The sequence below is a fragment of the Micromonospora sp. NBC_00362 genome, assembly GCF_026342155.1.
In the GTDB taxonomy this organism is placed as follows: Bacteria; Actinomycetota; Actinomycetes; order Mycobacteriales; family Micromonosporaceae; genus Micromonospora; species Micromonospora hortensis.
This window is the reverse complement of sequence record NZ_JAPENH010000002.1, coordinates 1-115,343: the sequence shown is the minus strand read 5'-3', so window position 1 is coordinate 115,343 and position 115,343 is coordinate 1. Positions and strand designations below refer to the sequence as shown.

The following is a 115,343-nucleotide window of genomic DNA, read 5'->3' as shown; positions in this document are numbered from 1 at the left end:
CGCACTTTTCCGACCAGAATCCCGACCACTTCGGATTTTCTGGCACCCTGGCCGAGGAAATGCGGATGTTCCGCAACGGGCAGCCGCTGATTTCCCAGGACTCCGAGTTTGGAATCTTCACGGTGCCACCGGGGACCGCCACCTATCGCCTGGAGACCCGGTCCACCCGGGACACCTCGCCGTTCTCGACCGAGGTGCGGGGCGCCTGGACGTTCCGGTCCGGGCACGTCGCGGGCGGCCCGGCCAACGAGGCGGCGCTACCGATGGCGGCCCTGCGTTTCGCGCCCGCGCTCGATCAGCAGAACCGGGCGGCAGCCGGTCAGCGGTTCAAGATTCCGCTGTACCTGCAGGGGCAGCAGGGCGCTGTCCTCGGTGAGTGGGGCAACGTGACACTCGACGCGTCGTACGACGACGGCGCGACCTGGCAGTCGGCGTCCGTGGTGAAGACCACCGCCGGCTTCACCGCGACGGTCACCCATCCGGCGACGACCGGATTCGTGTCGCTGCGGGCCAGCGCCACCGACAGCCTGGGCAACAAGACGGAACTCACGATTATCCACGCGTACCTCCTGAAGTAAAGGGCCGAGAAACCGCACCTTCGGAGTGCAGCCCGCACTCTCGAAGATGGCGCGTCTCCCATCGGCTGTGACGATGAAGTGCGGTCCCGGGAATCTCCTCATCCGGTCGATTCCCGGGACCACCCGATTCGGTCGGACCCGAAAGGGGTGAGTGGTGGGTATGAGTTCCGTCGACATCGACCGCGATGAACCTATTGCGATCGTCGGGATGGGTCTGCGATTTCCCGGCGGCATCAACTCTCCGCAGACGTACTGGGATTTCCTCGTCGCCGAGCGCAATGCGCTGCGCGAGGCGCCGCAGGAGCGGTGGGACGGTTACGCGGCGATCAGCCCGGCGCACGCCGCGGCGACCCGGCGGGCCCTGAAGTACGGCAGCTACCTCGACGACGTGGCGGGCTTCGACGCCGAGTTCTTCGGGGTTTCCCCGCGCGAGTCCGAGCTGATCGACCCGCAGCAGCGCATCACCCTGGAGGTGGCCTGGGAGGCGCTGGAGCACGCCGGCATCCTGCCGCACTCGCTCGCCGGCAGCGACACCGCCGTGTTCATGGGTGTCTGCACCGATGACTACGGCCGCCGCATGCTGGAGGACCTACCCCGGCTGGAGGCGTGGATGGGCATCGGCTCGTCCATGTGCGGTGTGGCGAACCGGCTGTCGTACGTGCTGGACCTGCGCGGTCCGAGCGTCGCTGTCGACACGGCCTGCTCCGCCTCGCTGGTCGCCATTCACCAGGCCTGCCAGGCGCTCCGGCTCGGCGAGACGGACCTGGCGTTGGCCGGCGGCGTGATGTTGGTGGCCAGCCCGGCGTACCTGCTGGTGCTCGAGGCTGCCGGCGCGCTCGCGCCGGACGGCCGGTCGAAGGCGTTCGACGCGTCCGCCGACGGCTACGGCCGGGGCGAGGGCTGCGGTGTCCTCGCCCTGAAACGGCTGTCGCAGGCGCGGCGCGACGGGGACCGGATCCACGCCCTGATCCGGGGCAGCGCGGTCTGCCAGGACGGGCGCACGAACGGCATCATGGCGCCGAGTCAGGAAGCGCAGGAGGAGTTGGTGCGCCGGGCCTGCCGGGCTGCCGGTGTGTCGCCCGCCTCGCTCGACTACGTGGAGGCGCACGGCACGGGCACCGGGCTGGGTGATCTCGTGGAGATCGGCGCCCTGTCCACGGTTGCCGGGGCCGACCGTGCGCCGGAGGCTCCGCTGCTGGTCGGCTCGGTCAAGACCAACATCGGGCACCTGGAGGCCGCCTCCGGTGTCGCCGGCCTGATCAAGATGGTGCTGTCGATGCAGCACGGCGCGATCCCGGCCACCCTGTCCGCCACAGTGCCGAACACCGAGATCCCCTGGGAGACCTCCGGCCTGTCAGTGGTCGACACGCTCACGCCATGGCCGGACAACGCCGGCCCCCGGCGGTCCGGCACCGGCAACTACGGCTACGGCGGCACGATCGCCCACGTCATCATCGAGGAGGCCCCGCAGGAGGCGAGCGCCGTTGCGCAGCCGAGCGTCCCGACGAGTGTCGACGCGAGCGAGCGGGTCTATCCGATCTCCAACGCGACCCTCGCCGGCGTCGCCGCGAACGCGGGTGCGCTGGCCGACTGGGTGGAGCGTTCCGACGCGGACCTCGCCGACATCGGTCACACGCTGGCCCACCGCCGGCAGCCGCTCAACGCCCGCGCCGCGGTCGTCGCCGCGGACCGCGCCGAACTCGTCAACCGACTCCGCAAGCTCGCCACGGGCACGGCTGCCGCGGGCGTGGCCACCGGCACGGTCGCGCGTGGCGCCGCCGCCGACGCGGTCTGGGTGTTCTCCGGGCACGGCGCGCAGTGGGTCGGGATGGGCCGGGAGCTGCTCGACAGTGAGCCGGCGATGGCCGAGACGATGGCTGAGCTGGGGCCGGTGTTCCGCGCCGAGCTGGGCTTCGATCCGCGCGAAGCCCTGCTGGAGGACGACCTCACCGAGGTCGGCCGGGTGCAGGCGATGACCTTCGCGATCCAGGTGGGGCTCACGCGGATCTGGCAGAGTTACGGCCTGCGTCCGGCGGCGATCGTCGGGCACTCGATCGGCGAGATCGCGGCGGCGGTCGCGGCCGGCATGCTCGACCTTCCGCAGGCGGCGCTCCTGGTCTGTCGCCGGTCCCGGTTGCTGCGCCGGGTCGCCGGCCAGGGCGGCATGGCGATGGTCAACCTGCCGTTCGACAAGGTCACGGCCCGGCTGGCGGACGTCCCCGGGGTCGCGGCGGCGGTCGCCGCGTCCCCCACGTCGACGGTGATCAGTGGTCCGTCCGCGCTTGTCGACGAGATTGCCGACCGCTGGCGGACCGAGAACCTTGTCGTCCGCCGGGTCAACTCCGATGTCGCCTTCCACAGCCCACAGATGGACGGGTTGGTCGACGACCTGCGCGCCGACCTCGCCGACCTGATCAGCCGGCCGGCCACCGTGCCGGTCTACAGCACCGCCCTGACCGATGCGCGCTCCACTGTCGAGCGGTCGGCCGATTACTGGGTGACCAACCTGCGTAATCCGGTGCGCTTCGAGCAGGCGATCCGCGCGGCGGTCGACGACGGGCACCGCGTCTTCCTGGAGATCTCCGCACACCCGATCGTGCAGCACTCCGTCATCGACATCCTCGCCGTGGTCGGCGTCGAGGACGGGGTCATCGCGCACAGCCTGCGCCGGGAACGCCCGCAGCGACCGACCCTGCTGGAGAACCTCGGCACCCTGCACTGTGCGGGTGTCCCGGTTGACTGGGCGAGCCTGCAACCCGGCGGTGATCTCGTCGACGCCCCGACCAACGCGTGGCAGCACCGTCGATACTGGATCGACAACGTCCGGCCCGCGGCGGCCAACCTCGAACACGACGTCGAGACCCACACCCTGCTCGGGGCCCGTACCGCCGTGCAGGGCACCACACCGGTGCTGATGTGGCGGACGTTCCTCGACGACACGAACCGGCCGTACCCCGGCGGGCACGCGGTGCTGGGCACCGAGGTGATCCCGGCGGCGGCGACCCTCAACACACTGTTCGAGGCGGCCGAAAACGCGCCGCTGCGCGACGTCGCGCTGCGGGTGCCGATCGGCGTGGCGGTGCCCCACGAGATCCAGGTCGTCCGGCAGGACGGGACCGTGCGGCTCAGCTCCCGGCTCACCACTCAGCAGGACGACAAGTCCTGGCTCACCCACGCCAGCGCCGAGATCGCCGACGCGGCGCCGACGGCCGAGCGGGTCGACCCGGAGACGCTGCGCGCCGCGCACCCGCAGACGCTGGACCCCTCCTGTGTCTGGGACCGGCTCGCCGCGATCGGGGTGGTCGGTATCGGCTGGCCGTGGGAGGTGGAAGCCGTACGCCGACACCCGTCCGGGATGCTGGCGACGGTCGTCGCGGACCCCGCCGGCGGTCAGTCAGAGCGGACCTGGGCCTCGCTCACCGATGCCGCGCTCTCGGTGGCGCCGGTCATCTTCCCCGGCGACCCGCTGTTGCGGATGCCGGGCTGGCTGACCGAGGCCACGCTGGTGTTGCCGCCGCCACCGAAGGCGTTGATCGCGGTACGGCTGATCGCCGGGTCCGACGACGAGGTGGAGGTCGACGTCGAGGTGCGGACCCTCGACGGGGACCTGGCCGCCCGGTTCACCGGCGTCCGGTTCGGGGCGGTGCGCAAGGAGGTGCTCATCGATCTCGGTCCCGAGGAGGAACAGACCGCCGAGGAGCAGGTCTGGCAGACGCTGTCCGGTCCGGAGTTGCGCGACTTCGTGCTCGCCGCGGTCCGCGAGGTTGCCGCCGGTGAGGTACGCCTCCCGTTGGAGGACCTCGACGTGCACCGGCCGCTGGCGGAGCTGGGCGCGGACTCGCTGATGACGGTGGCTATCCAGCTGCGGTTGGAGCGGCGGTTCCGCACGCCGGTCCCGTCGACGCTGCTGTGGAACCGACCGACAGTGGCGGCGGTCGCCGAGTACCTGACCGACGAACTGACCGCCGACGTCAAGTAGCAGCCACAGAGGGGAACGACCACCGTGCCCGAGCCTGATCCGCACACCAGGATGATGGCGATCCTGCATGCGCCGCTGATCACGCAGATGGTGGTCGCCGTCGCCGAGCTGGGCATCGCCGACCAGCTCGCCGACGGGCCCCAGCCGGTCGAGGCATTGGCCGCGAAGGCCAACGCCCGTCCGGAGGCCCTGCACCGGATTCTGCGGGCGCTGGCCGGCGTCGGTGTGGTCGCGCAACCGGCGCCGGGCGTCTACGGTCCGACGCCGTTGCTCGACACCCTCCGCACTGACGCACCGGGCTCGCTCGACGCGTGGGCCCGGTTGTGGGGGCTGCCCGAGCGTCAGGCAGCCCTCACGGCCCTCACGCTCGGCCTGCGCGACGAACGCCCACCGTTCGAACAGATCTACGACCTGTCCTGGTGGGCCCACCTCGAACGGCGACCCGAGCAGGCGGCGGTCTTCCGCGACGCGATGGGTGATCTTTCCCGCCAACTCCACGCCCAGGCGGTCGCCGCGTACGACTTCTCCGGTGTGCGCCGCATCTGTGACGTCGGCGGTGGCACCGGCAGTCTGGTGGCCACTCTGCTGAGGTCGTACCCGACGCTGACCGCGGTGCTCCTGGACCGGCCGGCGGTCGTCGCGCACGCCGACGCGGTGCTCGACGCGGCCGGTGTCGCCGACCGGGTGACCGTCGAGAGCGGGGACTTCTTCACCGCGGTGCCCGCCGGCGCCGACGCGTACCTCCTGTCGATGATCCTGCACGACTGGACCGACGAGCAGGTCGTCACCGTGTTGACCAACGTGCGCCGAGTGATCGACCCGAACGGCCGCCTGTTCGTCGTCGACGCCGTCATCCCGGAGGACGACCAGCCGCACGACGGCAAGCTGCGCGACATCATCATGCTCGCGCTGCATCCGGGGCGCGAGCGCACCGAGCGCGAGTTCGAGGCGGTGTTCGACCGCTCCGGATTCCGGCTCGCCGAAACACGCGAGGTCTCGGCCTCGACTGGTTTGCTCGTCGCCGTCCCCGTGTAGCGCTCAGGAGAGCCGATGACCACAGAACAGGACAACAGACTGCCGCCGCCCGACGTGCGTCAGCAGTGGGACACCGTGCCGTACCCGGCTGCCGCCGCGGACAGGTATCGCGCCGAGGGTCTGTGGCAGCCACGCACGATCCCGGGGGCGCTGCGGGAGACCGTACGCGCCCACCCGGACCGCGTCGCCGTCGTCACGCCGGGCGTTCGGTGGACGTACGCCGACCTGGACCGGCACTCCGACGTGATCGCCGCGGGTCTGCTGGATGCCGGGTTGCATCCGGGCGAGTCGGTGATCCTGCAGATCACCAACAGCGCTCTCGCGGTGGCCACCTGGTACGGCCTGCTCAAGGCCGGCCTGATCCCGGTGTGCACGCTGGCGATCCACCGGCGCCACGAGATCGAGGAGATCGCGCGGCAGACCCGCGCCTCGGCCCACCTGGTGCAGGCCGATCTGCGCGGCTTCGACCTGGTGGCGTTCGCCGACGAGATCCGCCGGTTGGTGCCGAGCATCCGTCTGCTGGCCACCATCGGGGGCCGGCCCGGCGCGTCCGGTCAGGAACGGATCGAGGATCTCGTCGACCGCCCACTCTCCGATGCGCAGGCGGCCCGGCTTGCGCGGATCGACGCGAACACCGACCTCGACGCGCCCGCCGTCTTCCAGCTCTCCGGTGGCACCACCGGCGTACCCAAGGTGATCCCCCGGCTGCACCCGGAATACTGGTACAACGCTGTCGCCACCGCCCGCTGGTGGGGTTTCACCCCGCAGGACCGGCTCGGTTTCGGCCTGCCCCTGGTGCACAACGCCGGCGCCACCAACGCGTTGCACGCCGCGCACTCGGTGGGCGCCGCGCTGCTGCTCGCGACACCCGTCGCCGATGATCTGTTGGCCCTGATGGACGACGAGCGGGCCACCTGGTTCATGAGCCCGCCGGGCTTGATGAACGAGTACCTGCGGCATCCACGGTTCGACGGCGCCTTCGCCAGTGTCAACAGTTGCGTGCTGACCGCGGCGAAGGTGCCCCGGGAGCTGTTCGACGCGATCGAGGCGCGCGGGGTGCACGTCACCCAGGCGTTCGGGATGACCGAGGGGTTGTTCCTGTTCACGCCACGCGACGCGTCGCCGCACCTGCGCGCCTCAACTGTGGGCGTGCCGATCAGTCCGCTGGACGAGGTGGTGATGCTGGAGCCCGGCACGCTGCGGCCGACGCCACCGGGGGAGATCGGTGAGCTGTGCGCGCGCGGTCCGTACACAGTGCCCGGCTATCTCGGCGTGCCGGTCGGCACCGACTCGGCGTTCACGCCCGACGGGTTCTACCGCAGCGGCGATCTGGTCCGCGCGCACCACCTGGACGATCTGGTCGCCTACTCGATCGAGGGCCGGGTCAAGGACCTGATCAACCGGGGCGGCGAGAAGGTCAACGCCGAGGAGGTGGAGCGGATCCTGCTCGGTCACGAGTTGGTGGTCGACGCGGCGTTGGTGGCGATGCCGGACGAGCGGCTGGGGGAGCGCGCCTGCGCCTACCTGGTGTGTCGCCCGGACGGACCGCTGCCGACGCTCGACGACGTCCGGGACTATCTGGAGAAGTTCGGCCTGGCCCGGTTCAAGTGGCCGGAGCGGATCGAGTTCGTGGACGCATTGCCGCGTACCCCGATCGGCAAGATCTCCAAGCAGTGGCTCCGCGAGGACATCGTGCGTCGCCTGGGTGGCCCGCGCACCTGAGACCCGCAGCACGACGAAGGCCGGCCGTACGTCAGTACGGCCGGCCTTCGTCGTCGTTCCCGGAGAGTCGGATCTGAGTGGAAAGTGGCTTTGATGGCAAAATGCCGGTAGTGGCTCCGACCTACAGGTGAGGGGCACGCTTCGAGTGCCATGACGACCGGGTAGGAGACAGACGATGAGCGATCTTCAGAAGCAGGTGCAGGTGCTGGTCGACGGGCTGGTGGACGACGGCGTCGAGGACGGCGTGCAGGTCGCCGTCTATCGCAACGGTGACCTGGTGGTCAACGTGGTGGCAGGGGTCGCGGACACGGCTGCCGGCCAACCTGTTCGGCCGGACACCCTCTTCTACTCGGCGTCGACGGGTAAGGCGGCGGCCTCCACCGTGGCTCACGCGCTGGTGGACGACGGTGTGTTCGACTACGACACCCGGGTCGCCGACCTGTGGCCGGAGTTCGCCGCGCACGGCAAGGGCGAGGTGCGGATCCGGCACGTACTGACACACTCGGCCGGTGTGCCGGCGGTCCCCGCGGACACCACGATCGAGCAGCTCACCGACTGGAACGGCATGTGTCAGCTCATCGCCGGCATGGAGCCCTGGTGGGCGCCCGGCGAGCGGGTCGGCTACCACGCCGCCACCTTCGGCTACCTGATCGGCGAGGTCGTCCGTCGGGCCACCGGCAAACCGATCTCGACAGTTCTCGCCGAACGCGTCGCCGGGCCCATCGGGATGGCCGACGAGTTGTTCTTCGGGGTGCCGCAGGAGCAACTCGGCCGGGTGGCCCGACTGACCGACGACCCGGGCGGCAAAGCCGCGTTCGCCTCGATGCCACCGGATTTTCCGCTGTTCAAGGCCGTTCCGCCGGCGATCGTGCCGAACGCGGACTTTGGCAACAGGGCGGACGTGCTGACCTCGGACATGCCGTTCGCCGGCACGATGAGCGCCCGGGCGATCGCGAAGATGTACGCGGCGCTCACCGGTGAGGTGGACGGCGTACGGCTGATCTCCCCGGAACGCCTGCGCGAGGCCACCACGCTGGCCACCGCCGGCCTCGACGACGAGATGACCGGCGGCACCTCGACCTGGGCGCTCGGCTACTGCCTGGGCTGGCCGGGCACCTCCGACCCGTCGGACCGACCGACGGTCTTCGGCATGGTGGGCATCGGCGGCAGCGCCGCGTTCGCCGACCGGGCGACCGGGGTCACCGTCGCGGTGACCAAGAACCGGTTCAACCCGATCGAGATGAACATCGTGCAGCGGGTCACCGAACTCGCCGACGAGGCGTTCGTCTGAGCCCTCCGGACACCGGCCGCTCGCGGGAAAAGTGTGAAAGGCCGTGGATCGATGACACATTTGGCGGTGTGGCTCCGACTGCACTATGAAGGGTGCCGATCCGGCACAGCCTCTGCGAAGGAGTTCTTCCGTGAAGTACATGCTGTTGATCCACGCGAACCCCGCAACTGTCACGGGACGGTCCGAAGCCGAGACCATGAAGGTCTACGCCGAGATCGACGCCATCACCAAGGAGCTGTCCGAGTCCGGTGAGCTGATCGGCGGTGAGGTCCTGGCCGACGTGTCGCAGTCGAAGGTCGTCCGCGTCGCCGCCGGCGTCCCGGTGACCACCGACGGCCCGTTCGTCGAGGCCAAGGAGCACCTGGCCGGCTACCTGATCGTCGAGACCGACAGCGAGCAGCGCGCGATCGACATCGCGGCCCGGTGGCCGGACGCCAGTGAGGGCGGCGCCATGGAGGTCCGGCCCATCATGGACATCGGCGGAACCGAGATGTGAGGTGGGGCTGCGGGCCGGGCCACCGCGCTGTGGCCCGGCCCGCGCCCTCGCCGACGCCGCTAGTCAGTTCGGCAGCCCACGGACGAACGTCCGCAGGTCGGTGACCAGGAGAGTCGGCTGCTCAAGGGCGGGGAAGTGACCGCCCCGGTCGTACTCCGACCAGTGCGCGAGCGTCGGCAGGATGCCCTCCGCGAAGCGCCGCACCGGTCGTACCGCGTCCTCCGGGAACGCCGCCACGCCGACCGGCATGGCCAGCGGCCAGGGGCCACCCCAGGTCCGCGCGAAGTCGGCGTCGCGGTGCGTGGACTCGAAGTAGAGCTGCGCGCTCGACCCCGCGGTCGCCGTCAACCAGAAGATCGTGACCGTGGTGAGGATGTGCTCGCGGCTGATCGCGTCCTCCGGTGCCTTGTCGGCGGCGGACCACTCCTTGAACTTCTCCACGATCCAGGCGAGCTGCCCGACCGGGGAGTCGGTGAGCCCGTAGGACAGCGTCTGCGGTCGCGTCGACTGGATCTTCTGCCAGCCCATGCCGTCCTGCTGGAAATCCAGCGCGAAGCCCAGTTTCGCCTGGTCGGCGGGGCTGAGTTCGGCGAACTCGGTGAAGTCCGGCGGTGGGAACGTCACGCACATGTTGAGGTGCACCCCGCGTACGTGCTCCGGGTCGGCCAGACCCACGCGCAGCGAGATCGGTGAGCCCCAGTCACCGCCCTGGGCCACGTACCTGTCGTAGCCGAGGTCCGCCATCAGCCTGGTCCACGCCCGGGCCACGCGCTCGGTGTCCCAGCCGGCCTGCCGGGTCGGCCCGGAGAAGCCGTACCCCGGGATGGTGGGGACGACGACGTGGAACGCGTCGGCCGCGTCGCCACCGTGAGCGGCCGGGTCGACCAGCGCGTCGATGATGTCGACGAACTCGAAGCCGGTGCTCGGCCAGCCGTGCGTGAGCAGCAGCGGCGTGGCGCCCGGCACCTGGGAGCGGACATGCAGGAAGTGCACCTGGGCGCCGTCGATCTCCGTGACGAACTGCGGTATCTCGTTGAGCCGACGCTGGGTGGCCGCCCAGTCGTAACCGGAGTGCCAGTACTCGGCCAGCTCCCGCAGGTAGCCGACCGGTACGCCACGGCTCCACCCCACGTCGGGGATCTCGTCCGGCCACCGGGTCGCGGCGATCCGTCGGCGCAGATCGTCGATGTCGGACGGTGGAACGTCGATCTGGTACGGGCGCATCGTCCTACCTCTCGGGTTGTGGCCGGCTGACCGGGGCAGCCGCCAGGGTCGGCGCCGGCGGCGGTACGGGCCGACCGGCCTTGCGCAGCACACGGATGATCCGGTCGGGGCGGAGCAGGCTGGTTGGCGGGTCGATCAGCCCGGCCACCCGGATGAAGCCGTTGGTCAGTTCCGCGTCGTGTACGGCGGCCCGCTGATACCGGGCGACATACGCGTTGATCGTGCGGACCTTCGCGGTGCGACGGCCCTGAACGCCCGCGTAACCGAGGTCGGCGCTGGCCGAGAAGTCCCACGGTGAGTCGATCTCGGCGGCGATTTGACGGAAGAACTCCCGCCAGGGCGGGATCGCGCCCTGGCGCAGAAGGCCGCCGAGCACCACCGACTCCACGGCGGCCACTGTCATGCCCTGGGCGTAGATCGGGTTGAAGCTGCACACCGCGTCGCCGAGCACAAGGAACCGCTCCGGGAATCGGGTCAGGTGCTCGTAGCGGCGTCGGACGCTCGCCGGGTAGCGGAACTGCACGGGGTCGTCGAGCGGCTCACAGTCGGCGAGCACCTTGGCGATCTCGGGCACCGGCACCGAGCGGACGAACTCTCCGAAGCCCTCCGGGTCGGTGGGCGGGTGGTCGCCGAGAATGCCGGTCAGCGACAGCTCCAGTCGGTTGTCGTCGCCGGGCAGGCGGTAGAAGAAGGCGCCGCGTGGCTGCGCCGGTGTGGCCGCCGGGATGATCGCCAGGTCGCTGCCGAACGGGTCGTACGGCGCCTGGTAGTGCCGCGTCGTGTAGGCGAGGTCGATCTTCACCTTGTCCTCGGTGGGCCGCGCGTACCCCAGCTCCGCCAACCAGGCCGGCGTGCGCGAGCCCCGGCCGGTGGCGTCGATGACCAGGTCGGCGTCGAGCACCTCGGGAGCGCTGCCGGGTGTCTGCGCCTGGATCCGCGCGCCGGTCACTGTCGCGCCGTCCGCGGTGACCGCCAGCCCGAGGACGTCGCGCTTCTCCAGGAACCGGACGTTGGGAATCGCCTGCACCCGTTTGCGCAGGTGGTATTCGAGCACGGGTCGGGTGGCGGGCACCGAGAGCAGCCCGGAGGTCGACGGCTTGAGCCGCTGCCCACCGAAGATCCACTGGATGTCGCCGTTGAAGTCACCGGGCTTGACGCCGGCGTTGACCAGGTCGGCCATCAGGCCGGGGAACTGCCGTTCGAAGATCTGCTGGCCCTTCGCGACAAGCCCGTGCGCGTGCCGACCGTGCGGAACCCCCCGCCGGTACGTCGGGTTGTCCACGACCTCGTCGCGGTCGACGAGCACCACGTCGTCGAACGACTCGGCGAGTTCCTTCGCCGCGAGGAGCGCCCCGAGGCTGGCGCCGAGCACGACCACACGGTCGCCCACCTTCCGGCCCGTTGTCACCGCCCTCCCCCAATCGTGGTCAGTGCCGCGTCCGGCCGGGTCAGCAGCTCACGCAGCAGGTGCAGGTAACGGTCGACGAGGTCGTCGATCGTCTTCTGATCGAACAGGTGGGCGCTGAACCCGATCGCGCCGACGATGTCGTCGGACGGGCCGAGATGCAGCGACCAGAGGATGCCGTCGGGCATGTCGGAACCGACCGGCTGGGAGATGACCCGCCGCCACACCGCCGAGTACTCCAGGTCGCCCACCCGCTCGCGCTCCATCACGAACGGCGGCTGGATGACCTGGAAGAGGCAGGGCACGACGCCGGGCCCGACCGACGCCATCAGCTCGGGCGCCTCCTGCAGGACGTGCAGCAGCGGCACCTCGTGGGAGTACGCGCCGAGGCAGGTGGCGCGGGTCCGGGTGACCACGTCGCGGAAGGTGGTGGCGTCGGACAGGTCGGTCCGCAGCGGAACGAAGTTGAAGAACGAGCCGACCGTCTCCTGGAAGCGACCGTGCCCGCGTCCGGGAGTGAACGTCGGCACGGTCAGGTCGGTGCTGCCGGTCCAGCGGCTCGCCAGCACGTAGAAGGCGGCCAACAGCACCATGAACGGTGAGGTGTGCGTGTCGGCCGCGAGGGCCGTGGTCGTCGACCGGAGCTCGGCGTCGGTGACGAAGCGGTGCCAGGTGGTCGTCGGCACGGTGTCGGCCGCCAACTCCCGGTCCGCCGCGGTCACCATGATCCGCCCACCGGCCAGCTTGTCCCGCCAGTAGTCACGGGCCGCCGCCAGCGGTGGAGCGTCCGCCTCGTCCTGCTGGGCGGCGATGTACTCGCGGTACTGCGGGGCCGTGCCCGCGATGGGCGTCTCCCCGGCGGCCCGCTGGGCGTACGAGCGAGCCAGGTCACGCAGGATGATCTGCATCGACCAGGCGTCGGCCGCCGAGTGGTGCGTGGTGAGGACCAGCACCGAGTCCGTCTCGTCGAAGCGCCCCAGCGTGGCCCGCAGCAGGGGCAGGTCGTGCACGTCGAGGGTGCCGGCCTCGATCTCGTTGATCAGCTCCTCGGCGCGGCGCTCGCGGTCGGCGGGGTCGATTCCCGGCAGGTCGCGGACGTCCACCTTCGGCGAGGTCACCGGCAACACCCGCTGCCCGTGCTCACCGTCGCGCAGCACCGACGTCCGGAGGGCCTCGTGCTGCCCGATCACGTCCGCCAGCGCCAGATCGAGAATGTCCACATCTATCCGGCCGTGCACTCGCCAACCGTCGGCGATCAGGTAATGCGGCCCGAACGGGCCGGTGGTCTCGCCCGTGTCGAACAGCAGCAGGAACTCCTGCTGCAGGGAGAGCGGGAGATCAGCGGTCGCCGGGGGTGGTTGCTGCGAGATGGTCATGAGCGCGCTCCTCACGAGATGATGGGCGGAGTCAGTCCACGACGAACTGACGCGGCCCGGGCGGACCCGCCCGCAGGCCGAGGCAGTCGGCGTTGTAGTCGTCGAGCAGATGCTGGGCCTGCTCGGACGCGCGGGCGAAGCGGCCCGACGGGTCCGCGTCGTGCAGCAGGATGTCTTCCATCGCGTGCGTCATCAGGCCCTGGATGCGGGGAAACTCGCCGAGTACGGCCCCACGCGCGGCAGGTGAGCCGTCGGTCGCCAGCAGCTGCTCGATGGCGACCCTCTGATGTGGCCGTTCGTCGAACCAGCCGTCGCCGGCCAACATGTCGATGGCGGTCGTGGTGACCGGGATGAACCAGGTCGCCTTGTGCCGCTCGGCGACGGCCCGCGGGTTGAGCAGGTGTTGCAGGAACGCGAGCGCGCCGTCCCGGACCGCCGGCTGCACGCTGTCGGTGAGCCAGATGGCGTCACCGCCGACGATGTTGCCCGCGTAGCGGACCTCGCCGTTGTGCGGCATCCGGCCGACCTCGACGGTGAAGCCGTGGTCGCGGCCGGCCTGGATCAGCCACTCCGCCTCGACCGAGGAGCTGAGGACGAACGCCACCCGCTGCTCGGCGAAGGCGGCGAAGTTCTCCTGCCAGGCCCGGCCGGTGTTCTCGCCGTACGCCTGCCCGCCGGTGTAATGGTAGTGACCGTCGCGGTACAGACCGCGCCACCACTGCGCGAAGGCCACCATCTCCGGCACGGCGAGGTCGACCTTCTCGGCGCGACCGTCGCGGCCGTTGGCGTGATCGGCGAGCAGGCCACCCTGCTGGGCGACAGCCTGCTGGAAGATCCACCCGTGGTTGGGCCAGGTGATCGCCGGCCCGCCGGTGTGCGCGCTGACCGCCTTGCAGGCGGCCGTCACCTCGGCCCAGGTGGTCGGCAGCGCTGTCACTCCCGCCGCCGCGAGCAACGTGGTGTTGGCGTACAGCAGGGTGGTAGAGACCAGCGGGGGAGCCGCGAGCAGCAGGCCGTCCGCCGAGTAGTACCCCCGTGCCGGGGCCACGATGTCGTCGGTGACCACCGGCTCGCCGAGCACTGTGGTGCGGTCGGCGAGCGTCGTCGCGACCGGCCGGAACAGCGGTGCGCCGTTGACATCGCGCATGTCCCGGGCCAGTTGCGTGGAGGTGTGGAAGTACTGCACGAGGGCCGGGGCGGCGCCGCGTTTGGCCGCGGCGTCCACATCGGCGGGCAACGTCTTGTAGCTCGACTCACGAACCCGGATCCGGTAGTCGGGGTGGGCGTCGTGGAAGCTCGCGGCCAGGGCCCGGATTCCGCCCACGTAGTCGGGCACGGCCGGGTAGCTGGGCAGCCAGATGTCGATGCTGATGGGCTCGGCGTCCGTCCTCACGCAACAGTCCTCCGGCATCTCGTTGGGGTCGCCCAAAGGTTGCCCGCCGATGCGGGGAGCGGTCATCTCCGCGAGTGCTACGCCGCGCTGCCGGCAGCGACTGCGCACGACGGAAGTCGTCCCGAGCATCTGTTCGCGGCAGAACGTCGGTACGCCGGAAAGACATGTCGAAAACCGCGCGTCGGCTTCGACATGGCGGTAGAGGGGCCTCGGGGCGTCGAAGACCGCCGTCGCAGGCTCATGAGGCCGAGAAGGGATCGACACGATGGATAACTCCACGTCGGCGCCAGCGAACGACCTGGCGGGACGTAAGGAATGGATCGGGCTGGCGGTGCTGGCACTGCCGGCGATGCTGGTGGCGATGGATATCGGAGCGCTGTTCCTGGCGCTGCCGCATCTCAGCGCGGACCTCGGCGTCACCAGCGTGGAGCAGCTGTGGATCATCGACATCTACGGCTTCCTGCTGGCCGGCTTCCTGCTCACCATGGGCACCCTCGGTGACCGGGTCGGGCGCCGTCGACTGCTCATGATCGGCGCGGTCGCCTTCACGGTGGCCTCGGTGCTCGCCGCGTACGCCAACAGCGGCACCACCCTGATCATCGCGCGGGCCCTGCTGGGCATCGCCGGCGCGACCCTGTCGCCGTCGACGCTGGCGCTGATCACCAACATGTTCCGCAACGAGAAGCAGCGGGGCGTGGCGATCTCGATCTGGGCGTCCGCGCTCTTCGGCGGCACCGCGATCGGGCCGATCGTCGGCGGCGTGATGGTCGAGCACTTCTGGTGGGGCTCGGTGTTCCTGCTCGGCGTGCCGTTCATGATCGTGCTGCTGGCCACCGGGTTCGTGCTGCTGCCCGAGTACCGCGACCCCAACGCGGGCAAGTTCGACCTGTTCAGCGTGGTGCTGTCGCTCGGTGCGATCCTGCCGGTGGTCTATGGCGTCAAGGAGTTCGCCGCGAGTGACTCGGACAACCCGGCCGTCGCGGGCGGCGCGATCCTGTTCGGCCTGGTGGTCGGCTGGATCTTCATCCGCCGCCAATCCCGGCTGGAGCACCCGTTGATCGACCTCACGATGTTCCGGAACGCGGCCTTCAGCGGCACCCTCGTCACGATGATGTTCGCCTCGGCCGCGCTCGCCGGCGTCAGCCTGATGAGCACGCAGTACATCCAGAGCGTCGAGGGCCTTTCGCCCGGCGCGTCCGGCCTCTGGCAGGCGCCCACCGGTCTGGGCATCGCGATCGGCAGCATGGCCACGCCGATGCTGATGAAGACGCTCAAGCCGGCCACCGCGATCATGATCGGGCTCGGCATCTCCCTGGTGGCGATGCTGGTGCTGACCCAGGCCGGCAGTTCCGGTTGGCTGATCGCGATCGTCGTCGCGGTCGCGCTCGTCGCGCTCGGCACCGGTCCGCTGTTCACCCAGGGCACCGGCATGGTGGTCAGCTCCGTAGCCCCGGAGAAGGCCGGCTCCGCCGCGTCGCTCTCCGAGACCAGCAACGTGTTCGGGTCGACGCTGGGCCTCGCGCTGTTGGGCAGCATCGGTGCCGCCGTCTACCGCGACCGGATGGCCGACGCGCCGTTGACCGACGTACCCCCGGAGGTTGCCGACGTGTCCCGGGAGAACGTCGCCGCGGCGACCGCCGCATCCGACTCGCTGCCGGGCAACCTGGCCACCGCCCTCAGTGACGTCGCTGGTGAGGCGTTCACCACCGCGATGAACGTGGTGGCTGGCGTCGAGGCGCTGCTGGTCATCGCCCTGATCGTGCTGGTGGCGGTGACGTTGCGGAACAAGCCCGCCGCGCAGGCGTCCGGGTCCGACCCGACGGCCCCGTCAGCGCCTGCCTCGTCGCCTGCGTCCGCCTCGTCGTCGGAGACCGTGCCGACCACCGGTGCCGTCTAGGCCGGACACCCCGATACGCCAACGGCGGCCGCCCATCCCCCCGGGCGACCGCCGTTGGTCCGTCGGCCCCAGGGCCTGTTTCATGAGAACTGGCCGGCCTGCGGCGGGCCCGAACGACGACCGGCGGCGTTGCGGTTTCGTCCGGATACCACACCGGTATCCGGACGAAACTGCGCCTTGCCGGATCGCCGCCCGGACTCCGCCTCGGCTCGACCGCCCTTATGAAGCAGGCCCTAGCGCAGCATCGTCGTACCGGGGCTGGCGTCGAGGCGGAACAGGCCGGTGGGATCGACGCGGGTGCGGACGCGGTCCGCCCGGTCGATCTGCTCCGGGTCGAGGTGCCGCTGCGGCTGCTGCCAGCTCTCCACGAAGGTCGGCGCGGTGCGGCCGGTGTCCCAGGGCGCCAGCGCCGCCCGGACGACAGCGCAGTGTTTCTCGATCGCCGCGGTGGCCTCGGGGCCGTCCGGGATCGCGTTGCCCAGATACGAGAAGCGGGCGTCGTAGTGGTCGAGCGCCCCACCCCGAGGGTCCGGCACTGCCAACGCCCCACCGAGCTGCCGCAGCTCCGCCGTGATCAGCGGCGATCCCGAGCCGGTCGCCGCCAGGAACGCGGCCGACGCCCGCTCGTCGAGGTCCGCGAGCAGCAGATGGTCGCCGACGATCGGCACCGGCTCGTCCGGCCCGAGCTGAGCGCGGACCACCTCGGCCGGCGTACACGGCAGCCACGACTCGACCACCGGGGCGGCCACGGCGCGCAGTTCGTCCAACAGCTCGGTCAGCCCGCTCGGCGCGTCGTCGGCTCGCACCTCGGTCGCCGCCACCCCGATCATCGTTCCGCTTCTCAGCTCGACCGGCACCATGGGTACGTCGGGCAGGTTGAGCACCTGGAACGCGCTGGTGACCTCCCACGGCGCGGTAGCGGCCCACCCGGTCCACCGCCTCAGCAGCTCCGCCGCGTGCACCACCGGCCAGTACGCCGAGCCGGTGACCACCGGCCGGGCCGGGAACAGCCGCATCTCGACCGCGACCACCACCCCGAACCCACCGCCGCCGCCCCGCAGGGCCCAGAACAGCTCCGGATCGTGGTCGGCGTCGACGCGGTGCAGCTCACCGTCCGCGGTGACCAGGTCGACCGCCGTCACACTGTTGGCCGCGAGCCCGACCAGCCGCCCGTAGACACTGACGCCGCCGCGCAGCAGGTAGCCGACCGCGCCGACGTCGGCCGACGAGCCGTGCGGCGCGGCCAGGTCGTACGGTGCCGCCGCGTCGACGACGGCGCCCCAGCGGGTGCCGGCGGGAATCAGCGCGGTACGGCGCACCGGGTCGATCTGCACCGCACCGTCCATCTCGGTACGCACCAGCACCGACCCGCTCATCTCCCGCGCCGCCGCGGCGCCGTGGCCGGTGCTGTGCACCCGCACCGGCATGCATGTCGTCCGGGCGTACGCGAGCACGTCCCGCAGCTCAGCGAGGGTGCGCACGGTGCGCGCGGCGGCCGGGCGGGGTGCTCCGTGCAGGTTGAACACCGTCGTGGCGTGCTCGTAGGCCGGATCGTGGGGGAAGTACACCTCGCCTGCCATCGTGGCTCCCTGGGTGGTGTGGACCGCTCAATCGGGCAGCCGCACCGACAGACCGTGCCGGAAGACGTCCCGGGGGTCGTAGCGGCGCTTGACCCGCTGGAGGCGGGGATAGTTGTCCTTGAAGTAGAGGGTGTGCCAGGGCGCGCCGGAGGTGTTCCACTCCGGATCGGCCAGGTCGACGTCGGGGTAGCTGATGTAGGAGCCGTCACTGACGTCGCCGGACACCGGGACGCCGCCGCTCTCGGCGTAGACGTCCCGGTAGAACGCGCGGACCCAGGCGGTGTTGACGGCGTCGTCGTCGGGTGACTGCCAGGCGCCCGCGCTGTACGACGCCTTCACCACGCTGTCCCGCTGTGCCGCGGCGGTGGCGTCCGACGGCACCGCGTTCACCTGTCCGCCGAACGCGGTGAGCACGATGCCGGCCGCCGGGTTGGCGTACTCCGGGTCGGCCAGGTAGCGGAAGATCGTGGCCAGTTGCTTGTCGGTGTAGCCCCGGCGCAGATAGCCGGCCTTGTTCTTGTAGCGCCCCTTCGGGTCGCTGGGCCAGCTGTACGAGGGCATCCAGCTCGCCATCCAGTCGACCACGTCCCGGTCGACGGAGCGGGGGGTCAGCCCGGTGCCGTCCCCGATCGCCGCGAGCTGGTCGTCGAGCATCCGGGCGGCGCCCTCGACCGCGTCGTCGACCACAGCGGTGAGCGCCACGATGCCGGCCGAGCGGTGCATGACGATGAGGTTGCTCCACAGCTGGGTCTCCGGTGCGTCGACGGCGCTGTGCCGCTCCAGCCAGCCGCAGTAGTTCGCGATCAGGCGGGTCAGCGCGTCCTCGGTCATCCCGTCCCACGACCACAGCACGTCACAACGGCGGATCCGGCGGGGCGCCGTGGGCAGCAGACGCGACGGGTCGTCGGAGTCGACTCCCGGGCTGCGCAGCCAGAACCGGGTGACCACACCGAAGCTGCCGCCACCGCCGCCCGCGGTCGCCCACCACAGGTCGTGGTGCGGGTCGTCGGGCTCCCGGGTGGCGACCACCACGTCGACGGTGCCCGACTCGTCGACGACGACCACCTCCACCGCGTACAGGTGGTCGACGACCAGTCCGTCGCGGCGGGACAGGTGACCGTAGCCGCCGCCGGTGATGTGGCCGCCGACGCCGACCTCGAAGCAGGTGCCGCCGGGGATCGTGACGCCCCAGGTGTCGTACAGGATCGGGTAGAGCGCCCCGAGGGTGATGCCGGCCTCGACCATGATTGCCCGCCGCTGCGCGTCGTAGGACGCCGCGCTCATCGGCGCGAGGTCGATCAGCACCTGGATCTCGGGATTGGCGAAGAAGTCCTCGAAGCAGTGGCCGCCGCTGCGCACCGCCACCCGCCGCCCCGAGCCGACGGCCTCCCGCACGGCGGCGGCGACCTCGGCGGTGGTGCGGACCTGACGGACGTGGTCGGGGCGGCCGGTGAAGCGGTGGTTGTAACCCTCGACGAGTGCGGCGTAGCGCGGGTCGTCGGGCAGGATGTCGGTCATGTGGGTGGGTCCCTCCGCTGGGGCGACGACCATCAGACCCTCACATCCGTCTGCCGGTGGACGCATCTCTGATCGTGCGAATAGGACGGCCGCCCCACCGACAGCGGGCGGGGCGGCCGCTTCGTCCACCACGTCGGACACGTTCAGGCCCGTGCGGGGCTTTCGAGCACCGCCGGGTCGGCGTCCGGGTCGGTGAGCAGGATGTGGGGGTCCTCCATCTCGTACCAGCCCACGCCCGGCGGGCAACGGTCGTAGCCGAGCAGGCGCTGGACCTCCTCGGGGAGCGTGAGGACGACGTCGCGCGGCACCGCCAGGAACTGGTTCTCCTCCTGCCGCAGGTTGCCGAGGTCGTAGGAGACGGTGAGGCTGGTCCGCGGCCCGGTGGAGACGTTGCCGCCGCCGCCGTGGTAGACGCCGCCCAGCCAGAGCAGCGCCGACCCGGCGGGCATCGCTGCCGGGATCGCCTCGCTGTAGCGTGGGGCACGCTCGTCGTCCCAGTGATGGCTGCCTGGGATCACGAGGGTGGCGCCGTTCTCCTGGGTGAACTCGCTCAGCGCGAGCATCAACTGCACCCGCGTCGTCGGGCCCGGGTGTCGCCGCAGGTGCAGCGAGTCGTCGCGGTGCAGCGGCTGACGCCCCTGCCCCGGGTCGATCTGGATGGCCTGGGTCGCGCTGATCTGGATGTTGGGCGTCATCTCGATGCGGGCCTGACCGACCCACATGTGCACCGGCTTCTCCATGATCTGCCGCGCCGCGCCCAGATACAGCGGGTGCAGGAAGATCGGGGTCAGGTGGCTGGTACGCCGGAACAGCGACGAGACCCGTCGGGTCAGGTGACCGTCGTACCCGCTCTTGCTGTAGCGCGTGCCGTCGAGCAGCGGGCCCAGGTCTTCCCAGAGGCCGTCGAGCGTGCTCTGGTCGACGAAGTTCTCGATGATGATGCAGCCGTCGCGCTCCAGCACGGTGACCACGTCGTCGAGGGGGGTATCGGACGTCACCCGGACGAACTCCACCATGGTCGGACTACCTTCCTCGGGCTTCGGCCTTCGCGACGATGTCGCGCGTGAAAGTGGCCAGGTCGGGGTCTTCGAAGAGGTCACCGAGGTCCATCTGGACGCCGATCTCCTCCTGTACGCGGGCGACGATCCGCACGGCGGAGATGGACTGCCCGTTCAGCTCGAAGAACGTTCCGTCGGTCTGGCCGGCGGGTACGTTGAGAACGTCCCGCCAGATGGATTCGACCTGCTTTTCGATATCGGTGACGGTCAGCGTGCCGGGTGGGTCGATCGGCATGGGAATCCTCCCGAGATAAGAGCTGATGGTTGCCGCACGGGTCGGCCGGCGAATTCGGCGACCCCCACCGCATATGATGTCGGTGATATCGCCGAATGTGTTCTTCGCTATTGCGCTCTCGTCGGGCGCATTCGAATAGCCCGGACAAACGGACGGCCGGGCCCGGAGCGATTGACGCATCCGGGCCCGGCCGGGCTGGTGGGCCCCTGTTACAGGTACTGCGTGTTCGGCCCCATTCCGCACAGAATCCGGCCGTACAGTTCGAGGTTGGTGTTGGGGTGCATGATCGCGTGCAGGTTCAGCGTCTGCACGTCGCGCTGGATCCGCTGGATCGGCACATGCTGGTAGACCGAGGATCCTCCGCTCGCCGTGCGGAGCACGTCGACGGCGTCCTTGGCCGCCTGGCAGGTGGCGCCGAGGTCGAGGCGCGCCTTGGCGCGTTCCTCAAGCGTCCACTGTTCGCCCGACGTGCCCTTGCGGTCCACCCGGTCAGCGGCCCGGTACTCGTGGAACTCTGCCTGGTCGATCTTGATTTCGGCCTCGGCCACCTGGAGGTGGGTCAACGGCGCCTGGCTCTGGTCGGGGTAGTCGGTATAGGTGATCTTTCGGCCGGGGAGCCGCTCGAAGAACGCCTCCTTGGCGGCGCGGGCCAGGCCCAGCGCCGTCGCGCCGACGGTCGCGCAGGCCACCGGCATGAACGGGCCACCCCACATCGTGGTGTTCGGGTCCTGCTGCATCGGGTGCTGACCCATGATGATCGGGACCATCGACATGACGCGCTCCTCGGGCAGGAACACGCCGTCGGCGACCGTCGAGACGCTGCCGGAGCCGCGCAGGCCCGACGTGTGCCAGTCGTCGACGATCTGCAGGTCGGCCATCGGGATCAGGGTCATGATCGGTTCGTAACCCCCGTCGGGGGTGGGCCGCACGGCGGCGTTGGCGTTCCACTGGCTCTGCGTCGCGCCGGTGTTGAACGACCACTTGCCGTTGAGCAGGTAGCCGCCCTCGGTCGGGACGGCCATCGCGGTCGGGCTGAGGATGCCACTGATGCGGACCGACGGGTCGGCGAAGACCTCCTCCCGCACCGAGTCCGGGAAGAGGCCGGCGACGAAGCTGCTGATGTGCCAGACCGCCACGGTCCAGGCGGCTGAGCCGTCACCGCGGGCCAGTTCGGCGATGACCTCGGTGACGGCGCGAGTGTCGGACTCGTAGCCGCCGAACCTCTCGGGCACCCGCATCCGCAGGATGCCCGCGTCACTCAACGCCTCCACTACCTCGTCGTGCAGTCGGCGATTGTCCTCGCTCCACTGGGCGTGCCGGGCCAGCAACGGCACCAGCTCCGCGGCCGCGCGGACGAGGTCGGCGCGGGGCGGAGCGTCGGTGATCGACATCGATCCTCCTCGAAGGGTTGGGGAGTCCGTGAAATGCGCGTCGGAACTGACGGCGGACGCCCATATGACCCTTGCACCACCGCTGCCGTCACGCATCTTCCGGAGTGCGCTGCTCCCGGCCGGGGCAAGAGTCGAACCGGAGCAATATGGAAGGTGCGCCGTTCCGGTTCGGGCAGGTGATATTGACTTCCGTCGTAGCGGACATTGCTGCGCCCGTCGTCGAAGGGATTTCCGATATGGAACGGTTCCGCGTGGACATTCTTCAGGAGGACGTGGACGATCTCCGCCGCCGACTGCGGGAAACCCGCTGGCCCGTGCTCTTCGACGCCGGCTGGGACCGCGGCGTGCCCGCCGACTACCTACGCGAACTCGCGGACTACTGGTGCGACGGGTTCGACTGGCGCGCGATGGAGCGGCGCATCAACGAGGTGCCACAGTTCGTCACCACCATCAACGGCTCGCCCGTGCACTTTCTGCACGTACGCTCACCGGAGCCGAACGCCACTCCGATGATCATCACGCACGGCTGGCCCGGCTCGGTGACCGAGTTCCTCGACGTGATCGGCCCGCTGACCGACCCCGTCGCGCACGGCGGGGACGCGGCCGACGCCTTCCATCTGGTGATCCCGTCGATGCCGGGATTCGGGTTCTCCGGGCCGATGCCGGCGCCCGGCTGGAACAACCTCACTGTCGCCAAGGCCTGGGCGGAGCTGATGAGCCGGCTCGGCTACGACCGCTATCTCGCGCAGGGCGGCGACTTCGGCGCCGGCATCTCGTACGCGTTGGCCCAGATCGACGCGGAGCACGTCGTGGGTCTTCACCTGAACACGCTGGTGACCACGCCAGCGGGCGACGGCTCGGACGTGCTCGACGACGAGGATCGGCGGCGCCTGGCCCGCTCGCAGCGTTTCCTCGACGTGCTGGCCGGTTCGATGAAGCTGCAGGCGACGCGGCCGCACACCATCGCGTACGCCCTGAGTGACTCGCCGGTCGGGCAGCTCGCCTGGATCGTGGAGAAGTTCAAGGACTGGGCCGACTCCGGCAAGGTGCCCGAGGACGCTGTCGAACGGGACCGGATCCTGGCCATCGTCTCGATCTTCTGGTTCACCGGCACGGCCGGCTCGTCGGCGCAGTTCTACTACGAGACCGTCGACTACCTGCCGATCTCGAACCCCACTGTGCGCTACGCCCCGATCCGGCAGCCGCTCGGCGTCGCGGTGTTCCCGCAGGGTGTGTTCCTACCGATCCGCCGGTTCGTCGAGCGCGACTTCCCGACCCTGGCGCACTGGTCGGAGTTCGACCGTGGTGGCCACTTCGCGGCCCTGGAGGAGCCCGACCTGTTCGTCGGCGACGTGCGGGCGTTCGCCCGCGTCGTACGGGCCGGCTCGTGACCCACACCGAACCCCGGGTCGACGACTTCCGGGCGGTGGGGGAGCGGCTGCGGAACTGGGGTCGCTGGGGCCCGGACGACGAGCGCGGCACCATCAACCTCATCACACCGGAGCGGCTGGTCGCGGCCGGCCGACTGATCCGCGCGGGACGGACCTTCGACCTGGGGATCAACCTGGACGACAAGGGGCCGCAGAACGGCCGCTTCCGCAGCAACCCCGTACACCTGATGTCGGAGACCGGCGCGGAGCAGGTGTTTCCCGGTGGTTTCCGGTACGCCGACGATTTCCTGTTCATGCCGATCCAGGCCTCGTCGCAGTGGGACGCGCTGGCCCACGTCTTCTACGACGGCCAGTTCTACAACGGCTTTCCCGCCGACGAGCTGACCGTCAAGGGCGCCGGCCGCTGCGGAATCGACCGGCAGGGCAAGGGGATCGCCGGTCGGGGTGTGCTGCTCGATATCCCCGCGGTGCGTGGCGTTCCGTGGTTGGAGGCCGGAGACGTCATCACCCCGGCCGATCTGGACGCGGCCATCACCCGGCAGGGCGGCGTGGACGTCGGTCCGGGAGACATCCTGCTGGTCCGTACCGGTTGGCGGCGCAAGTTCGTCGAGCAGGGGCAGGACGCCGGATTCATGGCCGGGGAGCCCGGCCTGGGGCTGGCCAGCTGCCAGTGGTTGCGGGACCGCGACGTCGCGGCGGTCTGCGCCGACAACTGGGCCGTCGAGGCGTTGCCGGGCGAGGACCCGGGCGCCTTCCTGGCGGTGCACATGGTGCTGATCCGGGACATGGGCCTGACGCTCGGCGAGATCCTCGACTTCGAGGAGCTGACCGAGGACTGCCGAGCCGACGGGGTGTGGGAGTTCTTCTTCGCGGCGCCGCCGCTCAAGATCACCCGCGCTGTCGGTTCGCCGATCAACCCGCTCGCCATCAAGTGATCCGACCATCCCGAAACGGGGAAGCCATGGGACGCCACCTCTTCACGTCCGAATCGGTGACCGAGGGTCACCCCGACAAGATCGCCGACCAGATCAGCGACGGCATTCTCGACGCGCTGCTGGCCACGGACCCGCACAGCCGGGTCGCCGTCGAAACGCTCATCACCACAGGTCAGGTGCACGTCGCGGGCGAGGTGACCACCAGCGCCTACACCGACATCCCGACGATCGTGCGGGAGACGATCCTGGGCATCGGGTACGACTCGTCGTACAAGGGCTTCGACGGAGCGTCCTGCGGTGTCAGCGTGTCGATCGGCGCGCAGTCGCGAGACATCGCCCTCGGGGTCGACCAGGCGGGCGAGGCGCAAGGCGCGGGCGACCAGGGAATGATGTTCGGCTTCGCGTGCGATCAGACGCCGGAGCTGATGCCGCTGCCGATCGCGCTGGCCCACCGGTTGTCCCGTCGGCTTACCGCCGTGCGCAAGGACGGCCTGCTGCCGTACCTGTGGCCGGACGGCAAGACCCAGGTCACCATCGAGTACGACGCCGGGCGTCCGGTGCGGGTCGACACAGTGGTGGTGTCCGCTCAACACGCTTCCGGCATCTCGCTGGAGACGATGCTGAGCCCGGACGTCCGGGACAGCGTCGTGCTGCCGGAACTGGAACCGCTCGACCTCGACGTGGACAACCTCCGTCTGCTGGTCAACCCCACTGGGCGATTCGAGATCGGTGGCCCGATGGGTGACGCGGGACTGACCGGCCGGAAGATCATCGTCGACACCTACGGCGGGTACGCCCGCCATGGTGGCGGCGCGTTCTCCGGCAAGGATCCGTCCAAGGTGGACCGCTCGGCGGCGTACGCGATGCGGTGGGTGGCGAAGACCATCGTCGCGGCCGGTCTGGCCCGGAAGTGCGAGACCCAGGTGGCGTACGCGATCGGCGTGGCCGAGCCGGTGAGCCTGTCGATCGAGACGTTCGGCACCGAGACCGTCGCGCCGGAGCGGATCGAGAAGGCAGTGGCGGAGGTGTTCGACCTGCGCCCGGCGGCCATCATCCGGGACCTCGACCTGCTCCGCCCGATCTATGGAGCGACGTCGGCGTATGGGCACTTTGGTCGGCAGTTGCCCACGTTCACCTGGGAGGACACCAGCCGGGCCGAGAGCCTGGCGTCGCTCGCCGTGTAGCGCCTGCGCGCCGAGAACGTAACCCCTTCAACACCGCAATTCGGGAGTTGAGGGCCGGAACCCCGCATTGACATACTTTTCCGAGCAGAAGGGGGCGGTCGCAGATGTCCATTCACGACACGACGAGCGTGCTTCCCACCTCCGCGGCACAGGACGGCCTCTGGTTCCTCGATCGTCTGACGCCCCGGTCCCCGGCGCTGCACCGCTACCGGGCGTACCGGATCGCCGGTCCGCTCGAGGTCGCCGCGCTGCGGACGGCCTGGACGACGCTTGTCGACCGGCACGAGGTCCTGCGCGTCCGCTTCACCGAATCCGGCCGCGCCGTGTTCGACGAGAGCCTGCCCGCCGTGCTGTCCGTGGTGGACTGCTCGACCGGCGGACGCCACGGCCAACCGACGGTCGAGGCGTTCCTCGCCGCCGAGGTGGCGGCCCCGTTCCTCCTCGACCGGGGCCCACTGGCCCGGCTCGGCGTGGCCCGACTGGCCCCACTGCGGCACTGCCTGGTGCTCGTCGCGCACCAGATCGTCGCGGACGAGACCTCGATGTCGACCCTGATCGACGAGCTGGGTCGGCACTATGCCGCGGCCCTGGGTGACAGACCGGCGCGCCCGGTCGGCGCGGATGCCGCACCGCGGTTCTCCGAGCACGTGCGCACCGCACGCGCGGTCGAGGCCGCCGTCCGACGGGCCGAGAAATGGTGGCGGGAGTCCACTCCGCTCGCGCCGGTCGAGCTGCCCACCGACCGGCACCGGGGCACCGACGTCGACTGGCGCGCCGGCGTGTACCACTTCGACTGGGGTGTCGAACTGGCCGCCGACGTACACCGGCTCGCGCTCGACGCCGGCACGGCTCCGCTGGCGGTCGTGCTCGCCGCCCTGGAGGTGGTCCTGGCGCGCTACAGCGGCGAGCGCCGGATCGCGGTCGGCACCCGGGTCGGCACCCGGCTCGCGACCACGCCGACCGGGCTGGTCGGGCCGTTCGAGAACCTCGCCCTGATCGACGTCGACCTGACCGGCGCGCCGACCTTCCGGGAGCTTGTCGACCAGGTCGCCGGCCGTCTCGACGCGCTGTCCGACCAGCGGCACCTGCCGTTCGGCCGTCTCGTCGAACTGCTCGGCGCACCCCGGGACCCGCGCACGATCCCGCTGGTCAACGTGCTTGTCGACGAGACAGCCGAGGAGCACTCCACCCTGCGCCTGGCGCACACCACGGCGACCCGGCAGGACATCGACCCTCCGGCGACGATCGCCGACCTGGAACTGCGGGTGGCGACCCGGCCGGCGACGATCGGCACCTTCGCCTACCGCGCGGAGCTGTTCGACGACGAATCCGTCGAACGGATCGCCAACCAGGTGCTGACCGTCCTCGCCGCCGGGGTCGCCACGCCGGACACGCCGGCGACCGCCCTGCCGATGGACCAGCCGATCCCCGCCGCCCACGAGCTGGGCGGTGACGACAGGATCGCCGACGGACCACCTGTCGACGCGCCGGTGCACGAACTGGTGCGACGGATCGTCGACACCCACCCGGAGCGCCTGGCGGTGCTCACCGACAGCGGCGGTCTCACGTACGCCGGGCTGTGGTCGCGGGCCCGGGAAATCGCCGCCGCGCTGCTCGCGCGGGGTGCGGGCGGACGGCCGGTGGTGGTGCGACTCCCCTCCGGACCGGAGCAGATCGCCGCGTTGCTCGGGGTGCTCGTCGCCGGCGGACACCTGTGCTGGTTCGGCACCGGGGACGTGGGTGATCGCGGTCGCGCCGTGCTCGCCGACCTGCGTCCCGCCTGTCTGCTGGTCGCCGGTGACCCGGACGGCGACGAGCTGGCCCGCTGGGCTCGCATCGAACTCGACATCGCCGTGCACGACGTGGCGACCCTGACCGGGGCCGGGGCGCTGCCGACGATCGACGCTGACGCGGTCGCCTACGTCGCCTACACCTCCGGATCGACCGGACGGCCCAAGGGCATCGCCCAGCCGCACTCGGCGTTCGGCCAGTTCGTCACCTGGCTCGGCGCGGAGTTCGAGATGGGCGGCGGCGCCCGGGTGGCGCAGTGGGTGGCACCCGACCACGACCCTGCCCTGTGCGAGGTGTTCGCCACGCTGACCAGCGGCGGCACGCTGTGCCTGCCCGCGCCGGACATCCGGATCCACGGCGAGAGGCTCGTCGACTGGATGGCCAACCGGGAGATCACCCACCTGCAGACCGTGCCGAGCTTCGCCCGCGAACTGCTACGGGTGGTCACCAGCCGCGCGGACCGGCCCATGCGCGCCCTGCGGCACCTGCTGCTGATGGGTGAGGTGCTGCCGGGCGAGCTGGTCAACCGGTTGCACGGCAGCCTGCCCGACGTGCACCTGGCGAATCTCTACGGGCCGACCGAGACGATCGCGGCCACCTGGCAGCCGATCGACCGACCGGTGGATGGTTCGACGCCGATCGGACGGGCGATTCCCGGCCGGCAGGTGCTCGTCCTCGACGACGACGAGCGGCCCTGTCCGCAGGGCGTCACCGGCGCCATCGTCATCCGCAGTCCCTTCGTGGCCGCCGGCTACCTCGGCGCTGTCGAACCGTCCACGGCGTTCGCTCCGGTCGGTGGACAGTCCGACATCCGCACCTACCGCACGGGTGATCTGGGCCGTTGGCGCTTCGACGGCGCCCTGGAATACCGGGGCCGCGAGGATTTCCAGATCAAGGTGTACGGCGTGCGTCTCGAACTGGGCGACGTCGAGGCCGCGCTGCAGACGCACTCCTCGGTACGCGAGTGCGGCGTGGTCGCGGTCCGTGGACCGGACGGGATGGTCAACCGCCTCGACGCGTACGTCGTGCCGATCCGAGCCGGGGAGGGCTCGCCCGAGGTGTGGCGGGCCCACCTGCGCCAGCGGCTCGGCAAGGTGATCCCCGTCGTGTTCCGTACCGTGCACGGCCGGCTTCCCCGCAACATCGGGGGCAAGGTCGACCGGCGGCGACTGCCGGAGCTGTCGCGCCCGGCGCGGGCCGCGGCGACGGCGTCACTGACCGACACCGAGCAGATCCTCGCGGCCCTGTGGGCCGAGGTGGTCGACGCGGGCGTACCGGGCCTCGACGACAGCTTCTTCACGGCCGGCGGACGCTCCGCGCTGATCCCGGCTCTGCTCCACCGCGTCTCCGAACGGTTCGGCGTGCATGTGCCGATCCGTGACTTCTACGCCAACCCGTCGCTCCGCACCCTCGCCAACGCTGTCAGCGTCGCCGGCGACGAGGACGGACCACGACGGCAGGCACCGGGCGTCGCCCATCCCGGCGAGCCCACCAGACCCGACCCGGCACCACGGCTGTGATGAGGTGAGGACAGTGACAACGAACGAGAACATTGTCGTGCTGGACGGCGACACTCTCGACATTCCGGGCATTCGGCGGATCGCCGAGGACGACACCACCTGCGAGGTGTCGCCGTCGGCGCTCGCTCGAGCGGGCAAGAGCCGCGCGATGTTCGAGGACATCGTGCGTCAGGACATCCCGGTGTACGGGGTGACCACCGGATACGGCGAGATGATCTACATGCTGGTCGACCCCTCCAAGGAGGTCGAACTCCAGACCAACCTGGTGCGGAGCCACAGCGCCGGCGTCGGCCCGCTGTTCGCCCGCGACGAGTCGCGGGCGATCGTGACCGCTCGGCTGAACGCGCTGGCCAAGGGCCACTCCGCGGTACGCCCCGAGTTGCTGGAGCGGCTCGCGCTCTACCTCAACCTGGGCATCACTCCGGCCATTCCGGAGATCGGTTCGCTCGGCGCGAGCGGCGACCTCGCGCCGCTGTCGCACATCGCGTCCACGGTGATCGGCGAGGGCTACGTGCTCGACGGCACCGGCAAGGTGCCCACCGGTCAGGTGTTGCGCAAGCACGGCATCGAGCCGTTGGAACTGCGTTTCAAGGAGGGGCTCGCGCTGATCAACGGCACGTCGGCGATGACCGGTGTCGGCGCGCTCGTGGCTGACCGGGCCATGACGCAGGTACGCCAGGCGGAGATCGTCACCGCCCTGGTGATCGAGGCGCTGCGGGGCTCGATGAGCCCGTTCCAGCCCGAGGGGCACGACATCGCGCGACCGCATCAGGGGCAGATCGACACGGCGGCCAACCTGCGGACGCTGATGCGTGGCAGTTTGTCCACTGTGGAGCACAGCCAGCTGCGCAAGGAGGTGGCCGCCGGCAAGGAGTCCGGCAAGGACGTCACGCGGACGAAGGTCTACCTGCAGAAGGCGTACTCACTGCGGGCCATCCCGCAGATCCTGGGCTCCGTGCGGGACACGCTCTACCACGCGATCAACAAGATCGGCATCGAGTTGAACTCGGCGAACGACAACCCGCTCTTCTTCGAGGGCGAGGAGATCTTCCACGGCGCCAACTTCCACGGACAGCCGGTCGCGTTCGTCATGGACTTCCTCACGATCGCGCTGACCCAGCTCGGCGTGCTCTCCGAGCGGCAGTCCAACCGCCTGCTCAACCGGCACCTGAGCTACGGTCTGCCGGAGTTCCTGGTCACCGGTGATCCGGGCCTGAACAGCGGTTTCGCCGGCGCCCAGTACCCGGCGACCGCCCTGATCGCGGAGAACCGCACCATCGGGCCGGCGAGCACGCAGAGCGTCCCGTCCAACGGCGACAACCAGGACGTGGTCAGCATGGGGCTGATCTCCACCCGCAACGCCCGCCGGGTGCTGCGCAACAACGACACCATCCTGGCCCTGGAGTACCTGGCCGCGGCGCAGGCCGTCGACATCTCCAAGCGGTACGGCGACCTGAGCCCGGTCGCCAAGGCCACCTACGACCACGTCCGCTCGATGGTGCCGACCCTGGACCGCGACCGCTACATGGCCGACGACCTGGAAACCGTCACCGCCGCCCTGTCCCGCGGCGAGTTCGCCGCCGCTGCCGCGAGCGCTCAGCAGAGCGAACTACGGTGACCAGGCCCTACACCGGCGCCGAGTACATCGAGAGCCTGCGTGACGATCGCGAGATCTACCTCTACGGCGACCGGGTCAAGGACGTCACGACGCACCCGGCGTTCGCCAACGCGGTACGCATGACCGCGCGGCTCTACGACTCGCTCCACGACCCGGCCACCGCACCGGTGCTCACCGCACCGGTGGACAGCGGCGGCACGGGCTTCACCCACCGGTTCTTCACCACGCCGCACAGCGCCGAGGACCTGGTCGCCGACCAGAAGGCCATCGCGGCGTGGGCCCGGATGAGCTACGGCTGGATGGGGCGCAGCCCGGACTACAAGGCCTCCTTCCTCGGCACCCTCGGCGCGAACGCCGACTTCTACGGCGAGTACGCGGACAACGCTCGGGCCTGGTACCGCCGCTCCCAGGAGCAGGTGCAGTTCTGGAACCACGCGGTCGTGCACCCCCCGGTAGACCGCAACCGGCCGCCCGACGAGGTACGCGACGTGTTCGTCCACGTCGAGCGGGAAACCGACTCCGGCCTGATCGTCAGCGGCGCGAAGGTCGTCGCGACCGGGTCCGCCCTGACCCACTTCAACTTCATCTCGCACCACGGGATGCCTGTCAAACGACGGGAGTTCGCGCTGATCGCCACCGTGCCGATGGGCGCCCGCGGGATGAAGCTGATCTGCCGGCCGTCATACGCCGCGACGGCAGCGGTGATGGGCAGCCCGTTCGACTACCCACTGTCGTCACGGCTGGACGAGAACGACACGGTGCTCATCCTGGACAAGGTCGAGATCCCGTGGGAGAACGTGTTCGTCTACGGCGACCTTGGCAAGGTGCAGATGTTCGGCGGGCGCTCGGGGTTCACCGAGCGGTTCACGTTCCACGGCATGACCCGGCTGGCGGTGAAACTCGAATTCATCGCCGGCCTGCTGGCCAAGGCGCTGGACCTGACCGGCACGAAGGACTTCCGGGGGGTGCAGAGCCGCCTGGGTGAGGTGCTGGCCTGGCGCAATCTCTTCTGGGCGCTGTCCGACGCCGCCGCGCGTAACCCCGTGCCGTGGAAGAACGGGGCGGTGCTGCCGAACCCGGAGTACGGGCAGGCGTACCGGTGGTTCATGCAGGTGGGTTATCCCCGGGTCCGCGAGATCATCATGCAGGACGTGGCCAGCGGGCTCATCTACCTCAACTCCAGCGCCGACGACTTCAAGAACCCGGCGATCCGCGGATACCTGGACCAGTACATGCGGGGCTCCGACGGCAGCACCGCGATGGAGCGGGTGAAGCTGATGAAGCTGCTGTGGGACGCGGTCGGCACCGAGTTCGGCGGCCGGCACGAGCTCTACGAGCGCAACTACTCCGGCAACCACGAGAACACCCGGGTCGAGATGTACTTCGCGCAACTCGCCTCGGGGCAGATAGACGGCTACAAGCGGTTCGTCGACGAGTGCATGAGCGAGTACGACATCGACGGCTGGACAGTGCCGGACCTCGCGTCCTTCGATCACCTGCGGTGGGCGCGCAACGATCTCTCGACGTGAGGAGCGCTGATGTTGCAGGACAAAGTCGCAGTGGTCGCCGGTGTGGGGCCGGGGCTCGGGCGGGCGATCGCGCTCGCCTGTGCCCGGGCCGGCGCCGACGTCGTACTGGCCGCACGTAACGAGTCGGTCCTCGCCGAGGTGGCCAAGGAGGTCGAACAGCTCGGCCGGCGGGCGCTCGCGGCGCCGACCGACCTGACCGACGACGCCGCGGTCGCCGCCCTGGCCGACTCGGCGCTGCGGGCGTTCGGGCGGGTGGACGTGTTGGTGTACAACGCGTTCGCGGTGCCGACCTTCACCGACCTCACAGCGATCGACGTCGACGCCGTGCGGGCGAGCCTGGAGACCGACGTGTTCGGGGCGCTGCGGGTCACCCAACGGCTGGCCCCGACGCTGACCGAACACAACGGCGCCATCGTCATGATCAACGCGATGGTGGTACGGCAGTCGAAGCCGTCGTTCGGCGCGTACCGGATGTCGAAGGCCGGTCTGCTCGCGTTGGCGCAGAGCCTCTCGACCGAGCTGGGCCCATCAGGCGTACGGGTGAACACCGTGATGCCCAACTACGTCTGGTCCGACGGGCTCCGCGGCTACTTCGCCTACCTGGCCCAGGAGCGCGGCATCACCGAGAAGCAGGTCTACGACGAGACGGCGGCGAGCCTCGACCTGCGTCGCCTGCCCGAGGCGGACGAGGTGGCAAACGCCGTCGTCTTCCTCGCGTCAGACCTGGCCAGCGCCATCACCGGGCAGTGTCTCGACGTGAACGCCGGCGAGCTGCATCGCTGACAGATCGGGGCGCAGCACCTCGGCGCCTCCGAGATAGACGTGCCGCACGGCCGCTCGCGGCCGTGCGGTCAGCACGTGGGCCAGCATCCGCACGACCCGGGGCAGCGCGCCGGGCACGTCGATCTCGGCGGCGCACAACAGGGGTACGTCGTGCAGACCGAGCTGGCGTGCGGCGACCGCCGGGAAACAGCTCACCAGGTCGGGTGTGGCGGTGAACAGGATGCTGACGAGGTCGTCCGGCGCCAGTTCGTTGCGCCGGACGACCTCGTCGAGCAGGAGCCGCGTACCGGCCCCGACCACGTCCGGACTGTCCCGGTCGACCTGGATCGCGCCCCGGATCGCCCGCAGGGTCGGTGCCGTCATCGTCGTCCCCCAGTCGTCAGCGCGTCGCGGCGGCGAACTGGCCGGGCTGGCGGCCCGATCCTGCCGGACCCCGGTACGCCTGCGCGATGTCCAGCCAGTGCTCGGCGTCCGGGCCGACCGCGCTCAGGCGCAGGTCGTCGCGGTGCCGTCGGCGGGTCACCAGCAGACAGAAGTCGACAGCTGGGCCGCTGATCCGCTGGTCCGCGTCCGGCGGGCCGAACGTCCACGTGGCGCCGGACGGGGCGGTGAGAGTGTAGCCGAACTCCACATCCGGAACGTCCTCCTCACGGGCCAGGTAACCGAAGTCCCAGGTGCGTGCGGCGAACCCGCACAGGTGCCGGATCCGGTCGGTGTGGCGGCGCTCGACGCCGAGCGCGTCGGCGACGTCCTGCCCGTGGCCGAACAACTCCATCATGCCGGCGCCCGCCAGGATGGCGGCCGGCATCGGACGGACCAGCCACGGCACGATGTCGGTCGGCGCGTGCGCCGCCAACGCCTTCTCCGCGGCCGACCGCTCCTCCTGCCACTTGGCGAACAGCGCCGGCGGTGGGGCGGCGAGGTACGGGGCCATCGCGGCGGCGACGTTGGACTCGAAGCTGCCGCTCATGGAGGAGAGGAACCGGCTGAACGTGTCCGGGTCGGACGCCGAGAGCCCCGCCAGGCGAAACACCGCACAGAGGTGGGCCACCTGGTGGGCCACCGTCCAGCCGACGGCGGGCGTCTCGGCGCGCCAACCGGCGTCGTCCAGGTCGGCGATCAGCGTGTCGAACGCGTCGCCCTCGCTGACCAGATCGGCGAACACATCGGGCTGTGCTGTCATGTGGTTCTTCCTTCCGCTACAGGGCTCATGTCGTGCCGCGCAAGGGGACACCGGTGTTCCCGCGGCCGGACGGTTGGTGCGCGGTGCGCGCCTGTGGAGCAGGTCGGATCAATCATTGGACGGTCACCCCCGCGCCGTCGTCTCGCTACGTGCGCGACCTGCGCGGATCCGCCACTGAACGCACTCTCGGAGATGTCCGTCAGGTGGCTGATCGGCCAACCTAATCCCTATGAGCGACCCCACCACGATGAGCCCGCGCGAGCTCGCGGTGTTCGTCAAGCAGACCCCCAACGGCGAGCTGCGCCGGCTGATGCACGGCCCGCGGCGGACGGACGTCATCGACGAGATCTTCACCAACATGCCCCAGGTGTTCCGCGCCGATCGTGCCGGCGCGCTCACCGCTGTGATCCACTGGCGGATCGGCGACCGGCCCGACGGCGGCGTCGACGTCTACGAGATGGTCATCGCCGACGGTGCCTGCGTCAGCACACCGGGCAACGGTCGACACCCCGATCTCACGCTCTCGCTGGGTGGGGTCGACTTCCTCAACCTCGTCACGGGCAACGCGCACGCGGTGGCGCTGGTGATGCGCGGTCGCCTCAAGACCAAGGGCGACCTGGCCCTGACCGCGAAGTTCCCCACCCTGTTCGATCCGCCCAGAGGCTGACCGGGGCCGAGAACGACGCCGATGACTCTTGGCAGTCATCGGCGTCGTTCGGTTCGGGGTGCCGGTCGGGTCAGGCGACGCGGTCGCGGGGGCAGTTCTGGTAGACGGCGAGCAGCCACTCACCGTCGTGGTTGACGAGAATCCAGGACGCGCGGATGGCCGCCCGGTCGGGCAGCGTCGTCTCGCCGGCCGGGATGACACCACCCTCCGTGATCAGCGCGACCGCACCCGGGGCCAGCGCCTTGATCTCCACCGGCGTGCCGGTGACCCGGGTGCCCTTGAACGGGCCACCGAACGCGGTCGACATGAAATCGCGAATGTTGTCCTTGCCCTGGCGGTAGACACCCGGTAGCAACATCGACCCGTCGTCGACGAAGATGTCCGCGAACGCCTGCGCGTCCTGAGCCGCCCACGCTTTGACCAGGCGGCCGGGTACCGCCGCTATGGCCACTTGGTCGGCGCCGGAGATGCCAGTCACCAACGGTGCGGAGGAACTGGTGGTCATCGCTGGTCCTCGATTCTTGGATGGTGGCGAGGAGGTCGGTCGGTGTTGCATCCCGACGTTGCCGAGGCTAGTGCTGGCAGAGGCCGTTCCGTTCTCCTGGAGTGCGCGTTGGTCGCGTCCAACTCGGCATTCTCAAAGAAGACTGCGCACCGCTGTTAGCGGCATGCTCGGATGGCCACGACAACCACAGTTGATTCCGATCGGGGACTTCGACAGGAGGACAGCCCGTGTCCGGGCACCGTCGCGTGATCTCTGGCCTTGTCGTGGGCGACGACAACCACACCGCTCCACCCGGTCAGCCCTTGCCCGGGCTGCTCACCGCACGCCGCAGCCGCTCACGCCCGGTCTGCGGTGGCCCACGCCCTGATCGCGGCGGCTCACGCCCGGTCCGCGGCGGCCTCCGCGCGAGCGGGGTGCTCGGATGAGCCCTTGCCGAGCCACTGGTGGACGTAGTGCTCGCGCGCCATCCGGTGCACAGCGGTCAGGGCGACCTCCAGCAGCACCGCTCGAACCACCGCTGCCGCCCGATCGACGTCGGCGTGGTCGGCGGGCAGCAGGGCCATCTCCTGTGCCACGAGCTGCTCGGTCATCGCCGCGTACGGCGCGAAGAACTGGATGCTGCAGTCGCAGCCGAGCCGGCGCAGGGCGGCGACGACCTGCGCGAGCTGGGCGCGGCCGGCCGCGTCGGGGTGCACCGCCCAGCCCAGCTCGTCGATGAACTGGTCGACGTCGGCGGTGGCGTCGGACAGATTGGCGGCTCCGCCGCTGAGTGAGTGCGTCACCTCGTAGAGCCCGGCCAGGGGAAGCTGGCGGTCCTCGATGCTCGCGAGTAGTTGCCGGACGGTCGACAGGTCGAGCTTCCCGACGTGGGTGAGCGCACGGATGAGTTGCAGGCGGCGCAGGTGACGGTCGTCGTAGTCGGCCTGGTTGCGACCGGTGGGTCTACCAGGGGGAAGGAGCCGTTCCCGGAGGTAGTACTTGATTGTGGCGACGGGTAGGCCCGTCTCTTTGCTCAGATAGGAAATGCGCATCGGTTCCCCCAGGTAGACCCGTCATGTCGACCACTCTTCGATGAGCCGGTGTCGTTGAATCACGACCGCGTGCCCGTGCACACCGGAAGCGGGGGGCACGGGCACGGGTGGGTGATTCCGGTCAGGCGGCCGGACGGTCGACCGACCGGGCCGGAAAGCGTGCGGAGAGGACGGTGGCGGCCCGAGCCTTCTCCTGGGCGGCTACGACGCTGAGCGCCACCTTGCGGGCGTCGAGGAGAGCGAGCAGGACCGGAGGGTCCAGGGCCGTCACGGGCTGAAGGTTGACATCCACCGTGAGCACGGTGTCGTGGGCGATGGCAAGTGGCCCGTGGGTGGCGACGAAGATGGGACGGCTGTGCGGGTCGGTGGCGATCTCCGTGGGATCGCCGGTGACCGACTGGGACAGGAGGTACCAGGTGCCCGGCGGCACGCCGGTGAAGTGGAACAACCCGGGACCGGACAGGATGGTGCATCGGATCGGCCGGCCCTCGGGTATGCGGTCCGGGAAGAGACCGACGAACACGAGACCCGGGCTGGCCTGGCTGGACGCGTGGACCTGACCGTGGATGCTGGCTGTCGATGGTGTGCCCGCGGCCGGCGTGGGCGCCACCGGAATGTGCGGGGCGTATCCGGCCAGCTTGCGGTACGCCGTCGGTGACATTCCAACGCTCTTGCTGAAACGCGAGCTGAACGTTCCGACACTGTTGTAGCCGACTCGCACACTGATGTGCGCGACGTTGAGCGACGTCGAGACCAGTAGATCCTTCGCGCGTTGCAACCGGAGTGCCGACAGGAAACGGCCTGGCGACACTCCGGTTGCGCGTTGGAATATCCTGGTGAAGTGGAATTTGCTGAACATCGCCGCTCGGGCCATGTCGCTTACGGTGATTTGCTCGCTGAGGTTCTCGCGCATTGTCTCAATTGCGCGCTTCGCTGCTTCCTCAACCGCGTCCCCCACGATTCCTCCCCAGCAATTCGTGAGAACAGCTTGCCGGTCTCACCAAAGGCGTAAATCAATTTCTGAGATACGCCTCTCGGTCACCGCCGGTGTCCGGTTGGTGATCCACCGAGATCCATGTCGACGTTAGTCGATCCCGCCCTCGGCCGCAACACTGCAGATTTGCTTGGATACGGAGCGCAATCGTGGAGTAGGGGCGGCTCCGTGGTAGATAGTGATAGTCTCCAATACACGCCCAGGAGTCGAGACAGCTCAAAGGGTGCGTAAAGTTCAATCTTCCGCATTGTCAATGTTCGCCCTGAGCATCAACCCGCGGGAGCGGCGACGGCGGGCGCCGTGGCTGGGGCGGGCAACGTGCCGTTGTAGCTGACCGGAACCCCTCGCGCCCGAGCCGCGGCGACGATTCCCGGCATCGCCCGCTCGGCCAGCGCCGCGATCGTCAGGGCCGGGTTGACGGTGAGGGCGCCGGGCACCGCCGAGCCGTCGGTGACGAAGATGCCCGGGTGGTCACGCAATTCGTGTCGGTCGTCGAGGGCCGAGGTCGCAGGGTCGTCGCCGATTCGGCAGGAGGCGAGCGGATGCACGGTGTACGCGCCGACCAGGTCGTTGGTCCAGGGAGCGACCCGGGCCAGCCCGTCCCGCTCGAGAATGTCCTTTACCTCGGCGTCGGACAGCGACCATCCGCGCCACGTGTTCTTCGTCGGCTCGTAGCGCAGCGAGCCCACCCCGAGCATCTGCTGCGACAGCCGATGCGCGTTGCCGGTCTCCGGCGGCGGCCCGAAGACCCCCTCGTTGTCGTCCTCCGACATCGTGAAGATCGTCAACCACGACTGCCACTGGCGCAGCATCTCCTTCTTCTCCAGGCCGAACCAGCTCGGCCCGGTCGCGCCCGGAACCTGCGCCAGAATCGTGCCGAGCCCGGGCGGGAAGTAGAGCTGCTCCAGGGAGAAACGTTCGTATTCGGGTAGTGAGCCGTCGAGCTTGTCCCAGGAAGCGACAGTGGGGCCGCGTCCGATCTGATAAGCGGAGTACGCGCGTCCGTCGGATCGGCTCAGGCCGAGCACGTCGCGTACCTTTTCTTCGTCGAAAATTGCGGTATTCAGCCTTTCGCCGTTACCCGAGAAATACCGACCGACTGCGTGTGGCATTTTCCCGAGGTGTGGCTCCGAACGTTGAAGAATCACTGGAGTGGCGCCGGATCCGGCGGCGACGACGACAATCTTCGCGTCGATCTCGCCGGATTCGTGGAGAATCCTGTAGTCCTCTCCGTCAACAATCCGGTAATGCACGCGGTAGCCGCCGTCGGAATTCCGGGACAGATGCTGCACCTCGTGCAGCGGGCGGATTTCGGCACCGTGGTCGAGAGCCGCCGGCAAGTAATTGAGCAACAGTGAGCGTTTGGCGTCGAACCGGCAGCCGGCCATCATCCAGTTGCAGTTCGTGCAGAGGTCCACGTCGATCGCCGCCGGCGCCGGGTTGGCGGTCCGTCCGGCGTGCCGGCACGCCGCCCCCCAGAGCCCGCCGGCATAGGGGATGCGGTCCCAGGTCTGCTGGGTGATCGGCAACGCCTCCGCCACCCGGTCGTACCACGGGTCGAGCGTGTCGCGGTTGATCGCCACCGGCCACATCCGGCGGCCGATGCTGCCCTGCCGGTCGAAGACGAACCGAGGCGCGCGTGGCATCGTCGCGAAGTAGACGACACTGCCGCCACCCACGCAGTTGCCGCCCAGGATGCTCATCCCGTCGCCCACGACGAAGTCGAAGATCCGGGTGTACGACTTACCGAGTTCGAAGTCGTGGTCGAACTCGTCCGCGCGCAGCCAGGGCCCGCGCTCCAACACCACCACCCGGGCGCCACCGGCGGCGAGGTGATAGGCGGCGATCGCGCCGCCGAACCCGCTGCCGATGACGAGGATGTCGGTCGATTCCGTAGCGGTCATGCGGGGCTCCCCGTCGCAGTCGTTTGTGGATGGTGGTCGGCGAGCTGCCGTCCGTAGCTGAACTCTGGAAACCGGTAGACCCCGTCGGCGTTCGGTTGGGAATAGCCGATGGTGAGAAGCCCCGGATGGCCGCTCGCGAAGGCCGTCGGCGTGCTCATGTGGGCCGCGCTGTCAAAGGCCATGTTGCAGAAGAGGGCAAGGCTCACCCACATCTGCTTCTCGGGATGGCCGGGGTCGGTAAGGATGCGCACCAGAGCGGTGCGGTGGTCGAAGGGCAGCGCCACGAACGACGGCACCGACGCATCGAGGCTGAGCCCGGTTTCGTGCGCGTAATCGTCGGCGTGCTCGTTCAGGGTCACCGCGAGGGAATCGAGCGCTTCGGCCAGACCTCCGGCGGGCAGCTCCAGTAGTGCGAGCGCGCCGGCCGCGACCGCGCCGGCGCCGGTTGCGGCGCCCGCGATCGCGCGATCGTCCGGCCAGCGTTTCTCTCCTGGAATGATCGTGTCGGCAAAAGCCTCGATCGTGATGGTCTTGTCTGGAACTTCCACGAAATGCCTCCAGGCCGCAGATTCATCGCTGCGGACATTGTGTTCCCGTCGCGATCCGTGCCGTTCTTCCGTCGTGCCGTCGGTCGACCGCGCACGCCTGAAGACGAACCGCCGGGGCACCCGCGCGCACGATGGAACAAAACTTGGGAGGTACGAGCGACATGCCGATGCTGGGTGCGATCCGCCGGATGGCGCTGACACCGTCGCTGACCGACGTCACGTTCGAAGGCCGGGGCTTCCCGGTCAGGCCGAGCCCGACAACCGAGCGTCTGGAAGCGATCCCACAGGCGGTGATCTGTGGCTTCGAGTGGGGTATCGAGGCGCGTGACCAGTGGGAACTGGAACGACGCCTGGAACTGGTCGACCAGGAGCAGCGCGGCTTCGCCTACGAGGGCGCCACCATGGCACTGACGGTCCGCGACGCCATGCCGGGCGGGCGCCGCCACCAGGCCCGGGACCTGCTGAGCGGCCCCGGCCTGCCGCACACCTTCCTGACCTACATCGGGATCGGCTTCGCGATGGCCCGGCTGCCCCGTCCACTGTGGAAAAACGTGCTACCGGACCTGACCGGCACCCCCTACTACCCGACCATGAGCTGGTTGGCTGTCGACGGCTACGGCTTCGACCGCGCCTACTTCGAGACCGACCGGTGGGTGGGGCAGCAGCGCAGGCTGGCGCCGTACCCGTGGCTCGGCCGCGCCGACTACTTCCCGCGCGCCGTCGACCAGGGAATCGGTCGTGCTCTGTGGTTCATCCACGGCGGCGAACCCGCCGACGTCACGGCGGCCGTCGAACGGTTCGCCCCGGAGCGGCAGGCCGACCTGTGGAGCGGGGTCGGTCTGGCCGCGACGTTCGCCGGCGGCACCACACCCGAAGGGCTGCGGCACCTCCGCACCGCCGCCGGTGCGCACCGCGACCACCTCGGGCAGGGCTCGGTCTTCGCCGCGAAGGCGCGTACCTTCGCCGGCTACCTACCCGAACACAGCGAGGCGGGTGTCACCATCCTCGCCGGCCTGCCCGCCGAGAAGGCCGCGGCGCTGGCCGACGACGTCGCGGCCGTGGGTTTCGCCGACACCGAGGAACCCGACTACGAGGTGTGGCGCCACCGGATCCGGGCCCGCCTCGCCAACATTCACGATGAGGACAGGAGGGTTCGATGAGCGTTTGGCGCAGCCTGCGACGCAGGGTGCTGACCCCCGACGTCGCGGCCACCAGGATGGACGTCCGCGGCTTCCACGTGAAGTCCGCCGCCGGGCGGGAGCGGTTGGAGACCGTCGGCAGCACATTCCTCGCCGGGTACGCGGCCGCGGCCGAGGCGAAGCGGCCCACGGATGCCGAACCGTCGCTGGAACAAGTGCCGACCGGCTATCGCGGCTTCGCCTACGAGGGCGCCGCCATGGCCCTGGCGATGCGCGACGGGTTGCCCGGCGGAGGGACCCGGCACGTTGCCGACTTCCTCGACGGGCGGGCCCGACACCACGTCTACATGGTCTACGTCGGGGTGGGCTGGGCCATGGCCAGGCTTCCCCGTTTCCGCTGGTCCACCCTGTACGCCCCGGACCCGCTGCTGCGCTGGCTGGTCCTCGACGGCTACGGATTCCACCAGGCCTACTTCGTCACCAAACGCTACGTGCACCAGCAGTTCCGCGACGAACGCTTCCCGTGGCCGGGCCACGCGTACGCCAACAACGCCATCGACCAGGGCATCGGCCGGGCGTCGTGGTTCGTCGGCGGCACCGACCCCGAGACGGTGGCCGGCCTGCTCAACCGCTTCCCCGTGGCGCGGCGACCCGACCTGTGGGCGGGCACCGGCCTCGCCGCGGGGTACGCGGGCGGCGCGTCGGACACCGAACTGCGCCGTTTGCGGGACCTGGCCGGCCCGTACCGCCCTCAGCTCATGCAGGGCGTCGCCTTCGCGGCGGCGTCCCGGGTCAAGGCCGACCTCGTCCAGCCTCACACCGAGCTGGCGACCGAGCTGCTCTGCGGCATGTCGCCGGCCAGCGCCTCGAAGGTCACCGACGAGGCGCTTGTCGACCTGCCCGCCGACGGGGAGACCCCGGCGTTCGCGGTCTGGCGCGAGCGCATCGCGGCGGCCATGGCTGCCAACTTCGGCAGCTGACCTGCAACAAGGGGCCCCGCCGTCCGGCGGGGCCCCTTGTTGCTTGTGATGTCAGCCGCCGATCACCCATCGCGGGGCGGCGATCAGCCGGTGGCCTCGTGGGCTGGTCGTCGGCGCCGCCGGAAGGATCACGGACGCGGGTCGGGCGCGTCGGACGCGGCCTGGTACGGCCGGCGGAGGTACAGCAGTGCCAGCACGACCACCACGGCCAGGCCGTCGACGAAGAGCAGGAAGGCGCTCATCGGGTCGATCGAGTGTTGGTGCGCGGCGAGCGCGTCGGCGGTGGCCTGCCGGACGACCTCGGACGGCGCCGGAGGTGCCACCCCGGTGCCCACGCTGAACCGCAGGCTTCCGGTGGCCTCGCCCCCGTTGGCGAGTGCCATGTGGAAGGCGACCGTCAGGTTGCCGGGACGAACGACGGTGATCGGCACGGTCACCGTGCGCTCCGGGCCCTGTCGCGCGTCGCCCGACTGGATCGGGTTGCCCGCGTCGTCGAGCACGGCGACGTGGGAGAGCGTCAGGTCCGGCGCGTCGGAGAACGTGAGCGCGACGGCCGCGGGCGCCGCCGAGACGGCGGCACCCGCGGCAGGGTCGCTGGTGATCAGACCGCCGTCGGCGGAGGCCGACGACGCGACGCTCGACAGCAGGAGGACGATGAGCAGCAGCGCCCCACCTCGGCGGACCACGTCAGGCCAGCGACGCTACGGGACGCGGCGCGCAGCTGCACCGCATCGCCTCGACTTCGACCCGGCTCGGCCGCAGGTGGTAGTAGACCGCGACCAGCATCGGGATGAAGACGACCGAGTTGTAGAACAGGTGCAACTCGACGCGGGGCATGACGAGCTGCAGGACGCTGGTCGGCACCGCGGCGCCGAAGAGGTTGAAGCCGGCCTGCACCTGGATGAGGAGCAGCAGGTGCTCGATGTGGTGCCAGAACTGGATGGCGAGAGCGATCGTCCACCAGGTGCGAGCCCGACCGACGAAGCCCGGCCGGAGCAGGAAGAGGCCGACGAGCATCACGATGGCGTAGCCGTAGTGCAGGTACTCCGAGGTGACCAGCCACGGCCAGAACTGTCCGAGCACGCCACGCGACGCGGGTCGGGGCATGTCGAGCACGAAGATCTGGTACGCCTGCACGAGGTGTTCGGCCCAGTGCGCGATCACGATCACCATGAAGGTGTTCAGGGCGGCTCGGTGGTGCCGGCCGTTGAGGGACGCGAGGAAGCCCGACCTCGGTGGGGCCGCAACAGCGGACATGGACACTCCATTCGTTGGTGAGCGTGGCCCGGCGCTTACGGTAGTCAATGGGTGACGGAAGGATTTCTTTCGACGTGCTCTTGTGCCGCGACCCGGCCCAGGGCGAGCCGGCCGATTTTCTGCGGCCACCACCTGGTGCGCGGGCGGATCCACCCGATACCGCAAGTTCGGAGACGGCCCCGGCCGGTCGGCATCGACATCCTTGGGCTTGCGGTCGAAGGGAGAGCGTCGTGGGCATGATCATGATTCGAGGCACCCGCCGGGCCGCGGGGACGGTACGGCACGTCACGCCGGTGCCGATCGCCGTGGCCAAAGGGCTGGTGGCCACTGTGTACGAGCAGGTCGAACGCGACTTCGGAATGCTCGCCCCGCCGGTTGCCCTGCACTCACCGGCCCCCGAGCCACTCGCCGCGTGCTGGATGATCCTGCGGGAGACGCTCGTCGCGAGGGGTGCCGTCGACCGAGGAACGAAGGAAGCGGTGGCGACCGCCGTGTCCATCGGCAACGCCTGTCCCTACTGCGTCGACGTGCACAGCTCGACCATGCACGGCCTGGCTCGCGGGCGGGAGTCGGCGCAGATCGCCTCGGGCAACCTGCACCAACTCGTCGATCCGGGCCTGCGGGCGGTCGCGGGCTGGGCACGCGACAGCGGGCACGTCGCCGCGGCGGTCCCGGTGCGGGCCCCGGCGGTCCCCGAGGTGCTGGGCGTGGCGGTGGTGTTCCACTACATCAACCGCATGGTCAACCTGTTCCTCCCCGAGTCGCCGTTCCCGCCGCGGCTGCCCGGCGCCGCACGGACGACGGTCCGGAAGGTGTTCGGGAGGTTGATGGATCTGCGCGGCAGCGGGCCCGAGCCGGGGGCGGCGCTGGCGCTGCTACCCGCCGCGCCGGCGACAGCGGTGCCGGAGTGGGCCGTCGGCAGCCCGAGCATCGGCGACGCGTTCGCGCGGGCCGGCGCCGCCGCCGACCGCGCGGGCCTGCGTTCGGTGCCCGGCCCGGTGCGGTCGCTGGTCACCGATCGGCTGGACGCGTGGGACGGGCGGCCTCCCGGGGCCAACCGTGGCTGGTTGAGCGAGGGGATCTCTGCGCTCGCGCCGGCCGACCAAGCCGCCGGCCGGTTGGCCCTGCTGGCGGCGTTCGGCTCCTACCAGTCGATCGACGCCGACTTCGACGCGCTGCGGGCGACGGGAGCTGGCGACCGGGAGCTGATCGAGGTCACCTCCTGGGCGGCGATGAAGGCGGCGCTGCGGGTCGGCACGCTCGGAGTGGGGCCGGCGGCGTAACCGGCGTGATGCTAGTGCGACGTCCACACCCTCAACGGAGGTAACCATGGTCGCCGCCCGCGTCGTCTCGTCGGTCGTTCAGCGCCAGGTCAAGTACGTGACGCCTGTCGCACCCACCGCGGCCGACGGTCTGGTGGCCGAGGTCTACCGGCAGGCCACCGACGAGATGCGCCTGGTCGTACCGCCACTGCTGCTGCACTCGCCGGCCCCGCGGACACTCGCCGCCTACTGGATGCTGATGCGCGAGCCGTTGATGACCGGTGGGGCCGTCGACCGGCTGGCCAAGGAGGCGGTGGCGTCGGCGGTGTCGGTGGCCAACATCTGCCCCTACTGCGTCGACATGCACAGCACCGGGATGTACGACCTGTCGACCGAGCACGACGCCGAGGCGATCGTCGCCGACCGGGTCGAGGACATAGTGGATCCGCGGGTGCGTACGCTCGCCGGCTGGGCGCGGGTCGCCCACCAACCGGCGGCTTTCCCGGCGTTCGACCTGACGCTCACTCCGGCGGAGCGCGCCGAGTTGGTGGGCGTCGTGGTGGCGTTCCACTACCTGGGCCGCATGGTCAACGTCTTCCTGTCGAGTTTCCTGCTGCCGCCGCAGCTCGGCTCCCGGGCCAAACGGAGGATGAAGCGCGGCGTCAGCCGGTTGCTGCACCCCATTCTGCGCGAGGAGCACCCGGCCGGTCGCTCACTGCCCCTGCTACCCGCGGCCGACCTGCCGCCGGAGGCGGGCTGGGCGGTGGGTAGCGAGGCGGTGGCGGGTGCGGTAGCTCGCGCCAACGCGGCCTTCACCGCTGCCGGGGAGCGGTCGGTCCCGCCGCGGGTGCGCGCGCTCGTCGCCGCGCACCTCGACACCTGGCAGGGCGTCGACACCGGACTGAGTCGCGAGTGGTGCGAGCGGGCGATCGTCGACCTGCCGGAGCCCGACCGGTCCGCGGGTCGGCTCGCCCTGCTGGCGGCCTTCGCGTCGTACCAGGTCGACGAGGAGACCATCGCGGAGTTCCGGGCCTGGCACGAGGGCGACGCCGTGTTGGTCGAGACGGTCGCCTGGGCCAGCTTCGCCACCGCGCTGGCGGTCGGCCGACGACACCTTCGGTAGTCGGCCAAGAGATCACAATTATCGCCCGGGCCGGTGCCCAAGAAATACTGGCGTATGCCCGGGTATTGGGCGCACCGCACGAAGGAAGAAGCGCCCAGCACAGACGAAGAAGACATCGTTAATGGCCCCTGCGACGCTCTATCCAGCGCGTTCACCGAAATCGGTGAGTCGGGATGTGTGGTGATAGGCCGTCGCCAAACTCCCTGTTCGAGGGGTCGGAACTGGAAACTCGCGCTCGCGGCTATCGGTGCTGATGCCCGTTCCGTGGAGCCGTCCAGGCATCGGTGAAATGCCATTACCAAACCGATGGTAATGGGATTCCCGGCCCCGCACCCGTCCGTCACAATCGGAGGTCAAGTAGATGTCGCAGAAGGGTTCATGGCTGCATCGGCGGCTACCCGCAATCGTGGCGCTGGCCCTGGTCGCCCTGCTCTTCCAACTGGGGCGGTTGCCCTCCGCCTCGGCATCCGAGCTGGCGCGGACCGCGAGCGGGTTCGCGTTCCAGCCGGCCTCGATCGCGATGCCGGGGGGCTACCCGCAGCAGACCGTCCGCAAGGTCAACCAGAAGTACCAGGACATCAATGCGTGGATCTCGTCGGTCGGCTCGGGCGTCGCGATGAACGATCTCGACGGGGACGGGCTGCCCAACGACCTGTGCATCACCGATCCCCGCATCGACCAGGTGGTGGTCACCCCCGTGCCCCGCCCCGGCACCCCCCGCTACGCGCCGTTCGCGCTCGATCCGGCACCGCTGCCGATGAGCGACACGATGGCGCCGATGGGGTGCGTCCCCGGCGACTTCAACGAGGACGGCCGCACCGACGTGCTGGTCTACCTCTGGGGACGTACGCCGATCCTCTACCTCGCCAAGGCCGGCGCGGTCGGCCTGACGATGAACACCTTCCGACCGGTCGAGGTGTTGCCCCAGTCGCCCGGTGACCGCTACGACGGCCCGCAGTGGAACACCAACACCGTCGCGGTCGACGACTTCGACGGCGACGGCCACGTCGACATCTTTGTCGGCAACTACTTCCCGCACGGCCCGGTCCTCGACGACACCAAGAAGGACGGTGTCGCGATGAACCACTCGATGTCGCAGGCGTTCAACGGCGGCGAGGACTACTTCTTCCGGTGCACCGGCGCCACCGCCGGCGCCGAGCCGACGGCGACCTTCGAACTGGTCAGCGACGTTCTCCCGCGGGCCGCGTCGAAGGGCTGGGCCCTCGCTGCGGCCGCCAACGACGTCGACGGGGACCTTCGGCCGGAGCTCTACGTGGCCCACGACTTCGGCCCCGACCGGATGCTCTACAACAGGTCGACCCCCGGCAACATCGATTTCGCTCCGGTCAAGGCCGTCCGTGACCCGCTCGTCCCCAAGTCGAAGCGGGTGGGCGCCGACTCGTTCAAGGGCATGGGCGTCGACTTCGGCGACCTGGACGGCGACGGCCTCTACGACATGTACGTCAGCAACATCGCCACCACCTTCGGCCTGGAGGAGAGCCATTTCGCCTTCGTCAATTCCGCAAAGGACCAGAAGGACCTTCGCACCCACCTCGACGACGGCACCGCCCCGTTCAAGGACGAGAGCGCGCCGCTCGGGCTCGCCTGGTCCGGGTGGGGCTGGGACGTGAAGATGGCGGACTTCAACAACAGCGGCGACCTGGTCGTGGCGCAGACGACCGGCTTCGTCAAGGGCGAGGTCAACAGGTGGCCACAGCTGCAGGAACTCGCGATGTCCAATGACAACCTGCTCACCAACACGACCTGGTGGCCGCACGTGCGCCCCGGCGACGACATCGGCGGCAGCCAGCGGTTGCACTTCTTCGTCAAGTCCGACAGTGGCCGTTACGTGGACATCGCGCCGCGGTTGGGTCTCGACGCGCCGGTGCCGACCCGCGGCATCGCGACCGGCGACGCCGACGGCGACGGACGGCTCGACTTCGCGGTCGCCAGGCAGTGGGACGAGCCGGTCTTCTACCACAACCAGAGCCCGAACCCCGGTGCCTTCCTCGGCCTCCGCCTGACCCATCCCGCCCCGGCCGGCGCGACGGCCGCGACCGGGACCGCTGGTTCGCCAGTCGTCGGCGCCCAGGTCAAGGTCACGACCGCGGACGGTCGGGTGCTGCTCGGCCGTGTCGACGGCGGCAGCGGCCACTCCGGCAAGCGCAGCAGCGAAGTCCACATCGGACTTGGCAAGGACGTGACCGGTCCGGTGCGGGTCGAGCTGAACTGGCGTGATCGCACCGGCCAGTCGCATCAACAGGAGCTTTCGATGACCCCGGGCTGGCACTCGCTCGAGCTCGGCGCCCAGGCCCAGGAGAGGTGAGCGACATGGCAATCAGTACCGTAACCCCGCCACGTCACGACCCGAAAGTCAACATCGCACTTCGCAACTTCGCTATCTCGATCACCGTCTTCAACATCCTCGGCTTCACGGTCCTCGGCTTCGAACAGCCCTGGACCTGGCCCCTCATCGCGATCTTCGCCGGCTACACGATCGAGATCGCCCTGGAGGCCATCGGTGCCCGCGTCGAGGGCCGAGCCCCGCGATTCAGCGGCCGAGGGCTACGCGGGCTGATCGAGTTCCTCTACCCGGCGCACATTACGAGCCTCGCGCTCAACATGCTGATCTACGTCAACGACCAGCTCTGGACGATGCTCTTCGGTGTCGCGGTCGCCATCGGCGCCAAGTGGGTCCTGCAGGCCCCCATCCGGGGCCGGATGCGCCATTACATGAACCCGTCGAACTTCGGCATCGCGGTGATCCTGATGGTCTTCCCCTGGGCCAGCGTCGCACCGCCCTACCACTTCACCGAGTACATCTCGGGCTTCTGGGACTGGCTGATCCCGGCGATCATCATCGTCGGCGGCACGATGATCAACGGCAAGCTGACCGGTCGGATGTGGCTGATCATGGGCTGGCTGTCCGCGTTCGCTCTGCAGGCGATCGTGCGTGGGGTGCTGCTCGACACGTCGATCCCGGCGGCCCTGGGCATGATGACCGGCGTCGCGTTCGTGCTGTTCACCAACTACATGGTCACCGACCCGGGCACCTCACCGTCGGCGCCGGCCGCGCAGGTGGCGTTCGGTGCCAGCGTGGCCGTGGTCTACGGCCTGCTCACCGGCTTCGGTATCGCGTACGGCATCTTCTTCGCCACCGCCGCCGTCTGCCTCATCCGCGGCGGCTTCCACTGGACCCTGCACCTCATCGAGAAGTCCAAGGCGGACCGGGCGCCCAGCATCGGCACGGCCGCGATGCCGGTGCCAGCGAGCACCGGCAACGGCAACGGCAAGGAACACACCGGCAAGGAGGTCGTCCCCGCATGACTCGTGTAGCGATAGTCGGCATGGCGTGCCGCTATCCGGACGCCACGTCACCCCGGGAACTGTGGGAGAACGCCCTCGCCGGGCGGCGCGCGTTCCGCCGTCTCCCCGACGAGCGGATGCGGCTCGAGGACTACTGGGACCCGGACCCGAACACGCCCGACAAGTTCTACGCCCGCAACGCCGCCGTCATCGAGGGGTACGAGTTCGACCGGATCGCCTACAAGGTCGCCGGGAGCACCTACCGCTCGACGGACCTGACCCACTGGCTCGCCCTCGACATGGCCGCGATGGCCCTGGCCGACGCCGGCTTCCCGATGGCCGAGGGACTGCCCCGGGACCGTACCGGCGTGGTGGTCGGCAACACCCTGACCGGCGAGTTCACCCGCGCGAATCAGCTGCGGCTGCGCTGGCCCTTCGTCCGGCGCATGGTCGCCGCGGCGCTCAAGGACCAGGACTGGGACGACGACCACCTGATGACCTTCCTCGACTCGTTCGAGGCGACCTTCAAGAGTCCCTTCCCCGAGGTCGACGAGGACACTCTGGCCGGCGGGCTCTCCAACACCATCGCGGGCCGGATCTGCAACCACTTCGACCTCAAGGGTGGCGGCTACACCGTCGACGGCGCCTGTTCGTCGTCGCTGCTGTCGGTCGCTACCGCCAGCAAGACCCTCATCGACGGTGACGTCGACGTGGCCGTCGCCGGTGGTGTCGACCTGTCGATCGACCCCTTCGAGATCATCGGGTTCGCGAAGACCGGCGCGCTGGCGACCGGTGAGATGCGCGTCTACGACCGTGGGTCGAACGGCTTCTGGCCGGGCGAGGGCTGCGGAATGGTCGTCCTGATGCGCGAGGACGACGCCCGCGCCGCCGGCCACCGCATCTACGCCACCATCGCCGGGTGGGGGATCTCCTCCGACGGCAAGGGCGGGATGACCCGACCCGAGGTCAGCGGCTACCGACTCGCGCTCGACCGAGCGTACGAGCGCGCCGGCTTCGGGATCGAGACGGTAGGCCTCTTCGAAGGACACGGCACGGGTACGCGGGTCGGTGACGCCACTGAGTTGACAGCGCTGTCCCTCGCCCGTCGTTCCGCCGACCCGACCGCCGCTCCGGCCGCAATCGGTTCGATCAAGGGCATGATCGGGCACACCAAGGCCGCCGCCGGTGTCGCCGGCCTGATCAAGGCGGCGCTGGCCGTGCACCACCAGGTGCTGCCCCCGGCCATCGGCTGCGTCATGCCGCACGAGATCCTGGCCGACGACAACGACCCGGCGCTGCGCGCGCTGCGCAAGGCGGAGCCGTGGCCCGACCTGCCGAACGTCCGGGCCGGGGTCACGGCGATGGGCTTCGGCGGGATCAACACGCACATCGTGCTCGAGGGCGGCCCCTCCCGACGTCGGCGCGGGTTCGACAGCCGGACCAGCCGGCTGGCCTCCTCCGGCCAGGACGTCGAGCTGCTGCTGATCGACGCCGCCTCCCGGGAGAAGCTGCGGGAGCGGCTGGACAGGCTCGTCGAGTTCGTCGACGGCGTCGCGTACGCCCAGCTGGGCGACCTGGCCGCGACGCTGCACGGGGAGTTGCGCGACCTGCCCTACCGGGCGGCCGTCGTGGTCTCGTCACCGGCCGACGCTGTCGCGCGGCTGCAACGACTCTGCGCCGTACTGGACGCCGGCGAGACGAGCCTGGTCAGCGCCGACGAGCGCTGCTTCCTCGGCCACGTCGGCGGTCCGGGCCGGATCGGCTATCTCTTCCCCGGGCAGGGCTCGGGGCGGGGGACGAGTGGCGGTGCCCTGCGCCGCCGGTTCACCGACGTCGACGAGGTCTACACCAAGGCGGCCCTGCCCACCTCGGGCGACATGGTCGCCACGACGGTGGCCCAGCCCCGGATCGTCACCGGCTCGCTGGCGGGCCTGCGCGTGCTGTCGGCGCTCGGCATCGAGGCGACCACCGCTGTGGGGCACAGCCTCGGCGAGATCACCGCCCTGCACTGGGCGGGCGCGTTCGACGAGGACGCCCTGCTTCGTACCGCGATGGTCCGCGGCCAGACGATGGCCGAGCACAGCTCGTCGGGGACGATGGCGAGCATCGCGGCGGCACCCGAGGCGGTCCGGCCCCTGCTGGCCGACCTCCCGGTCGTCATCGGTGGCTTCAACGGCCCACAACAGACGGTGATCGCCGGCACTGCCGAAGGGATCGAGGAGGCCTGCCGCCGCGCCGGCGAAGCGAGCTTCGCCACCACCCGGCTGCGCGTCTCGCACGCCTTCCACTCACCGCTGGTGGCACCGGCCGCCGACGCGTTCGGCGACCGGTTGACCGATGAGCAGTTCGACCCGCTGTCGCGCCGGGTGGTGTCGACGGTGACCGGCGACGTCCTCCCGGCCGACACCGACGTGCCGGCCCTGCTGCGCCGCCAGATCACCGACCCGGTGCTGTTCACTCAGGCGGTGGCCTTCGCGGCGAAGGACCTCGACCTGTTCATCGAGGTCGGCCCCGGTCGGGTGTTGGGAGTGTTGGCGACCGCGGCGACGGACGTGCCGTCGGTGTCCCTCGACACCGATGACGAGTCGGTCGCCGGTCTGCTCAACGCCGTCGGTGCCGCGTACGTCGTCGGCGCGTTCCGGGTCGACGACGGGCTGTTCCAGGGTCGCCTGACCCGGCCGCTGCAACTCGGGGCGAAGTTCAGCTTCTTCGCGAGCCCCTGCGAGGCCGCGCCGCCGCTGACGGTGCAGCCCGTGCGGCGGGCCGTCGAGGCGAAGAAGATCGAGGCCGACACGGACGCCTCCGAGCCGCCGCTGCACCTGCTGCGCCGGTTGGTGGCCGACCGCGCCGAGCTTCCGATCGAGATGGTACGCGGTGAGAGCCACCTCCTCGACGATCTGCACCTCAGCTCGATCACTGTGGGACAGGTGGTCAACCAGGCCGCCCAACTGCTGTCGGTGCCGAGCGCCCAGACGCCGACGAACTTCGCGGTCGCCACTGTCGAGGAGCTGGCCCAGGCGTTGGAGGACCTGGCCGGCTCCGCCGGGGACGGTGGCGCATTGACGGCGGCCACTGTGGCCGGTGCGGCCGCCTGGTCCCGGGCGTTCTCGGTCGACCTCGACGCCCTGCCGCTGCCGCCGCGCGTGGAGGTGGAGGCAAACGGCCCCTGGCGGCGCTGGTCGCGAGACGGCGACTCGCTCGCCGAGTCTCTGCGGCAGGCGTTGGAGCACGGCGGCGTCGGTGGCGGGGTTCTGGTCTGTCTGCCGGCCGACTGCACCGAGGCCGACCTGGCGCTCGCACTGGACGGGGCCAAGGCGGCCATCGCCGACAAGCAGCGCGACCGGTTCGTGGTCGTGCAGCGTGGTCGGGGCGCCGCCGGGCTGGCCAAGTCGCTGCGGTTGGAGATGCCCCGGATCCGGACCACCATCGTTCGCGTACCCGCCAACTTCGACGACCCGGCGTTGCTGGTCGCGGAGGTGGCCGCCACCGGGCGGTTCCACGAGGTGCGCTACGACGCCGACGGCGTGCGGCGGGTGCCCACCCTGCGGGCGATGCCGGTGCGACCGGTCCGGGAGATCATGCCACTCGACGCGTCGGACGTGCTGCTCGTGACCGGCGGTGGCAAGGGCATCACCGCCGAGTGCGCACTCGCCGTCGCGCAGGACACCGGCGCGGCGTTGGCCGTGCTCGGTCGCAGCGACCCGGCGACCGACGCGGAGTTGGCCGCCAACCTCGACCGGATGACGGCCGCCGGGGTGCGCCTGCACTACGCCCGCGCCGACGTCACCGACCCGGCGCAGGTCAGGACCGCGGTCGACGGCGTACGCCAGAAGCTGGGCCCGGTGACGGCGGTTCTGCACGGTGCCGGCCGCAACGAGCCGGCGACGCTGGCCAACCTGGACGCGGCGGCCTTCCGGGCGACGTTCGCCCCGAAGATCGACGGGCTGCGCGCCGTCCTCGACGCCATCGAGCCCGGCGCGCTGCGGATGCTCGTCACCTTCGGCAGCATCATCGGCCGGGCGGGCCTGCGCGGTGAGGCGCACTACGCGACCGCCAACGACTGGCTGGCCGAGATCACCGCGGACTTCGCGGCGGCGTACCCCGAATGCCGGACGCTCTGCCTGGAGTGGTCGGTCTGGTCCGGCGTGGGTATGGGCGAGCGGCTCTCGGTCGTGGAGGGTCTGCAGCGGGACGGGATCGTCCCGATCTCACCCGACGAGGGCGTACGCCTGATGCGTCGCCTGATCGCCGACCCCGACGCCCCGCCGGTGGTGGTGATCAGTGGCCGCACCGAGGGCATCGACACTGTGCGTCGGGAGACGCCGACGCTGCCGCTGCTGCGGTTCGTCGGCACGCCGCTGGTGCACTACCACGGTGTCGAACTGGTGACCGAGGTCGAACTCAACGCCGGTACCGACCTGTATCTGGCCGACCACCTGCTCGACGGCAACCTGCTGTTCCCGGCGGTGTTCGGCATGGAGGCCATGGCGCAGACCGCCACCGCGCTCACCGGGCGCGCGGACGTGCCGGCGATGGAGGACGTCGAGTTCCTCCGGCCGATCGTGGTACCTGTCGACGGCAGCGCCACGATCCGGATCGCGGCCGTGGTGACCGGCGACGGAGACGTCGACGTCGCCATCCGGGCCGGCGACACCGGCTTCGCTGTCGACCACTTCCGCGCGCGGCTGCGCTTCGGCGACCGCGAAGAGCTCGACGGCCCACCGGACGAGACCGGAGCCGGCCTGCCGCTGGTGCCCCTCGACCCGGCCACGGACCTGTACGGGGGCATCCTCTTCCAGGGACAACGGTTCCAGCGGCTGCGCGGCTACCACCGCGCGGCGGCACGGCACGTCGACGTGGACGTGTCGGCGGTCGCGACCGACGACTGGTTCGCCAGCTTCCTCGGCGGCGACCTGCTGCTCGGTGACCCCGGAATGCGGGACGCGCTCATGCACGGTCTGCAGGTCTGCGTACCGCACGCGACGCTCCTGCCGGCCGGCATCGAACGCGTACACGCCGCTGGCCCGGTCCTCGCCGACAAGGGCGAGGCCCGGTTCACGGCGACCGAGCGCAGCCGCGACGGCGACACCTACCTCTACGACATCGCGGTCCGCACGCCGGGCGGCGAGGTGGTGGAACGGTGGGAGGGCCTGCGCCTGCAGGCGGTGCGCAAGGGCGACGGGCGCGGCCCGTGGGCGGCGCCGCTGCTCGGCCCGTACCTCGAACGGTCGCTCGACGACCTGCTCGGCGCCCGGGTCGCGGTGGCGGTCGAGCCTCACGGCTCGGACGACTCGCCCCGACGCGCCATGACCGGCCTCGCGGCCGGACGGGTGTTCGGCCGCCCGGTCGAGGTGCGCTACCGGCCCGACGGCCGGCCGGAGGTCGACGACGACCGGGTCGTCTCGGCGGCACACGGCGCCGGTGTGACCGTCTGCGTCGGTGGTCGGGGGGTGCTGAGCTGCGACATCGAGGCGGTCTCCGAGCGCGACGCGGAGACCTGGTCGGCGTTGCTCGGCCCGCACGACGGCCTGGTCGGCCAGCTCACGAAGGACACCGACGAGGACATCGACACCGCGAGCACCCGGGTCTGGACGGCGATCGAGTGCCTCCGCAAGGTCGGACTGCCGGTGCAGACGCCGCTCACGCTGAGCGCTGTCGGTCCCCACGGCTGGCTCACCCTGGCCTCCGGCACGCTGCGGATCGCCGTGCTCGTGACCCGGCTGCGCGACCACGCCGACCCGGTCGTCGTCGCGGTGCTCACCGACGGGTGGTCGCTTCGATGAGCAAGTACTTCGAGTACCCGCACACGGTCGGCTTCGAGGAGACCAACCTCGTCGGCAACGTCTACTACGTCAACTACCTGCGCTGGCAGGGGCGGTGCCGGGAGATGTTCCTCAAGCAACGGGCACCGGACGTGCTGGCCGACCTGCAGGACGACCTCAAGCTCTTCACTCTCAAGGTCGACTGCGAGTTCTTCGCCGAGATCACGGCGTTCGACGACCTCTCGGTCCGGATGCGGCTCGTGGAACTGGCGCAGACCCAGATCGAGTTCGGCTTCGACTACGTGCGGCTCGACCCGGACGGCGGCGAGACGCTCGTCGCCCGAGGTCGGCAACGGGTCGCGTGCATGCGCGGCCCCAACAACCGGACACTGCCGGCGCGGGTGCCGGAGGCGTTGGCTCGTGCACTCGAACCGTACGCACACGGGGAGGCGAGATGAGCGGCGAACTGCTCACTCCGAGCGAGGTGGCCGGATCAAAGCTGTTGCGGCGGGCATTCGGGACGTTCGCGACAGGCGTCACCGTCGTAACGGTCGGCGGCGCCACACCACACGGCATGACGGCAAACTCGTTCGCGTCGGTCTCGCTGGACCCGCCGCTCGTGCTGGTCTGTGTCAGCCGCGACGCGATCATGCATCAGATCCTCACCGAGGCCGGCACCCTTGGCATCTCGGTTCTCGGGCACCGGCAGGAGAAGGTGGCACGCCACTTCGCCGATCGGTGGCGGCCACTGGGGTTGGCGCAGTTCGGCTCGGTCGAGTGGACGCCGGGCACCGTCACCGGCGCCCCGCTGATCGACGACGCGGTGGCTCACTTCGAGTGCCGGGTCTGGCGGACGTACGACGGTGGTGATCACACGATCTTCCTGAGCAGCGTGGTGTCGCTGCGCTGGGAGAGCAGCGGTGACGTGTTGGTCTTCGTCAACGGGCAGTTCCGTGGCATGACCGAGCCGGCGTCGGTGCCGGAGCCGAGCGAGGCGGCGACATGACACTCACCGCGTCGCGGCGGCGGCCGCCCGGACCACCGTTCTGGGCGGCGCCGAAGCTGTTGTGGAAGCTCGGACGGGACCGGCTCGGGCTGATGTCGTCGGCAGCCGACGCCTTCGGTGACGCGGCCCGCATCGCGATCGGCCCGAAGGTTCTCTTCTTCTTCAACCACCCCAACCACGCCAAGCACGTGCTCGCCGACAACCCGGACAACTACCACAAGGGCGTCGGGCTGGCCCAGGCCAAGCGGGCCCTCGGCGACGGGCTGCTCACCAGCGAGGGCGATCTGTGGCGCAAGCAGCGACGGGTCATCCAGCCGGTGTTCCAGCCCAAACGGATCGCCCGGCAGGCCGACGTGGTGGCCGAGGAGGCCGGTCGGTTCGTGGACCGGTTGCGTGGCCACGTCGGGCGGGGTCCGGTCGACATCGCGGGCGCCGCCACCGGGCTCACCCTCGGTGTGCTCGGCCGTACCCTGCTCGACGCGGATCTCGGCGGGCTCGGCGACGTCGGCGGGTCCTTCGAGGCGATGCAGGACCAGGCGATGTTCGAGATGGTCACGATGAGCGCGGTGCCGATGTGGGTGCCGCTGCCGCACCAGGTGCGGTTCCGCCGGGCCCGTCGTCACCTGCAGACGGTTGTCAACGAGTTGGTCGATGCGCGCGGCGGCCGGCTCGACGGCGACGACGCCCTGAGCCGGCTGATCCAGTCGACTAACGCCGAGCCCGACGCCGCGGTCGGGCAGCGGCGGTTGCGCGATGAACTGGTCACGCTCTGCCTGGCCGGCCACGAGACGACGGCCAGCACCCTGAGCTGGACGTTCCATCTCCTCGACGAGAACCCGGCCGTCTGGGAGCGGCTGCGGGCGGAGGCGCTGTCGGTGCTCGGAGACCGACAGCCGACGTTCGACGACCTGCACCGCCTGCGTTACACGGCGACGGTGATCGAGGAGGCGATGCGTCTGTACCCGCCGGTGTGGATGCTCTCCCGCATACCGCAGAAGGCGGACACCATCGGCGGGTACGACGTGCCAGCCGGGGTCGATGTGCTGATCTGCCCGTACACACTGCACCGTAACCCGGAGTTCTGGCCGGAGCCGGAACGGTTCCGCCCGGAGCGGTTCGACAAGGACGGCACGGCCTCGCGACCCCGGTACGCCTACATCCCGTTCGGCGCCGGCCCGCGGTTCTGCGTCGGCAACAACCTGGGGATGATGGAGGCGGCGTTCGTGGTCGCGATGGTCGCGCGGGAACTGCGGCTGGCCAAGGTGCCGGGATACCGGGTGGTGCCCGAGCCGATGCTGTCGCTGCGGGTTCGCGGCGGGTTGCCGATGACCGTGCACGAGGCATAGCGGGCTCGGATCGGAGCAAACCGCGGCTCCGCGAGGGCGTCCCCTTCACCGTGGTGGCCCTCGCGGAGCCGCAGCCCGATTGGCGTGAGCCCCGTCCGACCCGCGGCCGGGATCAACCTGCACGCCCGCGGCAATACAGCGCCGGCCCACCTGACCGGGGAACGTCAGGGCCCAGCCGGCAAGCTCAAGCGCGCGTGAGGTCAAGCCCGGGCGGGTGTCCGGCGGCGTCATGAGTGGCCATCGTGTCCTGCCGGCCGGGTTCCTCGCTCAGGATCGCGCAGTGCAGCCAGGCGTCCGGGATGGCGAAACCGTCCACGAGCGTTCGCAGGTGCGGGCGTAGCTCCTTGAGCAGTGCGTTGACCACGCCCGTGATGGCCTTGGCCCGCGCCGGCGTCAGCCGGCCGTGCTCCAGGAACCAGCCCTTGTTCGCCTCGATGACGCTGAGCGCGTACAGGTCACAGACCCGGGAGAGCAGCGCCCGGACCGCCGGATCGGCGGTGTCTTCGATGCCGGCGACGAACCCCTCCAGGGTGATCCGGTCGATGTGCGCGGCGGCGACGGTCAGGACGTGGTCCTGGACGTCGTTGAAGATGTCGAAGGGGCGGTCCTTCTTGGTGGCCGCGCCGTTGCGCAGGCGGCGGACCGCGCCGTCGAGGAGGTGCCTCTCGCGGTCCTCGAAAACCTTGAGCTGCCAGCCTCGATCGGTGACGGCGACTTCGTCGTCGCGACCGGGTACGGCGCTGATCAGCCGCTCGATGAGCGACCGCGCGGCGGTGCGTTCGAGCACCATCTCCCGGACCTGCTCGGCGACGAAGGAGGCACGCCCCCAGCCGTCCAGCGAGCCGAACTCGTCCCGGTAGCCAGTGAGCAGTCCCTTGGCCACCAACTGCAACAGCACCGTGTTGTCGCCCTCGAAGGTGGTGAAGACGTCGGTGTCGGCCTTGAGGCCGGGTAGCCGGTTCTCGGCCAGGTAGCCGGCGCCGCCGCACGCCTCGCGGCACATCTGGATGGTGCGGGTCGCATGCCAGGTCTGCGCGGCCTTGAGACCGGCGGCCCGGGACTCCAACTCCCGCTGCTGGTGTTCGTCGACCGGCCCGTCGCCGCCCTGCACCTCACTGAGCGCGGCTACCAACTCGGTCTGGGCGAAGTGCAGCGCGTACGTGGTGGCGAGGGCGGGCAGCAGCTTGCGCTGGTGGGCCAGGTAGTCGTTGAGCAGCACCTCCCGGTCGGCGTCGGGTGTGCCGAACTGGCGGCGGATGTCGCCGTAGCGCACCGCGATCGTCAGCGCCGACTTGGTGGCCGCCGACGCGGCGCCGCCGACGCTCACCCGGCCGCGGACCAGGGTGCCGAGCATCGTGAAGAAGCGTCGGGAGTCGTTCTCGATCGGGCTGGAGTACGTCCCGTCCGGTGCGACCTGACCGTAGCGGTCCAGCAGCATGTCCCTCGGCACCTGTACGTGGTCGAAGGTGAGCCGCCCGTTGTCCACGCCGAGCAGGCCGGCCTTGGGCCCGGCGTCGCCGATGCGCACGCCAGGCAGCGCGTTGCCCTGCGCGTCGCGGATCGGCACCAACCACGCGTGTACGCCGTGCCGCTGGCCGTTCGTGATCAGCTGCGCGAAGACCACCGCCATCCGTCCGTCCCGGGCGGCGTTGCCGATGTAGTCCTTGCGGGCAGCGTCGTGCGGGGTGTGCAGGTCGAAAGTTTGCGTCTGCGGGTCGTACGTGCAGGTGGTGCGCAGTTGCTGGACGTCGGAGCCGTGCCCGGTCTCGGTCATGGCGAAGCAGCCGAAGATCGTGCCCGAGACGATGTCCCGGAGATAGGCGTCATGGTGGCGGCGGGTGCCGAGGGCCGCGACCGCGCCGCCGAACAGGCCCCACTGCACTCCGGCCTTGACCATCAGTGACAGGTCGACCTGCGCCAGCATCTCGCTGGCGATGATCGAGCCGCCGACGTCGGAGCTGCCGCCGTACTCGGTGGGGAAGGCCGAGGCCATACCCAGCTCGGCGGGGAGTTCGCTGAGTAGCCGGGTGATCCGCTCCCGTGCCTGGTCACCGGTCTCGCCGTAGACCGGGAGGAAGCGTGCGTCGAGGTGCTCCCGGTGCGCGTTGCGGACTGCGGCCCACGGTCCGTCGAGCACGTCCCGCAGGCGAGCGAGGTCGATCTGATAGCGCACGGTTCCCCCTCAGCTAGCGGACATATGCGTACAGGTCGTACTCGATCAAGGATAGCGGCGCCAGTGAGCGATGACGGCGACCGCGCCACCCCCTTCGGCGTCGGCGATCCGCTAGCCGCACCCCCGCCCTGCGGGAGGGACGGGCACGGCCAGCCGGCACGGCTCACGTGCGCTGATGTGCGCACTGAGGCCACGCCCGCGCCTGGGGCACTCCGGGAGTGCACGACGTCAACAATCGGCTGGGCCCGTTGGAGCGGTGAACAGCGGTTGCGACGGCGACCCGCTCAGGCACACAGGTCACGGCGGCGGTAGCCGAATGTGCCGGCGACCATGCCGGCCGCGGCGATGCCGACCATCACCAACGCTGGTGGCCATGCCGGTGCGGTGGCCGGCACCGCGGCCAGGTGCGCGAACGGGGACAGCGCGCGGATCCAGGAGGGCGCGTCGATGCTGTCGGCAAGGACCTGCCACAGGAATCCACCCGCGGCCGGCATTGCACCGATCGCCGCGACGGCGCGCGGCGCCCATCCGAGCGCCAGGACGGCAGCTCCCAGACACAGCAGCACAACCGGCACGACGTTCCAGGCGCCGGTGAGCGCGTCGCCGACTCCGAGGCCGGCACTGACACTGGCCGTGCCGGCCCACATGGCGACACCCGCCACCGTTGTCAGGGTCAGCGCTGCGCAGCCAGCGACGGCCGCTTCGGCGGCCAACAGCCGTACCCGGGCTACCGGTGCGGCCAGCAGCAGTGTGAGACGCCGAGCATTCTCGTCGGCAGCGACGGCGGCGAACCGCACGGCGACGAACACCCCGACCGGAACGGCAAGCAGCGCGTACAGGGTGGCCGCATAACCCTCCACCGTGCCGAGGGCCGGAAAACCAGCCTGGGCCGCCATGGTCGCGAACTCGGGGTTGGCGGCCAGGAATTCGGTCATGGACCGGGCAATCAGGCCCAGGAGCAGGAAATACGCGCCGATTCCGGCCGACCAGGCGGCGAGCGGCCGCAGGGTGCGCCGTACGGCGAAGGCGGGCACCGACCCGAGCAACGCGGTACGCGCCCGCCGGCTGCCGGCCGTAGCAAGAATCGCCGCGCCGACGTCACGCCGAGCCGCGAGCCGACCGGCGACGGCCAGTAGCAGCACTGCGGTGAACGTCAGCACCGACACCGGCAGCCCTCGATTGCTGTCGAACGGGCGGGTCAGCGCCAAGAGCCCGAACGGGGACAGCCATCGAAGCCAGGCCAGCGCGGGCATACCGTCGCCGACCATCCGCATGAGCAGCCCGACGACCAGGACGGCCGCCGCGACACCGTTGGCCGCCGACCGGCTGACGAACAGCTGCGCGGTGACGCCGCCGACGGCGACGAAGAAGAGCCCGGCGGCAGCGAGGCCGGTGCCGTGCAACAACGAACCGGTGGCGTCCACGCCCGCAGCGATCATCGCCGCGGCGGTCGCCGCTCCCACGAGGACCGGAACGACGGCCAGCACACCGAGGTGCTGGCGGACAGCATCGGCGAGGGTGATGCGGCCGGACAGCAACAGACTCCACCGGCCAGCGTCCTCCTCGCCTCGGGTGATCCGGGTGGCGGCGAGCATCGCCCACACACCGAGCAGGACGGCCAGGACGGTGCCCGTGCGCCACACGGTGAACCCGCCCGCCTGGTCGAGCGCGACCGGTTCGCCGAACAGGGTGCGGATCGCGGGGTTGCGGGCCAGCGCCGCCAAGGCCGCCGGATCCAGCGCCTCGCTGCGGTAGCCGACCACCACCAGGGCGGACATTCCCGCGCACACAGCGGTTACGACCAGGGCGCCACGGCGCACCTGGCGCACTGCGAGCCCTCTCAGTACCCACTGCGGGCGGGTTGCTGCCGTGGTCGCGATCATCGGGCGTTCTGCCCGTAGTAGGCGAGGAAGATCTCCTCCAGGCTCTGCTCCCGGACGACGATCGTTGTCACGTCAGCGTCGGCCAGGGCGCGCAGCGCCGCGGCGGGGGAGCCGCTCAGGGTGAACCGCACGGACGCGGCACCGTCGGTGTGCAGGCCGTGGACGCCGTGGACACCGGCGAGGTCCGGTGGCGCCCCGGTGAACGTCGCGACCACCTCGGTGTGGTGCAGTCGGCGCAGCTGCGCGACGGAGGCCACCTCCACCAGCTCACCGGCGCGCAGGATGCCGACGCGATCGCAGACGGCCTCGACCTCGGCAAGCTGATGCGAGCTGAGGAACACCGTCTGCCCATTGTCGCGGGCCACGTCGACCGCCTGCCGGAACTGCAGTTCCATGAATGGGTCCAGGCCGCTGGTTGGCTCGTCGAGCACCAGCAGAGGCGCCCGGGTGGCGAACGCCGCGATCAGAGCGACCTTCTGCCGGTTGCCCGTCGAGTAGGTGCCAGCAGGTTTGGACACGTCCAGCGCGAATCGTTGGATGAGCTCGTCGCGGTAGGCGGTGTCCGTGCCGGGGCCGATGCGGGCGAGCAGGTCCAGCACCTCGGCGCCGGTCATCCGTGACCACAGCGCCACATCCGCAGGCACATAGGCGAGCCTGCGGTGGGCCGCGGCGACGTCGCCGGCGTCGGTGTCGAAGATCCACGCCCGTCCGGAGGTGGGTCGGGCAAGGCCGAGCAGCAGCCGGATCGTCGTTGACTTTCCGGCGCCGTTGGGGCCGAGAAACCCGAACACCTCGCCCGCCGCGACGTCGAGAGTGAGGTCATCGAGGGCGAGCAGTCGCCCGTAACGCTTGGACAGATGGTCGGTGCGCAGGGCAGAAACGCCCATCGGAGCCTCCAGAGCCGCAGCACGACATGACTGCCGACCAGACTTCCCGGCGCACCTGAGGTGAGAGTACTCCCGGCGGCTGCGGCGCGTACGCCGCCCGGGCTGGCGTTCGGGCTACTACCTTCCGAGCATCCCCTCACGTCACGAGGTGTATCGGACTGGCGTACCGATAACTGAGGCATCCTGCCAAACAGCGGGCCCCGGCGGGGGTGTCGACGCTGATGCGGTCGCGCTACGGCCGTTTGTCGGGGTCGAGGGGGAGGCGCTCGTTTGGTGAGTCACCGCAGTGCTGCTGCGAGTTCGTCGGCGTTGTCGAACGCGGACGCCGCCCTGACGGATTCGTCTTCCGTGAGCGTGACGGACCGGGCGCGGTCCAGCATCTCGACCGCGGTCTTTGGATCGTGCAGCACCATCGCGAGTTCGGCGCGGTAGACCAGGACCTCTAGCTGCTCGACAGGGTCGTCGTCGGCTTTCGGACGGGCCAACGCGCTGTCGAGGATCCGAATGGCCTGTCCGACGCTTCCCCTGGAGTCGGCCTGCACGACAGCATTCGCGAGGGCCTTGGCGAGTCGCCCGGCCGGCCCGGCGGCCGGCACGGGCGCGGTGGCGGCGTCCCGAAAGACGCGGATCCAGTTGCCGCCCGGGTCGATGACGCTGAATCCGCCCAACCCGTCGGCGTTCTTCCGTGCCCTGGGCCGGGTCATCCGCGGCGTTCCGGACACCAGTACCTTGCCGTACGCGGCGCGCATGCCGGCCGCGAATGCCCGATGTAGTCCCTCGATGTCCGCGGTGAGTACGAGACACGAGCCATAGGACTGCTCCGGGTCAAATCCGGCGATCTCGAAGAACTGCAGACGCAGGTCTTCTCGTTGCACCCCCACACACGAGTAGGGCTTGCGTTGCTTGTAGGTGGTGCGGAAACCGAGAACTCCGTAGAAGGTTTCGATGTCGTCGATGGATGCGCACGGCAGCAGGGGAACGGTCACCTCGTTGGTCATGCCTCCTTCCTAGGCGTCGCACGGTGTCCATCGCACATGGAAATAGCCGATCATCGCCGTCGGTCGTCCGATCGGTTGATGACTCAGAACGCACTTGCCAACCGGCTGGGGGCAGGTGGGGAGCTGAGGAGGTCAGCCGGCCTGCCAGCCAGCGGGGTCGATACCGCCGGGCAGTGGCGCCGCAGGGTCGTAGGGCTGCCGCGTGAAGATGAAGGTGCCAAGATCGAGGTGGCTGACGGCGCCAGCCGCGTCGCGTCGCACCCGCAGCCGTTCGCCAGCGAAGTAGCCGTTGATCCCCTCCCAGACGCCGTCGCCGGTGGGGCGCAGGCGGGTGCCGCGCCCGCCGGACAGCGGGGCCAACTCCACGAAGCCATCAGCCTGCGGGCGCAGCACATAAGGTGCCGGCCCCCAGTACCACGGGCCGGCGAGGTCCAGTAGCTGTGGGTCAACTGAGGGCAGCGGTCGCCACGGCGCAGGGATCCGCGGCTCCCGCTCGGCGACCGTCTGCAGTAGATCAGCGGCGAGGGTGCCGGCGGAGAGGCCGGCGGTCACGTTTCCCATGACGACCGCGCCCAGCGCGTCGTCGGGGCTGACCCACACGGTCGCGACGAAGCCCGGCATCGAGCCGGTGTGCCCGGCCAACAGTCGGCCGTCGCGGCGCAGCAACTGCATGCCGAGCCCGTAGCCACTGTCTGAGTCCGTCGCCTCCGGCGGGCTCGCCGGGTTGCGCATCTGCGCGACGGTGTCCGGATGGAGCACCCGGTCGTCGCCGTCGATGAGGAACGCGGCGAACCTGGCCAGGTCCGTTGCGGTCGACCACAGCTGTCCGGCAGGCGCCATCAGAACGGTGTCCACGGCGGGCTCCGCAAGGAGCACATCGGCCCAGGGATGCACCGCCCAGCCGGTGGCATGTGGCGCGACCGGCAGCAGGGTGGTGCGGGTCATCGCGAGCGGCTCCAGCACCTCGCGCCGCAGCACCTCGCCCCACGCCTGACCCCGAACCCGCTGCACCAGCGCGCCGAGCAGCGCGTAGCCGGGGTTGGAGTAGTGGAAGCGCTGTCCGGGCGGATGCACCTGCGGATCGCTGCCCAGCACGTCGGCCAGGTCGGGTCGCAGCGTGCCCGGGGTTCGTTCCCACCATGGGCCGGGCGCCTCAGAGATCAGCCCGGCGGTGTGCGCCAGCAGCGCGCCGACAGTGGCCTGGCCCGCAGCCGTGCCGGGCAGGTGCTCGGCCAGCGGGTCGGTGAGCGCGAGTCGCCCCTCGTCGCGCAGTCGCAGCACCAGCACGGCCAGGAAAGTCTTGGTGATCGATCCGATCCGGTATTGGAGGTTGCCATCCGGCACCCTGCCGTCCACCGTTCCCCACCCGTCCATCCACACAGGATGGCCATCGCGTACCACGGCAGCGACGACCGACGGCGCCCGACCCGCTACCTGACCAGTCGCCAGCCGGTGGACCAGCGCACGTCGGGTTTCGGGTAACAGCGTCGTCGGGATCGGTGACATGCGGGCAAACCTACCGGGCACCCGCACCGCCCGTAACGATCCGACACGTCCGGATCTGCCGCAAGGCGGGTGAACCCCTCGTGTGGCTGTGGGTCAGGATGACGCCACGGGCGCTCTTGACGATGTAGTGATCGACCTTGAAGCTCGCGGCCCGACGAGCGGCAGCTCGGAAGACGACGGATACTCGCCTGATGACTGGACCCGATCTCGACCCGGAACAGTATCCGCCCATCGACCCGCGCGAACCGGTGCCCGACGACGCGGGGGTCCTCCTGCCCGACGCGCCGAACGAACTGCCAGAAGCCCCGGCCGAACCGATGCCGGACGACGGTGGAAACGCCGGTGGTGTGCGCGAGCCGGCCTAAGGCCTGTTTCATAAGGGCGGCCAGTTCTTGTGAAACAGGCAGTAGACCAGTCGGTGAACGAGCGCGAGACCAGCCTGACCGTCGATGTCGACGCCCAGGGCGCTCGAGACGCCGGGTCGGCCGCCACGGATGCCTCGTCTGCGGCGGTTGGCCTGCTGGTTGGGTTGGGCGCTCAGGCGGCTTGCCGGCGGCGGCCGAGTGACAGGAGCAGGCCGCCGGCGACCAAGGCGATTCCGGCGGCGGCGGTGTATGCGGGGAGTTGAGCGGGGATGCCCAGGTGGACGGTGATACCGAGGATGCGGGACAGGCCCCAGGGCAGCAGCGCGAGCTGGTCATTCCACACCGTCAGCGCGCGTTCCAGGCCCACTACCGACATCAGGGCGGACAGCACGCCGAGGGGCACACCCACGGCGGTGAGGGTCAGCCCGACGGCGCTTCGGCGGCGCAGGCCGTACCGGTCCCGCAGGAGCACCGCGACGGCCACGAACAGCCAGCAGAACGCCGCGAACGCGACGGTGACGTACGCCGCGCGCAGACTCGGCGCGGTCCAGAAGGCGAACCAGTAACCGCCCGGTCCTCGCCCGGCGAGCGCCGCCAGCAGCAGCACGCTGCGCAGCAGCGCGACGCCGCCGACCACGGCCCACAGGTGAAACGGATCCCGGCGACCGACCACGAGGCGTACGACGAGGGCGAACAGCGCCCACCCACCGAGGGTGACCAGCAGGTGTGCCGGCGCGGCGAACCAGGTCAACACGAGCCGGCTCGCCACCAGCACCACGGCCGGGACCAACCACACCAACACCCGGTCCGCCCGCGTCACGGGCGTCGGCAGCGCGGCGACCCGCCACGGCCGGAGCGCGCCGAGCAGCAACCCGCGCGCGGCGGCTGCGCCGAACCCGCGCCCGGACAGGCCGAGCAGCACCACCAGCAGGATCGACCCGAGCAGCGCCCGGGCCGCCCAGGCCATCGCCGGGTCCCGGTTGGCGCGCAGCGCCCCGAGGTCGGCGGCGGTGAAGTTGTACGCGGGCAGGTCCAGGTCGGCGCCGTAGCGCTGCCGGTGCGCGTCGCGCGCGTCGTGGTACTCCGCAGCGGCCAGCCGCCAGTCACGGTGGGCAGCCGGGGCACCTGTGTCCAGCCACTGCGCGTGCCGCAGCACCATGGTCCGGTACGCGCTCAGCGTCTCGAACAGGTCGACCTGGTAGTCGAGAGTCGCGGCGAAGCGCCCGCGCAGTTCGGCGTCGCGCCAGGTCGCCGGTTCGGTCGCGGCGACCAGGTCGCGCATGCGCCGGGCCAGCACGACGGCCTGCGTACCCTCCTCGATCGCCTCGTCGACGCGGCCGCCGGTCACCGCGTAGATGCTGTCCAGCGCGGCGGAATCGCCGGTCGGGATGTCCCACTCGAAGATCCACATCATGGGCGGCGGTTCCAGCCCGAGCGCCCGCACCGACCGGTCGGCGTACGGACCGATGTAGAGGCCCTTGGTGACCGCCTGCCGGGACAGCGCCATGGCCTGCCCGATCGCGGCGACGGTGCCCGGGTCGTCGGAGAACGTGCGGTACGCCCAGTCCGCCGTGAGCTGCGCCGGGTCGGCGTGCGGGTCCCAGGCCAGGCGGCCGACGGCGTACGTGTTGAGGTCGTAGAGCTGCCAGAATCCTGCGCGCAGGTACAGCGACATGGGCCCGGCGCGCAACGGCCCGCCGTCCTGGGTCCAGTTCCAGACACCCTCGACGTTCGGGTTGGCGGCAAGGAATGCGCGCAGCGCCTGGCGGTGCAGCGGGCCGAGGTCGTTGGGCAGCGAGCCGAACGCCTCGAACTCGCGCCGGGCCTGGAACTCCACGATGCGGCGGTGCCCGCCGCCCAGCAGTGTGGTGTTCAGCGGTAGGTGGCTGTAGAAGTCGCCCAGGGTGTACTTGGTGGAGACGATCAGATGCGGTTCGTCGAGCCCGCCGAGGACCTGCGCGTACGACACCGGGTTGGTGTGCAGGTCGCCGACGGCGCCGACGCCCACCGTCCAGGTGCGGAAGATGATCTCCTTCCCGGCTGTGCCCGCGGTGTCCAGCAGCGCCCGCAGCATCGCGCGCACCGACGCTTCCGTCGTGACCGCGAGCTTTGACGAGTAGTCCCAGCCGGGTGCGGCGTACACCTCGCCGCCCTCGCCGACGCGGACCATCAGGCCGTCGACGAACGGCATGCTCTCGAACAGCTCGGCCAGACCGGCCTGGTAGACCGCCCACAGCCGAGGGTCGGCCACGTCCAGGCCGCCGACGGTCCGCGTCAGGTATGCCTCCAGCGGGGGCGACACCGCGAGCATGTCGGTCAGCAGAAAGACCCGCACGCCCAGGTCCTCGGCGTACCGGAAGACGGGGCCGAACGCCGCGACCATCGCCCGCGCGCGCTCGACGTGCGAGTCGCCGGGCGGGTAGACCGCGCGCCCGTCGCCGACCTTCGTGAACGTGACGTACTCCAGGAAGCCGGGCACGACGATTCCGTTGAATCCCTGCGCCACCGAGTGATCGACGAACTGTCGAAACTGCGCGTCGATGCGGGCCACCGCGCCAGCGTCCACCCACGGCGCGCGGGGCAGCACCGCCGACCCGACCACGTCGGTGTTCAGGCCATAGTCGTCGCCGGCGGCGAAGACGGCCGGGTCGGGCTCGCGCCCCACCGAACCCGCGTCGGTCAGCCGCAGGCCGAGCCGGGGGATGACCACCCGACCCGTGTCCGCCGTGGGGAGCACCTCGGCACCGGAGCGGATCCGGTCGGCCAACCGGTACATTCCGGCCGCCACGCCCGCGACGTCGCCACCCTGGACGGTCAACTCGGTGCCGCGCACGTCGAGCCGGTAGGACTCGGGCGTCCCGCTGAGGGCGGCCAGCACGCCCGCCCGCAGCGTGCTCACCGCCGACAGATCCGGCGCCGTGCCGGCGCGCGCGGCCGTCGCGGACCCGGCCGGGCTCGACGTGGCCGGGACGAGCGCCGGCCGGGGCAGGCCGCGGAAGACGACAGCGTCGGCGACGGCGGTCGCGGCCTTCCTGACACGAAGCTCGTCGGGCACGACGAGGGACGCCAACGGCGGGACCGGTGCCGGCGTCCGCGCCGGCGCGGCGAGGGCGTCCTCGCGCGGCACGGCGGCGGGGGAGTGGCTCAGCCCCAGCGTGTCGCCGACCCCCCAGGCCGCTGCCGCGCCGAGCGCCAACAGGACCGCCGCGGCGACGAGCAGCGGGTACGGCCTGCGGACCTGGGCAACGTGAGCCACGCTCGCATGGTAGTGGCCTCACCGGCCTTCGTCCTCGACGTGCGGAGCAGTCATCGGGCCGGGATGCGGTGGCGCAGGGCGCCACTGCCCGTCAGGACTGTCATCCGGAGACGAGGCGGACGAAGCGACGCGGCAGGCAGTTATGACATAGATGGGATTACATGTCTTGCGTGAATTCAGGTAGGAAGACCGAAGGCACGTCTCGGTGCTGATTCCTGAGAAGGAGCGACAGATGAAACATGCCCTGCGCCGCTTACGAACGGGGGCGGTCGCGCTCGCCGCCTGCACACTCGGGCTGAGCCTACTGTCGGTACCCGCCGCCGAGGCGTACTCGGTTGCCCCTCTCGCGCCACAATCCGAACGAGCACCGGAATCGAACCAGTTCTCGGCAGAGGGTGTGACCACGATCGGTGAACTCCGCACCGTCGACAGCTCCCTGTCCTACGCCCCGAACGGCGGGACACAGATCATCCAGCACCCCGGTGCCACCTACGTCAAGGTGCACTTCAGCGCACTGCGACTGGCCGAAGGCGACTACGTCACAGTGTCGAGCCGCGACGGCAAGGAGAGCTACCGGTACGACCGCCACCTGAACCGGGCGACCGGTTCGGACTACACCACCGACGGGCAGCCGGGTTTCTGGGCGATGTCGGTGGAGGGCGACACGGCAGTGGTGACACTGCACAGCAGCCGCCCCTCACGTGGCAGCGCCGCCACCATCGACCGGTTCTGGCGCGGATACGACCGCACGGAAATCGCCGCGCACAACTTCTCCACCCAGTCCGTGTGCAGCACCGACGCCCGCCGGGACGTGGTCTGCTACCAGAACAGCCACCCCACCGAGTACGCCCGCGGCAGGGCGGTGGCGCGGCTGCTGATCAGCGGCGGTGGACTGTGCACCACCTGGCGGGTCGGCAACACCAACCGGATGCTGACGAACAAGCACTGCTTCTCGACGCAGTCCGCCGTGAGCGGCAGCGAGATGCAGTTCAACTACCAGTGCGCCACCTGCGGCGGCGCGAATCCCGGCGCCGGCACCAAGGTCAGCGGTGCCACCCTCTACAGGGTGAGCAGCGGCGGCTCCAACCAGCTGGATTACACCCTGTTCTCGGTCAACAACTTCGCCGCCATCCAGGGGTTCGGCACGCTGTACCTGGCAACTACCGCCACCAGCAACGGGACCCGGATCTATGTCCCCGGGCACGGCGACGGCACCGCGAAGCGGCTGTCGATCTACGAGGACACCCAGAACGGCGCGACCTGCGCCGTCCGGAACGCGAATTACAACACCTGGAACATCAGTTACAGCTGTGACACCTCCGGCGGCAATTCGGGTTCACCCGTGCTGAACGCCAGCCACCGGGTGATCGCCCTGCACCACCTCGGCGGTTGTCCGTCCAACCAGGGCGCGAAGGCGCACCTGATCTACAACGAGATCGCGAGCCTGATCGACAACGGCTGAGACGGTGGGCCGCCGATGCGCGCTCTGCGCCTCGGCGGCCCATCGGCATCCTCGCCGACCGCGTCGCCAGACGACGCCGCGCGTCGATGACGTCAAAGGTGGATCAGCGCCGGCCACCGGTCGCCCCGGCCCGGCTGCGCGCCAGGGCCCGCCGTTCGGCGGACCCTGGCACTTCGGAGAAGATCAGCGCAGGGTGTCGATGTCGATGACGAACCGGTACCGCACGTCCGAGGCGAGCACCCGCTCGTACGCGTCGTTGACCGCCTCGGCGCCGATGACCTCGACCTCGGGAGCGATGCCGCGCTCGGCGCAGAAGTCCAGCATCTCCTGCGTCTCGGCGATGCTGCCGATGCTGGAGCCGGCGAACGAACGTCGGTTGCCGAACAACGCGAAGACGGGCACCGGTAGCGGCTCCGGCGGGGCACCCACGCTGACCAGCGTGCCGTCCAGACGCAGCAGACCGAGGTAGCTGGCCATGTCGATCGGTGCGCTGACCGTGTTGATGATCAGGTCGAAGCTGTTCTTGAGCACCTCGAACGTCGCCGGGTCCTTGGTGGCGTAGTAGTGCTCGGCGCCGAAGCGCAGGCCATCGTCCTTCTTGGACAGCGTCTGGGACAGCACTGTCACCTCGGCACCCATCGCCGCGGCGATCTTGACGGCCATGTGACCCAGACCGCCCAGGCCCACCACGGCGACCTTCTTGCCGGGACCGGCGTTCCAGTGCGCCAACGGCGAGTACGTGGTGATGCCCGCGCACAGCATCGGCGCGGCCGCCTCGTACGGGATGCTGTCCGGCACCCGCAGTACGAAGTCCTCGTTCACGACGACGTGGGTCGAGTACCCGCCCTGGGTCACGGTGCCGTCCCGGTCGACGCCCGCGTACGTCTGGGTGTTGCCCTTGAGGCAGTACTGCTCGTTTCCGGTGCGGCAGTTCTCGCACTCGCGACACGAGTTGACCATGCAGCCGACACCAGCGCGGTCGCCGACCGCGTGGCGGGTGACGTCGGCGCCGATCTCGGTGATCCGGCCGACGATTTCGTGGCCGACGGTGAGCGGGTAGGGAACGCTGCCCCAGTCGCCGCGCACGGTGTGGATGTCGGAGTGGCAGATGCCGGCGTAGCGGATCTCGATGAGAACATCGTGCGGGCCCAGGTCCCGCCGCTCGATAGTGGTGCGCACGAGCGGTTCGGTGGCAGAAGGCGCGGCGATGGCGTTGACGGTGAAGATGATGTCCTCCGGTGACGTGATGCTGACCTGCCCGCACTCACCACAGCCGTGGCGGCGCTGCGAGTCTCTGTCAAGGCGCGTACTGCTGGTACCCCTCGGGAGCGCCGGGTGTCGCCCCGGCCGATCAGGCTACTTCTTTGCTGCGCGCACTTTCCTGGCAACACCAGCTGGCAGGCAGCGCGACCGGTGATAAACGCCCTGGTCTAGGTTGTTGTACGAGAACACCCCATTTCTGGCTCCGGTGGCGGACGCGGGCGAGGGCGTCCCGTCCTTCCCGGTGGTTGATGCCGCGGGACTTCCTCACCACCCGCCGCGCCGAGGTCCTCGAAGCCCAACCGACCCGTCGACGTCATCCTCACCGCCCCGGCCGGGTCGAGGCTGCCCCCGGCCAGGGTCGACCCGTCATCCGCCCGTCACCGGTGCCGCTTCCACGCGGCGGCCCGGATGGGCGCGGCGGTTGCCATGGCGTGCGCGATCTGCGGGGTTATGGCCCGCCGATCGCCACCGGGATTGCGGTGACTCGTCGAGGATTCGCCATGGTGATACTCACACTCGCTGCACAGTCGCCCGCAACTCGTCACGCACATGCGAGCATCGATGCACGTTACGTGATTGTGGGCGTTGGGTGGTTGGGGGAGCATGCCCAGGAGTCAGGTGCGGCGTGACCAGTTCGGCGGCCTCCTCAGGACCCTCCGCCTGGAGCGGCGGCTGACCCAGGAGGAGCTTGCCGAGGCGGCCGGTTCCAGTGTCCGCGGCATCCGGGAGATGGAGCGCGGCCGGGTGCGCAGCCCGCAACGACGGACGGTTGTGCTGCTCGCCGACGCCCTGCGGCTGGCCGGGGCGGACCGCGACCGTTTCGTCGCCCTGGCCCGGGCCGAGCGGCAGCCGCACGACCGAGCGGCGGTGCCGGACGACCGCGTCGCGGTGCCGGACGACCGTCTCGCGGTGCCGGACGACCGCGCGGAGGTGCCGCACGATCACGCGCCGGTGCTCAGCCACCGCGCGGAGGTGCCACACGACCGCCCGGCGGTGGTCGTACCCGGGGAACTGCCCGCCGCCGTTCCGGACCTGGCCGGGCGGGCGGGGATCCTGGAACAGCTCACGGCGCTGGCCGCCGACATCACCGCGGGGCGACCGGACACCGCCTCGGTGGTGGTGCTGCACGGGCCGCCCGGGATCGGCAAGACCAGCCTCGCCGTCGCCGCTGGACATCGACTCAGCCCGGCCTTCGCCGGCGGACAGCTCTTCGTCGACCTGCAGGGCGCCTCGCCGGACGGCCCGGTCGACCCGGCCGAGGCGCTGGCCGGATTGCTGCGGTCGCTCGGGGTCCCGGACAGCCGGGTGCCGGTGTCAACCGCTGAGCGCGGTGGTCTCTTTCGCACCCTCACCCGGGACCGCTCGCTGCTGGTGGTCCTGGACAACGCCGCGACTGAGGCACAGATACGCCCACTGCTGCCGGCCGGGCGGGGATGCCTCGCACTGGTCACCTGCCGGCGTCCGCTGACGGGTCTTGCCGGTGCGGTCCGCCTGCCGCTCGACCTGCTCGCCCCGACGGCCGGTCGACTGCTGCTCGGGGCGATCGTGGGTGCCGACCGGATCGCCGCCGAGCCGGCCGCGGTCGATCAACTCGTCAAACTCTGCGGCCGGCTGCCGCTGGCCGTCCGGATCGCCGGCAACCGCCTCGCCAGCCGACCCCAATGGTCGGTCGGTTGGCTGGTGGACCTGCTCCGCGACCAGCGTCGACGGCTCACCATGCTGACCGCTGGAGACCTGGGCGTCCGGTCGGCGTTCGAGGTCTCCTACCGGCAGCTGGACCCGATGACCGCGCGCGTGTTCCGGCGGGCCTCGCTGATTCCCGGCACCGACTTCGAACCCGCGCTGGTCGCCGCCGTGGCCGGCACCGGCGAGGAGACCGCAGCGGCGGCCCTGGAGGAATTGGTCGAAGCCGGTGTCCTCCTGACCACGGGGGACCGGTACCAGTTCCACGACCTGGTCCGGCTCTACGCCCAGGAACGCCTCGACGCCGAGGAACAACAGGCCTGCCGGACGGGGGCGCACGATCAGATGGTCGGCTGGCTGCTGCGGCGTACCCGGCAGGCCGGCTTGATGTTCGAACCCGTCGCCTGTCGGGTCGACTCCCCGTTCGACGACGATCGGGCGGCGGCGTACTGGTTGGATCGGGAGTCCGGCAACTGGCTGGCGGCGCTGCGCGACGCGGCCCGGAGCGGTCGGCACGCCGACGTGGTCGCCGTCACCAGGGCTCTGCACTGGTACTCGGACGCCAACAGTCACCGGCACTCCTGGGACGAGATCTTCTCGCTGGGGGTGGCCGCGGCCGGGGCCGCGGGTAGCCCTCGCGACGAGGCCGTACTGCTGAACTTCCTGGGCTGGGCCCGGTACTTCTGCCGGGACCGCAACACCGACGGGCTGGCCGCCCTGGCCCGCGCGCTGGAACTGGCTCGGCGGATCGGGGACCGCCGGGAAGAGGCGTGGGCGCTGACCTACACCGCGGCCATCCTCATCCGGATCGGCCGCGGCGGGCCGGCCATCGACCATTGCCGCCGGGCCGTCAGCCTGTTTCGCGAGATCGGGTACGCCCTCGGCGAGCACAGCGCGGCGAGCGCGCTGGGCGGAGCGCTGGCCGCGCTCGGCCGGTTCTCCGAAGCGGCCGAGTTGCACCGCGACGTGCTGACGTTCTACGTCCAGGGCAACGGCCTCAGCCCTACTGGCGCGGCGGTGGCCCGGGCCGGGGCGATGATGAGTCTCGGCGCGGACCTGGCCGGGATGGGCCGGTGGAGGGCCGCCGCCGCCGAGTACTCCCGCGCCCGGCGGGTGTTCCACAGGTGCGGCGCGACGTTCAGCGAGGCCAACGCCATCCACCGGTACGGGCTCGCGCTTCAGGCGTTGGGTGAGGTCGACGCGGCGGCCGAGGCGCTTCGGTCGGCGCTGGCCCTGTATGCCGCGCTGTCCTGCCCGTGGTGGGAGGCGCAGACTCTGTCCGCGCTCGCGGCGCTGGCCGGCTCGACTCCGGGCCGGGCCACCGACGCCCGCCTGCTGCGCCAGCGGGCGCTCGACCGGTGCGGCGAACTGGACGCACCGGAGGTGCGGACCCTGCGTGCCACCCTGTTACGCGAACTGGCCGAGTCCTGATCCCGGACACGGACCGGGCCCCGCCGGCAATGCGGCGGGGCCCGGTGTGCATGGACAGGGGTCAGTTGCAGGTGGTGCCGTTGAGGGTGAACGGCGCCGGGGTGGCGGGGGAGCCGTTAGCGGTGAAGCCGACGTTGACGGCGCCGCCGGTCGGGATGCTGGCGTTGTGGTTCTCGTTGGTGACGGTCACCGCCGCGCCGGTCTGCTGGAAGACGCCGTTCCAGTGGCCCTGAACGAGTTGTCCACCCGGGAAGGCGAAGCCCAGCGACCAGCCGTTGGTGGCCGGGCCGTCGTTGTAGACGGTGACGCTGGCGCTGTAGCCGGTGCTCCACGAGTTGGTGACGACGAAGGACACGCGGCAGGTGCTGGCGATCGGCGTCGCCGGCACGATGTTGCCGTAGTCGTCGCGGGCGGTGGCGAAGTCCTGGAAGCCGAAGCCCCGACCGGCCGATCGGGTGGTGGTGCCGGCGGCGAGCACCGTGCCGTTGGCGTTGACGGAGTAGACCGGGCCGCCGCTGTCCCCACCCCGGGCGGCCTCCTCGCCGTCGAGCTGGGTGGCCTCGACGAGGTCCTCGATGTCGTCGTAGTGGAAGTCGACCCGCAGGTTGCAGACCGGACCGCCGATCTCCCCCGCGGAGGTGTACCCGGACTGGCACAGCAGTTGGCCGGGGAAGACCTCGGTCCAGCCGATTACCTGGGCGCGGACCTCGTCATGCTGACCACCGACGTAGAGATGGCCGCCGGGCGCGGACGTTGAAATGATCATCGTGTCGTGGTCGTCGTTGCTGTCGACCGCGTAGCCGACCAGCGTGCCGGTGCCGGTGGTCGTGTTCCAGCCCACGTGCCAGGGCGAGCCGATGGCTCCGCAGTGCTCGGCGGTGAGGAGGTAACCGGCGTTGGTGTCCGCGTTGCGTACGCCGAAGCCCGCGGTACACCCGGGCGTGGTGAACCCGATGCCCGCTCCGCCGTCGAACGGCGCGGAGTCGTTGGCCCGTGACCGTTCGACCATCCGGTCACGTTGGACGAGGCTGGTACGGACGCTGGTGGCCGGCAGCTTCGGCAGCTTGGCGCCCGCGGTGTAGTCCACGCCGATGTCGATGCCGGTGCCGTCGGTGCGCAGTCGGACCGAGTGGCTGGCGTCCGCCGGGTCGGCCTTCACTACCGGGGTGAGGGCGGCGGCCGCCTTGCGCAGTTCGGCGCGGGAGTAGGTGGCCTTGGCTACCTGGATCGGCGCGCTGCGGCGGGCGGCGGTGACGGCTGCGGCGACGTCGGTGGGTAGCGCACCCTTCCACCACAGGGTGACGTGGTCGTCGACCAAGCCGATGCCGGCGTAGCCGCGTGCCGGCGAGCGTTCCACAGCGGTGCGGATGACATTGGCCGCGTCAACCAGTGGGGCCTGGGCGACCATCTGGTCCAGGGCCTGCGCCGGGATGATGTCCAGGAGGGAGTTGGCGGCCCCGGCGGCCCCCGGTTGGCCGGACTCCGCGTACGCGGAGGTGGGACCGGTGAGCGCGGTCGCGCCGACCAGTGCCCCGACGACCACCGTGCGGGTGATTGCTTTCCGTATTGATGTCATGCCGCTGAGTCAAGCAACGTGCGCTGCCGGGAGACAGGCAGGATGCCCGGCAGGAGTCAACATGCCGGCGGTCCTGCCGGCAGTCGTGCGTGGTCTGCCGTGGTGATCGCATGAAACGCCGAACGGCGGCCCGCTGAATCAGTCGGGCCGCCGTTCGCAGAGTGTGGATCAGAGCGGGCGAATGTTCTCCGCCTGCGGGCCCTTCTGGCCCTGGGTGATGTCGAACTCCACCTTCTGGTTCTCGTCGAGGCTGCGGAAGCCGCTCGCCGAGATCGCGGAGAAGTGGGCGAAGACGTCGGCGCCGCCGTCGTCCGGGCTGATGAAGCCGAAGCCCTTGTCGGCGTTGAACCACTTCACGGTACCTGTAGTCATGTCTGCTCCTCGCAGGCTGTTAGAGACCGCACTGTGCGGACCCTTACGCCGCCGCGTTGATCACCCGCGTCGAAACGACACGAAAACGAAAAAGCGCCGGGTGGGTTCAGATGACCCATCAGGCGCTGAAAAACGTCTACGGAAATCAAAACTGCAACGCGGTTACCGTAGCAGATGATCCTCCGTCCATCCCGTTTGGGTGGGGGAACCTGGTCACGTGTCTGCTTCACCGATACGGCCCTGGCACAACCGTGAAGCGAACGTCGACCGTCCGCCGCCACGACGACGACCGGGCGGCCGGCGTCGCGGGGCCGGCGCCAAGAGCGCCGGCCCCGCTGTGGTCGACCTGTTCAGGCGCGGAAGAAGGTGCACTGGAAGGCAAAGTCGTCCACCCGCACCGCACCGCTGCCACCGAGCAGGGAGACGCGGACGAACACCTTGTTTGGACCGTTCGCGTAGCTGGCCACGTCATGCCGCCGCCACGTGGTGTCGCTGATCCGGACGGTCCGCAGCGCGAGGTAGGTCCAACTCGCCGGATCGATCACCTCGATGTTGAGCACCGCCGGCCCGCTGACCGCCCGGACGAAGAACCCGCCGCCACAGGTCGTGGAGTGCCCGGCCGTACGCGGCCCCACTGTGAGCAGCTTGCCCACCCCGGACCAGCCACCGGTCGAGGTCGTGAGAATGGCGTTGTTCGAACCAGACCGGGCCGTTCCCGTGCCCAACTCGAAGGCTCCGCTCCCGGCGCCGGATCGATGGAACTCCCACACCGCTGCCGGATTCCCCTCGAACCCGTCGGTGTGCTGCCAGAGGTCCGCCTGAGCGGGGCCGACGGCCACGGTCAGGGCCACCGCCGTCGCCATCACGGCCGCGGCGGTGAGGCGTACGGCTCTGGTGAATGCGGTTCTCATCCCTGTCTCCTTCGCTCGTCGCCGCTCGTCACGGCGCGCCATAGATGACGACCTGGTACGCGTTGATCGCCTCTCCCACCGGCTGATGCCAGGTGCGCGGCGTCGAGTTGCACTGGCTGCCGTTCCGGTTGGCGTGCGAGTTCAGCCCGTACGCGGTGTTGGTGGCGAAGAGCGGCCCACCGCTGTCGCCGCCGAGGGTGCAGATGTTGGTCTCGACCATCTGCCGTACGGTGCCGCCGGCGCCGTTGACCGTCACGTTGGTCTTGAGCACCGAGCCGCACCGGAATCCGGTGGTCCTGCCCGAGTTGCAGACCGACAGCCCACTCACGGCCGTCGCCCAACCGTGGATGCTGCGGCTTGTGTTGTTCCACAGGTTGATGACGCCGGTCGCCCAGACCGACGAACCGTTCATCCAGATGAGGCCGTAGTCGTTCTCCGGATAGTTGCTCTCCAACGACGGCCCGACGTCCTGCCCGTTGGGCAGTGTCCAGTGCGGGTAGCCCTGAGTGCAGTGGCCGGCCGTGATGATGTAGTTGAAGGTGTAGTCGGTGGCGGTGAACCCGGCCGAGCAGCCGCCCAACGAGTCCCCACTGGAGATCCCGACGTTCGGCTGGATCTGGCCGGCGCTGGTCTCGAACCGCACCGCCGCGCCGAACTTGCGCGCCACCGAGCGTTGCACGGCGTTCTTCACCCCCGACGCCGGCAGGCTCACCACCACCTGGTTGGTCGCCGGGTCCACCCCCCAGGTCGTGTTCGGCTCACTCGCCGCGGCCTCCAGCGCCCGCTGGATGGACTGGAGTTGCCGCTCGCCACGAGCGACGACGCGCGCCTTCGCACCGGCGGCCGTCACCTTCGCGGCAGCCGCGGCGTCAGTGACCGCGACGACGAGGTCGCCATCGGACAGGTACGCGCCACCCGAGCTGGCACCCAGCTCGGCGGTCAACTGGTTGGCGAGTCGCACATTGGCGCTCTCGGCGCTGATCAGCTTCTCGGCGGCATCGCGGCTGATACCCCGCTGTGCGGCGATCGCCTGGGCCATGTCCGCCGCCCCGCCCGCCCGGTCCCTGGCGACGCCGCCGACGGAAGCCAGGGCTGCCCGACCATCGGTGCGGACCGGATCCGCCGCGCCCCCGGGTCGGGCCTGTCGGTCTACCGGCCCGGCCGCTGCGGCCGTCGGAACGAAGGCCACCGACGCCACGACGGCGAGCGCCATCGCGAGCAGGGACCTGCGGCTTGGTCTTGTCGTACGCGGGTGGCTGACAACAGGTTCTGACATTCACCGCTCCCATCACGAGGGGACTGGTCGGCCAGGTCAGGAGCCGGACGGCCCGGACCGGGACGGCAATCCTCGCAATCGGGAGGGGGCCGCGAGTGCGATGTTGGACGCGACTGGACACGGCTGGACACGGCTGGACGCCTGGCTCCGGGGGTGCTGGGCGATGATGCCGACCTCGGGTACCGCCACTGGTGGACCCGGAATCGGTGCATCCCAGCCGGTCTGGGGGATGCCACACTCCGGTCTGTGCCAGGTGGGAACGTCAGCCGACTCTTGCCGTCTTCGACCGCACCAGAAGCTACTGGCGGGTGTGGCGGTAGGAGGGGAGAAGCCAGCCAGGTGCGTAGCGGGTGCGACCGGCGATCACCCAGACGAACTCGACCGTCAGGGCCGCCGCGACCACCGCGAACGCGGCGCCGCGCCAGGACAGCCAGTCTTGGGGGGTGACCAAGGCCAGGAGCGCGGCGAGCAGGCTGACGATTCCCACGTCGTAGGTCAGCCGGGCGCGGAAGAGGTACTTCCCCTGTAGGAGGTAGTCCCTGCGCTGCACTCGCCGCATCCGCTCCGCCACGTCCGTGTCGTCGGCGGTGGGCTGCCAGCCGGAGCGTTCGGCGGGGGAAGCGGAATACAGCAGCCCGGCGACGGTGAACTGCACACAGAAGACGAACATGGCCGCGGCGAGGGCGAGCGCGAACGTGGCAGGTCCGGCGAGGCGCACTTTCACATCGCTAGTGAGCAGCACCGCGAGCGTGGCGAGGGCGAACCCGGCCAGCAGCGGCGCGGCGACGGTGCCCATGGACCGGAAGGCGTCGGTAGTGCCCAAGGGGTAGCGCACCAGCCAGCGAGGTCCGTTCGACATGGCGGGCCTACTCGGTGTCGGCAGGCGGCGGATCGGCGCACACCGGCGTCGCAGGACCAGAGTCGCCCTCGGGTGGCATGCCGGCATCGCCTGCGTAGTGGGCGGAGCACCACGTCTCGTGCCTGCCACGGGTGAGCTCACACTCGGGACAGAAGTCGTCGATCGGGAATGCGCCGCGGTCGGTCAACGCTCAGGCTCCAGATCCGGTGCGGGTGAGGCCAATGTCGACAGGGTACCGCCGTCGCCCTGGCAGATGAACGCCGCCCAGTAACGGGGCTCGGGGTGCCGCTCGCGGGTGCGCAACTGTGCCTGGCGCAGCGCCTCGGCGCGGGGCTGCCCCTCTCTCAGAAGCTGATAGAAGTCCGCCATGAGCTGTACCGTCTGCTCGTCCGGGACCTTCCACAGACTCATCACGAGGGTGCGGGCGCCGGCCAGCACGAAAGAACGGCGTAGGCCGAAGACGCCTTCGCCGGGTTCCACCTCGCCCAGACCGGTGTCGCACGCGGACAACACCACAAGCTCCGTGCCGTTCAGATCCAGGTCGGTCACCTCCAACGCCGTGAGGATGCCGTTGCCGGCACCGTCGGGTGGCTCGCCGCCGCTCAGCCATGTGTTCGCGCCGGCCATCGCGAGCGCGGATCGCAACAGCGGGTTCGCCAACCGGCTGCCGGCCATGCGGGCGAAGTCTTCGTCGGCGGCCACCAACGGACCCGGAGTGGCGAGGACACCGTCGAGCACGAGCGACATCTGATCCGGGCCAGCCAAGCGGATGGTCATGCCGACGGCGATCTCGTGCGGTGCCAGGGGCGGTTGGCGCTTGAGGGCGAAACCGTGCGTGGCGATGTGTAGGACCACCGGTGCGTGAGTGTCCTGAACAGCCGGTTTCGTCGCCTCACCGGCGAGTCTGGGGAGTACACCTAGCAGCCTGCCGACGCGTTTGCCCTCTTCGACGGCCCCTGGCAGGGGTGCCAGGGGCCCACCCAGCCCGCCGGGTGAACCGAGGTCGTAGTCGGGGCCGGCCACCACCAGCGGCGGCGTAGACGACCGTCGGGCCGGTGCGCCAAGCCGGAGCAGGTCCCGTGTCGCGGTCAGGTAGGAGATGGTGTAGTCGTCGATCACCTGCCGGCCGTCAGTGGTCGCCAGCATCTCGAATGGCAGCCGCAGCAGGTCGCCGTCCGGTGCGATCAACAACCGGCGGGTGCCGCCGACCGCAGCGCACAACGGGTCGAACACGACGGCCCGGAGGCGCTGCGACGCGTCCCGGGGCGCAGCCTCAGGGCTGATCGACTGCCGCGCCCCGATGGGTTGGTCGCGTCGGCCGGTGACCTGGGCCCGCACGGCCGCGACAAGCTCGTCCACTGCCGTGGCCACCCCAAGGTCGACCAGCACCGGCTCATCGGGCCGCTCGGGTCGCAGGACGACAGCGAGGTACCGTGCGGGCCGCCACTGCTGCTCGCCCCGACTTCGAATGGCGGCGAAGTCGAAGTCGCCGTACCGCAGCAGCTCCACCGACGCCGCGCCGGCTGGCGTCGCCCTCGCCACCGTCGCACTGTCCATCCGTCGGGCAAGGCGGCCCGTATCGAATCCCGGCAGGTCCCGCGCCAGTTCCGCCTCCAACACCTCACACTCCTGGCGAGCCCGACGGAGCTCTCGGTGGAAGCCTGCCTCGCTGTTCTGGCCGGCGCCTGCGAGCTGCTGCTCGGCTACCCACCGGCGTAGCTGAGCCAACTGATCAAGTCGCGCCCGCAGATCAGGATCCGCAGCGGCCGCGGCACGCCGCTGCGCGAACGAATCAATACCCAACCCTTTGCGGTCCACCACCAGATCCGCCAGCCGGCGGACACACTCCGGTGAGTCCGTGAACCGTGACATCACCAGCGCGACGTACTGCCCGACGCGGACCCGTGACGCCCTCAGCAGTTGCACAAGCTGCTCCTGCGAGCCGTAGGCACTGAGCTCGGCGAACATCTCGCGCTGCCGGTCGAGTACCTCGGTCAGCAGCCGCAGGGCCTCGTCCGCGTCGCCGTGCGCCGCGTGCAGCTCGGCCAGATTGCCCAAAAGCGCTGTGTGTTGGTGCCCCCCGATCGCGGAGGGGCGGGTTGCCGCCAGCGCAGCCCGATAGTTGTCGGATGCGTCGTCAAATCGGCCCTGCGCCTGCTGCAGCCGTGCAAGGTTGCTCAGCATCACCGGGTCGTCGTCCCAACCACGTTCCCGCGCGATGGCGCGTGCGTCATCGAGTAGTTCCTGCGCCCGCGCGTACTCGCCGCGCTGCTCGTGCAGGACGGCGACAGACACGAGCGTCGGGACCACCTCCGCGCTGCGATCCCCAGCCACTCGTCGTTTGATCGCCAGCGCGTGCAGGTAGTGCTTCTCAGCAGCGTCGAGTTGGCCGGCGCTTTGATAGAGATGGCCAAGGCGGGACAGGATGGCAGCTACCGGTAGCCGATCGTTGTCGAGCTGCTTGCACAACCTGAACGCCTCGTGCAGGTCGGCCTCCGCCGCGTTGCCGTCGCCCAACTGCGCGTGCAGCTCCGCGCGCACCGCCAGCAGACCCGCCAGCGCCTCAGGCAACCGGGAGGCGAACGGCCGCAGCGGCTCGACGCTCGAGCGAAGCTGCGCCTGCGCATCGCCGAACGCACCGGCCTCCAGGAGGCGCTGCGCCTGATACCGAACCGCGTGCGCCATTTGAGCAAGGGGTGCGCCGTCGGTGTACTCCGCGGGCTTGTAGAGCGGGAAGTAGCCGGCTTCGTCGTCGACACCCACCGGGTACACCAGCCGCTCTCGCCACCGGTCGGTGTCCAGCTCGGGTACCACAGCTGCCAGCCGAAGCTGGTCGAACAGCTCCCGACCATGCGCGGCGTACGCGGCCTCGATGCCGTTGGGCTCCTCGTCCGAGAACACCGCGATATGGCGGTCCGGGACCTCCAGCAGGGTGATCTGTGTACGGACGCCGTCGGTCACCCTGTCGAGAATCTTGAACAGCCGGTCCCTCGGCCACAGACACAGGCCCCAATCGGCAAGCATCAGCGGAAGCGTCCGTGCATTCGCGGAGAAGATCAGATAACGATGCCGGGCGACGAAACCACCCGGTCGCCCCGAGGCGTCGCAGAACGTCGGCTCCCGAAGAAACAAGCCGGGTCGGTACTTCGCCAGCACCGCGCTCGGCAGGTTGGTGTCTCGAAAGAACACGCCACATTCGGCGAAGTCCGCCCTCAGGTCACCCATAGACGGCACAGTATGGGCGGGTGTCCAGGTCTGACCCGCAGTGCTGTGGCCAGTGCCTGCATTCACCCCAGGGATCCGGCACGCGTGATGCGACACAGCGCAGCGTTCACGCGAGTCCTCAGGACTGGCGCGCCCACACCGCTCTGATCGGTCCGCCTGGCGGCGGCCAGGTATCAGGGCGCTCCAGCGAGATCTCGACGAATTTTTCTGGTCGGCGGCAACCTGCGGGCGGTGGATCGCATGTACCCGGATGTAAGCGACGATCACCACGAGCCATAGGGGCCCGGAAATGTCTGCACGTCCTCGTTTGCTGCTGCCCGTTGCCGCTGTCCTTCTCGGACTGTCCGCCTGTAGCTCCTCACCGGCTCCTGGGCCTGGGCCGACCGCATCTGCTGCGACGTCGGCCGCTGCGGCCACTGGCACCCCCAGCGCGTCGTCCGCTGCGGCTGCCCCGGCGGCCGACTGTCCCACGGCGACGACCCTCCAGACGTTGGTCGAACTGCCGAAGGGCTCATCTCTCGCGACAGTGAAGTGCTTCAAGGACTGGGCGGCTGCCGATCCGCAGGGCCCGACCGCCGGTGACGGCGTCTACCTGTTCCGCTTCGTGACCGGCACGGGCTGGAAGTACTACGACCAGGGCAGCGGATGGGACTGCAAGGATCTGGGCCTCAGCGAGTCGGCGCCGTTCTGCATCTCGGATCCGGTGACGACGACGGCCAAGCCGGTGACCGGCGCGGCCACGAGTGCCAAGTGCCCTTCGGCGACGACTCTGCAGACCCTTGTCGAGCTTCCGAAGGGCTGGACGTTCGGCGGTGTCGAGTGCGTCAAGGACTGGGCGGGAGCTGACCCGCAGGGCCCGAAGGCTGGTGACGGCGTCTACCTGTTCCACTTCGTGACCGGCACGGGATGGAAGTACTACGGCGACGGCACCGGATATGACTGCAAAGATCTCGGCCTCACCGAGCCGGCGCCGTTCTGCATCTCCTGACGAGGTGACCTCAGTCGTTTGCTGTGGCGCACGCCAGCTATGGTGTGCGCCACAGTCAACCGGCCGCATCGACGCCGCCGCTGCCTGAAGGACTTTGGGGTACGTGGGGGGACGAGCGCGGCATGGCGGACTCCATAGACGATCTTTTCTGTGAGTTCGTGCGGACCCGCTCCCCGGCGTTGCTGCGGACGGCGTTCCTGCTGACCGGCGACCGGCACCTCGCCGAGGACCTGGTGCAGGATGCGCTGGCCCGCACGCATCGGGGCCGCCGCCGGCTGAATGATCCCGGGCACTTCGAGGCGTACACCCGCACAGCCATGTACCACCAGCACGTGAGTTGGTGGCGGCGCCGCAAGGTAGCCGAGTCCCTGCCCGGCGAACTGGCCGACGTGGTTCAGCCCGGCAGCGACCATGCTCGCCGTACCGATCTCAAGCTTGCCCTGCACCAGGCCCTCGCCCAACTCACCCAGCGGCAACGGGCCGTGCTGGTGGCGCGGTTCTTCGAGGACCGCAGCGAGGCCGAGACCGCGGATCTGCTGCAATGCTCAGTCGGCACGATCAAGAGCCAGACCAGCAAGGCGCTGGCCCGCATGCGGGAGATAGCACCCGAGCTGCTCTCGGCCGTGATGGAGGAGGCCTGATGACCGACAACCTCGGGCCCCTGCGTCAGGCAATGTCCGATCTGAGCGAGCACGGCGGCACCGCCGACATGTACGAGCGCGCCCTGCGCAAGTCGCGGCAGTCACAACGGCGCACAGCGCTCACCACCGGCGCAGCGGCCGCGGCGGTGGTGTTCGCCATCGGCGGCACGGTCGCCTTCGCCACCCGCCACCGGCCCGACCCTCCGACGCCACCCGGATCCACCCAGACCAGTGACGGACCTCAAAATCCCACCTGCCCGTCGACGCAGACCCTCGGTACCCTGGTCGAGCTGCCGACGGGCTGGTCTTTCGCCTCCAGGGGAGTGGAGTGCGTCGAGACGTGGGCGGCCGCCGACGTGCAGCGTCCGGACGCCAGCGGCGTCATCTACCTGTTCCATTACACGGTCGGCACGGGCTGGCGATTCCAGGACCAGGGCACCGGATGGGACTGCGAGGACCTCGGCCTGACCAAGCCGGCGTCGTTCTGCACTTCCTGACCGCCTGCCTGGGAAATCCCCCTCCATGTCGCCCGGGTGGTCAGCTCAGCGGGGGCTCAGCCGTTCGTCGTCGAAAATGATCTCGATCAGCGGGCTGTGCTCGAGCCAATCCTCCAGGCGCTGGCGTTGGGTGACGCGCACACGCAAACCGGGCTCGTCCTGCAGGGCGACGACCGCAGACAGTACGCGGTGGCGCACTGCGGGATCCTTGACCGGCACAGCGGTGGCCGGCAGGTCTGCCCGGACGCCGTTCTTGAGGTGGAAGGTGAAGTGCGGGTGCGCCGACAGGTTGGCGTGCCAGCTTCGGGGCACCGGCATCCCGCTGAGGTACCAACGGCCGTCGACCTGGTGGTACCAGATCTCGATGCGCCTCGGGCGGCCGGTGCGCCGGCCCAGGGTGGTGATGTCGATGGTGCGTGCCTCGCGCGGCGAGCCCGGGCCGATTGCCAGAGCGCGCCTGACCGCGCCCACGTCGTAGCTGCTGTCCGCGGTGTCGGTCATGGTCGGCTGCCTCACTCGTGCCTTACGGAAATGGCTTTGGGGCAAGTCAACCGTTACGCCGGAAGGGCTGCTAGGGGCATCCTGACGGATCCTTGCACGATTCTGCGCGGGCAGTGGCGGGCACGGCCGACGCGGTCCATGCCCGGCCATCCAAGAGGATTGGGCATGAGGCGAAGAGGATCGTTCTTTTCGCGGGCTCGGCACAGCGCTCTCCTGGAAGGGACACACTTCGCACGGATTCCGACGAATCCTCAGGCCCAGGAGGCACATCATGAAGGTAGCCGTCGTCACCGGTGCAAGCTCCGGCATCGGCCAGAGCGCGGCCCTGCAGATCGCCCGGCGTGGTTCCGGCGTCATCCTGACCTACAGCTCCAACGAACAGGGTGCCAAGGACACTGTCGCGCGGATCGAGCAGCAGGGCGGCGTTGCCGTGGCGCTCCACCTGGATCTCGGCGATACGGCGGGATTCACCATCTTCCGGCAGACCGTTGCCGAGGTGCTGCGCGATACCTTCCAGCGGTACTCCTTCGATCACCTGGTCAACAACGCCGGATTCGCCGGCATGGCGATGATCGAGGACACCCGCGAAGAGGAATTCGACCGGCTCACCGACGGCCTGTTCAAGGGGCCCTTCTTTCTCACCCAGGCCCTGCTGCCGCTCCTCGCCGACGGCGGCGCCATCGTCAACCTGACCAGCAACTCCACGCTGCCCCAGGTGACCGCGCCGGGATACTCCGTCTACGCGGCTCTCAAGGGCGCCGTGGCGGTGCTCACCCGTTACATGGCCAAGGAGTTCGGTCCCCGCGGCATCCGCGTGAACTCGGTCGCACCGGGAGCCACCGTCACCCGCTTCGCCGACGACGCGTTCAGCAAGAACCCGCAGATCATCCCGGAGCTGGCGAAGACCTTCACTCTCGGCCGCGTCGGTGAGCCCGACGACATCGGCATGGTCATCGCCATGTTGGTCTCCGAGGAAGGCCGGTGGATCACCGCCCAGGACATCGAAGTCTCCGGAGGCCAGAACCTCTGAATGTCTGCCCAATCATGCCAAGCCGACATCACCTCGTGGAGTTTTGTGCATGAATAGAATCATGTCTGCCCTGGACGAAATGCGTGAGCTTCTCAACCGGCACGCGCGGCCCGACATGAGCACGGCGATCGAGGGCATCAAGGTATGCAAGTTCAACCATCCGAATGCTTCGGCGGCCGGGATGTCCGGGACCGTGCTCGCAGTCATCGCCCAGGGTGGCAAACGACTCGCCCTGGGCGAGCACCTCTACGAATATGGGCCCGGTGAGTACCTGATCGCCTCCGCCGACCTCCCCGTCACCGGCCATGTCCTGGACACCGGGCAGCCCACCCTCGGCTTCGGCATGACTCTCGCTCCCTCAGCCCTTGCTGAACTCCTCCTGGAAGCCGACCCCCGAGACCTGTCGGCCACCCCACGCACCGCATCACCCGGCATCGCCGTCTCCACAGCTTCGCCTACGTTGCTGGACGCCATCGTGCGCCTGCTGCGGCTGCTGGAGCAGCCCGCAGACCGCAAGATCCTCGCTCCCATGGTGAAGCGGGAAATCCTTTGGTATCTCCTGCGTGGCGAGCAGGGCGTCGCCATCCGTCAGCTCGGTCTCGCCGACAGCGGACTGGCCCACATCAACCGCGCTGTGCATGAGATCCGGGAGAACTACGCCACCGCGTTTCGTGTGGAGGACCTGGCGGAAATCGCTGGCATGAGCGTTTCCGCCTTCCACCGCAACTTTCACACAGTTACAGGAATGAGCCCCATCCAGTTCCAAAAACGCATCCGCCTGCAAGAAGCTCGGCTCCTGCTCGCCAGCCGCCCCTCAGACATCACCGGTGTGGGCCTCAGCGTCGGCTACGACAGCCCTTCCCAGTTCAGCCGTGAATACCGCCGCATGTTTGGCACGCCGCCAAGCAGGGACACCCAACTCCGCACTACGCCAGCGGAATTCGTCACCGCGCTGCCCTGAACCAGACCCTGTCGGGGATCGTGGTGTTTTCGGTACGGCAGCATGACCAGCGGACATGCTCGGGGCTGTTTCGAGGGCCAATACAGTTACCGAGGTGTCAGTGGGGGACGTGAGCGCGGGCCGTCCGCTCACTGACGGCTCTCCTTTATCTTCGGCAATGGCGTGCCGTCGTCGCACCGCGCCTTGATCTCGCTCCTGTTGCCCGCGGACAGCAGCACCACCTGGATCTCGTTGACGGGCCCGGGGTTGTAGTTTTTGAGGCGGTACCCGGGGGCAGGAGCGACGTCGACCACGCGAGCCTGATCGCCGGTGCAGAGCACAGTCACCACGCCACCGAGTGCCCGAATGGGTGTACCTGGCTTTGGGGAGGTCGGTGCCGGCGCGGCACTCGGCGGCCCCGTCGGCTGTTCGGCACTGGGGGACGTTCTACTGCCAGGGCCGGCCGTGGAACCAGCTCTGGCAGTCGGCTCAGCCGGCCCAGCCGAAGCGGTCACCGTACGGCTTGGTCGTGAGACTGGTGCGGGCCCCGCGGACGTCTGCCGGGGAGCAGGTGCCTCAGTGGCAGACACGTCGAAGGCGGCGTTGGGCGGGGTGGCACCGTCACGCGTGGCGACCCCGCCGGATCTGCCATCGGCGGGTATGAGCTGGGGGAGCAGGAGCGAAATGGTCCCCGCCGTCACGACGAGGACGGGGATCAACACGGCGTTGGGGATGCGGCGACGCCGACCGGGAGGGGAACTGGCGATGGTCGGGGCCGACACGGGGGAGACGGATGCCGACTGCGCCGCCTGTTCCTCCCGCCGCTCGGCGTCATCAGCCAAACCGTGCAGGGTCGTGGCCACATCCGCGGCGTCCGGCCGATCCGCGGGATCCCTGGCGAGGCAACGGTCGAGGAGACGGTGGACCTCCGGTGACACTCCCTCGATGTCAGGCAGCGGTGCCGGATCGACGTACACGTGAGCGGTCAACATCTGCGTGGGGGTCTCCGCCGACCAGGGCAGCTCGTTGGTCAGCGTTCGGTACAGCAACAGTCCGAGCGCGTAGACGTCGGAGGCGGGCAGAACAGTGCCAGCGGCGAGCCGTTCGGGTGCGAGGTAGGCCGCGGTGCCCAACAGCCGCCCGTCCGCCTCCAGCTCCGGCCGACCGACAGTGGTGGCGATACCGAAATCGACCACCTTCACACCGGCCGGTGTCAGCATCACGTTGGACGGCTTGATGTCGCGGTGCACCAGCTTACGGTCGTGCGCGGCGGCGAGCGCCTCGGCGACCTGTGCGCACGTCCGCATCGCGGCGGCAGGCGGCAGCGGACCGGCGGCAAGCCGCTGGGACAGGGTCTGGCCGGGCAGCAGTTCCATCACCACATACGAGACCTGGCGGCCGGCGGCATCGGTGTGCTCGCCATAGTCGTACACACTCGTCACGTGCGGGTGCCAGAGGCCGGCCGCGGCCCGGGCCTCTGCCTGGATGCGTTGCCGTGCGCCTCGGGCGGTAGCTTGCGCGCCGGCCAGGACCTTGACGGCCACCGCGCGTTCGAGGACCCGGTCCCAGGCCCGCCAGACGGCCGACATGCCACCAGTACCGAGACGGCTCTCGACCTGATACCTGTCGTCCAATAGATCACCGACCATCACTGGGACAGCTTGCCAGAGTGGACCCGCAGCGGCATGGCGGTCCAATCTGGTGCTGGGCCCCGGCCGCCGGCCGTCCCCTCGTCATGGCCCGCCGACCGGGTTGGTACCGCGACGACAGCGGCAGAGAGTGGGGGTACCGGCCAGCCGTGCTCGGCCGGCACTTCCGCGTGCGGTGGGGGAGAATCGAATCATGTTTGTCATCAAGGAGCGGTTCTTCTCGATCGGCGACGACTTCGACGTGCTCGACGAGCACGGCACCAAGGTCTTCCATGTCGACGGCAAGGTGCTCAGCGTCCGCAACAAGGTCGTCATCGAAGACGCCTCCGGCCATGAGGTCGCCACGCTGCACCGGCACCTGGTGGCGCTCCGTCCCACCTACGAGATCCGGATCGGCGGCGAGAAGGCCGCAGAGGTCCGTAAGAAGCTGCTCACGCCGTTCCGCGACAAGTTCACCATCGACGTGCCGGGGCCTGATGACCTGGAGATGAAGGGTGACCTGCTCGACCACGAGTACGTGATCGAGCGCGGCGGCACCGAGGTGGCCTCGGTCTCCAAGCGGTGGCTGACGATCCGGGACACCTACGCCGTGCAGGTCACCGCCGGCGTCGACCCTCTGCTCATCATCGGCAGCGTGCTCGCGCTCGACCTGGCCCTGAACCGCGACAAGAAGAAGAAGGACGACGACTGACCCCCTCGGCCCTGCGCCGCGAACAGCCCTAACCCAGGCTGGGCAGGAGCAGCCGGCCGCGTTACTGGTTGTGGGGCAGGTGGCCGTCGCGACGTCGAGGGCCGCCTGCCGGGAGTGGCCAGCGACCGTACGGCGCTAGATCGGGCCTGATCGGCGCGGCCACCTGATCGTGGCTTGGAATCGGCCCGACGACAAGCGTTGGTCCCGGCACAATGATCGCGATGATCTCGTGGCGTGATGGGCTGTGGTGGGTGGTGGTCGGTCCGGCGGCCGGTGTGGCGCTGGGTGCCGTCGACTCGATCGTCAACCATGTGCCGGTGCTGCTGGGCGAGGTCGGCACCGCGCGTGCTGAGCGGGGCGGCTGGTCACAGGCCGCGGAGTTCGCCAGTCTCATCCTCGACGCCGGATGGGCCTGGGCGGCGATGGCCGTGCTGGTGGGCTGGCTGGTGAGTCGAGGCGTACGACTGGCGGCGGGGATGCTGCGCGGCGCCCTGGCGGGCGGGTGCACGCTGATCTCCGCCACCATCGCGTACTACGGCGTGGACGTGATCTTCGACGGCGGCATCTGGTGGGACGTGGCGACCCGGTACTGGCTGATCGCTAGCGTGTGTCTCGGCCCTCCGCTCGGGACTGTCGGGGCGTTGATCCAGCGCTCTGGTCCGGTCGGAACGCTCGCTGTCCTCCTTGTGCCCGCCGGTGCGGCGCTGCAGATGGTGCTGCTGCCCCCGCCGCCGGAGAGCGCGATGGCCTGGCCGGTGCGGGTGAGCGTCTGGGCCGCGGCAGTGGTCGCCGCCGTGCTGATCGCTCGTCGGACACTCCGACTCAGGGGCACTCGCTGATGATCTCGCGGTGCGAGGACCGACCGGGGAACGTGGGGTCTCGAGCGTGGATCTCGCCTACCTGGCGCCGCCGATCATGAACTGTCGCAGTGCATCGAGTGTCGCCGGGGCGAGCATGCCTGGGTTCGCGGCTCAGCCCGTGGGCGAACGCGGAGTGGGCCTGCTGGCCTACGCTCCGGCCGGGGAGGAGCTCGCCGGGCGGGTCAGGAGCCCGAGGCCCCCCAGGTGGTGAAGGGTGGGAGCGCGGCGGCACCGCACCCTCGTCCACCACACACGCGATATCTACTGAGCACCATGAAGGGGATGACCGTGAACGACGACGTCACCGAATACATCAACAAGACGCAGCCGTGGCAGATCGACGTGTGCCAAAAGCTGCGTGCGATGATCGACGAAACTGTTCCAGGTGTCGAGGAGCGGCTTCAGTACGGCAAGCCGCACTACCTCAAGAACGGCCATTACGCCGCCGTCATCGCGGTAGCCAAGGCCAAGGTCTCGTTCATGGTCTTCAACGCGACCGACATCCCCGAGGTCAAGGGATTCCTGCGGTCGATGGGCAACGGTGAACGCAAGACTGTCGACATCACGGATGGGCAAGACGTCGACTATGGCCAACTTGCCAGTTTCCTGAGCAAGACCACGGCGGCCCTGTAGGCGCAGCCCGCCCGCCCCGGCCCCCTCGCTCGGGAGTGAGGAGTCCGGGGCGCCGCTGCGCCCCGGACCCCTCAGGCCTGCTCCGTCAGGTACGGAGTGGGGCCTCTTCGCTCACCCGCAGCGTTGACCGTTGAGGGTGAAGGCGGTCGGTGCCGGGTTGGTGCCGCTCCACGTGCCGTTGAAGCCAGTGCTGGTGGACGCGCCGGGGGCGAGTGTGCCGTTCCAACTCATGCTGTCCGCTGTGACGCTCGTGCCGTTCTGTTTCCAGGTGGCCGACCAGCCCTGGCCGACCTTCTGGCCGGTGGTGGGGAAATCGAAGGCGAGTTTCCAGCCGTTGATCGCGGTGGTGCCGGTGTTCTTGATCGTCACGGTCGCGGTGAAGCCGCCCGGCCAACTGTTCGCCGTGTAGCCGACCGCGCAGACGGTGGTCGGGGCGGTGGGCGCGGTCCGTACGGTCAGGCCGGGGGAGGCCGCCGAGACGTTGCCCGCCGCGTCCCGCGCGGTCACCACGAAGGTGTACGGGGTGTCCGGCGTCAGTCCGGTCACTGTGTACGTGGTGCCGGTGGCGTTGCCCACCTTAACGGGGCCGGCGGCGTCGACCCGGTGCACGTCGTAGCCGGTGACGGCGGTGTCGTCGGTGGACGGCGTCCAGGTCAGCGCGACGGTGTCGCCGGTGATCGTGCCGGCGGTCGGCTTACCCGGGGCGGTCGGCGCCTGGGTGTCGCCGGGCGTGGTGCTGCGCGGCAGCACCAGGTGGGTGATCGAGTTGGCCGGGAACGTGGCCGTGAGGCCGCTGGCGGTCACCGGCAGGTCGGCCTCCCGGACGACGCCGGCGAGGTTCGCCCCGCTGTAACGGTAGACCTGGGCGGTGCTGGCGGAGGCGCCGGCGAGGGCGACCGGGCTGGTCAGGTCGTCGCCGGTCTTGTTGACGACGACCACTGTGAGCGCCTTGTCGGCGCTGCGCTCGGCGGCGTACACGGCCAGCTTGCCCTGGTCGGCACTGGTCGCCCCGACGGAAGTCTCGCCGAACGCGCCGCCCTTGCCGTCGTAGTTGCGGTAGACGCGGAAGGCGTTGGCCACCGGCTGGTCGGCCGTGGGTGCGGTCCAGAGGGTGGCCAGGTCGAGCCCTTCGCGGCCGAAGATGCCGAGAACGTCAGCCTGGGCGAGCGCGCCGTTGAGCGACCCGAAGGCACCCCAGTTGTACTCGGTCATCGCGATCTTCGTGCCCGGGTAGTGCTGGTCGACCAACTCGCGCAGGCGCGGGATGTACCGGACCGGACTGTTGATCCAGCTCTCGTCCACATAGGTCGGGTCCCAGAGCTGGCGGGTCGAGCGCAGTCGCAGCGCCTGGGTGTCGGCGTCGCCGGCCGCTTCGCCCAGAACACCCGACTGCTGCGGGTAGAGGTGGACGTCGAAGTAGTCGAGGATGCGTGTGCCGTGCTGCTGCTCGTACTCGCGCATCCGGTCCAGGTACCACGGGCCGAGGTCCTGGCCGCCGTGCGCGGCCTTGTCCGGCGGGTTAGACCAGCAGCCGGTGCGCGAGCAGGTGTCCTGGTCGAGTCCCGAATAGAGGATCGAGTTCAGGCCCCAGCCGACCGGGCCGAGCGTCTTCGCGCCGGGGTCGGCAGCCTTGATCGCGGCGGCGTACTCGTAGGTGCGGTCGCGTAGCTCGTCGTAGCCCAGCCCGGTCGGGCGGACGTCGCGGTGGGTGGAGTGCCACAGGTCCGGCTCGTTGTCCAGGTTGTAGAACTGGACCCCACCGTCGGCGGCAGCGCCAAACTGCCCCTTGAGGTGGTTGACGAAGTCGGTGGCGTACTCCGGACCCACCGCGACGCTGGTGTCCTCCGGGTCGTTGCCGGTGACCGGTGAGCCGTCCGGCTTGATGCCGTTGCCGCAGTCCGGTGCCCACTGGTCGGTGGACTGCTGCGGGCCGTACTTGGCGACGCTGAAGCCACACGCCCGCGACCGATCCTTGGCGATCCAGCCGAGCATCGGAATCGTCATGACCGTGGCGGCGCCGATGGCCTTGTTCTGCTGCACGAACCGGTCGGACTCCGAGCCTCTCGGGAGGTCGGCCGGACTCGGGTTGTCGTTGGGGATGTTCTCGAAGTACCAGTCCGACGCGCGATTGGTGGTGTCGGCACGGAAGTTGTAGCGGGTGGTGGCGTTGCCGCCGTAGCGGTGCACCGGCAACCGCAGGTCGCGGGCGAGGGCCTGGTCGGCGAAGTTCATGCCGTAGACGTACGGGCTGATCTGGTGCCGGGCGGCAGTGGTGTCCACGGCCAGTGCCGGGCCGGCTGCGGCCAGGGCCGGCTCCGGCAGGACCAGACCGCCGAGGGCCGTGGCGAGCACGACCGGAAGTAGAGCTGTGGTGGGACGCACGAGCATTCCTTTCGCAGAGGAGCTCGACGATGGGAGCGCTTCCACAGCGTTACGTCTTCCCGTCTCCGAGTCAATGCCGCAGGGCGGTACGCTGCCGGCCGACCGAAGCCAACCTCGTCACATATGATGACGTTCATCAATGTGGCTGTAGCTGATGCGGCGTGCCGGAATGGCTCGGATCGCCGCAGCGCGGAGGCAACCGCGCCGCAACGGGGCAGGCGGGAGCACCCAGCGTCGCATGGCCGGACAGTTCCTGCTGGCCCGGCCCCTGGGGTCGGCGACCAGCCGTCTTGGAGGATGACAATGCGCAGTGTTCTGGCGGTGTTCAGCGCCGCCCTGATCCTCGGCGCCGCGGTCGGCAGCGTTCCGGCCGGGGCGGCGGGGGCCTCCCCGCCCTCGTGCCCCCGTGGCCTGCTCTTCTGTGAGGACTTCGAGCGACTGCCTCTCGGGGGGCCCAGCACGTTGAACTGGGGTGTCGACACCCGGAACGGCACGCTCACCGTCGAACGTGCCCGTCGTGGCAACCAGGTGCTGCACGTCCACACCGTTGACAACGGACGCGCCTTCCTGCGCGTCGACGACTTCGCCGCGCCGGGCAACCGCTTCTACGGCCGCATGCGCCTGCGCGTCGACGCCTTCCCCACGGCACCGGACTGGGCGCACTTCACGCTGGTGGAAGCGACCGGCACCGGCAGCACGGAGGTCGTCCGTCCGATCGGTGGGCAGTACGCGCCAACGGTCCCCGGGACCTTCTGGGGAATCGGCGCCGACGGCGGTCCGACCGGCGACTGGACCAACTGGCGGGAGTCCGCCCCGGTCGTCGAGGACACCTGGCAGTGCTTCGAGTGGAAGATCGACCCGGCGGACAACCGCGTCGCTGTATGGATCGATGGCGTGGCGAACCCGGAGTTGACAGCCTCCACGAGCGACCACGGTGGCAACGACGTTCCCTTCGTCCTGCCGACCGTCGACACGGTGAAGATCGGCTGGCAGCTCTACCAGGGCGGCACGACACCGGGCGAGTTCGACCTCTGGATCGACGACGTCGCCCTTTCGAGCAAGCGGCTCGGCTGCTGATCCGGGGCCAGTTCCGATGAATGTCCCTGCCGGGGTGTGGCTTTGCTGCCGCACCCCGGCGGCGGACCGGCCTCCATGGCGATCATCGATATCTGCCGCTACGATCCGACATCGACAGACTACTGAGCGTTGACGTGTGCTGTCGGCGCGTCCCGGACGCTGGCAGTCCGGCGCCGCTACGAACGAGGTGCCGGCCTGAGGATCACGCCGTCTCGACGAAGGGAACTCGGATGACGGAGAGCGCGCAGACCACCGATAGCCGAACCGTTCCGCCGGCCCGGTCGTACCCGTTCAGTGTGCCCGACCGCCTCGTCGTCGACCCGACCTACGGCGAGCTGCGCGAGAGCGAGCCGATGACCCGGGTCAAGCTCCCCTACGGCGAGGAGGCGTGGCTCGCCACCCGGTACGAGGACGTCCGTACGGTCCTCGGCGACGTGCGGTTCGGTCGCGCCCCGGCCGTCCACCGCGACGAGCCCAGGCTCACCCCACGCCAGCAGAACAGCGGCATGCTGACCCTGGACCCGCCCGATCACACTCGGCTGCGCCGGCTGGTGGCGAAGGCGTTCACGGCACGTCGGGTAGAGGCGCTGCGACCCCGAACCCAGGAGATCGCCGACGAACTGGTCGACGACATGGTCCGGCTCGGTCCTCCGGCCGACCTGGTGGAGCACGTCGCCACGCCGCTGCCGATCCAGGTGATCTGCGAGCTGCTCGGGGTCCCGTACGCCGACCGCGACCGCTTCCACATCTGGTCCGAAGCGATCGTCTCGACCACCTCGCTGCCCATGGAAACGATCCAGGAGTACCTGAACAACCTCTGGGGCTACATCGGTGGTCTGGTCGCCGAGCGCCGCCGCGAGCCGGGGATCGACGACCTGCTCGGCGCGTTGGTGCGGGCCCGCGACGAGAATCAGGATCGGCTCAGCGAGACCGAGCTGGTGGAGCTGGCCGGAGGGCTGCTCGCGGCCGGCCACGAGACCACTGTGACCCAGATCCCCAACTTCGTCTACGTCCTGCTGCACAATCCGGACCAGCTCGCTCGGCTGCGGGCCGACCCGTCGCTGGTGCCGGCCGCGGTCGAGGAACTGCTGCGGTACGTGCCGCTCGGCGTCGGCTCCTCCTTCGCCAGGTACGCCAAGGAGGACGTCGAGGTCGGCGGGGTGCTTGTCCGGGCAGGTGAGCCGGTTCTCGGCTCACTGTCATCGGCGAATCGGGACGGCACTGTCTTCGCCGACCCGGACCGGCTGGATCTCGAGCGCGAGCAGAACCCGCACCTGGGTTTCGGGCACGGCGTCCACCACTGCGTCGGCGCGCAGTTGGCCCGCATGGAGTTGCAGGTCGCCGTAGCCACCGTCGTGACTCGACTGCCCGGACTGCGGCTCGCCGTACCGGAAGCCGAGCTGGAGTGGAAGCGGGGCATGTTGGTGCGGGGCCTGCTCGGCATGCCGGTGGCCTGGTGAGTGCCGCCTGGCGAATCGGGGTGGACACGCGCCGTTGCATCGGCACGAGCATCTGCGCCGGCACCGCGCCCGAGCACTTCCACCTGGTCGGCGGCCTGTCCGCGCCGCTGGCTGACGTCGTCGCCCCGGCCGACGTCATCCTCGACGCCGCCGACTCGTGCCCGGTGGAGGCGATCACGGTCCACGACGTCACCGACGACCGGCTGATCGCGCCGCAGGAGTAACCCGAGATCGAGCCCGGCCGTCTCGGCAAGGTGATCACCGACTTTCTGGAGTACGGCTGGCAAACCACCTTCGACACCACCCTCGGAGCCCTCGGCCTGTCCGAGTCATCACCACCGCAAGCCGTCGACGCCTGCCAACCGGCAGCGCCATGGCTGAAGCGGTAGCACAGCTCCGGCGCCGTACGCCTGCCGTGCGTCGGGCAAGCACGACGCGATCCCGTCGATCTCGGTGGCCGGAGGACTCGCCAGCACCTCACCCAGCGGCGACTGCCCGGTCAGCGGCCACGTCGACGATACTGTCGGCGTGGAGTACGTGTCCCGAGTGCCGCGACCGCCACTGGACGGGCTGATCGACGACCTTTACTACCTGGAGGGTGCGCCGCCGTACGCCCGGCTGACGCTTCCGGCAAGTCCGGCGGCGTTCCTCATCGTCAACCTTGGCGCACCGTTTCGCATCCGTGCCGGCACCGACATCGAGACCGCCGAGTACGCCGACGGCTGCGTGGTCACCACGCCCACCCGCGCGTTCGAATTCGGCTACCCACTCCGGACCCGGTCCGTCGGCGTGCACTTCAAGCCGTGGGGGCCGGCACCGTTCCTGCCGATGCCCGCGACGGAGCTGTGTGACCGGCCGGCGACCGTAGAGCAGGTGTGGGGGAGGCCCGCCACTGCCGAGCTGCGAGACCGGCTGGCCACGGCCGAGGGACCTCACGAGATGCTGACGCTGCTCGAGGGGGAGCTGATGCGACGGCTGAGCGATGCGGCCGGCCTGGGGCTGGTGCGACATACGAGCCGCATCATCGCCGCGACCAGCGGGGCGGTGGCGATCGACGACCTGAGGGTTTCCGCCGGTGTCAGCAGCACGCACCTGGCACAGCGATTCAAGGAGCTCATCGGCGTCACGCCGAAACGGTTGGCCCGCACCTACCGCTTCGCCGCCACAGTGCTCTCGATCAACCCCGCCGAACCGATCGACTGGGCCGACCTCGCCGGTGGCGCCGGCTACTTCGACCAGGCCCACTTCGGCCACGAGTTCCGGGCCTTCACCGGGCTCACACCGACCCGGTACGTCGAGGTCAGGCGGCGGTTCCTGCGCGAACATCCCGGCCACGTGCTGGATGGCTGGCCGCTGCCGACCGATTGATTTCTTACAAGAACGACAGCCCACGAAACTCTAACCTGAGGGCATCCCCAAGCAGAGGAGCGCGCTCATGGGCGGCGTCGTCATGTACGGCTCAGTGTCGGTGGACGGCTTCATCGCGGACGAGAACGACCAGCCCGGACCCCTGTTCGACTGGTTGACCAGCGGCGACGTCCCATTGGACGAGAGCGGCGTGTTGAAGGTGTCACAGACGTCCCACGACTACATCCGGCCGTACTGGGACCAGATCGGGGTGACGATCGCCGGCCGCCACGTCTTCGACATGACGGACGGCTGGGATGGAAAGCCTCCGAGCGGGATCGACCACGTGGTCGTCGTGACGCACCGGCCGAAGCCCGAGGGCTGGGACCCCGAGGCGCCGTTTCACTTCGTCGACGGCGTCACGGCAGCCGTGTCCAGGGCGCAGGAGCTCGCGGGTGACCGCGTCGTCGAGGTCGCCGCTGGCGACGTCGGCGGCCAGGCGCTCGCCGCCGGCCTGGTCGACGAGGTACGCATGGACGTCGTACCCGTGGTTTTCGGGTCCGGCAAGCGCTACTTCGGGTCGGTCCGCGCGCAGCACCTGTTGGAGGATCCTGACGTGGTGATTCAGGGCAACCGGGTGCTTCACCTGCGCTATCGGGTGCGCCGTTGACCGACCAGGGCGGGCTGCGTCGCCGCAACCCGCCCCGGATCTGATCAGAGTTGCCGGTAGTAGACAGCCACCGGCAGCGGCGTGCAGCCCAGTGCTTCGTACAGGGCTCGGGCGGGCGCATGGAATCCGTCCCCGCCCGTGCCGATCGTGACGACCTCGGCGCCGAGGTCCCGCATCGCGGCGAACGCATGCTCGCACAGCACGGTGCCCGTGCCGAGCCGGCGATGCGAGGCGGACACGGCGAGGATGGTGACGCTGGCGTTTCGGCGCTCAGGCTCGACCGTCCAGGCCACGTAGCCAGCGATGGCGCCGTTGATCTCGGCGACCGCGACGTACCGGTGCTTGGCGGGGTCGTGGAGCTCGGCAACCTGCTCGACGTAGTCGTCGCGCCACCTGCCGTGCTGGTTGGCGAAGACGGCCTCGCCCACGAGAGGGCGGAAGGAGTCTTCGTAGAACGGTCCGAACGTCTCGATGGTCAGTTCGGTGAGCTGGGCCAGGTCATGCTGCAGAAACGAGCGGATACGCATGAGAGTGCCTCTCGAGCTGAGATTCTGAAAGCCAACAAATCGGGCGTCAGATGGTCAGCCGGCGGCCGGAACGGCGGCGAGCCGACCCTCAGTGGCGCGTGCGCCAAGCGGCGAAGCAACTCATGGCAGGAATCCTACGGGGCGCCGCAACCGCATTCCTGGCACAGAGCGTCCGCCAAGGCCGCGGGAGACAGATCTCAGAGGGCAGCCGCCATCACATCGCGTGGACATCCGCCGGCCTCGCACCACAATCGACCCTCCGTCATAAGTCTCCGGCTGGTCAACGTCCTCGATCTCGTCCCAGTTGTCGATCCGGTCGAGGAAGTCCTCGCTGGCGTAGCCCGGTTCGCCCTCGGTCAGACAGTTACCGAAGACGTGAAGGACGTCGGTGAGGTTGCCGGCCCTGGGGGAGTATCCCAACGCCTCGACGATGAGCGCCCACCGCTGCGCGTCACGGTAGGAGACGGCTTTTCCACGAGGTTCGGGTGCGCGCAACTGCCGCCGAGCCTGCGGCGGATGAACCAGGCGCTCGTTCCGCAGGTGCGACCGGCCGTTCTCGCCGCAGGCCAGCAGGACCTCGTCCCAGGTACGCTGCCGTGGTGCAGATCGACTTGGTTGCGCTGATTGTCGACGAGTACGACCCCGCGATCGCGTTCTTCACCGACGTCCTCGGCTTCGACCTCGTCGAGGACTCCCCAGCACTGACCAATGACGGTCGAGCCAAGCGGTGGGTGGTCGTTCGGCCGCCGGGCGCTCAGACCGGGATCCTCCTCGCTCGCGGCGACGGAGAACACCAGCGCGCCGCAATCGGTAACCAGGTAGCCGGCCGAGTCGGGTTCTTCTTCCGCGTCGACGACTTCGACGCCGCTTATCGACGGATGGTCGAGGCCGATGTCACCTTCGTCCGGGAGCCGCGGACCGAGCCCTATGGCCGAGTCGCGGTCTTCCTCGACATCGCCGGCAACCGGTGGGACCTGCTCGGCGCCAATTGACGTCGCGCACCGACGATGTCGTCTGGTGTCGTCGGGTCAGGCTGGGCCGTTGACCAGCGGGTCGTGGACGCGGCCGAGGAACAGTGGTACGCCGGTGAGCCGGTCGTGGATGACGTACAGGAATGGCCGGTTGGCGAAGAACTGCGGCCCTTGCGGGATCGACGGCGGTCGGACGATGACGGCCGATGCGGCTGCCGCCTCGGTACCCTTCTCGTCCACCCCGATGAACGTCTCGTGCACCACGTCGTCGATGCACAGGGCGGGCTCGGTGCTCATGCGGGTGAAGTCGGCCTGTGACGTGAATGCCGTGGGCATGCCGAGGCTGCTCAGCGCGGCACCCAGCTCGGCCGGCAGGCGGAACGTCCACCGGGGCAGGCGCAGTTCGACGTCGGTGATCTGGAACCCGGCCAGCAACGCTCCCAGCCAGGTCGCGTCGAGGCTCGCCTCGACAGCGCTGAGATCGTCCCGGGTCGGCATGACGATGGCCATGGCAAGGCCGTCGCCCGCGTACGGCACGTCGACGGCGCGCCACCCGTCCCCCTCGAGGTAGCCCATTCTGTCGAACGGCCCGCGCATCATCGGGACGTCGACAACGGTTCCGTCATCCCTTGTGAAGGGTCCTACCGCCGTTGCCGCCGCGGTGAACGGGTACTTCCAGGCCGCCTTGAGGTAGATCGCGTTGGTCAGTATCAGGCTGGTGTTGGGGCTCACGGCGTCGGACTGCAACAGCTCCGGAATCTTCGCGTTGGTCCGATCGGACACCCAGGTGTTGATCTCCTGGCGGGCCACCTCCGGCGCGCCGCGGAAGTCGACCGGTCGCGGCGTGGCGCCGTAGTAGCCGGCCAGGGCGTCCCGGAACCGGGGCCGCAGACACAGATCGAGTCGTGTCCACAGCGCATTGGCCGTGGTCAGCCGGGGTTGCTTGACTCCGTCGCCGTCCTGGTAGCGGCCGGCGAGCGCCTGCTCGACGGTGTTGAGCCCGCTGTCGAGTGCGCGAGGGCGCGGATGCGGCGCGTGGAGCACAGTGTCCATCTCGCCTGCCGTGGTCGAGCCGGCGCCCGCCCTGGTCATCGCGAGCGCGATCGCGACCGAGTACGGCGCGCACACCACATTGTCGCCTGCCCGGGTCGATGCCACGGTGCGGTAGAGGTCGGCCGTGAAGCCGCGAACGGCGGTAGCGGCGGCCTGCATCGTGGCCGGGTCGGGTGGTACGCGGACCGCATTCGTCGCGGTGGACGGCGTGCCGGTCCAACGGAGATCACCTGGGACGGCGGTAAGGGCAGCGGCCGCAAGCGGGACCGCCCGAAGAAGAGATCGACGCGAGGCCATGTCTTGAGGTTAGAGCAGTCCCACGGAAACCCACCAGGCGTAAATCCAATTTCATCGAAACTCAGCTATGTCTGTCATTCGTACCGGTACTTCAGCGAGTCCGCCTCGGCCTTCTCGATGTCGGCAATCGTCAGCTCGGGCATTCGTAGCTGGGCCAGCGTCACCTCGGCCGAGGTCGGCTGGGCGTCCGCCGGCAGCCACTGCTCGGGCTTCCAGGCCCCGCTGCGCAACAGCGCCTTGGGGCAGTGTGGGTAGACCTCATCGATCCCCAGCACCAGCGCGCTGGCCGGTGGCTTGCCCACGGCGGTCAGCTGCGACAGCAGCTCGGGGCGAGTGGAGACGCAGGCCCGGCCGTTCACCCTGAGCGTCGTGGTACGCCCCGGAATGATGAACAGCAGCCCGGCCCGCCCCGTCGCGACGACGTTCTGCAGACTGTCCAGACGCTTGTTGCCGGTGGCGTCCGGTATTGCCACCGTTCGTGCGTCCAGGACGGCGACGAAGCCGGCGGGGCCGCCGCGCGGGGAGACGTCGCAGTTGCCAGTGGCGTCGACTGTGGCGACCAGGACCAGCGACGAACAGCCGATCAACCGCCGGGTCTGCTCGGTGAGTTCGGTCATCTGCTTCCGCACGGCCGCGTCACTGGGAAGTTCGTAGGCCCGGCGCAGCGCCTCCTGGTCGGGCACGGCGTCGAGGCGCAGCGAGTCGAAGGCACTGGCGGCAAGGACTGGCGTCATGCATCGACACTAATCGACCAAGCTGACCGGTCCAGCCATCGTCGCGGCGACGGCCTTGCCGAAATCATCTTAGTCATTAAGATAAACCGCATGGTGACATCGACGGACTTCTCGGTGGCGATCGCGGGCGCCGGCCTCTCCGGCCTCTGCCTCGCCCAGTACCTGATGCGCGCCGGCATCGACGTGCACGTCTACGAGCGGGATTCGGGCCCCTTCGTCCGGCGGCAGGGCTACCGGATCATTCTCGACCGGTACGGCATCGAGGCGCTGCGCGAGAGCCTGCCACGCTCGCTGTACAACCTGGCGCTGACCACCGGCGACGAGCCCGGCGGGCACCTACGCTTCACCGACGGCCGGCTGCGGGACGCGTTCACCATCACCTTCAAGGACGAGCCGCACGCGACCCGCCAGGTCGACCGGCTGACCCTGCGGTCGATCCTGCAGTCCGGGCTGAACGGGCGCATCCACTACGGCAAGGACGCCGTCGCGGTGGACAGTGGCGACCCGGCACGGCCGCGGCTGCTGTTCACCGACGGCGGGGCCGCGGCGGCAACCGTCGTCGTGGGCGCGGACGGCGTCGGCTCGGCGCTGCGCGCGCAGATCATGCCGGACGCGGACCCCGCGAACACCCCGATGGCGGGCATCTACGGCCGGTCACCCCTGCGGCGCAACGGCGAGAGCGTCATCCCGGACGCGCTGCGTACCAGCGGGGTCCTGGCCATCGCCGACCAGCCGGGCCGCGCCTTCTTCTTCACCTCCATGCGGTTCGGCGAGAGCCCGCCGGAGGCGTTCGCGCGCCTGGCCCCGGGCAGTTATGCGCCCACCGGCGACGACTACGTCATGTGGGGACTGTTGCTCCGGCAGGAGGAGGTGCCCGTGGGCATCCGGGGCGACCTGCTGGCGCTGTGGCGACTGGCCTCCCGGATGAGCATGGACTTCCACACGGTCATCCGGCGGCTGGTCGGCACGGCCGAGCTGGACGCCACGGTGCTCAACCTCTTCGCCACCGGCCAGCGTCCGCGCCGGTGGGCAGTGCCCCGGGCGACGATGATGGGCGACGCCGTGCACGTCATGCCGCCGTTCGGCGCTCACGGCGGCAACACCGCGCTGCGCGATGCCGCCCTGCTCGGCCGCAGGCTGGTCGAGGCCCAGGCCAGCGGCACGCCGGTGGAGGCGGCGATAGCCAGCTACCAGGACGAGATGGTGCCCTACGCCTTCCGCGCCGTCGACAGCGCCGCCAGGCTGATGCGCCGCCTCACCGGGGGAGCGGCCGCACCCCACTGGGTGCTGACCCGCGTGCTACCTCGGCTGCACCGGGTCACCGTCCCGGAGGGATGATTGCGGGCATGTCCCACCAGCCGGCCCGTGCGTCCGTGATCGACGACCTCATGCGCGCCGGACGGGAGACGTCGCGGCTGTCCATGGTGTTCCGGTACGCCATCGCGGAGCGGCTGGGTCTCACCGTGAGCGATCTGGAGTGCCTCGATTACCTGGCGGACGTCGGGTCCGCCAGCGCTGGGCAGGTCGCCGAGCGGACCAACCTCACCACCGGGGCCGTGACCAGCATGCTCCGCCGGCTCCAGCAGGCGGGCTACGTGACGGCCGAGCGCGATCCGGCGGACCGGCGGCGGTTGATCGTCGCCCTGCGGCCGGAGCGGATGGCCGAGTTGCAGCGACCGTACGAGCGGTTCGCCGAGCGGGCGGAGCGGCTCGTCGAGGGCTACAGCGTCGAGGAGGTCGCGCTCCTGGTCCGGCACTACTACCGGATGCAGGCGATGTACCTCGCCGAGTTGGACAGCCTCCGCGGTGGCAACACCGCGCAGCGAACCGCCTGAGCCGGCGTCGCGGCTGATGCGCCGCTGGCGACGCTGGAGGCCTCCCACCCGTGATCGTGTCGGGAACCCACAGGGTGACAGTGTTGCCGCTGGCGAAAGGCGGTGAAACGTCGGCATTGGCGCGTGGTGAACGACGGGTATCCCGCGCGGGGGTCCTGCGTCGATCATTGCCCGAGGATAGATATGAGTCACTCTCACCTCCTGGCGGAACGCCCGGGCGCGGAGGGCGAGACGTCGGCACCGGAAGCCGGGCGTGACCGAACGGCCCGACTCCGCGTCCCCGGAGGATCGCCATGCCCCGTCCCGCTGTCCGTAACCGGCTCGCGGCGTTCACCGCAGCCCTCCTGACCGCGAGCGTCCTGACGGTGACCCCGCCGTCACCGGCGCTGGCCGCCACGACGTTCGCCGCCAACGACTACTGCCTCGGCCAGTGCGCCGACATCCTGCCCCCTGGGCAGAACGGCAACGCCACGCTGGTCGCCATCCTGGCGCACCAGGCGCTCGGCACCCGTCCGGCGCACTCCAGCGACCAGCTCGACGAGTACGCGAACCTGGTCTACAACTACGCCGGGCTGACCGACGAACAGATCGCCCACTTCTACAACGACGCCTCGTTCGGTGTCCCGGCCGCACAGGTGGAGAGCACCGTCTCACCGCGCGCGGACGTCACCATCGTGCGGGACAAGGCCACCGGCGTCCCGCACGTCACCGGCACCACCCGCGCCGGCACCATGTTCGGCGCCGGCTACGCCGGGGCACAGGACCGGCTCTGGGTGATGGACCTGCTGCGGCACGTCGGCCGCGGCAACGTCACCTCGTTCGCCGGCGGCGCCCCTGGCAACCGTGAGCTGGAGCAGAGCGTCTGGGCCAACTCGCCGTACACCGAGGCGGACCTCCAGGCCCAGGTGGACGCGCTGCGCACCAAGGGCGCCCGTGGCCAGCAGCTCTACACCGACGTGGTCGACTACATCGCTGGCATCAACGCCTACATCGACAGGTCGATCGCCGAGGACAACTACCCGGGTGAGTACGTGCTCGCCGGCGCCGGTAAGCCGAAGCACTTCACCATGACCGATTTGATCGCCACCGCCGGCGTGATCGGCGGACTCTTCGGCGGGGGCGGCGGCAGCGAGATCCAGTCCGCGCTGGTCCGGGTGGCCGCCCGCGCCAAGTACGGCGCGACCGAGGGCGACCGGGTGTGGGCGGCCTTCCGCTCGCAGAACGACCCGGAGGCCGTGCTCACCCTGCACGACGGGCAGAGCTTCCCGTACGGGGCGACGTCGCCCGGCGCGACCAGCGCGGTGCTCCCCGACGCCGGCTCGGTGGTCGCCGAACCCCTGGCCTACGACGCCACCGGCGGGGCCGCCGCCCGCACCGGCGCCAGCACCGCCACCAAGGAACTGCTCGGCGGCCTGGCCAACCTGCGCGCGCACGGCATGTCCAACGCGGTGGTGGTCTCCGGACGGCACACCACCACCGGCAACCCGGTGGCCGTGTTCGGGCCGCAGACCGGCTACTTCGCGCCGCAGTTGCTGATGCTCCAGGAGTTGCAGGGCCCGGGCATCAGCGCTCGGGGCGCCGCGTTCGCCGGGCTCAACCTCTACGTGCTGCTCGGCCGGGGCCAGGACTACGCGTGGAGCGCTACCTCCGCCTCCCAGGACCTCACCGACACGTACGCGGTGCCGCTGTGCACCACCGACGGCAGCGCCCCGACGCTGCGCACCAACCGCTACCTCTACCACGGGCAGTGCCTCGCCATGGAGGCGCTGGAGCAGCGCAACTCCTGGACGCCGACGCTGGCCGACTCCACCCCGGCCGGCTCGTACACACTGCGCGCGCTGCGCACCAAGTACGGGCTGGTGGCCCACCGGGGCCTGGTGAACGGGCAGCCGACGGCGTTCACCAAACTGCGCTCGACCTACCGGCACGAGGCTGACTCGGCGATCGGCTTCCAGGCGTTCAACGACCCGTCGGCGATGGGCAGCGCCGCGGCCTTCCAGGCGTCCGCGGCCGATGTCGGGTACGCGTTCAACTGGTTCTACGTCAACTCGACCGAGGCGGCGTACTACAACTCCGGCTCGAACCCGGTCCGTCCGGCCACCGCCGACCCGAACCTGCCCACCAGGGCGGACCCGGCGTACGAGTGGGCCGGCTGGAACCCGGACACCAACGACGCCACCTACACCCCGGCGTCGGCGCATCCGCAGTCGGTCAACCAGGACTACTACGTCAGCTGGAACAACAAGCAGGCGCGGGACTTCGGGGCGGCGGACGGCAACTTCAGCTTCGGCTCCGTACACCGGGCTCAGCTGCTCGACGGCCCGGTGCGCGCCGCGATCGCCCAGCGCAAGCTCGGCCGCGCCGACGTCGTCACGATCACGGCGGATGCGGCGGTGACCGACCTGCGCGGCCAGCAGGTCCTCGGCGACCTGCTGCGGGTGCTGGACAGCACGCCGGTCACCGCTCCGGCGCTGGTCGACGCGGTGGGCAAGCTGCGCGCCTGGCAGCAGGCCGGGACCCGCCGGGTGGAGACGTCACCCGGCTCGAAGGTCTACCAGCACGCCGACGCCATCCGGATCTTCGACGCCTGGTGGCCGCTGCTGGCCTCGGCGCAGTTCCGCCCCGGCCTCGGGCCGGATCTCTACGCCGCGCTGGTCGACGCCATCGAGGTGAACGAGGCGCCGTCGGGCGGCCAGAACGGGGGGCGCGACGGCGCCGTGAGCTGGGCGTTGCAGGGTCAGGCGCACAAGGGCTCGTCGTTCCAGCACGGCTGGTGGGGTTACGTCGACAAGGACCTGCGGACCGTGCTCGGCGACCCGGTGGCCGGTGGGCTGGGCCGCGCGTACTGCGGCAACGGCAACCTCGCCGCGTGCCGGCAGGCGCTGCTCGACGCGCTCGGCCAGGCCGCCGTGGTGCCGGTCACCACTGTCTACCCGGGTGACAAGTCCTGCGGTGCCGGCGACCAGTGGTGTGCCGACTCGATCGCCCAGTCCGGGCTCGGCGGCATCACCCACCCGGTGATCGCCTGGCAGAACCGCCCCACCTACCAGCAGGTCGTCTCGTTCCCGGCGCGCCGGGGCGACGACGTCACCAACCTGGCGCAGGGCCGCCCGGCCACCGCGTCGAGCACACAGTTCCTGACCGGCCACACCCCGGGCAAGGCGGTCGACGGCAGCCTCGGCAGCCGGTGGGCGAGCAGCTACAACGACAACCAGTGGCTCCGGGTCGACCTCGGCGCGGCCCGCAGCGTCAACCGGGCGGTGCTGCGGTGGGAGTCCGCTCACGCCACCTCGTACCGGATCGAGGTCTCCGGCGACGGCAATTCATGGACGCCGGTGTTCGCCACTACCGCCGGCAACGGCGGCGTCGACAACGCCACCTTCGCCCCGGTCACCGCCCGCTACGTGCGGGTGTACGGGGTCAAGCGGGCCACCTCGTACGGGTTCTCGCTCTACGAATTCGAGCTGTACGGAAAGTGACAGTGCCGGGAGGGGTCGGCGGGAATCACTCGCCGGCCCTTTCGGTGCACAGCGGGGCCCTAGCGCGTCGGGTCCTCGGACGGCGGCACCAGGAACGATCTGATGTGTTCCAGCGCCATGTCCAGAGCGACTTCCATGGGAGCGACGTCGTGTGCGGCGTTCGCCAGCAGGTAGCCGCCCTGCAGAGCGGCCATCAATCCCGTGGCCAATTTCTCCGGGTCGGCGTCCTGGCGCAGTAGGCCGCTGTCGCGCATCCGGTGCAGACCATCACTGATCAGCTTTTCCCATGCCGCGAACGTCTCCGACAGGGACGATCGAGCCTGCTCATCTTGATCAGACAGCTCCAGAGTCATCGACCCGAGGCCGCACCCGTACTTGCCGTTGTTCAGCGAGTTGGCCTGGACCAGCGCGTTACGCCACCGGACCAGCCCTGAGAACGATCTGAGTCGTTCGAGCCCCGCGCGTTCACGCTGAAGCACGAGCGCGCCTCGATGTTTGACCAAGGCGCGCACGAGTTCCTGCTTGTCGGCGAAGTGGTGGTAGAGCTGAGACTTGCTCGTCTGGCTTGCCTCGCGGATGTCGTCGAGGGTCGTCGCGTTCACTCCGCGCACGAGCATGAGCCGGTTCGCTGCCTCGAGGATCCGCTCTCGCGTCGCGATGCCCCGTTGACTGATCCGCCGCCTGTTCGTCGGCGCAGCCAGCTGCTCGTCGCTCATCTGTCAAGTCTATCCAGCGCACCAGATGATCTAGAGAGAATGGGACCTCGGAGTCCATGTCCCGACGGCTAGGTGGACGGCGTACCCACTATTGCTGGATCGTCGTGGCACGAGTTTTCCTGGACTGTCTGGTCCGCAAAAGATTGCTCGGAGGGGCCACCTCGGCCCGGACCGGCGCGCGGACCGGGGTCCGCGCGCCGGAGGTGTCAGGCCGTCGCCCGCTTCGGAAGCTTCCACCCGGGCCGGGGGAAGTGGCAGGTGTATCCGTTGGGGTAGGTCTGCAGGTAGTTCTGGTGCTCAGGCTCAGCTTCCCAGAAGTCGCCTGCCGCCGTGACCTCGGTAACGACAGTGCCGGGCCACAGGCCCGAGGCGTCGACGTCGGCGATGGTGTCCTCGGCGACCCGCTTCTGCTCGTCGCTGGTGTAGAAGATCGCCGAGCGGTAGCTGATGCCGATGTCGTTACCTTGGCGGTTCTTCGTCGACGGGTCGTGGATCTGGAAGAAGAACTCGAGCAGCGCGCGGAAGTCGGTCTTGTCGGTGTCGTAGACGACCTCGATGGACTCCGCGTGGGTGCCGTGGTTGCGGTAGGTGGCGTTCGGGACGTCGCCGCCGCTGTAGCCGACGCGCGTGGACACGATGCCGGGCTGGCGGCGGAACAACTCCTCCATGCCCCAGAAGCAGCCGCCGGCGAGGATTGCCTTTTCGGTGTTCACGTCGTCTCCTTGCCTGTCGTCGTGCCAGCCCACCTGGACACGTAGGTACAGACGCTCTCCTGGTCGGTCATATTCCCGCACCCTCGATTCTATCTGGACTCTTGAGTCCAGGAACGATCCTGTCCAGCCGTGCCAGGCGCCCGCGCCGCTGATGAGGTTGAACTGGCATTTCCTGCTCGGCCACAGCAGTAACCCCGCGCCCCAATAGTGGACTTGACAGACCAGTTTTACCGTAGCTAGGTTCGGGATGACCGACGGGCGGCTCCGGTAGCGACGAGGAGCCCGACTTACCCGTCGGCGTCAGTTCGACACACGTCCCCGCCCCTCTCGGCGATGTCCTCGCGCCCCAACCACTGCCGATCAGCGTGGTGTGCACGGCGCTGAGGCTTGGCGCCGTCAATGCGGGGAACGGACATGCGCTCCTCGTGCCAGTGCAGACGAGGGCTGGATGCAGGGAGATATCTGATGAAGGCGATAGTGGTGACGGACGAGGCTGCGGGAACGGCCGGGATGACGCTGGTGGAGCGGCCTGAGCCGGAACCGGCACTCAACGACGTCGTCGTTCAGGTTCACGCGTCGGGGTTCGTCCCGACCGAGATGGCGTGGCCCTCGACCTGGACCGATCGCCTCGGCCGTGACCGGACTCCGTCGATACCCGGGCACGAGCTGGCCGGGGTGGTCAGCGCTCTCGGGTATGGCACCACGGGGCTGTCGGTGGGACAGCGGGTGTTCGGCCTGACGGACTGGACCCGCGACGGCACCCTGGCGGAATACGTGGCCGTCGAGGCGCGCAACCTCGCGCCGCTGCCCGGCGACGTCGACTTCACTGTGGGAGCGAGCCTGCCGATCTCTGGCCTGACCGCCTGGCAGGGGTTGTTCGAGCACGGCCGCCTGCAGGCGGGGCAGAGCGTCCTCGTGCACGGCGCGGCCGGCGCAGTCGGGTCGATGGTGACGCAGCTCGCCCGGGAGTTCGGCGCCTACGTCATCGGCACCGGGCGCGCCGCCGACCGTCAGAGGGCGCTCGACTTCGGCGCACACGAGTTCGTCGACCTCGGCAACGAGGCAGTGGAAGACGTCGGTGGGGTCGACCTGGTTTTCGACGTCATCGGCGGTGACATCGGGAAGCGATCGGCAGGCCTGATTCGAGCCGGAGGAACACTGGTGTCCGTTGTCGGACCGTCCGAGGCGCGGCCGACGGGCGGCCTGGCGATAGATTTCGTCGTGATGCCCGATCGCACCCAACTGGGGGAAATCGTCCAGCGGGTACGGGACGGGCGACTGCGGACGAACATCGGCAACGTCGCAGACCTCGACGACGCCGTCGCCGCTCTCAACCCGACCAAGCGGATCACCGGAAAGACGATCATCCGCGCTCGCTCCTAGGTTCGGGCACAGCGACAGTCGGGTCAGCGCCTCGCCACCACTCCGCTTGCCGGCGCCGGCTCCCCGGCCGTACGAGTGCAACTGCTCCGGTGAAGCGATCGTCGAGCGGCTGACGCGGGTGCGGTCAGTTGTTGTTCGCCGATGTTGGCCGTCTGCCACTGAACGGGGTGGCACCCTGAGCACGTGGACTGGGCAGTGAGCCGGGGGAAGCTGGCATCGGGACTACGGTGAGCGGCCTCTGATGCGTACCGCGTTGATCGTAGTGGCCGCGCTGGCGACGGCGGTGGTCGTGGACCTGGTCTCTGGCATGGTCGTCCGCCGGGTAGCCCGCGGCCGTTACCGGTGGCTGCTGGAGCCCCTGCGGCATGCCTGCCGCCGCCCGGCGGCGGCGCTGCTGCTGGTCGGGGCGCTGTACTACGCGCTGCCGTTGGGTCCGGCCGAATGGCAGCCTCATCTGCGGCACGTCGCCCGGGTGGCGTTGGTGATATCCGGGGCATGGTTGGTGAACAAGGCGTTGCACGTGGCCGAGGCGGTCGCGTTCAGTCGACTGCCTGGTGACGCGGTCGCCAGCCGGCGGGTCCGGCGGGCCCGGACGCAGATTCGGCCCATGCGGCGGCTCACGGTCGCCGTGGTCACGATCGTCGCGATCGGCCTGATCCTCATCACCTTCCGGCCGGTACGCCTCTTCGGCGTCTCCGTGCTGACGTCGGCGGGCGTGGTCGGCGCGTTGATCGGCCTCTCGGCCCGTACCGCGCTCGGCAACGCGTTCGCCGGTGTCCAGGTCGCCTTCGCCGACGGCCTGCACGTCGGCGACGTGCTGGTGGTGGACGGCGAATGGGGCCGAGTTGAGGAGGTGAAGCTGACCAACGTGGTGATCCGGCTCTGGGACGAGCGGATGCTCATCCTGCCGACCACGTACTTCACCGAGCGGCCGTTCCAGAACTGGACCCGGAACGAGTCCCGGGTTGTCGGCAAGATCCAGATTCATGTCGACCACACCGCCGACCTGGACGACCTGCGCCGGGAGGCGCGCCGGCTGGTCGAGTCCTCACCGCTGTGGGATCGCGACCAGTGGGTGCTCCAGATGGTCGACTCCACTCCACAGACAGCGGTCATCCAGGTGCAGGCCTCGGCCGCCGACGGCGCCAGCGCCTGGGACCTGCGCTGCGATCTGCGCGAAGGGCTGGTCAGCTACCTTCGCGACCATCATCCGCAGTGGTTGCCCCGCACCCGCGGTCAGTATCAGCCTTGAGTAGGGCGGGCCCGACGGCCCGCTTACCTCCCGCCGCGGGACTGCCCGCTCTTCTCGTCCCGCCAGCCATCGGGTTGCGGGTGATAGCCGTAAGCGGCGGCCCGAACCGTCTCCTCGTTCTCGAGCCCGGAGCCGATCGCGCCGCCGACGGTGGCCAGCGAGCTGGTGATCCAGGCGAGCGTCAGATAGTCGGTGACGTCGACCGGCCGCTGCAAGGTCTGTTCCAGGACTGATGTGTCGATCAGCAGCGCCGCGACGAGCACCGTTCCCACGAACAACACCACGTAGGACAGCACCGTGGCCAGAGTGAGGGTGAGGATCGTACCCAGGTTGAACAGCCGTGCCAGCTCGGTCGGCGTCTCGCGGCTCGGTTTCTCCCACAGGTCGTGCGCGACGATCAACCAGGCCACCAACGCTGTCAGCCCGAGCACCATGATCACGGCGAGCCGCAGTCCGCCGAGCGCAGCGCCCATCTGCCAGATGGTGTCCGTGGTGAGTGCGAACGCGGCAGTGCCGAACGCGCCCACCAGCAGCTTCGACAGGCCCAGCAGGGCTCGCCCCGGACGGTTGGCGCGAACCATGCCGATCAACAGCCGTAACCGGCCGATGAGCCGCGAGGCGACGTAGCGCCGCTCACCGGTGTCGGCCTCGCCGACGACCCGGTGGACGGCGGGAACCCGGCTTGCCGTCTCGGCCGGTGCCCAGCCGCCAGGCGGCACTCGCTGGTCGGTTGCGTCGGTCAGCAGCCGGCTCACCAGATCCGGAACGGCTGCGCGGGCCGCTCGCAGCTGGTGCAGTCCCAGCGCGGGCAGGGACACCACAGCGACTCGACGCCGAGCGGAGGTCTGCGCGACCAGCGGCACCCGCTCGGCATGCAGCGGCAGGTCGGTCAGGCAGACGGCGACGTCCCACTGGTCGTCGGCACGCCGTTGGGCGAGATCATCGAGTAGCGCCTCAACGCCGCCGTCGCGGCGCGGCGCCACGTCGCCCCAGCCTTCCCGGACGATCCACCGCACGTCCGCGTTCACCCGCTCGGCGAGCCCGCTGGTCAGCTCGGCGGTGAGCCGCGCGGCCACCCGGGCCGGGTGGTCCGGCGGGGTTGCCACCAGTCCGACGACGATCTCCGGGCGGTCCTGTTCACTCTGCGTCATCGGTGCTCCTCACCGGTAGCCAGGCTCGGCCGCTGACGGCGAACAAACCGGGGCCTCAGGCGCCGTCGCGGCGGCTCCCGTGTCGACTGAGGTAGCGGTACCGCCAGGCCGCCGGGAGGAGCACCCGACCAGCCCGTACAGCGCCACCGCGAACCGCACTCGTCGAACCGGGCACCCCGCCCACGCAGCCTAAGAGACCGCCCCGATCGGTGCAGCGGATTCAGTTGAAGGGCTCCGCCGCCGCCACCACCGCCCGCCTCGCTCGCCGAACTGATGCGCCTGGCCCATGGGCCACCTGCGGCCCGATGTGGTCCTGGACGACCTTGTCCTCATGCTGATGGCCAACGGTGGCCTGATCGGCACCCAGCAGTGTGCCGCTGAGGCCGGCGGGGGGAGACCACCGGACAATGGGGCGATGAAGCGAGACGTGAGCCTGATGCGGTTGACTGGTACGCGCGCCAACGGCGCGGTGGCGACGGGCGCGGCGGCTACCGGCGCCAGGGCTGCGGGGGCGGCGTCGCTCGGTGCCCTCGCCGTGGGGGCGCTGGCTGTGGGAGCCGTGGCCGTCGGGGCGCTGGTCATCGGGCGGCTGGCGATCCGCCGGGCGGTCGTGCGGGAGTTGCGCGTCGGCCGGTTGGAGATCGACGAGTTGGTGGTGCACAGCCGGCCCACTGCCGAGGGATGACCCACGGACGGGGTGGACAGCCGGTCGGCTGCCCACCCCTGGCATCGGGTCAGTAGCGACGCAGGACGCGCTTGTCCGCGTCCAGGTGGCGGTCGAGTTTGATCACGATGAACTCGTTGTTGTCCGCCTGTCCGGCCGTCCGGCCCGCCGATGACGGGAAGTTGTTGTCGTTCAGGACGGCGAGCGTGCGGTCGTCGAGGATTACCACGTCCTCGATCGTCTGGAACGGGAATGTGAACGGGTCACCGAACCCGCCGACGTGCCGAGGGTTGCCGATTGCCATCAGGTCGGCGACCAGCGTCTTGTCGAGCAGTCCGTCGCGGTTCCGGTCGCGCTTGTCGGCGAGATAGATCTTCTTGACCTTTGCCGTCTCGCCCTGGCCGTTGTCGCGTTCGATGATCAGGAAGCGGTCGCGATCGACCATGATGGCGTCACCGATCGCGTGAGCGGGAGAGTCGAGCGCGTAGGCCCAGCGCCGGCCGGTGTAGGTGTTGGTCCGGGTGTCGAACTCGTTCAGCCGGAGGGTGCCGGCCGGGTCCCCAGTGGTCGTGCCCTCGAGCAGCGGGTAGAGCGTGCGACCGTCTGGCGACTGGGCCATGCCCTCGAAGCCCTTGCTGCTGGCGAGGTTGGCCGGGGTCGCACCGCGGCCTGGGTTCTCGGGGGCGAACACCCCGGGCAGCGGCACCGGTGCCTGTAGCAAGCGGCCCGCCCGGTCGAAGTGCAGCAGGTACGGACCGAACTCGTCACCGAGCCAGTACGTGCCATCCGCCGTCCGGGTGATCGACTCGACGTCGAAGTCGGCTCCGGTGAGCACGCGGTCGGCACGAGTGAGCGGGAAGCGCACCTTGCCATACGGGTCGGTCAGGTTGATGCCACCGAGCACGTCCACGGCGCCGCTGCCGAAGTCGGGCGCGACCCGCTGAACGCGCAGCACGAAGTCGGCACTGTTGGCCTTGTTGCCGAAGCCGTTGTCGGACAACACGTCGAAGGTGCCGTCGGTGTTGCGCAGGACGCCGCTGAACCCCTGGATCGGTTGGTCGGCGAACGGCGGGGTGATCCCATTGACGGGGGCACTGCCGAGCGACGAGCCGGACGGTTCGCTGCCGGGAACGAAGGTTGCCGCTGGCAGCGCGGCGAACCTCAACAACTCGGCCTGGCCCCACGTGTTCCGCTCGGCCGCGGCCGCTGTCGCGGCGCCCGGCAGCGTCAGGGTCAGGGCGACCACCGCAGCGGTCAGTCCCACCCGCTTGCTTACTGCCATCAATCCTCATCTCTCCACGTACGAGCAGGGTGTTCTCGGTCCGCTGGCACCGTAGAGCGACGTGGTGAATTCGAACTGGCCACAGGGGAATGCGCGCTCAAACCGTGCTGTCACTTTGCCGGCGAATGCCGCACGGCTGTCAGCCGCACCCGGGGGTACCGGCGGACGGTGAGCACCCCGGCGCTCGCCACCAGCGTCCCCGCCAGGAGGTACGTCCAGCGGTCGTGAGCCGCGCCCCAGCCGTCGCCCACGCCGACGAGTAGTGCCACCGGGGTCGGCAGCAGTGCCACCACCGCCATCCCGAGCAGCAGCATCGGCGCGGCGAGTGGACTGCCGATCCCGCGCGGCGAACGCCGCCAGCCGATTGCCGACGCGAGGAACGCGACCGCCGCGACGGTCGCGGCCTCACGGGTCAGGTCCGTGTACGGCAGCGATGCCGTTTCTGGCCCGGACCGTGTCACCAGCAGCGCTGCCGCCCAGCACGCACCGCCGACGACCGCGGCGAGGGCCGCTCGGATCAGCGCGCCGAGCCAGGCCGGAACCGGCACGGTCTCCGTGGTCGGCTTCGCCGGGTCGTCGAGCGTGAACGTGACGCCGAGGCCGACGCAGGCCATCACCAACCGCAGCAACGTGAGGTGCTCGTCGGGAGGCAGGACCGACCCGGTCACGGCCGGTGGGGTCACGATCGCCGCGCCGACGACCCCGGCCGCCAGCAGCGGCGAGATGCGCGTCGCCCGCAGCGTCGGCCAGAGCAGCGCCGCCGCCGTCCGCAGTCGCCCGGCCCGCCGCCGCGCGGGCCCACCGGCCGCTGGCCCCGACGCGCTGACGGCGGGCACGTCGCTCACGGGACGCACGGCGGCGCCTCGTCGTCCGGCGCGAGCGGCTGGATCGGCACCCCGAAGATGGCGCCGAAACGCTCCAACGGTGTGTCGGGCGCCGTCAGCTCGGCCCAGTGCCGCTCGACGAGTGGTGGCACCTCGTCGGACTGCCGTTTCAGCAACTCCAACGCCGGTGCCGCCGCCCGGTCGGGTGCCAGGATGCCGTACAAGCCCGATATGTCGCTGAAGACGAGCGCACCGGTGCTCGTCTCGTCCAGCGAACGCATCCCGGCCAGGGTGGTCGGCGACGCCTGCCCGACCAGCCACACCAGGAGCGCCGCCCGCGCCCCGCAGAGGAAGTTCCCCCCGTCGTACGCCTTCGCGGCCATCAGCCGGTAGGCAACCTCGGCGGCCAGGGCGGCCGCTGCCCGATCGTCGCCCCACGCGGTGTCGACCCGGACCGCCTCCGGGGTGCCCGCCGCCGCGTCCTCGACCTTCCAAGCGGCCACCGCCTGCATGGCCTCGGCGACGGACCCGGAACCCCCGGCCGAGATCTCCTCGGCGAGGGCCCGCTGCCGCACCGCGAGCGGTGGCCCGGACGAGGCGGCGCTGTCCGGCACGACCGCGCGTACGGCGGTGACCACCGACTCCCACCCGGGAACGAACCCGTCGAACCCGTCGAAGTAGCAGTAGGTGACGTCGCTTCGCATGGTGCACGACTGGATGCTCGCCGGCCGGTCTCTGACGGTCGCGCGGGCCACCGCGATGTCGGGGTCGGGTCGCGACTGGGCCAGCCCGCCGCCGACGGTGAGGATCAGCCCGACGGCGAGCCCGGCCGCGACGACCGACCGCCGTGCGTGGGCCCGAGCCACGGCGGCCGCGACGAGCAGCACGGTGATCCCGAGCAGGTAGACCAGGTGCCGGGCCGCGGGCCGGTCGGAGACACCGGCGGGCACCGGAGCCGGGAACTCACTGATGTAGACCGGAAACAGGAAGCGCCAGCCGGTCCCGATGAGCATCAGGGTGGTCACCAT

The 115,343-nt window shown here is 69.9% G+C and carries 91 protein-coding genes (1 of these 91 running past the window's edge); 48 read left to right on the top strand and 43 right to left on the bottom strand.

The window, feature by feature from the left end; all coding sequences use genetic code 11:
• From OG992_RS32540 to OG992_RS32515, 6 genes are all read left to right on the top strand, one after another.
• On the top strand, nt 1-578 hold the 3' portion of the coding sequence (locus tag OG992_RS32540) for a hypothetical protein (protein WP_266305362.1). The gene continues 1,297 nt to the left of window position 1, outside the view; 578 of the gene's 1,875 nt are visible here — the last part of the coding sequence; the start codon falls outside the window, past its left edge; it ends in the stop codon at nt 576-578.
• 160 nt (nt 579-738) lie between these two features.
• Nucleotides 739-4,557: a type I polyketide synthase gene (locus tag OG992_RS32535; RefSeq protein ID WP_266305527.1), complete on the top strand. Its 3,819-nt coding sequence runs from the start codon at nt 739-741 to the stop codon at nt 4,555-4,557.
• Between the two features lie 24 nt (nt 4,558-4,581).
• Complete coding sequence (locus tag OG992_RS32530; protein WP_266305361.1) at nt 4,582-5,592, top strand: methyltransferase; 1,011 nt, start codon at nt 4,582-4,584, stop codon at nt 5,590-5,592.
• Between the two features lie 15 nt (nt 5,593-5,607).
• Entirely contained in the window at nt 5,608-7,314 is a 1,707-nt protein-coding gene (locus tag OG992_RS32525; protein ID WP_266305360.1) for an AMP-binding protein, read from the top strand.
• A gap of 175 nt (nt 7,315-7,489) precedes the next feature.
• Nucleotides 7,490-8,605, top strand: coding sequence for a serine hydrolase domain-containing protein (locus OG992_RS32520; protein WP_266305359.1), 1,116 nt, complete (start codon nt 7,490-7,492; stop codon nt 8,603-8,605).
• Nucleotides 8,606-8,744: 139 nt separating this feature from the next.
• Complete coding sequence (locus OG992_RS32515; RefSeq protein WP_238684396.1) at nt 8,745-9,101, top strand: YciI family protein; 357 nt, start codon at nt 8,745-8,747, stop codon at nt 9,099-9,101.
• A 63-nt stretch (nt 9,102-9,164) separates the two neighbouring features.
• On the opposite strand, the gene OG992_RS32510 is transcribed toward OG992_RS32515, so the two are convergent.
• From OG992_RS32510 to OG992_RS32495, 4 genes are read right to left on the bottom strand one after another with little or no spacing between them, the layout of a single operon-like run.
• The gene (locus OG992_RS32510; RefSeq protein WP_266305358.1) at nt 9,165-10,325 is read right to left on the bottom strand and encodes an epoxide hydrolase family protein; all 1,161 of its coding nucleotides are present in this window, start codon (nt 10,323-10,325) and stop codon (nt 9,165-9,167) included.
• A gap of 4 nt (nt 10,326-10,329) precedes the next feature.
• Entirely contained in the window at nt 10,330-11,715 is a 1,386-nt protein-coding gene (locus OG992_RS32505) for an NAD(P)/FAD-dependent oxidoreductase (protein WP_266305357.1), read from the bottom strand.
• A 14-nt stretch (nt 11,716-11,729) separates the two neighbouring features.
• On the bottom strand, nt 11,730-13,106 hold the full coding sequence (locus OG992_RS32500; protein ID WP_238684280.1) for a condensation domain-containing protein: 1,377 nt from the start codon (nt 13,104-13,106) through the stop codon (nt 11,730-11,732).
• Between the two features lie 31 nt (nt 13,107-13,137).
• Nucleotides 13,138-14,499, bottom strand: coding sequence for an extracellular solute-binding protein (locus OG992_RS32495; protein WP_266305356.1), 1,362 nt, complete (start codon nt 14,497-14,499; stop codon nt 13,138-13,140).
• 265 nt (nt 14,500-14,764) lie between these two features.
• Here OG992_RS32495 and OG992_RS32490 point away from each other — a divergent pair, with 265 nt between their 5' ends.
• Nucleotides 14,765-16,396, top strand: coding sequence for an MFS transporter (locus tag OG992_RS32490; RefSeq protein ID WP_238684278.1), 1,632 nt, complete (start codon nt 14,765-14,767; stop codon nt 16,394-16,396).
• A gap of 233 nt (nt 16,397-16,629) precedes the next feature.
• Here the strand turns inward: OG992_RS32490 and OG992_RS32485 are convergent, their stop codons facing one another.
• The 5 genes from OG992_RS32485 to OG992_RS32465 form a co-directional block, all read right to left on the bottom strand.
• The gene (locus tag OG992_RS32485) at nt 16,630-17,976 is read right to left on the bottom strand and encodes an FAD-binding oxidoreductase (protein ID WP_266305355.1); all 1,347 of its coding nucleotides are present in this window, start codon (nt 17,974-17,976) and stop codon (nt 16,630-16,632) included.
• Between the two features lie 27 nt (nt 17,977-18,003).
• Nucleotides 18,004-19,494, bottom strand: a complete 1,491-nt coding sequence (locus OG992_RS32480; RefSeq protein ID WP_266305354.1) for an FAD-dependent oxidoreductase — start codon at nt 19,492-19,494, stop codon at nt 18,004-18,006.
• Between the two features lie 143 nt (nt 19,495-19,637).
• Nucleotides 19,638-20,510: a phytanoyl-CoA dioxygenase family protein gene (locus OG992_RS32475; protein ID WP_238684275.1), complete on the bottom strand. Its 873-nt coding sequence runs from the start codon at nt 20,508-20,510 to the stop codon at nt 19,638-19,640.
• Nucleotides 20,511-20,517: 7 nt separating this feature from the next.
• Nucleotides 20,518-20,787, bottom strand: a complete 270-nt coding sequence (locus tag OG992_RS32470; RefSeq protein WP_238684274.1) for a phosphopantetheine-binding protein — start codon at nt 20,785-20,787, stop codon at nt 20,518-20,520.
• Nucleotides 20,788-20,996: 209 nt separating this feature from the next.
• Complete coding sequence (locus tag OG992_RS32465) at nt 20,997-22,178, bottom strand: acyl-CoA dehydrogenase family protein (RefSeq protein WP_238684273.1); 1,182 nt, start codon at nt 22,176-22,178, stop codon at nt 20,997-20,999.
• A gap of 236 nt (nt 22,179-22,414) precedes the next feature.
• Here OG992_RS32465 and OG992_RS32460 point away from each other — a divergent pair, with 236 nt between their 5' ends.
• The 7 genes from OG992_RS32460 to OG992_RS32430 all read left to right on the top strand — a co-directional run bounded on the left by OG992_RS32460 (nt 22,415) and on the right by OG992_RS32430 (nt 32,929).
• On the top strand, nt 22,415-23,569 hold the full coding sequence (locus tag OG992_RS32460; RefSeq protein WP_238684272.1) for an epoxide hydrolase family protein: 1,155 nt from the start codon (nt 22,415-22,417) through the stop codon (nt 23,567-23,569).
• Nucleotides 23,566-24,504, top strand: a complete 939-nt coding sequence (locus tag OG992_RS32455; protein ID WP_238684271.1) for a cyclase family protein — start codon at nt 23,566-23,568, stop codon at nt 24,502-24,504. Before OG992_RS32460 ends, OG992_RS32455 begins: the two co-directional genes overlap by 4 nt.
• Before the next feature lie 26 nt (nt 24,505-24,530).
• Nucleotides 24,531-25,688 (top strand): methionine adenosyltransferase, encoded by a 1,158-nt coding sequence (gene metK, locus OG992_RS32450; RefSeq protein WP_238684270.1) that lies wholly within the window; start codon nt 24,531-24,533, stop codon nt 25,686-25,688.
• Nucleotides 25,689-25,792: 104 nt separating this feature from the next.
• Nucleotides 25,793-28,999, top strand: a complete 3,207-nt coding sequence (locus OG992_RS32445) for an AMP-binding protein (protein ID WP_266305353.1) — start codon at nt 25,793-25,795, stop codon at nt 28,997-28,999.
• A 13-nt stretch (nt 29,000-29,012) separates the two neighbouring features.
• Nucleotides 29,013-30,617, top strand: coding sequence for a tyrosine 2,3-aminomutase (gene cmdF / locus OG992_RS32440; protein ID WP_238684268.1), 1,605 nt, complete (start codon nt 29,013-29,015; stop codon nt 30,615-30,617).
• Nucleotides 30,614-32,146 carry a 4-hydroxyphenylacetate 3-hydroxylase family protein gene (locus tag OG992_RS32435; protein WP_238684267.1) on the top strand — a complete coding sequence of 511 codons (1,533 nt, stop codon included), beginning with the start codon at nt 30,614-30,616 and terminating at the stop codon, nt 32,144-32,146. Before cmdF ends, OG992_RS32435 begins: the two co-directional genes overlap by 4 nt.
• Before the next feature lie 6 nt (nt 32,147-32,152).
• Nucleotides 32,153-32,929 (top strand): SDR family oxidoreductase, encoded by a 777-nt coding sequence (locus OG992_RS32430; RefSeq protein ID WP_238684395.1) that lies wholly within the window; start codon nt 32,153-32,155, stop codon nt 32,927-32,929.
• Here the strand turns inward: OG992_RS32430 and aroH are convergent.
• Together aroH and OG992_RS32420 are read right to left on the bottom strand one after the other, a co-directional pair.
• Nucleotides 32,864-33,292: a chorismate mutase gene (gene aroH, locus OG992_RS32425; RefSeq protein WP_238661001.1), complete on the bottom strand. Its 429-nt coding sequence runs from the start codon at nt 33,290-33,292 to the stop codon at nt 32,864-32,866. The two genes, OG992_RS32430 and aroH, sit on opposite strands and share 66 nt — an antisense overlap.
• Before the next feature lie 16 nt (nt 33,293-33,308).
• Nucleotides 33,309-34,112: a TIGR03084 family metal-binding protein gene (locus OG992_RS32420; RefSeq protein WP_238684266.1), complete on the bottom strand. Its 804-nt coding sequence runs from the start codon at nt 34,110-34,112 to the stop codon at nt 33,309-33,311.
• Between the two features lie 229 nt (nt 34,113-34,341).
• Here OG992_RS32420 and OG992_RS32415 point away from each other — a divergent pair, with 229 nt between their 5' ends.
• A complete protein-coding gene (locus OG992_RS32415) occupies nt 34,342-34,779 on the top strand; it encodes an SCP2 sterol-binding domain-containing protein (RefSeq protein WP_210780586.1) in 438 nt (145 codons plus the stop codon).
• 70 nt (nt 34,780-34,849) lie between these two features.
• Here the strand turns inward: OG992_RS32415 and OG992_RS32410 are convergent, their stop codons facing one another.
• The 5 genes from OG992_RS32410 to OG992_RS32390 all read right to left on the bottom strand — a co-directional run bounded on the left by OG992_RS32410 (nt 34,850) and on the right by OG992_RS32390 (nt 39,761).
• A complete protein-coding gene (locus OG992_RS32410) occupies nt 34,850-35,284 on the bottom strand; it encodes an SgcJ/EcaC family oxidoreductase (RefSeq protein WP_238684265.1) in 435 nt (144 codons plus the stop codon).
• Between the two features lie 377 nt (nt 35,285-35,661).
• Entirely contained in the window at nt 35,662-36,315 is a 654-nt protein-coding gene (locus tag OG992_RS32405) for a MerR family transcriptional regulator (RefSeq protein WP_238684264.1), read from the bottom strand.
• 121 nt (nt 36,316-36,436) lie between these two features.
• Nucleotides 36,437-37,273, bottom strand: a complete 837-nt coding sequence (locus OG992_RS32400; RefSeq protein ID WP_238684263.1) for a helix-turn-helix domain-containing protein — start codon at nt 37,271-37,273, stop codon at nt 36,437-36,439.
• Nucleotides 37,274-37,578: 305 nt separating this feature from the next.
• Nucleotides 37,579-39,213, bottom strand: a complete 1,635-nt coding sequence (locus tag OG992_RS32395; RefSeq protein ID WP_266305352.1) for a GMC family oxidoreductase N-terminal domain-containing protein — start codon at nt 39,211-39,213, stop codon at nt 37,579-37,581.
• Nucleotides 39,210-39,761 (bottom strand): DUF5987 family protein, encoded by a 552-nt coding sequence (locus OG992_RS32390; RefSeq protein WP_238684261.1) that lies wholly within the window; start codon nt 39,759-39,761, stop codon nt 39,210-39,212. The genes OG992_RS32395 and OG992_RS32390 overlap by 4 nt, the downstream gene beginning before the upstream one ends.
• A gap of 161 nt (nt 39,762-39,922) precedes the next feature.
• Here OG992_RS32390 and OG992_RS32385 point away from each other — a divergent pair, with 161 nt between their 5' ends.
• Nucleotides 39,923-40,921 carry a DUF1702 family protein gene (locus OG992_RS32385; RefSeq protein WP_266305351.1) on the top strand — a complete coding sequence of 333 codons (999 nt, stop codon included), beginning with the start codon at nt 39,923-39,925 and terminating at the stop codon, nt 40,919-40,921.
• Entirely contained in the window at nt 40,918-41,880 is a 963-nt protein-coding gene (locus OG992_RS32380) for a DUF1702 family protein (RefSeq protein ID WP_266305350.1), read from the top strand. The genes OG992_RS32385 and OG992_RS32380 overlap by 4 nt, the downstream gene beginning before the upstream one ends.
• A 128-nt stretch (nt 41,881-42,008) precedes the next feature.
• On the opposite strand, the gene OG992_RS32375 is transcribed toward OG992_RS32380, so the two are convergent.
• Nucleotides 42,009-42,566 carry a copper resistance protein CopC gene (locus OG992_RS32375; RefSeq protein ID WP_238684258.1) on the bottom strand — a complete coding sequence of 186 codons (558 nt, stop codon included), beginning with the start codon at nt 42,564-42,566 and terminating at the stop codon, nt 42,009-42,011.
• A 1-nt stretch (nt 42,567) separates the two neighbouring features.
• Nucleotides 42,568-43,137 (bottom strand): hypothetical protein, encoded by a 570-nt coding sequence (locus OG992_RS32370; protein WP_238684257.1) that lies wholly within the window; start codon nt 43,135-43,137, stop codon nt 42,568-42,570.
• Nucleotides 43,138-43,373: 236 nt separating this feature from the next.
• On the opposite strand from OG992_RS32370, the gene OG992_RS32365 reads away from it, so the two are divergent.
• The 8 genes from OG992_RS32365 (at nt 43,374) to OG992_RS32330 (ending at nt 56,942) form a co-directional block, all read left to right on the top strand.
• Nucleotides 43,374-44,420 (top strand): carboxymuconolactone decarboxylase family protein, encoded by a 1,047-nt coding sequence (locus tag OG992_RS32365; protein WP_266305349.1) that lies wholly within the window; start codon nt 43,374-43,376, stop codon nt 44,418-44,420.
• 46 nt (nt 44,421-44,466) lie between these two features.
• Entirely contained in the window at nt 44,467-45,522 is a 1,056-nt protein-coding gene (locus tag OG992_RS32360; RefSeq protein WP_238684255.1) for a carboxymuconolactone decarboxylase family protein, read from the top strand.
• A 361-nt stretch (nt 45,523-45,883) separates the two neighbouring features.
• Entirely contained in the window at nt 45,884-47,848 is a 1,965-nt protein-coding gene (locus OG992_RS32355) for a CRTAC1 family protein (protein ID WP_238684254.1), read from the top strand.
• A gap of 5 nt (nt 47,849-47,853) precedes the next feature.
• Entirely contained in the window at nt 47,854-48,849 is a 996-nt protein-coding gene (locus OG992_RS32350) for an enediyne biosynthesis protein (protein ID WP_238684253.1), read from the top strand.
• Entirely contained in the window at nt 48,846-54,611 is a 5,766-nt protein-coding gene (locus OG992_RS32345; RefSeq protein WP_266305348.1) for a type I polyketide synthase, read from the top strand. Before OG992_RS32350 ends, OG992_RS32345 begins: the two co-directional genes overlap by 4 nt.
• The gene (locus tag OG992_RS32340; RefSeq protein ID WP_238684251.1) at nt 54,608-55,048 is read left to right on the top strand and encodes a thioesterase family protein; all 441 of its coding nucleotides are present in this window, start codon (nt 54,608-54,610) and stop codon (nt 55,046-55,048) included. The genes OG992_RS32345 and OG992_RS32340 overlap by 4 nt, the downstream gene beginning before the upstream one ends.
• A complete protein-coding gene (locus tag OG992_RS32335) occupies nt 55,045-55,596 on the top strand; it encodes a flavin reductase family protein (protein ID WP_238684250.1) in 552 nt (183 codons plus the stop codon). The genes OG992_RS32340 and OG992_RS32335 overlap by 4 nt, the downstream gene beginning before the upstream one ends.
• On the top strand, nt 55,593-56,942 hold the full coding sequence (locus tag OG992_RS32330) for a cytochrome P450 (RefSeq protein ID WP_238684249.1): 1,350 nt from the start codon (nt 55,593-55,595) through the stop codon (nt 56,940-56,942). Before OG992_RS32335 ends, OG992_RS32330 begins: the two co-directional genes overlap by 4 nt.
• Nucleotides 56,943-57,126: 184 nt before the next feature.
• Here the strand turns inward: OG992_RS32330 and OG992_RS32325 are convergent, their stop codons facing one another.
• The 5 genes from OG992_RS32325 to OG992_RS32305 form a co-directional block, all read right to left on the bottom strand.
• A complete protein-coding gene (locus OG992_RS32325) occupies nt 57,127-59,115 on the bottom strand; it encodes an acyl-CoA dehydrogenase (RefSeq protein WP_266305347.1) in 1,989 nt (662 codons plus the stop codon).
• A 284-nt stretch (nt 59,116-59,399) separates the two neighbouring features.
• Nucleotides 59,400-60,998, bottom strand: coding sequence for an ABC transporter permease (locus OG992_RS32320; RefSeq protein WP_266305346.1), 1,599 nt, complete (start codon nt 60,996-60,998; stop codon nt 59,400-59,402).
• The gene (locus tag OG992_RS32315; RefSeq protein ID WP_266305345.1) at nt 60,995-61,885 is read right to left on the bottom strand and encodes an ABC transporter ATP-binding protein; all 891 of its coding nucleotides are present in this window, start codon (nt 61,883-61,885) and stop codon (nt 60,995-60,997) included. Before OG992_RS32315 ends, OG992_RS32320 begins: the two co-directional genes overlap by 4 nt.
• A 278-nt stretch (nt 61,886-62,163) precedes the next feature.
• Complete coding sequence (locus OG992_RS32310) at nt 62,164-62,883, bottom strand: VOC family protein (protein ID WP_238684245.1); 720 nt, start codon at nt 62,881-62,883, stop codon at nt 62,164-62,166.
• 132 nt (nt 62,884-63,015) lie between these two features.
• Nucleotides 63,016-64,389, bottom strand: a complete 1,374-nt coding sequence (locus tag OG992_RS32305; protein ID WP_238684244.1) for a serine hydrolase — start codon at nt 64,387-64,389, stop codon at nt 63,016-63,018.
• Nucleotides 64,390-64,580: 191 nt separating this feature from the next.
• Here OG992_RS32305 and OG992_RS32300 point away from each other — a divergent pair, with 191 nt between their 5' ends.
• A complete protein-coding gene (locus OG992_RS32300) occupies nt 64,581-64,754 on the top strand; it encodes a hypothetical protein (protein WP_238684243.1) in 174 nt (57 codons plus the stop codon).
• Between the two features lie 172 nt (nt 64,755-64,926).
• Here the strand turns inward: OG992_RS32300 and OG992_RS32295 are convergent, their stop codons facing one another.
• Nucleotides 64,927-68,010, bottom strand: coding sequence for a hypothetical protein (locus OG992_RS32295; RefSeq protein ID WP_266305344.1), 3,084 nt, complete (start codon nt 68,008-68,010; stop codon nt 64,927-64,929).
• A 232-nt stretch (nt 68,011-68,242) separates the two neighbouring features.
• On the opposite strand from OG992_RS32295, the gene OG992_RS32290 reads away from it, so the two are divergent.
• Complete coding sequence (locus tag OG992_RS32290; protein WP_238684241.1) at nt 68,243-69,472, top strand: serine protease; 1,230 nt, start codon at nt 68,243-68,245, stop codon at nt 69,470-69,472.
• 183 nt (nt 69,473-69,655) lie between these two features.
• Here OG992_RS32290 and OG992_RS32285 read toward each other — a convergent pair whose 3' ends face one another.
• Nucleotides 69,656-70,699 (bottom strand): NAD(P)-dependent alcohol dehydrogenase, encoded by a 1,044-nt coding sequence (locus tag OG992_RS32285; protein ID WP_266305526.1) that lies wholly within the window; start codon nt 70,697-70,699, stop codon nt 69,656-69,658.
• Between the two features lie 639 nt (nt 70,700-71,338).
• On the opposite strand from OG992_RS32285, the gene OG992_RS32280 reads away from it, so the two are divergent.
• Nucleotides 71,339-73,849: a helix-turn-helix domain-containing protein gene (locus tag OG992_RS32280; protein WP_266305343.1), complete on the top strand. Its 2,511-nt coding sequence runs from the start codon at nt 71,339-71,341 to the stop codon at nt 73,847-73,849.
• A 61-nt stretch (nt 73,850-73,910) separates the two neighbouring features.
• On the opposite strand, the gene OG992_RS32275 is transcribed toward OG992_RS32280, so the two are convergent.
• The 6 genes from OG992_RS32275 to OG992_RS32250 all read right to left on the bottom strand — a co-directional run bounded on the left by OG992_RS32275 (nt 73,911) and on the right by OG992_RS32250 (nt 82,338).
• Nucleotides 73,911-75,425 (bottom strand): cellulose binding domain-containing protein, encoded by a 1,515-nt coding sequence (locus OG992_RS32275; RefSeq protein ID WP_266305342.1) that lies wholly within the window; start codon nt 75,423-75,425, stop codon nt 73,911-73,913.
• A gap of 168 nt (nt 75,426-75,593) precedes the next feature.
• Nucleotides 75,594-75,797, bottom strand: a complete 204-nt coding sequence (locus OG992_RS32270) for a cold-shock protein (protein WP_013283833.1) — start codon at nt 75,795-75,797, stop codon at nt 75,594-75,596.
• Nucleotides 75,798-76,147: 350 nt separating this feature from the next.
• Nucleotides 76,148-76,708: a hypothetical protein gene (locus OG992_RS32265; RefSeq protein ID WP_238684238.1), complete on the bottom strand. Its 561-nt coding sequence runs from the start codon at nt 76,706-76,708 to the stop codon at nt 76,148-76,150.
• Nucleotides 76,709-76,736: 28 nt separating this feature from the next.
• A complete protein-coding gene (locus tag OG992_RS32260) occupies nt 76,737-77,984 on the bottom strand; it encodes a S1 family peptidase (protein ID WP_238684237.1) in 1,248 nt (415 codons plus the stop codon).
• A gap of 298 nt (nt 77,985-78,282) precedes the next feature.
• A complete protein-coding gene (locus OG992_RS32255) occupies nt 78,283-78,843 on the bottom strand; it encodes a hypothetical protein (protein WP_238684236.1) in 561 nt (186 codons plus the stop codon).
• A 183-nt stretch (nt 78,844-79,026) separates the two neighbouring features.
• Complete coding sequence (locus tag OG992_RS32250) at nt 79,027-82,338, bottom strand: CHAT domain-containing protein (protein ID WP_266305341.1); 3,312 nt, start codon at nt 82,336-82,338, stop codon at nt 79,027-79,029.
• Nucleotides 82,339-82,558: 220 nt separating this feature from the next.
• Here OG992_RS32250 and OG992_RS32245 point away from each other — a divergent pair, with 220 nt between their 5' ends.
• The 3 genes from OG992_RS32245 to OG992_RS32235 all read left to right on the top strand — a co-directional run bounded on the left by OG992_RS32245 (nt 82,559) and on the right by OG992_RS32235 (nt 84,194).
• Nucleotides 82,559-83,056, top strand: a complete 498-nt coding sequence (locus tag OG992_RS32245; protein WP_266305340.1) for a hypothetical protein — start codon at nt 82,559-82,561, stop codon at nt 83,054-83,056.
• Nucleotides 83,057-83,178: 122 nt separating this feature from the next.
• Nucleotides 83,179-83,697 (top strand): SigE family RNA polymerase sigma factor, encoded by a 519-nt coding sequence (locus tag OG992_RS32240; RefSeq protein WP_238684233.1) that lies wholly within the window; start codon nt 83,179-83,181, stop codon nt 83,695-83,697.
• Nucleotides 83,697-84,194 carry a hypothetical protein gene (locus OG992_RS32235; protein ID WP_238684232.1) on the top strand — a complete coding sequence of 166 codons (498 nt, stop codon included), beginning with the start codon at nt 83,697-83,699 and terminating at the stop codon, nt 84,192-84,194. Before OG992_RS32240 ends, OG992_RS32235 begins: the two co-directional genes overlap by 1 nt.
• Nucleotides 84,195-84,239: 45 nt before the next feature.
• Here OG992_RS32235 and OG992_RS32230 read toward each other — a convergent pair whose 3' ends face one another.
• On the bottom strand, nt 84,240-84,695 hold the full coding sequence (locus OG992_RS32230) for a nitroreductase/quinone reductase family protein (RefSeq protein WP_266305339.1): 456 nt from the start codon (nt 84,693-84,695) through the stop codon (nt 84,240-84,242).
• 271 nt (nt 84,696-84,966) lie between these two features.
• Here OG992_RS32230 and OG992_RS32225 point away from each other — a divergent pair, with 271 nt between their 5' ends.
• Both OG992_RS32225 and OG992_RS32220 read left to right on the top strand, forming a co-directional pair.
• On the top strand, nt 84,967-85,725 hold the full coding sequence (locus tag OG992_RS32225; RefSeq protein ID WP_266305338.1) for an SDR family NAD(P)-dependent oxidoreductase: 759 nt from the start codon (nt 84,967-84,969) through the stop codon (nt 85,723-85,725).
• Nucleotides 85,726-85,786: 61 nt separating this feature from the next.
• A complete protein-coding gene (locus OG992_RS32220) occupies nt 85,787-86,686 on the top strand; it encodes an AraC family transcriptional regulator (RefSeq protein WP_238684229.1) in 900 nt (299 codons plus the stop codon).
• A 128-nt stretch (nt 86,687-86,814) separates the two neighbouring features.
• Here OG992_RS32220 and OG992_RS32215 read toward each other — a convergent pair whose 3' ends face one another.
• Nucleotides 86,815-88,314 carry a protein kinase gene (locus tag OG992_RS32215; RefSeq protein ID WP_266305337.1) on the bottom strand — a complete coding sequence of 500 codons (1,500 nt, stop codon included), beginning with the start codon at nt 88,312-88,314 and terminating at the stop codon, nt 86,815-86,817.
• Between the two features lie 193 nt (nt 88,315-88,507).
• Between OG992_RS32215 and OG992_RS32210 the strand changes: the two genes are divergently transcribed.
• The 3 genes from OG992_RS32210 to OG992_RS32200 all read left to right on the top strand — a co-directional run bounded on the left by OG992_RS32210 (nt 88,508) and on the right by OG992_RS32200 (nt 90,498).
• On the top strand, nt 88,508-89,005 hold the full coding sequence (locus OG992_RS32210; RefSeq protein ID WP_266305336.1) for an LURP-one-related/scramblase family protein: 498 nt from the start codon (nt 88,508-88,510) through the stop codon (nt 89,003-89,005).
• 221 nt (nt 89,006-89,226) lie between these two features.
• Nucleotides 89,227-89,844 carry a hypothetical protein gene (locus OG992_RS32205; protein WP_266305335.1) on the top strand — a complete coding sequence of 206 codons (618 nt, stop codon included), beginning with the start codon at nt 89,227-89,229 and terminating at the stop codon, nt 89,842-89,844.
• Between the two features lie 303 nt (nt 89,845-90,147).
• Nucleotides 90,148-90,498, top strand: coding sequence for a DUF1801 domain-containing protein (locus OG992_RS32200; protein ID WP_238684226.1), 351 nt, complete (start codon nt 90,148-90,150; stop codon nt 90,496-90,498).
• 111 nt (nt 90,499-90,609) lie between these two features.
• Here the strand turns inward: OG992_RS32200 and OG992_RS32195 are convergent, their stop codons facing one another.
• The gene (locus tag OG992_RS32195; RefSeq protein WP_266305334.1) at nt 90,610-92,886 is read right to left on the bottom strand and encodes a glycoside hydrolase family 44 protein; all 2,277 of its coding nucleotides are present in this window, start codon (nt 92,884-92,886) and stop codon (nt 90,610-90,612) included.
• Between the two features lie 297 nt (nt 92,887-93,183).
• Here OG992_RS32195 and OG992_RS32190 point away from each other — a divergent pair, with 297 nt between their 5' ends.
• The 5 genes from OG992_RS32190 to OG992_RS32170 all read left to right on the top strand — a co-directional run bounded on the left by OG992_RS32190 (nt 93,184) and on the right by OG992_RS32170 (nt 97,434).
• Nucleotides 93,184-93,957 carry a hypothetical protein gene (locus tag OG992_RS32190; RefSeq protein ID WP_266305333.1) on the top strand — a complete coding sequence of 258 codons (774 nt, stop codon included), beginning with the start codon at nt 93,184-93,186 and terminating at the stop codon, nt 93,955-93,957.
• A 230-nt stretch (nt 93,958-94,187) separates the two neighbouring features.
• Complete coding sequence (locus OG992_RS32185) at nt 94,188-95,417, top strand: cytochrome P450 (protein ID WP_266305332.1); 1,230 nt, start codon at nt 94,188-94,190, stop codon at nt 95,415-95,417.
• Nucleotides 95,414-95,641: a ferredoxin gene (locus tag OG992_RS32180; protein ID WP_266305331.1), complete on the top strand. Its 228-nt coding sequence runs from the start codon at nt 95,414-95,416 to the stop codon at nt 95,639-95,641. The genes OG992_RS32185 and OG992_RS32180 overlap by 4 nt, the downstream gene beginning before the upstream one ends.
• 229 nt (nt 95,642-95,870) lie before the next feature.
• Nucleotides 95,871-96,785: a helix-turn-helix domain-containing protein gene (locus OG992_RS32175; RefSeq protein ID WP_238684221.1), complete on the top strand. Its 915-nt coding sequence runs from the start codon at nt 95,871-95,873 to the stop codon at nt 96,783-96,785.
• Between the two features lie 67 nt (nt 96,786-96,852).
• Nucleotides 96,853-97,434: a dihydrofolate reductase family protein gene (locus OG992_RS32170; protein ID WP_266305330.1), complete on the top strand. Its 582-nt coding sequence runs from the start codon at nt 96,853-96,855 to the stop codon at nt 97,432-97,434.
• Between the two features lie 44 nt (nt 97,435-97,478).
• On the opposite strand, the gene OG992_RS32165 is transcribed toward OG992_RS32170, so the two are convergent.
• Nucleotides 97,479-97,961, bottom strand: a complete 483-nt coding sequence (locus tag OG992_RS32165) for a GNAT family N-acetyltransferase (protein ID WP_238684219.1) — start codon at nt 97,959-97,961, stop codon at nt 97,479-97,481.
• A gap of 596 nt (nt 97,962-98,557) precedes the next feature.
• On the opposite strand from OG992_RS32165, the gene OG992_RS32160 reads away from it, so the two are divergent.
• Nucleotides 98,558-98,953, top strand: a complete 396-nt coding sequence (locus OG992_RS32160; protein WP_266305329.1) for a VOC family protein — start codon at nt 98,558-98,560, stop codon at nt 98,951-98,953.
• A gap of 36 nt (nt 98,954-98,989) precedes the next feature.
• Here OG992_RS32160 and OG992_RS32155 read toward each other — a convergent pair whose 3' ends face one another.
• Together OG992_RS32155 and OG992_RS32150 are read right to left on the bottom strand one after the other, a co-directional pair.
• On the bottom strand, nt 98,990-100,282 hold the full coding sequence (locus tag OG992_RS32155) for a serpin family protein (RefSeq protein ID WP_266305328.1): 1,293 nt from the start codon (nt 100,280-100,282) through the stop codon (nt 98,990-98,992).
• Between the two features lie 74 nt (nt 100,283-100,356).
• A complete protein-coding gene (locus tag OG992_RS32150) occupies nt 100,357-101,016 on the bottom strand; it encodes an MSMEG_1061 family FMN-dependent PPOX-type flavoprotein (RefSeq protein ID WP_266305327.1) in 660 nt (219 codons plus the stop codon).
• Between the two features lie 90 nt (nt 101,017-101,106).
• Between OG992_RS32150 and OG992_RS32145 the strand changes: the two genes are divergently transcribed.
• The 3 genes from OG992_RS32145 (at nt 101,107) to OG992_RS32135 (ending at nt 106,330) form a co-directional block, all read left to right on the top strand.
• Nucleotides 101,107-102,354, top strand: a complete 1,248-nt coding sequence (locus OG992_RS32145; RefSeq protein WP_266305326.1) for an NAD(P)/FAD-dependent oxidoreductase — start codon at nt 101,107-101,109, stop codon at nt 102,352-102,354.
• Nucleotides 102,355-102,362: 8 nt separating this feature from the next.
• Nucleotides 102,363-102,851 (top strand): MarR family winged helix-turn-helix transcriptional regulator, encoded by a 489-nt coding sequence (locus tag OG992_RS32140; protein WP_266305325.1) that lies wholly within the window; start codon nt 102,363-102,365, stop codon nt 102,849-102,851.
• 293 nt (nt 102,852-103,144) lie between these two features.
• Nucleotides 103,145-106,330: a penicillin acylase family protein gene (locus OG992_RS32135; protein ID WP_266305324.1), complete on the top strand. Its 3,186-nt coding sequence runs from the start codon at nt 103,145-103,147 to the stop codon at nt 106,328-106,330.
• A gap of 59 nt (nt 106,331-106,389) precedes the next feature.
• On the opposite strand, the gene OG992_RS32130 is transcribed toward OG992_RS32135, so the two are convergent.
• Both OG992_RS32130 and msrA read right to left on the bottom strand, forming a co-directional pair.
• Complete coding sequence (locus OG992_RS32130; protein WP_266305323.1) at nt 106,390-107,046, bottom strand: TetR/AcrR family transcriptional regulator; 657 nt, start codon at nt 107,044-107,046, stop codon at nt 106,390-106,392.
• A 206-nt stretch (nt 107,047-107,252) separates the two neighbouring features.
• Entirely contained in the window at nt 107,253-107,759 is a 507-nt protein-coding gene (gene msrA / locus OG992_RS32125; protein ID WP_238684211.1) for a peptide-methionine (S)-S-oxide reductase MsrA, read from the bottom strand.
• A gap of 465 nt (nt 107,760-108,224) precedes the next feature.
• On the opposite strand from msrA, the gene OG992_RS32120 reads away from it, so the two are divergent.
• Nucleotides 108,225-109,142, top strand: coding sequence for an NADP-dependent oxidoreductase (locus OG992_RS32120; protein ID WP_266305322.1), 918 nt, complete (start codon nt 108,225-108,227; stop codon nt 109,140-109,142).
• 241 nt (nt 109,143-109,383) lie between these two features.
• The gene (locus tag OG992_RS32115; RefSeq protein WP_238680915.1) at nt 109,384-110,394 is read left to right on the top strand and encodes a mechanosensitive ion channel family protein; all 1,011 of its coding nucleotides are present in this window, start codon (nt 109,384-109,386) and stop codon (nt 110,392-110,394) included.
• Between the two features lie 23 nt (nt 110,395-110,417).
• On the opposite strand, the gene OG992_RS32110 is transcribed toward OG992_RS32115, so the two are convergent.
• The gene (locus OG992_RS32110; RefSeq protein ID WP_238684209.1) at nt 110,418-111,545 is read right to left on the bottom strand and encodes a hypothetical protein; all 1,128 of its coding nucleotides are present in this window, start codon (nt 111,543-111,545) and stop codon (nt 110,418-110,420) included.
• Between the two features lie 415 nt (nt 111,546-111,960).
• Between OG992_RS32110 and OG992_RS32105 the strand changes: the two genes are divergently transcribed.
• Nucleotides 111,961-112,230: a hypothetical protein gene (locus OG992_RS32105; protein WP_238684208.1), complete on the top strand. Its 270-nt coding sequence runs from the start codon at nt 111,961-111,963 to the stop codon at nt 112,228-112,230.
• Nucleotides 112,231-112,279: 49 nt separating this feature from the next.
• Here OG992_RS32105 and OG992_RS32100 read toward each other — a convergent pair whose 3' ends face one another.
• The 3 genes from OG992_RS32100 to OG992_RS32090 all read right to left on the bottom strand — a co-directional run.
• Nucleotides 112,280-113,491 (bottom strand): esterase-like activity of phytase family protein, encoded by a 1,212-nt coding sequence (locus OG992_RS32100; RefSeq protein ID WP_238684207.1) that lies wholly within the window; start codon nt 113,489-113,491, stop codon nt 112,280-112,282.
• Nucleotides 113,492-113,601: 110 nt separating this feature from the next.
• Complete coding sequence (locus OG992_RS32095) at nt 113,602-114,345, bottom strand: hypothetical protein (protein WP_266305321.1); 744 nt, start codon at nt 114,343-114,345, stop codon at nt 113,602-113,604.
• Nucleotides 114,333-115,343, bottom strand: a 1,011-nt coding sequence (locus OG992_RS32090; protein ID WP_266305320.1) for a hypothetical protein, incomplete at its 5' end; no start/stop codon positions are given. The genes OG992_RS32090 and OG992_RS32095, both read right to left, overlap by 13 nt.

What these genes read in the sequence shown, in the direction of transcription:
- OG992_RS32535 (WP_266305527.1), top strand. Translation starts at nt 739, where the DNA reads ATGAGTTCCGTCGACATCGACCGCGATGAACCTATTGCGATCGTCGGG.
- OG992_RS32525 (WP_266305360.1), top strand. Translation starts at nt 5,608, where the DNA reads ATGACCACAGAACAGGACAACAGACTGCCGCCGCCCGACGTGCGTCAG.
- OG992_RS32520 (WP_266305359.1), top strand. Translation starts at nt 7,490, where the DNA reads ATGAGCGATCTTCAGAAGCAGGTGCAGGTGCTGGTCGACGGGCTGGTG.
- OG992_RS32515 (WP_238684396.1), top strand. Translation starts at nt 8,745, where the DNA reads ATGCTGTTGATCCACGCGAACCCCGCAACTGTCACGGGACGGTCCGAA.
- OG992_RS32510 (WP_266305358.1), bottom strand. Translation starts at nt 10,325, where the DNA reads ATGCGCCCGTACCAGATCGACGTTCCACCGTCCGACATCGACGATCTG.
- OG992_RS32500 (WP_238684280.1), bottom strand. Translation starts at nt 13,106, where the DNA reads ATGACCATCTCGCAGCAACCACCCCCGGCGACCGCTGATCTCCCGCTC.
- OG992_RS32490 (WP_238684278.1), top strand. Translation starts at nt 14,765, where the DNA reads ATGGATAACTCCACGTCGGCGCCAGCGAACGACCTGGCGGGACGTAAG.
- OG992_RS32485 (WP_266305355.1), bottom strand. Translation starts at nt 17,976, where the DNA reads ATGGCAGGCGAGGTGTACTTCCCCCACGATCCGGCCTACGAGCACGCC.
- OG992_RS32480 (WP_266305354.1), bottom strand. Translation starts at nt 19,494, where the DNA reads ATGACCGACATCCTGCCCGACGACCCGCGCTACGCCGCACTCGTCGAG.
- OG992_RS32475 (WP_238684275.1), bottom strand. Translation starts at nt 20,510, where the DNA reads ATGGTGGAGTTCGTCCGGGTGACGTCCGATACCCCCCTCGACGACGTG.
- OG992_RS32470 (WP_238684274.1), bottom strand. Translation starts at nt 20,787, where the DNA reads ATGCCGATCGACCCACCCGGCACGCTGACCGTCACCGATATCGAAAAG.
- OG992_RS32465 (WP_238684273.1), bottom strand. Translation starts at nt 22,178, where the DNA reads ATGTCGATCACCGACGCTCCGCCCCGCGCCGACCTCGTCCGCGCGGCC.
- OG992_RS32460 (WP_238684272.1), top strand. Translation starts at nt 22,415, where the DNA reads ATGGAACGGTTCCGCGTGGACATTCTTCAGGAGGACGTGGACGATCTC.
- metK (WP_238684270.1), top strand. Translation starts at nt 24,531, where the DNA reads ATGGGACGCCACCTCTTCACGTCCGAATCGGTGACCGAGGGTCACCCC.
- OG992_RS32445 (WP_266305353.1), top strand. Translation starts at nt 25,793, where the DNA reads ATGTCCATTCACGACACGACGAGCGTGCTTCCCACCTCCGCGGCACAG.
- aroH (WP_238661001.1), bottom strand. Translation starts at nt 33,292, where the DNA reads ATGACGGCACCGACCCTGCGGGCGATCCGGGGCGCGATCCAGGTCGAC.
- OG992_RS32420 (WP_238684266.1), bottom strand. Translation starts at nt 34,112, where the DNA reads ATGACAGCACAGCCCGATGTGTTCGCCGATCTGGTCAGCGAGGGCGAC.
- OG992_RS32415 (WP_210780586.1), top strand. Translation starts at nt 34,342, where the DNA reads ATGAGCGACCCCACCACGATGAGCCCGCGCGAGCTCGCGGTGTTCGTC.
- OG992_RS32410 (WP_238684265.1), bottom strand. Translation starts at nt 35,284, where the DNA reads ATGACCACCAGTTCCTCCGCACCGTTGGTGACTGGCATCTCCGGCGCC.
- OG992_RS32405 (WP_238684264.1), bottom strand. Translation starts at nt 36,315, where the DNA reads ATGCGCATTTCCTATCTGAGCAAAGAGACGGGCCTACCCGTCGCCACA.
- OG992_RS32395 (WP_266305352.1), bottom strand. Translation starts at nt 39,213, where the DNA reads ATGACCGCTACGGAATCGACCGACATCCTCGTCATCGGCAGCGGGTTC.
- OG992_RS32385 (WP_266305351.1), top strand. Translation starts at nt 39,923, where the DNA reads ATGCCGATGCTGGGTGCGATCCGCCGGATGGCGCTGACACCGTCGCTG.
- OG992_RS32380 (WP_266305350.1), top strand. Translation starts at nt 40,918, where the DNA reads ATGAGCGTTTGGCGCAGCCTGCGACGCAGGGTGCTGACCCCCGACGTC.
- OG992_RS32370 (WP_238684257.1), bottom strand. Translation starts at nt 43,137, where the DNA reads ATGTCCGCTGTTGCGGCCCCACCGAGGTCGGGCTTCCTCGCGTCCCTC.
- OG992_RS32365 (WP_266305349.1), top strand. Translation starts at nt 43,374, where the DNA reads ATGATCATGATTCGAGGCACCCGCCGGGCCGCGGGGACGGTACGGCAC.
- OG992_RS32360 (WP_238684255.1), top strand. Translation starts at nt 44,467, where the DNA reads ATGGTCGCCGCCCGCGTCGTCTCGTCGGTCGTTCAGCGCCAGGTCAAG.
- OG992_RS32355 (WP_238684254.1), top strand. Translation starts at nt 45,884, where the DNA reads ATGTCGCAGAAGGGTTCATGGCTGCATCGGCGGCTACCCGCAATCGTG.
- OG992_RS32350 (WP_238684253.1), top strand. Translation starts at nt 47,854, where the DNA reads ATGGCAATCAGTACCGTAACCCCGCCACGTCACGACCCGAAAGTCAAC.
- OG992_RS32345 (WP_266305348.1), top strand. Translation starts at nt 48,846, where the DNA reads ATGACTCGTGTAGCGATAGTCGGCATGGCGTGCCGCTATCCGGACGCC.
- OG992_RS32340 (WP_238684251.1), top strand. Translation starts at nt 54,608, where the DNA reads ATGAGCAAGTACTTCGAGTACCCGCACACGGTCGGCTTCGAGGAGACC.
- OG992_RS32335 (WP_238684250.1), top strand. Translation starts at nt 55,045, where the DNA reads ATGAGCGGCGAACTGCTCACTCCGAGCGAGGTGGCCGGATCAAAGCTG.
- OG992_RS32330 (WP_238684249.1), top strand. Translation starts at nt 55,593, where the DNA reads ATGACACTCACCGCGTCGCGGCGGCGGCCGCCCGGACCACCGTTCTGG.
- OG992_RS32320 (WP_266305346.1), bottom strand. Translation starts at nt 60,998, where the DNA reads ATGATCGCGACCACGGCAGCAACCCGCCCGCAGTGGGTACTGAGAGGG.
- OG992_RS32315 (WP_266305345.1), bottom strand. Translation starts at nt 61,885, where the DNA reads ATGGGCGTTTCTGCCCTGCGCACCGACCATCTGTCCAAGCGTTACGGG.
- OG992_RS32310 (WP_238684245.1), bottom strand. Translation starts at nt 62,883, where the DNA reads ATGACCAACGAGGTGACCGTTCCCCTGCTGCCGTGCGCATCCATCGAC.
- OG992_RS32305 (WP_238684244.1), bottom strand. Translation starts at nt 64,389, where the DNA reads ATGTCACCGATCCCGACGACGCTGTTACCCGAAACCCGACGTGCGCTG.
- OG992_RS32300 (WP_238684243.1), top strand. Translation starts at nt 64,581, where the DNA reads ATGACTGGACCCGATCTCGACCCGGAACAGTATCCGCCCATCGACCCG.
- OG992_RS32290 (WP_238684241.1), top strand. Translation starts at nt 68,243, where the DNA reads ATGAAACATGCCCTGCGCCGCTTACGAACGGGGGCGGTCGCGCTCGCC.
- OG992_RS32280 (WP_266305343.1), top strand. Translation starts at nt 71,339, where the DNA reads ATGCCCAGGAGTCAGGTGCGGCGTGACCAGTTCGGCGGCCTCCTCAGG.
- OG992_RS32275 (WP_266305342.1), bottom strand. Translation starts at nt 75,425, where the DNA reads ATGACATCAATACGGAAAGCAATCACCCGCACGGTGGTCGTCGGGGCA.
- OG992_RS32270 (WP_013283833.1), bottom strand. Translation starts at nt 75,797, where the DNA reads ATGACTACAGGTACCGTGAAGTGGTTCAACGCCGACAAGGGCTTCGGC.
- OG992_RS32265 (WP_238684238.1), bottom strand. Translation starts at nt 76,708, where the DNA reads ATGAGAACCGCATTCACCAGAGCCGTACGCCTCACCGCCGCGGCCGTG.
- OG992_RS32260 (WP_238684237.1), bottom strand. Translation starts at nt 77,984, where the DNA reads ATGTCAGAACCTGTTGTCAGCCACCCGCGTACGACAAGACCAAGCCGC.
- OG992_RS32255 (WP_238684236.1), bottom strand. Translation starts at nt 78,843, where the DNA reads ATGTCGAACGGACCTCGCTGGCTGGTGCGCTACCCCTTGGGCACTACC.
- OG992_RS32240 (WP_238684233.1), top strand. Translation starts at nt 83,179, where the DNA reads ATGGCGGACTCCATAGACGATCTTTTCTGTGAGTTCGTGCGGACCCGC.
- OG992_RS32235 (WP_238684232.1), top strand. Translation starts at nt 83,697, where the DNA reads ATGACCGACAACCTCGGGCCCCTGCGTCAGGCAATGTCCGATCTGAGC.
- OG992_RS32230 (WP_266305339.1), bottom strand. Translation starts at nt 84,695, where the DNA reads ATGACCGACACCGCGGACAGCAGCTACGACGTGGGCGCGGTCAGGCGC.
- OG992_RS32225 (WP_266305338.1), top strand. Translation starts at nt 84,967, where the DNA reads ATGAAGGTAGCCGTCGTCACCGGTGCAAGCTCCGGCATCGGCCAGAGC.
- OG992_RS32220 (WP_238684229.1), top strand. Translation starts at nt 85,787, where the DNA reads ATGTCTGCCCTGGACGAAATGCGTGAGCTTCTCAACCGGCACGCGCGG.
- OG992_RS32215 (WP_266305337.1), bottom strand. Translation starts at nt 88,314, where the DNA reads ATGGTCGGTGATCTATTGGACGACAGGTATCAGGTCGAGAGCCGTCTC.
- OG992_RS32210 (WP_266305336.1), top strand. Translation starts at nt 88,508, where the DNA reads ATGTTTGTCATCAAGGAGCGGTTCTTCTCGATCGGCGACGACTTCGAC.
- OG992_RS32205 (WP_266305335.1), top strand. Translation starts at nt 89,227, where the DNA reads ATGATCTCGTGGCGTGATGGGCTGTGGTGGGTGGTGGTCGGTCCGGCG.
- OG992_RS32200 (WP_238684226.1), top strand. Translation starts at nt 90,148, where the DNA reads ATGACCGTGAACGACGACGTCACCGAATACATCAACAAGACGCAGCCG.
- OG992_RS32195 (WP_266305334.1), bottom strand. Translation starts at nt 92,886, where the DNA reads ATGCTCGTGCGTCCCACCACAGCTCTACTTCCGGTCGTGCTCGCCACG.
- OG992_RS32190 (WP_266305333.1), top strand. Translation starts at nt 93,184, where the DNA reads ATGCGCAGTGTTCTGGCGGTGTTCAGCGCCGCCCTGATCCTCGGCGCC.
- OG992_RS32185 (WP_266305332.1), top strand. Translation starts at nt 94,188, where the DNA reads ATGACGGAGAGCGCGCAGACCACCGATAGCCGAACCGTTCCGCCGGCC.
- OG992_RS32170 (WP_266305330.1), top strand. Translation starts at nt 96,853, where the DNA reads ATGGGCGGCGTCGTCATGTACGGCTCAGTGTCGGTGGACGGCTTCATC.
- OG992_RS32165 (WP_238684219.1), bottom strand. Translation starts at nt 97,961, where the DNA reads ATGCGTATCCGCTCGTTTCTGCAGCATGACCTGGCCCAGCTCACCGAA.
- OG992_RS32155 (WP_266305328.1), bottom strand. Translation starts at nt 100,282, where the DNA reads ATGGCCTCGCGTCGATCTCTTCTTCGGGCGGTCCCGCTTGCGGCCGCT.
- OG992_RS32150 (WP_266305327.1), bottom strand. Translation starts at nt 101,016, where the DNA reads ATGACGCCAGTCCTTGCCGCCAGTGCCTTCGACTCGCTGCGCCTCGAC.
- OG992_RS32145 (WP_266305326.1), top strand. Translation starts at nt 101,107, where the DNA reads ATGGTGACATCGACGGACTTCTCGGTGGCGATCGCGGGCGCCGGCCTC.
- OG992_RS32140 (WP_266305325.1), top strand. Translation starts at nt 102,363, where the DNA reads ATGTCCCACCAGCCGGCCCGTGCGTCCGTGATCGACGACCTCATGCGC.
- OG992_RS32135 (WP_266305324.1), top strand. Translation starts at nt 103,145, where the DNA reads ATGCCCCGTCCCGCTGTCCGTAACCGGCTCGCGGCGTTCACCGCAGCC.
- OG992_RS32130 (WP_266305323.1), bottom strand. Translation starts at nt 107,046, where the DNA reads ATGAGCGACGAGCAGCTGGCTGCGCCGACGAACAGGCGGCGGATCAGT.
- OG992_RS32120 (WP_266305322.1), top strand. Translation starts at nt 108,225, where the DNA reads ATGAAGGCGATAGTGGTGACGGACGAGGCTGCGGGAACGGCCGGGATG.
- OG992_RS32115 (WP_238680915.1), top strand. Translation starts at nt 109,384, where the DNA reads ATGCGTACCGCGTTGATCGTAGTGGCCGCGCTGGCGACGGCGGTGGTC.
- OG992_RS32110 (WP_238684209.1), bottom strand. Translation starts at nt 111,545, where the DNA reads ATGACGCAGAGTGAACAGGACCGCCCGGAGATCGTCGTCGGACTGGTG.
- OG992_RS32105 (WP_238684208.1), top strand. Translation starts at nt 111,961, where the DNA reads ATGAAGCGAGACGTGAGCCTGATGCGGTTGACTGGTACGCGCGCCAAC.
- OG992_RS32100 (WP_238684207.1), bottom strand. Translation starts at nt 113,491, where the DNA reads ATGGCAGTAAGCAAGCGGGTGGGACTGACCGCTGCGGTGGTCGCCCTG.